The following is a 92049-nucleotide window of genomic DNA, read 5'->3' as shown; positions in this document are numbered from 1 at the left end:
GCCGGGCCTGTAAGCGAGTCCCCCGGGCGACCGGGAACGCCCCGCCGCACGGGCTCTCTCGTGCGGCGGGGCGCCGTCGCTCCCGGGGCGGGCCGGATGCCCCGGAGCGAGGGCCGACCGGCGAGCGGGGAAGGCCGCCGTCGGCCGTGGGTGGTTCGTCCCGGAGGTGACCGGCGTGTCCCCTGATCACGCCGGTCACGTACTCGTCGTACGAAAGCAGTACGGACGGCGGGCGGCCCCGGGTTCAACGGACGACGGGAAATCCTCCGTACCTGGACCGCCTCCGTCACACCTTCACGGTCAGCAGGGTGGCGCCCTCGGTGGTGACCACCTCGAAGTGGTCGATCCGGTCGAGCGGCAGCGCGCTCGCGCCGTGCACGTACAGCGGCCCGGGAGAGCCCGGCACGCCGTAGCCGGCGGGCGGGACGGCCCAGCCCATCATGATGCGGCGGTCGCCGTCGCGCGACACCGCGACCAGCGCGCACTCCAGCGGCCCCTTGACCCCCGCCAGCTTGAGCGCCGCGTGCGTGCCCCAGCCCTTCGACTCCAGCACCAGCCCGCCCGTCACGCCGCCGCTGCCGACGCCCTCGACCGGCGTGCCCGCGGCGTAGAACCGCTCGGCCGGGCCGACGCCGTCGTGCGGCGAGGCGACGGGCGCGGCCGGCGACGAGCCGCCGAACTGGGCGCCCGCCACCAGCCCGCCCGCCACCAGCGTCACCGCCGCCGCCACCCCCACCAGGAACGTGCCCCGGCGCGACCGCCGGTCGGCCGCCTGCTTGCGGCGCAGCAGGTCGATCACCTCGGCGGGCTCCTCACCCCGCGGCGGCTCGTCCTCCAGCGGACCCAGCCCGGTCAGCGCCTGCGCCACCCCGGACAGCTCCGACAACTCCGTCACACACGACCGGCAGTGCGCCAGATGCTCCTCGAACGCCCGCCTGTCGTCGTCCTCCAGCAGGCCCAGGGCGTAGGCGCCGACATCGGTGTGCTCCACACGCGCGGTCATGCCGTCACCCCCCTCTCCTCCAGCGCCACCCGCAGCGCCCGGACCGCGTAGTAGACCCGGGACTTCACGGTGCCCACGGGGATGCCGAGCGCCTCGGCGGCGTCGTTGACCGACCGGTCCCGCAGGATCGTCTCGTTGAGGATCTCGCGATGGGCCGGCGACAGCGCCCGAAGCGCCTCGGACACGACCACCTGGTGCAGCAGCTTCTCCATCTCGTCGGGCACGGGCAGGCTCTCCAGCGGCCCGTCGCCCAGCTCCGCCGGGCGCGACTCCCGCCGCCGCCGGTCATCGATCACGATACGTCTGGCGACGGTCGCGAGCCAGGGCATGAGCGAGGCCGCGTCAGGATCCAGCCGCTCGGCGCTGCGCCAGGCCCGGATCATGGTCTCCTGGACCACGTCCTCCGCCCACTGCCGGTCACCCGCCGTCAGCCGGACCACGAACGCCAGCAGCGGCCGGTGATACTGCCGGTAGAGCGCGGACACGACCACCTCCGGGTCGGGCCGCGCCCGCCTCATCCAGTGCCGTAACCGCATGGGGGCTGCCCCCTCTGCCGAGGGTGGGGGATACGTGCTCAGTCGCATCTTTCCCCTTTCTCGCGTCCGTCGGCAGGGGGTACGGCCCGCGTCCCCGCCCGGGTTCAACCGGGGCGGCCGGGCGGCGTCCGAAAACCGGATTGCGTCCCTCCCGGCGGGTGCCGTAAAGTCGCCTCGCGAAACGGATCGAGAAGGAGGTGAGGACCCATGCGGATTGTCCTGTGCTGCGTGCCGTCCGACATCCTCCGGGGACTCCTCTAGTCACCCGGCATTCCTTCTCCGTCAAAGGTGTAATCCGTTGCTTCACGATCTTTCCCTGCTCGGCTGGACCGCGTCCCGCGCCGCCGAGCTGCCCGACGGCGCCGTCCCCGGCCGGGTCTCGCGGGTCGACCGCGGCGCCGCCGAGGTCATCGCCGCCGACGGCCAGCACAACGCCCGCTACGGCGCCCGCGTGCGCCGGGCCGCCGCCCAGGACCCCGTCGCGCTGCCGTGCGTCGGCGACTGGGTGGCGCTGCGCGCGCTGCCCGAAGGCCGCTACGAGCTCGACGGGGTGCTGCCCAGGACGACCGCGTTCGTCCGGGGCGGCGTCAGCCGCGACTCGCGCGGCGGCCTGTCCGGCGACGGCCAGGGCCAGGTGCTCGCCGCCAACGTCGACATCGTCTTCGTCGCCGAACCGTCCATGCACTCCACCGACTACGCAGACCTCGGCCGCATCGAACGCCTCGTGGCGCTCGCCTGGGAGTCCGGCGGCACGCCCGTCGTGCTCGTCACCAAGGCCGACCTGTTCGAGCAGGGGCTCGACGAGCTCCTGACCGACGTGCGCGCCGCCGCCCCCGGCGTCGACGTGCACGCCGTCTCCTCGCTGCGCGGCGAGGGCGTCGAGCTCGTACGCGGCTACCTCGACGGCTCACGCACCGCCGTCATCCTCGGCCCGTCCGGCGCCGGCAAGTCCACGCTCGTCAACGCCCTCGCCGGCGACGGCGTCATGGACACCCAGCAGGTACGCGCCGCCGACGGACGCGGCCGGCACACCACCGTGCACCGGGAGCTCATCCCGCTGGCCGGCGGCGGCCTCGTCATCGACACGCCCGGCATCCGGCGGGTCGGCCTGTACGAGATGAGCGAGGGCGTGGACCTCGTCTTCGCCGACCTGGAGGAGCTCGCGTCCCGCTGCCGCTTCCAGGACTGCGGGCACGACAGCGAGCCCGGATGCGCCGTGCTGGCCGCCGTCGACTCCGGCGAGCTGCCCGAACGGCGCCTGCAGAGCTGGCGCAAGCTCCAGCGGGAGGCCGCCTGGATGGCCGCCCGCACCGACGCCCGCCTCCGCAAGGACCTGCAGAACCGGTGGAAGGTCATCCACAAGGAAATGCGCCGCTCCGGCCGCAACCGCCCCTGACCCCCGCCCGGCAAGGGGCACACCCGCGGAGGGGCGACCGCCCCCGGGCCGGTCGCCCCTGGGAGGTTCGCCCCCGGGACGGCTGCCCCCGGGGCCGAACCCGGGACTGCCGAGCGCAAGGGCCACGCCCCCAAGGCGGGGGCCGTTCCCCGGGAGGCGCTGCCTTCAAGGGGGTGCGCTCCCGTCGGAAAGGGGCGATTCGGCCGGGGGGCTACCCGAGAGAACGGCTCCTTCCGACAAGGGGTGCTTTCTCTCTCTGAGTGGGTGGGCCCTCCGTCAGAGGGGCTTTCGGTGGGCACGGCCCGAAAGGGCGGGCGTCCAAAAGGTGGGATCGTGGGAAGTGGGGTGTTGCGGGTACGGGGGACGTATGGAGCGGATGTTCGCCGATCGGGCCGAGGCCGGGAGGTTGCTGGCCGAGCGGCTGGAGGTGCCCGAGCCGGTGGTGCTGGCGCTGCCGCGCGGCGGGGTGACGGTGGCCGAGCCGATCGTGCGGCGGCTCGGCGGGACGCTGGACGTGCTCGTCACCCGTAAGATCGGCTACCCGCCGCAGCCGGAGCTGGGGGTGGGGGCGATCGCCGAGGGCGGTGAGCCGGTGTTCGACGGCGCGCTGCTGGCCCGGCTGGGGCTGACGCCGGGGGCGCTGGCCGAGGTGGTGGAGGCGGAGCGGCGTGAGCTGGCCCGCCGGGTGGCGGCGTACCGAGGGGATCGGCCGCTGCCGGAGCTGGCGGGGCGCGAGGTGGTGGTGGCCGACGACGGGCTGGCGACGGGGGCGACGGCGCGGGCGGCGCTGCGGGCGGTGGCGGCGGCGCGCCCGGCGCGGGTGACGCTGGCGGTGCCGGTGGGGGCGCCGGAGACGGTCGAGGCGATGCGCCGGGAGGCGGACGAGGTGGTGGTGCTCATCGAGCCGCCCGACTTCCGGGCGGTGGGCCAGTGGTACGCGCACTTCGAGCAGTTGTCCGACGCCGACGTGCTGGACGTGCTGGACCGGAACCGGTGAGGGTGACGTCAGGCGGGCAGGACGGCCCACACGATCTTGCCGGGGCCGCCCGGCGCGACCCAGCCCCAGCCGGAGCAGAGCGCTTCGACGAGCCGCAGCCCGCGCCCGTACTCGGAGAAGATGTCGGCGCCCGCGGGCGACGGCGGCGTGGAGCTGTAGTCGGTGACGACGCACGCCACCTCGCCGCCGTGGCGCAGGAGGCGGAGCTGGATGGCGCCGCCTCCGTGGCGCATGGCGTTGGTCACCAGTTCGGACACGACCAGGGTGGCGTCGAAGGCCGCCCGCTCCGCCCCCCACGAGCCGAGCGTGCGGTCGACGAATCGCCTGGCCATGGCCACGCACCCGGGCTCGAACGAGCTGAGTTCGTGAAAGGGGAAGACCGCGTCGCCGTCGCCGGTGCGGCCGTCCAGCATCGCGGACGTCAGCCACGCCGGTGGCCGGGTAGCGCTGGAGGCTTGCGGCCGGGCGTCGAAAGTCGTCATCCTTGGCCCCCGAGGCGCGGTTTCTGGTGATCCATTCCCCATCTTTACGACCGTGCGGCACAGATGCAAGACTTTTCGATGTTTACCGATGCAGAATGCATCTGCACGTGCAGATGATCTGGGAGCGATGGACGTGAGCGCAGAGAGTGCCGAGAGTGCCGAGGGTCTCGGAAGCACGATCCTGAAGCATTCGACGGGGAGCCCGACGGTGCTGCGGATCCTGCTGGGGACGCAGCTGCGCCGGCTGCGCACCGAGCGCGGCATCTCGCGCGAGGACGCCGGCTATTCGATCCGCGCCTCCCACGCCAAGATCAGCAGGCTGGAGCTGGGCCAGGTCAGCTTCAAGGAGCGCGACGTGGCCGACCTGCTGACGCTGTACGGGGTCACCGACCCGGACGAGCGGGCGCCGCTGATCGCGCTGGCCAAGCAGGCCAACGCGCCGGGCTGGTGGCACAAGTACGGTGATCTGCTGCCGAGCTGGTTCGAGGTGTACATCGGCCTGGAGGGCGCCGCCTCGGCCATCCGCACGTTCGAGAACCAGTTCGTGCCCGGTCTGCTGCAGTCGCCGGCCTACGCCAGGGCGGTGATCGAGCTGGGCAACGAGCGGGCGGCCCCGGACGAGCTGGACCGGCGGGTGCAGTTGCGGGTGGCCCGCCAGCGGCGGCTGACCTGGGACGACCGGCTCAACCTGTGGGCCGTGATCGACGAGGCTGTGCTGCGGCGGGCGCCTGGCGGCCCGGAGGCCATGCGGGAGCAGATCGAGCACCTGCTGGCCATGACGGCGGAGCGCAACGTGACGGTGCAGGTCATGCCGTTCGACCGGGGCGGGCACGCGGCGGCGGGCGGCTCGTTCAGCATCCTGCGCTTCCCGGAGCGCGAGCTGCCGGACGTGGTCTACATGGAGCAGCTCACCAGCGCCCTCTATCTGGACAAGGCGGCCGAGTCCGAACATTACGTCAAGGTGATGGACCGGTTGAGCGTGCAGGCTCAGGAGCCGAAGGAGAGCAGGCGGTTCCTCGAGAGCCTGCTTGACCGGTGAAAACGCGTGTGATCCACGGCATAGCGGATTTTTGGTCATCCCGTATATGGCGATGAGCTCGTCACCGTATTGTCTGCTCGTAAGCACGGATGCACGTGCATCCGTATGGCCGAGGAGCTGCCCCCATGCTTGAGTTCCGCAACGGAACGCCCGCGCGTCGTCTTCCCGTCGTCTGGCGCAAGAGCGCGCGCAGCAATCCCAACGGCAACTGCGTCGAGGTGGCGCCCCTGCCCACGGGCGAGGTGGCGATGCGCAATTCACGCTTCCCGGACGGGCCGGCGCTGGTCTACACCAGGGCAGAGATCACCGCATTCGTCCTCGGGGCCAAGGACGGGGAGTTCGACGACCTGCTGGTCTGAGCGGGTCTGAACGAGGGCATGCGAAAGCCGCCGTCCGGGATTGGACGGCGGCTTCGTCGTGCGCGGGGTGAGCTGCCTGATCAGGCAGTTGTCCCGACCGGGTTCGCCGGAGCCTGAGCGCGGTGTGCCAGGCCCCGGTTCATCGGGACAACTGCGTGATCACGCGATGATCTGCGCGGGGAATGCTGCCGGGTGTCAGGCGGCGGAGATGCCGGCGCTGGCGGCGCGGCGCATGCGACGGCGACGCTCGGAGGCGCGCTCGTCCTCGTTCAGGCCACCCCACGTGCCGTACTTCTCCGGACGGGACAGCGCGTAGTCCAGGCACTCGTTGCGGACCGGGCACCCGGCGCAGATCGCCTTGGCCTTCCGCTCACGTACGTCACGCTCGGGCTGCCGCTCTCCGTCAGGGCCGAAGAAGAGCACGAGGTCCTCACCCCGGCACGCGGCATCATCCTGCCAACCCCAGCTGGGGCGCGGGCGGGCGAGCTGCCGACGTACCTGAGACATGAGAAAACCACCTTCTTGAGAGGTATTTCGGTAATTGAGCCGCATTGGACGCTTTCGGCGTCACTGTTCCAACGCAAAGCGAGACCGTGATGTTCCCTTGGTCAGGTGAGGGCTGGCGTGGCGTACCGCACAGGCGTGAGCCTGTCCAGCGAAACCAGCCGGTAGGTGGTGATCGTCTCGGCGCAACCCGTGCCACACGGCGCTTGGCACGCCGATGGCTTGACCACAACCTGGAACCGGACGTCTCCGCAGCGCACGATGGCTTCGGTGACGTCGCCGTCCGACCTTGAGGATTCCACGGCCACCGCGCCGACGGAGCGCTCTCCCGTATGGGCTCGGGCGAAGTGCTCCACGGCTTGCAATGGCTCAGGGATGCCTGCGCGTCCCCGGAGACGGTCGAGAATGACCTCGCCCGACCGGTACGCGTCTGCCGCTGCGATCGCAGCAGCCTGAGACATGCTGCCGTAGAAAATTCCGTGTGGCAAGCACACAAGGTTGGCGGCGTAGCGATCGCCGCCAACGTGTGACGTTTCCCACACTCTGTCCGGCAGAAAATCCGCCAGCGACCGAGCGAGGGGCAATCCAATGCGGGCGCAGCACGCGTTGCGCTTGGCGTGCGTGCACACCAGAAATACCGGCTCGTCTTCAAGTATGCAGGACTCGGGGACCACTCCGGCCACCAGCGCGTCCAGGTCAAGATCGTCAGGACCTGCGACGACACCGCTGGCCAGCCAGGGCGCGTCTCCGACCCCGTACGCCAATAGCACACGGATGTCCCGGTTCCGTGGGCGGGTGCGGCGTCCGGGACGGCGGATCAGCTGCGGCCTGATACCGCGTTCGAGGGCTCTGGTGACGAGTTTGGCGATGTTCTCAGGAAGTTCTGAGCTTTCCAGGCGGGCCGGCCACGGGCCCTCGTGCTCGACGAGCAGCCACAGCCTGGCCCCCACCGTCGCACTGGCCAGGGTGGGTATGCCACCGGTGTGGCACCCCTCCGCGTGTTCACAGCCCTTCGCCACACCGTCCCCCTTCCGCGAATTAGGTAAGACTAACCTAACGGGATGGCGAGGTGTCAGGCGATCGCCGATTCCGCCGCTCCGGCCGCCGCCTGCCGGTCCTCCGGCACCAGCCCGAGCCGGGTCCGCCGGTCGAGCAGGTCGGCGGCGTCGAGCGCGCCCTCGTGCCGCGCCGACCACAGCAGGTCGCCCGCGCTCAACCCGAGCCCGACCGGCTCCGGATGATCGCGCACGAGCGGCCACACCGCCGCGGCCTCGGCCCCGTAGCGCTCGGTCAGCCGCCGCCACGTGCCCGCCGCCCCCTCCGGCACCGACGACGGCCGCCGCGCCGGCCCGGCTCCCACCAGGGGGAGCGAGGCCGTGTGGCACCGGCCCGCGCGCAGCCCCGCCAGCTCCGCGGCGCGGTCCACCGCGTCCTCGGCCATCCGCCGGTACGTCGTCAGCTTGCCGCCGACCACCGTGACCACGCCGTCGCCCGCGAGCACCGCGTGCCGCCGCGACAGGTCGGCCGTCCGTCCGTCGGCCGCCAGGAGCGGCCTCAGGCCCGCGTACGCGCCCGCCACCGCCTCCCGTGTCACCTCAGCCCCGACAACCCCGTTCAGCACCTCCAGGAGCGTCCTGACGTCCTCCTCGGGCGCCTCGGGCACGTCGGGCACCGGCCCGTCCACCGCCACGTCCGTCAGCCCCACGTGCACCCGGCCGTCGGGCTGCGGCAGCACCAGCGCGAACCGGTTGCGCTCGCCCGGGATCGGCACGTGCATCCCGGCGTACATGCCCGGCAGCGTGCCCGGCCGCAGCACCAGGTGCGTCCCGCGCGAGGGCCGCAGCCGCACCGACGGGTCCAGGCCGCCCGCCCACACGCCCGTCGCGTTGATCACCACCCGGGCCCTGATCGCGAACTCGCGCCCGGTCAGCTCGTCGCGCACCCGCGCGCCCGTGCCGGTCAGCTCCAGCGCCCGGCACCGGGTCAGCACCCGCGCGCCCTGCCCGGCCGCCGTCCTGGCCACGGCCACGACCAGCCGGGCGTCGTCCAGCAGCCGCCCGTCCCACGACAGCAGCCCGCCGCGCAGGCCCTCGCCGTCCAGCGCCGGGACCAGCCGCCGCGTGCGCTCCGCCGTCAGCCGCGACGGGCCGGGCAGCAGCCGCCGCGGCGTGCGGGCCGCCGCGCGCAGCCCGTCGCCCAGCCGGTAGCCGGCCATCACCAGCGCCTGCTGCCGCCGCGACACCTCCCGCGTCAGCGGCAGCACGTACGGATGCGCCCGGACCAGGTGCGGGGCCGTGCGCCTGAGCAGGAAGCCGCGCTCGACCGCGCTCTCGTACGCCACCCCGACCTGGCCCTTGGCGAGATAGCGCAGGCCGCCGTGGATCATCTTGGAGCTCCATCTGGACGTGCCGAACGCCAGGTCGTGGGCGTCGATCGCCGCTACGCTGAGCCCCCGGGACGCCGCGTCCAGCGCCGCCCCCGCGCCCGTCGCGCCCAGCCCCACGACGAGCACGTCGACCCGCTCCTCCGCCACGAGCTCCAGCTCGCGGCTCCTCCTGCCGGCGTTCAGCGAGGTGTCCGGCGACCTATTCGGCGACCTGTCCAACGTAACCCTCCAGCAGTGTGCGCAGTTCGGCGTCCAGCTCGTCGAGCGTCACCGGGTCCAGCATCGTCGGCGCCGACAGCAGCCACGCCTGCGCCACCAGCAGCACCGCCCGCGCCTTGCGGGCGTCGCCCAGCGCGGGCTCCAGCGCCGCCAGGGCCGCCTCGTGGCTGGCGCCCCGCCGGTGCAGCAGATAGGGGAGCAGCAGCTCCGGGTCCGCCTCGACGATCTTGCGCCACAGCGGGTGCTCGCGCAGCCGCCGCACCCCGGTCACCACGGCCGTCACCGGGTCCGACAGGTCCAGCCCGGCGATCGCCGCCACCCACTCGCGCGTCATCAGGTCCGCGACCAGCGAGCGCACGTCCGGCCAGTGGCGGTAGATCGTCATCCGCGACACCCCGGCCCGGCGCGCCACGTCGGTCAGCGTCGTGCGCCGCACCCCGTAGGCCAGCACGCAGTCCCGGGCCGCGTCCAGGACGCCCTCATTGTGACGAATCGACGGCATGTGTCACAGTGTATGCGTGCCAACCGAACCCATGCTCTGGTCAGGGTGGGGCGACCCCGCCAAGGCCCGCGACCTGCCCGAGGAGATCACCCGGCTGCTGGGCGACCTGCTCGGCGTGCGCGCCCCGGCCGAGCCCGCCGCCACCCTGGAGTCCGTACGCCTGCCGCCCGTCTCGCTCGCCCCACGGCTGCTCACGGCGCTGGCCGGCCTGGTGGGCGCCGCGAACGTCGACACCTCCCGCGAGGCCCGCGTCCGGCACACGCGCGGCAAGTCCACCCCGGACCTGCTGCGCCTGCGCGCCGGCGACGGCGCGGACGCCCCCGACGCGGTCGTGCGGCCGGGCGGCCACGACGAGGTGACGGAGGTGCTGCGGCTCTGCTCGGCCGAGCGCGTCGCGGTCATCCCGTTCGGCGGCGGCACCTCGGTCGTCGGCGGCCTGGCGTCCCCGGGCCCCGGGTTCGCCGGCGTGATCAGCCTGGACCTGGGCCGGATGGACCGGCTCACCGGCGTCGACGCCGAGTCGATGATCGCCACGTTCGAGCCGGGTGTGCGCGCGCCCGAGGCCGAGCGGCTGCTGGCCGCGCACGGGCTCACGCTGGGCCACTTCCCCCAGTCCTACGAGTACGCGACGCTCGGCGGGTTCGCGGCGGCGCGCTCCAGCGGACAGGCGTCGGCGGGCTACGGCCGCTTCGACGACATGGTCGCCGGGCTCACCCTCGCCACCCCGGCGGGGACGCTGGAGCTGGGCCGCGCCCCCAAGTCGGCCGCCGGGCCCGACCTGCGCCAGCTCGTCCTCGGCTCGGAGGGCGCGTTCGGCGTCATCACCTCGCTGCGCCTGCGCGTGCGCCGCCTGCCCGCCGCCCGCGGCTTCGAGGGCTGGCGGCTGCCGGACTTCGGCACCGGCGCCGCCGCCCTGCGCGCGCTCGCCCAGGGCGGCGCGCTCCCGGCGGTCCTGCGGCTGTCGGACGAGACCGAGACGATGATCGGCCTGGCCCGCCCCGACGCCATCGGCGGCGGCGACACCGGCTGCCTGCTGATCGCCGGCCACGAGACGCCCGCCGGCGGCTCCGCCGCGCTCGCCGAGGCCCGCCGCGCCGAGGTCGCCGCCGTGCTGGCCGGCCTCGGCGGCGTGCCGCTGGGGGAGGAGCCCGGAGAGTCGTGGGCGCGCGGGCGCTTCGAGGCGCCGTACCTGCGCGACTCGCTGCTCGCCGCCGGGGCCACCGTCGAGACGCTGGAGACGGCCGGCTTCTGGTCCGGCCTGCCCCGGCTGTACGACGCGGTCCGGCTGGCGCTGCTCGGCGCGCTCGGCACGCCGCTGGTCATGTGCCACATCTCCCACGTGTACGAGACCGGCGCGTCGCTCTACTTCACCGTCGTCATCGCCCAGGTCGGCGACCCGGTGGCGCAGTGGGAGCGGGCCAAGCGGGCGGCGAACGAGGCCATCGTGACGGCCGGCGGGACGATCTCCCACCACCACGGCGTGGGCCGCGACCACCGTGACGCGCACGCCGCCGAGGTGGGCCCGCTCGGCTCGGCGATCCTGCGCGCGGTGAAGGCCCAGGTGGACCCGGCGGGCGTGCTCAACCCCGGGGCGCTGATCGCCTAGGCGGGCGGCGTGTGGCCGTCGGCCTCCGACAGGGCCGCGGCGGCGTCGCCGTAACGCTGGAGCGACTCGTACACCTCGGCCAGGCACGCCAGCGACAGCACCAGCGCGGGGCCGCCCGCCTGGCGGGCCAGCTCGACCGACTCCGCGGCCAGCGGCAGCGCGTCGGCCGGGCGGCGGTGGCCGAGGTGCAGGCGGGCGGCCGTGCGCAGCGCGCGGGCCAGCAGCGGCGTGTGGGCGGGGTTCTCGGCCACGAGGGCGCGGCTCAGCGCGACGGCCCGGTCGGCGCTGCGCAGCCCGCCCCCGCCCCACCCGCGCCGAGTCGTCGCGTAGGCGAGCAGGCCCTCGACGGCCTCGACCCCCGTGGTGCCCCGCCGGAGCGCGTCATCGGAACCGTTCCGGGCCATGGGAGCCCTCCTTGGCGACGACAACCGCTTGCTTGGGGCGATTGAGGTTACACCATGGCGCACCTTCTGTGGCGGGTACGGCACGCTCCGTTTCAGGATGCGCTTCCCGGGCGGCACGGCAAAGATGTGGTCATGGTGGAAATCGCGGCAGAACGGGGGAAGCAGGCGTCCTCCCGGGTGTCCGAAGAGGGCGCCGGCTGGGCCTGCCAGGAGATCGGCACGTACGCCGGACTGCGGCCCGACCGGCAGGGCTTCAGCTGGCTCGACTTACGCACGCTGTGGAGGTCAAGGAACGAGATCCTCGCCGGCCTGTTCGGCGACCCGTCCGGCGAGGTGCGCCGCCGGTGGGTCGCGGCGCAGCGCGAACGCGGCGCCGGCGACAGGTTCGCGATCACGCCGGGGCTCGGCGACAGCTTCAGCTTCCTGCTGCTGGGCGACACCGGCGAGGGCGACGCCTCCCAGTACGCGGTCGTCCCCGGGATGCTCAACATCGGCGCAGGCACCGCCTTCGCGGTGATCGCCAGCGACGTCGTCTACCCCGCCGGGTCCGGCAACGAGTACCGCGACAAGTTCTTCCGCCCCTACAAGGACTACGACGCGCCGATCTACGCCATCCCCGGCAACCACGACTGGTACGACGGGCTCGGCGGCTTCATGCGGGTCTTCTGCGACGCGCCCCCGCTCAAGCCCAGGCCCGACCGGGGGCTGCGCGGGCTGCTGTGGCGCAAGCCCGAGACCGTCGACGAGAGCGCCCTGGCCGAGGCCCGCGCCCTGCGCGGCAAGCCCGCCCAGCAGGCCACCCAGCCCGGCCCGTACTGGGTCATCGAGAGCCCGTCGCTGCTCGTCGTCGGCGTCGACACCGGCATCAGGGGCGCGATCGACGCCGAGCAGGCCGACTGGCTGCGCCGCGTCTCCCTCGATCCGCGCCCCAAGATCCTCGTCACCGGCAAGCCGATCTACACGCGCAACGACTACAAGCCCTCGCCCCTGGAGGGCGGCGGCACGATCGACGACATCGTCCGCGACCCGGCCCACCGCTACGTGGCGGCCATCGGCGGCGACGTGCACAACTACCAGCGCTACCCGGTCAAGGTCGGCGACCGGGTCATCCAGTACATCGTCTCCGGCGGCAGCGGCGCCTTCATGCACGCCACCCACACCATCCGGCGGGTCGACGCCGGCGGCGTGCACGAGGACGACTTCCGCTGCTACCCGCTGCGCGGCGACTCGCTGTCGTTCTACAGCCAGCTCTACGCCAGGCGGCTGCGGATGAAGTGGATCTACCTGACGCCGGACGAGGCCGCCTGCATCATGTCCGAGCAGATCAAGAACACCCCCGTGCGCCCGCTCGGCCAGGTCACGGTGACGCGGCGGATGCGGTGGGCGGCGCGGCTGCTCGGCTCCTGGCCGTGGCCGTTCCGGCTGCCGGTGGGCCAGGTCTTCCACCGCTACCTGTCGGAGTTCTCCGACTGGGACACCCCGCCGTTCTTCAAGCAGTTCCTGCACCTCTCGGTCACCCCGGACCGGGTGACCATCCGCTGCTTCGCCGCCACCGGATGCCGCAAGCAGGAGGAGGACCCGCCGCTGGAGGACGAGGTGAGCATCGCTTTGTCGTAGCCGCCTGGCACTCTGGGGGGCGTGTACGCGGTGGTGGCGGGAGAGACGGTCCTGCGGATCGGCGAGGCGCCCCTGCCGGGCCCGCCGGCCCGGGCCGTGCGCGAGCTGGAGCGGGAGCGGCCGCGCTGGGTGTGGGCCGACACGCGCGAGTCCTACCCGCCGCTGCTCACGGCCGGGGTGCGGGTCTCGCGCTGCCACGACCTCGCCCTCACCGAGGGCCTGCTGCTCGCGTACGAGGGCCGCTACGGCGAGCCCAGGTCGGCCAGGGCCGCCCACGCCAGGCTGCGCGGGCTGCCCGTGCCCGACGACCAGCCGAGCGTGCCCGGCACCCTGTTCGAGCCCGAGCCGCTGCCCGCCGAGGCGGTCGCCGAGGTGCTCGGCGACCAGCTCCGCCGGATCGAGGCGCTGCCCGACCCCGGGCGGTTCCGGCTGCTGGTGGCCGCCGAGTCCGCGGGGGCGCTGATCGCCGCCGAGATGGGCCACGACGGCATGCCGTGGCGGCGCGACGTGCACGACGCCCTGCTCACCGAGCTGCTCGGGCCGCGCCCGGTCCACGGCATGCGCCCGGCCCGGCTGCAGGCGCTGGCCGACGAGGTGGCGGCGGCGTTCGGCCACCCGGTCAACCCCGACTCGGTGCAGCAGCTCGTCAAGGCGTTCAAGGGCGCGGGCGTGGCGCTCAAGACGACCCGCTCGTGGGAGCTCAAGAAGGTCGACCACCCGGCCGTCGCGCCGCTGCTGGCCTACAAGGAGCTGGCCCGGCTGTTCAGCTTCCACGGCTGGGCGTGGGCCGACCAGTGGGTGCGCGGCGGGCGCTTCCGGCCCGAGTACGTGGTGGGCGGCGTCGTGTCGGGCCGCTGGGCGACCAGCGGCGGCGGCGCCCTGCAGATCCCCAAGGTGATGCGGCGCGTGGTGATGGCCGACGACGGCTGGACCCTCGTCGTCGCCGACGCCGCCCAGCTGGAGCCCCGGGTGCTGGCCGCGATGGCCGGGGACGCCGGGCTGGCCAGGGCCGCCGGGGAGATCGACCTCTACGCGGCCCTCGCCCAGGCGTTCGGCGGCGAGCGCGACCACGCCAAGATCGCGATGCTGTCGGCCATGTACGGCGGCACCAGCGGCGACGCCGCCAAGCTGCTGGCCGTGATGCGCCAGCGCTTCCCCCGGGCCTACCAGTTCGTCGAGGACGCGGCCAAGGCGGGCGAGGACGGGCGGGTGGTGCGGTCCTGGCTCGGGCGCACCAGCCCGCCGCCGTCCGGCCGCTGGCGGGAGCTGGTGTCCGGGCCCGAGGGCGGCCGGGCGGCCCGCGACCGGGGCCGCTTCACCCGCAACTTCGTCGTGCAGGCCACGGCCGCCGAGTGGGCGCTGGCCCTCATGGCGGTGCTGCGCGGGATGCTGCCCGACCCGGCCAGGCTGGTGTTCTTCCAGCACGACGAGGTCATCGTGCACTGCCCGCTCGACCAGGCCGGCGAGGTCATGGCCGCGGTGTCGGCCGCCGCGGCGGAGGCGAGCCGGCTGCTGTTCGGGCCGACCCCGGTCCGCTTCCCGATGGAGACCGTCGCGGTGAGCTGCTACGCCGACGCGAAGTAGCCGGTCCTAGGCGGGCGCCGCGTCGGCGGCGCGCCGCCGGACGACCACCAGCCAGAGCCCGGCCGCGGTCACCATCACCCCGACCACGAGCCCGAGCACCCCGTATGACAGGCCGCCCACGATCGCCCCGGCGATGATCGTGCCGGTGGCGCCGCACACGTTCATGAGCAGGTCCGACAGGCCCTGCACGGCGGGCCGGGCCTCCAGCGCGACCGACTCGCTGACCAGCGCCGACCCCGCCACCAGCCCGCACGACCAGCCCAGCCCGAGCAGGAACAGCGCCAGCGTCACCTGCCACACCCGGTGCCCGGCCGTGCCCGCCAGCGCCGCCGAGGCCAGCAGCAGCCCCATGCCGAGCATCAGCACCGGCACCCGGCCCGCCTTGTCGGCCAGCCAGCCGACCACCGGCGACATCATGTACATGCCGGCGATGTGCAGGCTGATCACGATGCCGATCACGTCCAGGGACGAGCCGTCGTGGTGCAGCTTCACCGGCGTCATCGACATGATCGAGACCATCGCCGTGTGGCTGACCGCGATCATCACCAGCGCGTTGCGGGCCATCGGCGTCGTGCGCAGCGTGCGCCAGGCGGTGCGGACGGTCCGCTTGCCGCCCCGGCCCGTCGGCTGCGTGCCGTCGAGCTCGCGGGCCAGCCTGAGCGGGTCGGGGCGCAGGCCCGCCAGGATGATCACCAGTGCGACCGCGAACGCCAGCGCCGCGAACGCGAACGGCCCGGCCTTCTCCACCAGCCCCAGGCTCTCCATGCCGATCCGGTCGGCGGGCTCGGCCAGGTTCGGGCCCGCCACCGAGCCGAACGTGGCCGCCCAGACGACCAGCGACAGATGCCTGGCCGCGTGGCCGGGCGGCGACAGGTCCGTGGCCGAGTAGCGGGCCGCCAGGTTCCCGGCGCTGCCGCCGCCCACCAGCACCAGGCCGGCCAGCAGCAGCGGCCAGTTGCCGATGCTGATGGCCGCCACCGAGATCACGCAGCCGAGCAGTGCCGCCAGGTAGGCCAGCGCCAGCCCGGCCCGGCGTCCGCTGCGGCCCGCGGCCTTGGCGGTGGGCAGGGCCAGCAGCGCCGCGCCGAGCACGGTGGCGGTCCCGGCGAAGCCGCTGATCACCGTCGAGCCGGACAGGTCGTCGACGACCACCGAGCTGAGGGCCAGCCCGACGGCGACGCCCACCCCGCCCACGATCTGCGCCGCCGACAGCACGACGAGGATGCGGCGCTGGATGCCACGGATCCGGCCAGAGGGCGAAATTTCAGCATTCGGGGGGGCGCTGGTCACCCGTGAAGTCTCGCATAACCCCAGAGATGGCCCCAAACAGGACAGTCGGCTGCCCCGATGCGCTCAGAGCACCGTCACCCGGTCGCCCTGGCGGATCGTGCCCGTGCCGTCGGGGATGAGGTTGAGCCCGAACCAGGTCTTGCCGTCCCACCGGCGGTGCCGGGCCAGCGTGCGGATCGGCTCCTTGCCCTTGGTCCACGTGTCGGGGTCGACCGTCGTCAGCACGCACCGGTCGCACAGCTTGACGCCCCTGAACTCCACCTCCCCGATCCGGACCCGCTTCCACGCGTCCTCGGCGAACGGCTCGGACCCGGAGACCACCACGCTCGGCCGGAACCTGCGCATCGACAGCGGCCGCGGCTCCGGCTCGCCCAGCTCGGCGGCCGTGGCCGCCACCCAGGTGTTGAGCTGTTCCAGCGACGCCGTCGTGGTCAGCAGCAGCGGGTAGGCGTCGGCCAGGCTCACCCGGTCGTCCGCGCGGCCGTAGGCGGGGTCCACCGGACGCCGGGTCGGATCGTCCAGCCAGGCCAGCCGCGCCGGCCGGCCGATCAGCGCCGTCAGCCAGGCCGCCGCGTCGTCGCCGCAGTCGGTCACCTCCACCGGCGTCCCCCACACGCCGGCCATGACCCGCGCCGCCGTGGGCGTGACCCGCAACGGGGCGGCGCCCGGCGCCGTCAGCGTGATCGTGCCGCCGTCCGGCCGCGCCACGCACGACAGCATCACCGGGAACTCGCGCGCCGTCAGCGGCTCGCCGGCCTCGTCCACGACCAGGTAGCGCCGGTCACCGGCCAGCCCCCACGGCTCCACCTCGGCGCTGCGCAGCTCGTGACCGGTGGTGGACTTGACCGGATAGAAGTAGATGTTCGCCAGCTCCATGCCGCGACCGTAACAGGGGGCGATCAGGTGGTCTCGCGGAAGGTGTCCAGGAAGACCTTGCGGGTGTCCGCCTCGTCGTCCCACCGCAGCTCGGGCATCGTGAACGCGATCGTGTACGCGGTCCGCTCGTCGATCGTGACGTGCCTGGTCAGGGCGTGCATGGGGACGCCGTTGCCGGTCGTGTAGGTGTACTCCCAGTCGGCCGCCTTCCAGCCGCGGTACTTCACCGCCTGGAGCTGGACCTGGATGTAGGCGTCGACGCCGCCGTCGGCCTCGCGCCGGGTCAGCTCCGACAGGCCGCCGTCGGCCTGCGGCGTCGCCTGCTCCACCTCGATCGTCAGGCCCGAGTCCTTCGGGCCGGTGAACGTGGCCTCGTCGCCCGACGACGTCAGCTTCCAGCTGTCCGGCAGCGCCACGGTGAAGCCGGGCGGCGTGTGCTCCCGGTAGCCGTCGGGGACGGGCGAGGGGGCGGCGTCGGCGGCGCTCGCCGTCGGGGACGCGCTCACCGCCGGCTCCGTCGTGCCGCCGGTGGAGAGCAGCACCAGCGCCGCCACGACGGCGACCACGGCGGCCACGGCCGTGAGGAGCAGCAGCGGCGTCGGCCTGCCGCCGCGCACCCAGGCGTTGCCCGAGTCGTCCGGCCTGCGCCTGCTCCTGGTCTGGCGGTGCGCCACGCCCGGCAGCGTGGCCAGGCGGCTGTGCGGCATCTCGCGCGACAGGTCCCTGGACTGATCGCGCAGGTCGTCGGGGGAGGCCAGCGGCCACGGCGCGGACCTGCCGGCGGTCCGGCTGTCGCTGGTCAGCGGCAGGATCGGCGGTGCGGACGGCTCGTCGTCGTCCACGTTCGGGTAGCCGCCCAGCGGCGGGTTCGACGGGCCGTCGAGCAGGCCGCGCGCCACGAACGGCGCCTCCTGCGGCCCGGGCGTCTCCTCCGGCATCCGCTGCGGCCCGGACGTGTCGTGCAGGCCGGACATGTCGGGGATGCGGTGCGAGCCCGACGCAGGGTCGGGCAGCGGGTACGAGCCGGACGAGGGGGCGGGCAGCGGGTACGAACCGGACGAAGGGTCGGGCAGCGGGTACGAGCCCGACGAGTTTTCGGGGACGCGGTGCGGTCCTGAGCGGCTGCCGAACGCGTCGAAGCCGTCCGCCACCGGCGGCTGCCTGAGCTGGTCGGTCGGGTGCCCGCCGGCCGGGCCCGCCACCGCGTACCCGCCGGACGAGCTGCCGAGCGGATCGTACGGGACCCGTACCGGACCCGACGGGGTCTCCACGATCCGCGACGGCAGCGGCCCGGACGGCGGCCCCGGCAGCGGCTCGCCCGCGCCGAAGTCCGGGTCGGGCGGCAGCGGCGGGGGCGGCGGCACGTCCGGGACGCGCGGGCGGGCCGAGCCGTGCGCGCGCAGCACCCGCTCCAGCTGCTCCACCACCTGGTCGGAGGTCAGCCGCTCGGCCGGGTTCTTGCGCAGCAGCCCGTCGATGACCGGCCGCAGCGCGCCCGCCCGCTGCGGCGGGTTCGGCTCCTGCGTGAGGACGGTGCCGAGCACCGCGATCGCGTCCGGCCCCTCGTACGGCGGCCGCCCCTCGACCGCCGCGTACAGCGTCGCCCCGAACGACCACAGGTCGGCCGCCTGGGTCAGCGGCTGGCCCGACAGCCGCTCCGGCGGGATGTAGGCGGGCGAGCCCATGAGCAGGCCGGTCTGCGTGATCGTCACGTCGCCCTCGATCGCGGCGATGCCGAAGTCCGTCAGCACCACCCGGTCGGCGGTGAGCAGCACGTTGCCCGGCTTGATGTCACGGTGCAGGATCCCGGCCGAGTGCGCGTGCCGCAGCGCGTCGAGCACCCGGATGCCGATCTCGGCCGCCTGGACCACCGGGAGCGGGCCGCCCTGCCGCACCGCCTGCTCCAGCGACCAGGCGCGGACCAGCTCCATGACGATCCACGGGCGGCCGTCCTCCTCGACGACGTCGTGCACGGTGATGATGCCCGGGTGCGTGAGCCGGGCCGCCGAGCGCGCCTCGCGCAGCATCCGCCGGTGCGCCACCTGCTTGCCCGCGTGGTCCAGGCCGAACGGCAGGATGAGCTCCTTGACCGCCACGTCCCGGGCGAGCAGGACGTCGTGGGCGTGCCACACCATGCCCATGCCGCCCCGGCCCACCGGCGACATCAGGCGGTAACGGCGGCCGATCAGGCGGCCCTGGCTCTGTGAGGCGCCGCCCTCGGCGCCGGGGCCGCTGAGTACGCGGTCGGCTGCCATGTCACGCCCCCATCTGTTACCTGCGTCGCGGCATACGTTCCAGATTAATGAGATTCGCCACGATATAGGCAGGCCATTCCGGGTGTGAAGCCAAACCTTCCTTACAAAAGCCCTGACCTGCCGATACGTCAGCCTGCAAGGGCCGCGAGCGCGCTGGTGAACGCCTCGGCGGGCGGGCTCACCAGCCCCGCCCCCACCTGCCCGGTGCCCGCGACACGCCCGGCGATGCCCGTGTTGACCACGGGCAGCAGCCCGGTCCTGGCGACCAGCGCCACGTCGATCCCCACCGGCGTCCCCCGGAAGCCCAGCGCCGGGATCTGGTAGGCCGGATGCTCCGCCAACGTGATCTCGTACATGGACCGGGTCGCCGCCACCGCGTCCGCCACCTCCCCGCCCACGAACCGCACGATCGCCGGGGCCGCCGCCATCGCGAACCCGCCCAGGCCCGACGTCTCCGTGATCGTGGAATCGCCGATGTCCGGGTTCGCGTCGCCCGGCCCGTACGCGCCCAGGAACAGCCCGTCCGGCACCCCCGCCGGGCCGGTGAACCAGCGCGACCCCAGCCCCGACACCTGCACGCCGAAGTCCGTGCCGTTGCGCGCCATCGCCACCACCAGCGACGAGCCCGGCACGTCCCGCGCCGCGTCGGTGCTCACCTTGGCCGCCGCCATCGCCGCGTTCAGGAAGAAATGGTCGTTGCCCGCGATGAACCGCAGCACGTCCGACGCGTTCGCCGGAGCCGCGTCGACCACCGCCGGAGCCAGCTCCCGCAGCAGCAGCGAGGTGGCCGCCCGGTTGCGGTTGTGCAGCTCGTCGCCCATCTGCAACGCCTGTGCGATCATCGCCCGCAGGTCGATCGGGCCCGCCAGCTCCACCGCCGCCGACAGCACCGGGCCCAGCACCGTGTCCATCCAGCGCAGCCGCTCCAGCACCTCCGGCCCGTACGCGCCGTACCGCAGCACCTTGCCCAGGCCCTCGTTGAGCGAGCAGTACGCGACGCCGCCGTGCTCGTCGTCCCGCACCTCGAACAGCCACATCGACGGGCTGACCACCCCCGCCATCGGCCCCACCGCGCCGTGCCCGTGACACGGCTCCAGCAGGACGTCACCCGAGGCCAGCGCCTGCTCGGCGGCCCGCTCGTCCGGCGCGTACCGCTCCAGCAGCATCGCGCCGATCAGCGCCCCGCGCAGCGGCCCCGACGCCCGCCGCCACGTGATCGGCGGGCCCGCGTGCAGGAACATGCCCCTGGGCAGCCGCAGCAGCTCCGACGCCCGCCGCACCCCCGCCAGGTACGGGCGGGCACCGGTCATCCGGCGCACCGCCAGCTCGTTGGCCGCCCGCCTGCGCGGATCCGCCAGCACCCGCCCCAGCGCCTCGGCCGTCCCCGCCATCGGCGGCCGCCACGCCACGGTCACGGTGTCGGCGGCCTGCTCCCGCAACGCCTCCGCCAGCGGTTCGGCCCCCACGGTGATCACCCTCGGCGGCCCGTCCAGCACCATCACGACACCTCCGTAACCGACCCCGGCCAAACCCCTCCAGGCGCGGACCCGGAGCCAGGACCGGACCCAGAGCCGTGAGCGGCGGCCCCGGGAATACCGGGACCGGGGTCGAGGCGAGCGGCCCCGGGCGCTCCGAGGGCCGGAGCGGCGACCCCGGGAGCTCCGGGACCGGAATCGGGGGCAGGGGATGGGGGGCGGCTGGCGGTGGTGGCGGCGAAGCGGGCGGCGCGGGCGTTGGAGGCGAAGACGGCGGCCCCGGCGGCCCGGAGGGTCTCGGCCTGCCGCCGGAGCCCCTGGGGGTCACCCTCGGTGCCGACCAGCGCGACCACGACCGTGGCCGGGGACGCCGCGATCGCCGGGGCCAGTGCGGCTGCCGGGTCGGGGTCGGCCCCGTGCCCGAGCACCACGTCCATCAGCACCACCGCGTCCGGCGGCACCTTCCGCAACGCCTCCAGCCGCAGCGTCGGGTCGATCATCGGATGCGCACGCGCCCGCGTGTAAACGTCGTCCCCGTAGTCGGTGAACTCCCCCCGGCCCGCGACCGCCGCCGCCTCCGCGCACAACGTGCCCCCGGAGTACACGCCGACCAGCGCCCGCCCGCCCCCGGTCCCGTCTCCGATCCCGTCTCCGCTGGAATCTGCGACGTCGCCAAGGGCCGTCCACGACGGCCAGTCGGGCACCGGCACGCCCAGCGCCCGCAGGGCCTCCTCGGCCGCCGACGTCAGGTCGGCGTCCCCGCCGAGCACGGCCGTCACGACCGGCGTGCGCAGCGCCCCCGCCACCTCCCGTACGGCCGCCGCCACCTCGGGCGACGGCGGCTTGGAGATCAGCACGATCAGCTCGGTCGCCGGGTCGTCGTCCAGCATGCGCAGCGCCCGCACGGTGGACCGGCCGCCGATCTCCGCCGACAGGTCCCGCCCGCCGACCCCCAGCACATGGCTGACCCCCACCCCCGCCAGGTCGAGCAGGCACGTCACCTGCTGCGCCCCGGTGCCCGACGCGGCGACCACGCCCACCGGGCCGGGCCGCAGCACGTTCGCGAAGCCCAGCCCGACCCCGCCGATCACGGCGGTGCCGCAGTCGGGGCCCATGACCAGGACCCCGCGCTCGTCCGCCCGCTCCTTGAGCAGCCGCTCCTGCTCGACGGGCACCCCGTCACTGAAGATCATCACCGGCAGCCCGGCCTCCACGGCGTCCAGCGCCTCGGCGAACGCGTGCTCGCCCGGCACCGACACCAGCACCAGGTCGGCAGGCGACCTGGCGGCCGACCGGGTGGTGCGCGGCGGCTGCTCCGACTCCCGGCCCGGCGGGGCCCGCTCGGTGAGCCGCCGGTCCAGCTCCTCGGCGGCCCCGGCCACGTCGTCGCCCCGCAAGGCCACCAGCAGGTCGCCCGGGTCCGCCGCGGGCACGTCGAAGCCCAGGTCGCGGGCCAGGCCGAGGTTCAGCTGCGTGGCCATCGCCACCACCGCCACCTCGGCCCCCGGCAGGCCCGCACCGGCTCGCATGAGCGTCACCGAGTCGTGGTAGACGCCCCGGCGCACGAACACCGCATCACCCATGCCGACCCCCAGGACCGGGAACCCCGTACGGAAACCCAGGGGACGGCGGCCCCCCGAGCGGGCGGGACGCCCCTCCGGCGCGGCGCCCGGGGACGGGACGCCGGTCCCGCGTGGAAGGGCGCGCGCCCAGGGGACGGGTCATCGGCGGCCGCCCAGGGAGAGGACGGCGTCGAGGCCGATGGCGATGCCCTGGGCGAGGTCGGCGCCGGAGGTGTGGCCGAGGGCGTGGAGGCGGCGCAGGGCCGGTTCGAGCGCCTGGCGTCCGGCGAGGGCGCGCAGGACGGCGACGACCTCGGGCCCGGCCTGGCCGCGCGCCGCGCAGTGCAGGAGCGTCGCGGAGATCGGCGTGGTGCGGGTGCGGGCGTCGTAGGTGACGGCGGCGGCGAGCCAGCCGGCGAGCTTGACCGCCTGCCCGGCGCCGGTCGCGGCGCCGAGGTGGCGCAGCGTCACCAGCAGCCCGGCCAGCACGTCGTCGCCGCTCGGGGTGAGCCCCGGCCCGAGGCCGACGAGCTGCTCGGCGGCGGTGACCGCGCCGACCAGCCGCCCGGACGCGCAGCTCACGGCCAGCAGATCGACGGCAGGGTGCCCGGCGAGCGCGGGCCCCGCAGGCGGAGGCGGCAGCGTCACGGCGGCGAGGCGGGCCGGGTCGACGGGGCCGAGGGGCGGGGCGGGGTCCCACCAGCGGCGGGCGCGCAGGCTGAGCCGGCCGAGCTCGACGGACCCGTCGCCGACGTGGGCGTCGTCGCCCACGGTGACGTGCGGCAGGGGAGCGGAGAGGAGGACGGAGTTGGGCAGCCGGGACGCCCCGCCCGTGATGACCGCGATCACCGACGGCTCCAGGTCGGTCCTGACCTCCAGGTAGATCCCGGCGGCGAAGGCGGCCAGCACCCGGGCGGGCCGCCGGGGCGCCTCCAGGACGGGCCGCACGGCCGCGCTGGCGGCGCCCGTGACGTGGACGCGTGCGCGCCCCGCGTGAGTGCCGACCGTCACCGGACCTCCCTATCGGCCTTGGACCTGACCGTAGAACGCGCCGGGCAACCCTCCGTACGGAGAAATTTGCCAACAGTCAGCGGGAAGGTTGGCTCTTCCTGCCAGACGTTTCTCGGGTCACAATCACCCCATGGAGCCCCCGGTCCGTCTCGCCAGCACCGGAACGATCATTCACGGTGTGTCCGTCGGGGAGGTGCTGGGCGTGTCGACGCTCGCGGGCGCCCGGCTGATCGCGGGGGAGCGCGGGCTGGGCCGCATCGTGCAGCGCCTCAACGTCATGGAGGTGCCCGACATCCTGGCCTGGGTCAAGCCGCACGAGCTGCTGCTGACGACGGGCTACCCGCTGCGCAACACGCCGCAGTCGCTCGGCCGCCTGGTCGCCGACCTGGACGAGCGCGGGCTGGCGGCGCTGGGGATCAAGCTGGGCCGCTACGTGGACGAGCTGCCCGCGGAGATGGCCGAGCAGGCGGAGCGGCTGGGCTTCCCGCTGATCCTGCTGCCGAACGACGTCGGCTTCGACGACATCCTCAACCAGGTGCTGACCGACATCCTCAACCGCCAGGCGGCGGTGCTGGTGCGGGCGGAGGAGGCGCACCGGGCGCTGGTGCAGGTGGTGCTGGCGGGCGGCGGGCTGGACGAGGTGACCGCCGAGGTGGCGGCCCTGCTGGACGTGGCGGTGGCGGCGGTCGACGGGCGCGGCCGGGTGCTGGCGGCGGCGGGCCCGCGGGAGCACGTGGCGGCGCTGCGCGAGTCGGCCGCCCACGACGGACTCCCGGCCTCGGCCGGCCAGGGGCAGCCGGGTCAGCCGGGTCAGCCGGGTCAGCCGGGGGCGGGGCCGCGCGGGCGGGTGATGGCGTCGGTGCCGGTGACGGCGGGCGGGCACCACCACGGCCGGATCGTCGCCTACAGCCCCGCCGGGGCGATCCGCGACAGCGACGTCGGCATCCTGGAGCGGGCGGCGACGGTCGCGGCGCTGGCCGTCACCCGCCAGGAGGCCGTCCACGCCGTCGAGTCGAAGTACCGGGCCGACTTCCTGCGCGACGTGCTCACCGGCCGGGCCGGCACGGCCGAGCGGGTGGCGGCGCGGGCGCGGGCGTTCGGCTGGGACCTGGAGCGGCCCGTCACGGTGCTGGTGGCCGAGCTCGACCCCGACAGCGACGAGCGCACCGCCCAGGACCGCCTGGTCACCTGCTGGACGGCCGCGCTGCGCCGCCACGACCCGGGCGGCGCGGTCGCGGGCTTCTCGCACGAGGTGGTGGCCGTGGTGGGCGCGGAGGTGGACGCGTCCAGGCTCGCCAGGGACGCCGCCGCCGGGTTCGCCGACGTGCCGCCGGCGACGTTCTCCACCGGCACCTCCCGCCCGAGCCCGGGGGTGGCGACGCTGCCCGAGGCGTACACGCAGGCGCTCAAGGCGGCGCGCGTCGGCCGCCAGCTGCACGGCCCCGGCGCGGTCGCGCACTTCGACCAGCTCGGCGTCTACCGGCTGCTGTCGCTGGTCAGCGACACCGACGAGCTGCACGCGTTCGTGAAGGAGACGCTCGGCCCGCTGTCGTCCGACACCGACGCCGAGAACGCCGACCTGCGCCGCACCCTCCAGGTCCTGCTGGAGACGAACCTCAACGTGGCCGAGACCGCCCGGCGGCTGCACTTCCACTACAACACGCTGCGCTACCGCATCGGCAAGCTGGAGCGCCTGCTGGGCAACTTCACCGACGACCCCCACCTGCGCCTCAACCTGACGCTGGCCCTGCACGTGCTGCGCATGCGCGGCATCTAGGCTTGCTCTCCGTGGACCTGGAATTCGAGCTGCGCGACGACTTCATCCCGCTGTGCGACCTGCTGAAATACTGCGGCGTCACCGAGACGGGCGGCATGGCCAAGCATCTGATCGCCGAGGGCCTGGTGCTGGTCGACGGCGAGGTGGAGCTCAGGAAGACGTGCAAGATCCGCTCCGGCCAGGTGGTCAGCGGCGACGGTTTCGAGATCCACGTGAACTGACATCGCAGGTCACCCCCTATTGTGCTCTCCGGAACTACGGAGAGGACGGGCACGCGGATGGCGCTCGGGTGGAAACTGCACGGCGACGGCAAGAGGCTGACGCCGGGCGAGGTGGTCAAGCCGGACGAGCGGCTGTCGTGGCCCAGGACGGCCGGGATCGGGGCGCAGCACGTCATCGCCATGTTCGGCGCGACGTTCGTGTTCCCGCTGCTCATGGGCCTGGACGCGAACCTGGCCGTGATGATGTCGGGCGTCGCGACGATCATCTTCCTGCTGGTCGTGCAGGGCAAGGTGCCGAGCTACGTCGGGTCGAGCGCGTCGTTCGTCGGCGCGGTGGTGGCGATCCGGGCGGGCGGCGGCGACAGCGCCACCGTGACGGGCGCGCTGCTGGTGGTGGGCGTCGTGCTGGCGGCGGCCGGGCTGGCGATCCACCTGCTGGGGGTGCGGATCATCCACCGGGTGTTCCCGCCGGTGGTGACCGGCGGCGTGGTGATGCTCATCGGGTTCGGCATGGCGTACGTGGCGGCCGACAACTACTGGCCGCGCGATCCGTGGGTGGCGCTGCTGACGATGGTGGCGACGCTGGTGTTCGTCGGCCTGTTCCGCGGCTTCGTCGGCCGGATCGGCGTGCTGCTGGGCCTGGTGTTCGGGTTCGCGCTGTCGTACGTGTGGGACCTGGTCGGCGGGAAGATCGCCACGCCCGATGCGAGCGGCGCGACGACCGAGCGCTACCGGGTGGACCTGTCGAAGGTCGCCGAGGCCGACTGGTTCGGGCTGCCGGAGCTGCACGGTCCCGCGTTCGAGGTGTCGGCCGTCGTGCTGGTGCTGCCCGTGGTGATCGCGCTCATCGCCGAGAACGTCGGCCACGTCAAGGCCGTCGGCGAGATGACGAGGACCGACGTCGACGCCTACATGGGCCGGGCGGTGCTGGCCGACGGCGTCGGCACGGTGGTCGCCACGTCGGTGGGCGGCCCGGCCACCACCACCTACGCCGAGAACATCGGCGTCATGGCCGCCACCCGCGTCTACTCCACGGCCGCCTACTACATCGCCGCCGTGATCGCGATCCTGTTCGGGCTGTGCCCCAAGTTCGGCGCGCTCATCGCCGCCACCCCCGACGGGGTGCTCGGCGGCGTCACGACCATCCTGTACGGGATGATCGGGCTGCTCGGCGCGCGGATCTGGATGGAGAACAAGGTCGACCTGGCCGAGCCGGTCAACCTGCTGCCCACCGGGGCGGGCATCATCTGCGCGATCGGCCCGGTCGCCTTCCCGGTCACCGACACGTTCGCGCTGAGCGGCATCGCGCTGGGCACGATCGTGCTGCTGGCCGGCTACCACCTGCTTCACCTGGCCCGGCCGCGCCGGGAAGCCTGATCTCTGGTCAGCCGCGCAGTTTTGGCAGATCATGCCCGTGTACGTGCGCGCGGGCGGGCCTAATGTGCCCGCAACGCGGCAAGGCGGTCCGGGCGAAGAGGGGCTCGCATGGCTCTGAGATGGACCAGACACGGCGACGGCAGACACCTGGCTCCCGGCGAGGTCGTACGGCCTGACGAGCGGCTGAGCTGGCCCCGCATGGCCGGGTTCGGGGCCCAGCACGTGGTGGCGATGTTCGGGGCGACGTTCGTCTTCCCGCTCGTCATGGGGCTCGACCCGAACGTGGCGATCATGATGTCCGGGGTCGCGACGATCCTGTTCCTGCTGATCGTGAAGGGGAAGGTGCCCAGCTACCTGGGCACCAGCGCGTCGTTCGTGGGCGGGGTGCTGGCCGTGCGGGCGCTGTTCGGCGGCGACACGGCCGGGGCCGACGCGATCGTCACCGGGGCGATCCTGGTGGCCGGGCTCGTGCTGGCGCTGGTGGGGCTGGCGGTGCACTTCCTCGGCGTCCGGGTGATCAACCGGGTGTTCCCGCCGGTGGTCACCGGGGCGGTGGTCATGCTCATCGGGTTCGGCCTGGCGTACGTGGTGGCCGACGTCTACTGGCCGCAGGACCAGTGGATGGCGCTGGTCACGATGCTGATCACGTTCGTGGTCGTGGTGGCGTTCAAGGGGTTCCTCGGCCGGATCGGCATCCTCGTCGGGCTCGTGGCGGGCTTCGCGCTCTCGTGGGCGGCCGACCGGCTGTTCGGCATGGTGCCCGCCTACGACGACGGCGCCGTCCAGGTCGCGGCGCACTTCCGCGTCGACCTCGGCAAGGTGGCGCAGGCGCCGTGGTTCGGCTGGCCGGACTTCCACTGGCCCGGTTTCGAGGCCTCGGCCGTCCTGCTGGTGCTGCCCGCGGTCATCGCGCTCGTCGCCGAGAACATCGGCCACGTCAAGGCCGTCGGCGAGATGACGGGCACCGACGTCGACCCGTACGTGGGCCGCGCCGTCGCCGCCGACGGACTCGCCACCGTGGTCACCAGCGCCGTCGGCGGCTCGCCCACCACCACCTACGCCGAGAACATCGGCGTCATGGCCGCCACCAAGGTCTACTCCACGGCCGCCTACTACATCGCGGGCCTCATCGCGATCGCGTTCGGGCTGGTGCCCAAGTTCGGGGCGCTGGTCTCCGCGACGCCCGCGGGCGTGCTCGGCGGCGTCACCGTGATCCTCTACGGCATGATCGGGCTGCTCGGGGCGAAGATCTGGATCGAGAACCGGGTCGATTTCGCGGACCCGGTCAACATGGTCCCGATCGGCGCGGGAATCATCCTGGCGATCGGACCGGTGAAGCACATGATCAGCGGCGACTTCAGGCTGGAGGGCATCGCGCTCGGCACCATCGTGGTGGTGGGCGGCTGGCACCTGCTGCGCGTCATCGCCCGCCGCACCCCCGCGCCTGCCGGGAGCGAAGCCGGGTGAAGCCGCCCCCGTTCGTCCACCACGCGCCCCGCGACGTCGGCGAGACCCTGGAGATCCTGGCCGAGGCGGGGCCGCGCGGCAAGGTGCTCGCCGGCGGCCAGAGCCTCATCCCGATGCTCAACATGCGCCTGGCCGCCCCCGAGCACGTCATCGACATCAACCGCCTCACCGAGCTCGACACGGTCGAGGCCGGGCCGGGCGGCGTCACCGTCGGCGCGCTGGCCCGCCATGCCCGGGTGGCGCGGGCCGGCGTCCATCCGCTGCTCGGCCAGGCGCTGCGCCTGGTCGCCCATCCGGTGATCCGCAACCGGGGCACCGTCGTGGGCAGCCTCGCGCACGCCGACCCGGCCGCCGAGCTGCCCGCGGTCCTGGCCGTGCTCGGCGGCTCGGTGCGGGTGGCCCGCGCGGGCGCCGCCCCCAGGGACGTGCCCGCCGCCGAGTTCTTCACCGGCCCGATGGAGTCGGCGCTGCGGCCCGGGGAGCTGGCCGTGTCGGCGCACTTCCCGGCGCTGCCGCCGCGCACCGGCACCGCCTTCGCCGAGGTCTCCCGCAGGCACGGCGACTACGCGCTGGCCGGCGTCTGCGCCGTCGTCACGCTGGACGGGGACCTGCGCGTCGCCTCGGCACGGCTGGCCTGCATCGGCGTCGGCCCCGTGCCGCTCGTGGTGGACCTGGGCGCCGACTGGAAGAGCGCCGCCGACGCCGCGCGTGAGCGGGCGGAGCCGGACGGCGACGTGCACGCCAGCGCCGCGTACCGGCTGCATCTCGTCGGCGTGCTGGCGCGGAAGGCGGCCGAGCGGGCCGAACGGACGGCGAGAGAGGCGGCGGCATGACCGACGGGCGAGCAGCGTCCCCGCACGAGATCACGCTGGTGGTGAACGGCGTCGCACGCCGCGCCCGGGTCCCCGGCAGGCGGCTGCTGTCCGACTGCCTGCGCCACGACCTGGGCCTGACCGGCACCCACGTCGGCTGCGAGCACGGCGTGTGCGGCTGCTGCACGGTGCTGCTCGACGGCGAGCCCGTCCGCTCCTGCCTGACGCTCGCCGTCACCGTCGACGGCCGCGACATCACCACCGTCGAGGGGCTGGCAGGCCCCGGCGGGCTCTCGCCCGTCCAGCGGGCCTTCGCCGAGTGCCACGCGCTCCAGTGCGGCTTCTGCACCCCCGGCTTCCTGTGTACGGTGACCGCGCTGTTGCGCGAGCACCCGACGCCCACCGACGAACAGGTCACCGAGGGCATCTCGGGCAACCTGTGCCGCTGCACCGGCTACCGCAACATCGTCAAGGCCGTGCACCGCGCGGCCGAGCTCATGGCGGAGGAGTCATGAGCACCCGGCTGTTCGGCGAGCCGATGCCGCGCAGGGAGGACCCCAGGCTGCTCACCGGGCAGGGCCGCTACCTCGACGATCTCGGCCCCGGCGCGCTCGCCGCCGCGTTCGTCCGCTCGCCGCACGCGCACGCCCGCATCCGCGACATCGACGTCAGCGGCGCCCTCGACGTCGACGGCCTCGTCGCCGTCTACACCTGGGAGGACCTGCCCGAGCGGATCGGCAGGCCGCTGCCGCTGCTCATCCCGCACCCGGCGCTCACCCACGGCCGCACCGCCCGCCCGCTGGCCCGCGACGTCGTCCGCCACGTCGGCGAGCCCGTCGTCATGGTCGTCGCCGAGGACCGCTACCTGGCCGAGGACGCCTGCGCGCTCATCGAGGTCGACTACGAGGTGCTCGAACCCGTCGCCGGGCTGGAGGAGGCCGCGCGCGGCGACCGGCTCGTGCACGCCGACGTGCCCGGCAACGTCGGCGCCCACCTGGTGCAGGAGGTGCCGTCGGCCGGCGGCCGGAGCGCCGCCGACGCGATCGCCGCGGCCCCGCACACGCTCTCCTTCCGGCTCGACATCGAGCGCAGCGCGAGCATGCCGCTCGAAGGCCGCGGCGTCTACGCCCGCTGGGACGGCGCCGACCTGCGCGTCTACTCCAGCACCCAGACCTCCACCAGCGTCCGCATGGCCATCGCCGCCGCGCTGGAGCTGCCGCTGCCGCACGTCGAGGTCATCGCCCCCGACGTGGGCGGCGGGTTCGGCGTCAAGATCGTGCACCCGTGGCCGGAGGAGCTGCTGGTGCCGTGGGCGGCCATGCTGCTCGGCCGGGAGGTCAAGTGGGCCGAGGACCGGCGTGAGCACTTCGTCGCAGCCGCCCACGAGCGCGGCCAGGTGCACCGGGTGCGGGTCGGGTTCGACGACGAGGGGCGGGTGCTCGGGCTGGACGTGTCGATCCTGCACGACCACGGCGCCTACACGCCGTACGGGATCATCGTGCCGATCGTCACGTCCACGCAGCTCCTCGGGCCCTACCGGATCGGGGCGTACCGGGTCGAGTTCACCGCCGTCTACACCAACACCGTCCAGGTCACGCCGTACCGGGGGGCGGGGCGGCCGCAGGGCGTGTTCTGCATGGAACGGACCATGGACAAGATCGCCCGGCATCTGGGCAAGGACCGGACCGAGGTGCGGGCGGCCAACCTGATCCGGCCGGAGGAGTTCCCGTACGACCAGGGCCTGACCTTCCAGGACGGCCGCCCGCTCGTCTACGACAGCGGCGACTACCCCGAGATGCTGCGCATGATCAAGGAGCTGATCGGCTGGGACTCCTTCGAGCGGGCGCCCGGCCGGGGCATCGGCATCGGCTGCTACGTCGAGGGCACCGGCGTCGGCCCGTACGAGGGCGGGCACGTGCAGATCACCTCCGACGGGCGGGTGCACGTCTCCACCGGGCTCACCTCGCAGGGGCAGGGCCACGAGACCGCGTTCGCCCAGATCGCCGCGACCGAGCTGGGCGTGCCCGTCGAGCGGGTCTCCGTCGTCACCGGCGACACCCGCCGCTTCGGCTACGCCGTCGGCACGTTCGCCTCGCGCGCCGCCGTGATGAGCGGCAACGCGATCGCGCTGGCCTGCGCCGAGGTGCGCGCCAAGGCGCTGCGCGTCGCCGCCGCCGCGCTGGAGGCCGACCCGGCCGACCTGACCGTCACCGACGGGCTCGTGCACGTCGTGGGCGCGCCGTCGGCGTCGATCCCGCTGGCCACGGTGGCGGTGCTGGCCAACCCGCTGCGCTACGCCTTCGACGAGGAGACGGCCCGCGCCACCCAGTTCGCCGGGGCCGCGTCGCCCGACCGGCCGCCGGTCGAGCCGGGCGAGGAGCCGGGGCTGGAGGGGCGCGGCTACTACTCGCCGATCCGGTCCACGTTCGCCGCCGGCATGCACGCGGCCGTCGTCGAGACCGACCCGGAGACCGCCGAGATCAAGGTCGTGCGCTACGCCGTCGTGCACGACTGCGGGCGGCTGATCAACCCGATGATCGTCGAGGGGCAGATCCACGGGGGAGTGGCGCAGGGCATCGGCGGCGCCCTGTACGAGCGGATGGCCTACGACGGTGACGGGCAGCTGCTCAACGCCTCGTTCATGGACTTCCTCATGCCGTACGCGACCGAGATCCCGCCCATCGAGACCGGCCACCTGGAGACGCCGTCGCCGCTCAACCCGCTCGGCATCAAGGGCGCGGGCGAGGCGGGCGTCATCCCGGTGTCGGCGGTGATCGCCTCGGCGGTCGAGGACGCCGAAGGCATTAGCATCGACCGCATGCCGCTTTCCCCGTCCGACCTTTTCCACCTGCGCGAGGGCGCGTGAGCGAGCTGCGCGCGCCCGCCGCGGGCCTGACCGCGCCCCCCGCCCTGCCCGCCGGCGCCCGCGTCGTCGACCTGGCCTGGAACGAGCTGACCGAGCTGCCCGCGAGCGTGACCGGGCTGACCGCGCTGGAGGAGCTGCGGCTCGACGGCAACCGGCTGCGCTCGCTGCCCGACCTGTCGGGGCTCGCCGCGCTGCGCGAGCTCCACCTCGACGGCAACGCGCTCACCGCGTTCCCCGCCTGCCCGCCGGGGCTGGAGAGCCTCTTCCTGTACGGCAACGCCGTCGAGGCCATCCCCGACCGGCTCCCTCCGGGCCTGCGCCACCTGGCCGTCGGCGGCAACCGGCTGAGCGCCGTGCCCGGCGCCGTGTGGGAGCTGACCCGGCTCGAATCGCTCAACCTGGCCGAGAACGCGCTGACGTCGATCCCGCCCGCCGTCGCCCGCCTGACCCGGCTGCGCATGCTCGACCTGGGCCACAACCGGCTCACCGCGCTGCCGCCCGAGCTGGGCGAGCTGCCCCTCACCGACTACCTGTACGCCAGCGACAACGGCCTCACCGAGGTCCCCGACACCCTCGGCAGGCTCGACCGGCTGGGCTACCTCAACCTGACCGGCAACCGGCTCACCCGGCTCCCCGCCACGATCGGCCGGATGGCGTCGCTGGTGGAGCTGCGGCTCTACGACAACCAGCTGACGGAGCTGCCCGAGAGCATCGGCGGCCTGACCCGGCTGCGCGAGCTGCACCTGCGCGGCAACCGGCTGACCGCGCTGCCCGCCTCCGTCGGCGAGCTGGCCGAGCTGCGGACGCTCGACCTGCGCGACAACCATCTGCGCGCCGTGCCCGCCGAGCTGGCCAAGCTGGACCGGCTCAGCCACCTCGACCTGCGCAACAACCGGCTGCGCGACCTCCCGGAACGCCTGCCGTACGTGGACAAGCTGGACCTGCGCTGGAACAAGCTCGACGGCGACCCGCCGGTGCTGCGCGAGCTGGCCGCCCGGGGCTGCGTCATCCTGCGCTGAACCATCGCGCGCTGAACCGGGCCGCCCGCCTGTGCGTACCTCCGCACATGAAGACTCGTCCATGTCTGGCCGCCCTCGCGCTGCTGGCCGGGCTCGCCGCCGCGTGCGCGCCCGGCGCCGAGGGCGGCGGCGTCCCGAACCCCGAGCCCGCCGCCCCCCTCACCGTGGAGCAGCTCGCCGCCAAGGTCGGCTGCACGCCCCGCATGCAGGTCGACGCCGCCGACATCCGCACCGGCTACTGCAAGACCGAGGCCGGCCGCTTCTTCGTCAGCACGTTCGTCACCGAGGAGGGCAAGAACGCCTGGATGGACACCGCCCCCGAGTACAAGCCGCACCTGGTGGGGCCGCTGTGGACGGTGCTGGCCGACCTCAAGGTCCTGCGCAAGCTGCAGGAACCGCTCGACGGCGACCTGCACCTGTCGGACCACCGCGTCACACAGTCGCCCGCGGCGGGCGACCGTGTCACACAGTCGCCCGCGGCGGGCTACTGACCACCGGGAGCGTGACGCGCTTCCTGAACACCCAGTACGTCCACCCCTGGTAGCCGAGCACGAACGGCAGCGCGATCAGCCCGATCCAGCTCAGCATCGTCAGCGTGTAGGGCCCGGAGGCCGCCTCGGCCAGCGTCAGGCCCGGCAGCGGCGCGCCCCTCAGCTCGGTGAACACCGCCACCGACACCAGCACCAGCGCCGCCGCCATCGCGGTGAACGCCCAGCCCTCGCGGCGCCGCCACACCAGCGCCGTCGCCGCCGCCACGGCCCCCATCGCGGCCAGCGCCGGGATCGTGCCCACCGCCGACAGCGCGACCACGGCCACCGGGACCACCACGACGCTCACGGCCAGCGCGGCGGTCCTGGCGCGCCGCCGCACCGGCCCGTCGGTGCGCAGCGCCAGGAACACCGCGCCGTGCAGCAGGCACACCGCCAGCGAGAACACGCCGCCCATCAGCGCCGCCGTCGCGCTGCCGAACAGCAGGTCGGCGAAGACCGTGCCCCACACGAACGCGGGCAGCGCGCTGCCGACCGTGATGCCCAGGTCGCACCAGAACGGCTTGGCCACCTTGCCGCGCCACTCCAGGCCCACCCCGCGCACGATCAGCCCGAGCAGCACCAGCATGACCGGGATGTAGAAGCCGCTGAACATGCCCGCGTACCAGGCGGGGAAGGCGGCGAACATGGCGCCGACGGCGGTGATCAGCCACACCTCGTTGCCGTCCCACACCGGGCCGATCGTCTGCAGGGCCTGCCGCTGCTCGGCCGGCGTCCGGCTGACGAACGGGGCCAGCAGGCCCACGCCGAAGTCGAAGCCCTCCAGGACGAAGTAGCCCGTCCAGAGGAAGGCGATGATGACGAACCACAGATCGATCATGACCAGCTCCTCAGTACATCAGGGACGGTTCGCGCCGCTCGGCGGCCGGGACGGGCTCGTGCTCGTCCGGGCCCTTGCGCACGTGCCTGGCCAGCAGCACGATCTCGGCCACGGTCAGCGCCCCGTACACCAGCGTGAAGATCGCCAGTGAGGTCGCGACCTCGGCGAGCGAGACGCCGGGGGAGACGCTGGAGGCGGTCAGCAGCTCGCCCGCGACCGTCCACGGCTGGCGGCCCACCTCGCTGAGCAGCCAGCCGGCGGTCACCGCCAGCAGCGGCAGCGGCAGCGCCCACAGCAGCGCCCTGGCCAGCCAGCGCGGCATCTCCCGCCTGCGCCGCATCAGCCACAGTCCCAGCACCGACAGTCCGACCGTCGCCATCCCGAACACGATCATCACCCGGAACGACCAGAACACGACGGTCTCGTCGGGGCGGTAGTCGCCGGGGCCGAACTCCTTCTCGAAGCGCGCCTGCAGGTCCTCGGTGCCCTGGACGACGGCGTCCGGGTCGTTGGTGGACAGGAAGCTCAGCACCTTGGGGATCTCGATCCCCGGCGCGATCGAGAACGGCGCCCCGGCCGTGTCGCGCTCCAGGCCCTCGGCCGCGGCCAGCTTCATCGGCTGCTGCTCGTACATGAGCTTGGCGGAGGTGTCGCCCGTGAGGGCCACGACCGCGCCCGCGATCGCCGTCATGACCAGCGCGGCGCGCGCCGCGCTGCGCCACATGTCCTCCTTGGTGCGCAGCAGCCAGTAGCCGCACACCGCCAGCACGAACCCGCCGGCCACCACGAACGCCGCCCCGACCACGTGCGGCACCTGCGCCAGCGCGGTGGAGTTGGTCAGCACCGCCCACAGGTCGGTCATCCTGGCCTTGCCGTCGACGACCTCGTAGCCGACCGGGTGCTTCATCCACGCGTTGGCCGCCAGGATGAAGTAGGCGGAGATGTTCGAGCCGATCGCCGCCGCCCAGATCGTCGCCAGGTGCACCCGCTTGGGCAGCCGGTCCCAGCCGAAGATCCACAGGCCCAGGAACGTCGACTCCATGAAGAACGCCAGCAGCGCCTCCATCGCCAGCGGCGCCCCGAACACGTCGCCGACGAACACCGAGTACTCCGACCAGTTCATGCCGAACTGGAACTCCTGCACGATGCCGGTGACCACGCCCATCGCGAAGTTGATCAGGAACAGCTTCCCGAAGAACTTCGTCAGCCGCAGGTACTGCTCCTTGCCGGTGCGATGCCACGCGGTCTGCAGCCCGGCCACGAAGACGCCCAGGCCGATCGTCAGCGGCACGAACAGAAAGTGGTAGACGGTGGTCACCCCGAACTGCCACCGTGCGAGATCCAGTGCGTCCATTTCCCCTCACCGCGTCCGTTAGCTCTACAGCCTGTAGTGCGTCTACTTGAAGTAGTACTACAAGCCGTAGAGCAATGCGATGCGATCTTCGTCACAACGCGCCCCCATCAGGCCGTTCAACGATGCCGGAGCGCCCCCGCCGGGCGCGTCACCCGCGCGACGGACCGCCCGCTACGCCCCGGGACGGACGGCGGCGTCCAGGTACGCCCGCAGGTCGCCCAGCTCGTAGCCGCGGCGCTTGATCTTCTTGACCAGGATCCGGAAGTCCCTGGCCAGATTGGGGCGGAAGTGCATCAGCAGGATGTCGCCCGGGCGCAGCCGCTTGTCGGGCACCTGGTAGGCGATCTTGCCGCCCGGCTGGACGGTCGCGGTCCACAGCAGCACGGCGTCGATGCCGCAGCTCCCGGCCGCGCGCAGGGTGCCGGAGTTGTACGCGCCGAACGGCGGCCTGAACAGGGTCGGCCGGGCGCCGGTCTGCTTGCGGATCAGCGTGGAGGCGCCGCAGATCTCCCGGCGCTGGGCGTCGTAGCCCATCCGGCTGAGGTCGGGGTGGGTGAGCGTGTGGTTCTCGATCGGGACGCCCGCGTCACGCAACTGCCGAAAATATCCCCACTTGCCCGCGCCGACGAAGCGTGCCTCGCCGCCCGACTGGTCCGGCGTCCCCTCCGCCTCCACCGCGTCCCGCATCGCGAACGCGGTCATCGGGATCCGCTCCTCCCGGATCTGCCTCACGAACCCCGGATCCTGCTCCCAGCCGTCGTCGATCGTCAGGAACACGACCTTGCGCCTGGTCGGGATCGAGCTCACCACCGGCGGCAGCCCGCCCGACGCCCGGATCCGCCCCACCTCGCCCGGCCTCGGCGCCACCCCCTGCGGGCCCGGCGTCCTCGTCCCGGCCGTCGCCGGCTTGCGTGCCGCGCCGCTCTCCCGCGCCGCGCCGCCGTCCTGCCGCGCCGGCTCCGCCGCGCACCCCGCCATCAGCAGCACCGCGGCGATCGCCGCGCCCCGCCGCGCCCGTCCCCCGTACATGCCGAACCATCCTGCCAGTCCCGATCACCACGTACGCAATCCGCGTTGGTCAGGTGTTGCCCTTATCGCCGGGGCCGGCGGCTTTCTAGAGTGGCGGTGTGAAAGTCGCAGGCAGCGCCGTGATCGGCGTCGACAGAGACCGCGTGTGGGCCGCCCTGCAGGATCCGGCGGTGCTCGTGCGCACCATCCCGGGCTGCGAGCGCCTGGAGGAGACCGGGCCCGACACGTACCGGATGACCGTCAACGCCGGGGTCGCCTCGCTCAAGGGCGTCTACCGGGGCGAGGTCGCGCTCGCCGACCCCTCGCCGCCCGAGACCTTCGTCCTGCGCGCCCGCGGCCAGGGCGCGCCCGGCACGGTCGACGCCACCGTCCGCGTACGCCTCAGCGAGGTGGACGGCGGCACCCGCGTCGACTACGACGCGGACGCGGTCGTCGGCGGCATGATCGGCGGCGTCGGGCAGCGCATGCTCGGGTCCGTCGCCCGCCGCACCGCCGGCGACTTCTTCACCGCCGTCGACCGGCACCTCCGCACCGCCGGGGCCCCGGACGCCCCCGCACCCGAGGCCGTGGCCACCGGCGAACTCCCGTCCCCCAACGGCGCCCACCCCCCGGCCCCGGCGCCCCCCGTCTACGAACGTCCCGCCAGACAGCCCGCCGAGACGCGGCCCTGGGTGATGCTGGCCGCGTTCGGCATGGGCGCGGGCGTCGCGCTCGGCAGCGCCGCCGTCGGCTGGCTCTTCGGCCGCTCCCGCCGCTGACCCCCCGGGGGGCCGCCCACCCTCGGGCCCGCGGTGGCGGGGTGACCGGTGGGTTTGTGTGCAGGGTGGACTCTCGCGGAAAAGGATCTCCGGGCGTAGCGTGGCGGTATGCGGCAGGCACACGCTGAAGACGCCAGGACCGAGGCCAGACGAGTGATCCGCAACCTGCTGGGCGACGATCGCCCGACCGCCGGGTCGCTGGTGGCCGAGGCGCGTCCGGTGGTCGGCGAGGAGCGGTGCGAGCGGTGTCTCGGGCTGGTCCTGGGCGCGTCGCTGACGCGGCGGTCGGCGGAGCTGGCGGCGATCGCCGCGCTGCTGGTCGGCACGCGGGAGCTGGGCGTGGAGTGGTGGACGCGCCCCAGGGGCGGGAAGCTGCCCGCGCCGGACGAGGTGTTGCGCACGGCCGTGGCGATCGAGCCGTGGACCGACCTGACGGCGCTGGAGATGCTGGCCGCGTGGGCGTCCGACGACGCCGCCGACGCGCTGTGGGGCAAGCCGGTCGCCGAGGTGGACCTGAACTCCTGGCATGCCGAGGACCGTTTCGCGCTGCCCGAGGGGGTGCGGCCGGGGCAGCGGCTGGTGGTGCACTTCGACGCCGGGGGGAGGCTGGACGCGGTCGTCACGCGGCGTCCCGACGAGGAGCTGGGCTCCAACCTGGACTTCCACTCGCTGCGTTATTCGCGGCCCGCCGAGGCGCAGTGGAGCTGGGGGGTGGCGGCCGGGCTCGGGCCGCACCGGCTGCCGGGCGAGGAGCCGGACCCGTACGCGCGGCCGGTCGAGGCGGAGGCGGTGCGGATCCTGCGTGACTGGGCGCTGCGGCACGGCGCGACGGCGGCGCAGCTCGGGGAGCGGTGGGAGAGCGTCGGGGACGTGGTGGCGGCGATCGAGCGGGTCGACTGGATGTGGCGCAGCGGCGAGTGGTTCGGCTGGTGGCGTGGCGCGTCGGCGCTCGTCGACGGCTCGGCCTACCTGCCGTACCGCCTGGAGGAGCTGGCCTCCGGCTGACACCGCCGGTCCGGGCGGGGGCTGGAATCAGCGGGGCGGGGGTGTGGTTGTGGTTGGGCGTGAAGGTTGAGATTTTCTCTGACATCGTCTGCCCCTGGTGCTATATCGGGCACACCCGGTTCGCCCGTGCCGCTGAGGCGTTCCGGGCCAAGGGCGGGGTCATCGACGTGACGATGCGCCCGTACCAGCTCAACCCGGACGCCCCGGCCGAGGGCGAGCCGCTGATTCCCGCGCTGGAGCGCAAGTTCGGCCCGAACGTGGCGCAGATGACCTCCCGGGTCACTGCCGCCGGCGCCGAGGACGGCCTCGACCTGCGCTTCGACCAGGCGATCAGCGCCAACACGTTCGAGGCGCACCGGCTCGTCGAGGTCGCCACCGGGCAGGGCCTGGGGGAGGAGATGACCGGGCGGCTGTTCCGGGCGCACTTCACCGACGGGCTGAACGTCGGCGACCCGGAGGTGCTGGCGAAACTGGCCGCCGAGACGGGCGTGCGCGACACCGGCGAGGGCGCGGACGCGGTGCGCGAGCAGGTGGCGCGGGCCGCGCGGCTCGGGATCACCGGGGTGCCGCTGTTCCTGTTCGAGGAGCAGTTCGCGGTGTCGGGGGCGCAGCCCGTGGAGACGTTCGCGGCCGCCGTCGACGAGGTGGCGGCGCGTACCGGGCAGACCCCGATCACGCAGCTCGCCACCCCCGGCGACGGGTGCGACGACGACGGCTACTGCGCCGTCTGACCGGCGGCGGCGGGGGTGAGGGCCGTGGTGCCCTCGCCGAGCAGGCCGGCGCGGTGGTGACGGCGGCACAGCACCTGGTAGCGCACCGGGGAGGCGTCGGTGTCGCCGATGACGACCTGCTCGCCGGTGCGCGCCAGCTCGCCGCCCACCACCCGGGCGTTGAGCAGGCCGGGCCTGCCGCACCAGCACAGCACCTCGACCTGCAGCCGGCACACCTCGTCGGCCAGCTCGAACAGCCGCTGCGCCGCCGGGAACATCACCGACCGGAAGTCCGAGGCGAGCCCGAACGCGTACACGTCGATCCCGTGCTCGTCGACCAGGTCGGCGAGCTGCTCGATCTGCTCGACGGTGTAGAAGCACGCCTCGTCGCAGATCAGATAGTCGATCTTGTCGTGCGCGCCGACCAGCGCCACCAGGTCGAGCGAGTCGTCCACCTCGATCGCCTCCAGGCCGAGCCCGATGCGGCTGGTGACGCGCGGCCCGCCGGACCGGTCGTGTTTGGTGAGCACCAGGCCGCGCCTGCCCTGGCGGCCGTGGTTGTAGTTCATCTGCAACGCCAGCGTGGACTTGCCGCAGTCCATCGGCCCGAAATAGAACTTCAGCACGGCATCACGAGCACCCGGCGGCACAGGAGACAGGGCAGACGATTCAGTCACGGGGTGCCACCTTAGCGGCTTGGCTTGTTCCATGACCTCGTGGGACATTTCTCCTCTGGAGTATCAGGAGGAACCGTGGTCCATGACAAACCCCCGTCGCTCGACGCGATGATGACCCCCGACGAGGTCACCGCCGCGCAGGCTGACGCCGCCCGGTGGCGGTACGGCTTCTTCGTGGTCGTGACCGGCATCGTGGCCGTCCTCGTCGCGTTCGGCGCCGCCGTGTTCGCCACCGGGGAGCTCGCCGCGCTGTTCGCCGGGGTGGCCGGGGTGATCGGCACCATCATCGGCGCCTACTTCGGCGTGCAGGCGGGCCAGTCGGGGAAGGCCAGGGTCGAGGCCGAGCTGTCCAAGGCGCAGGAGATGGTCGTCCGGCTCGCCGCCTACGTCGGCACCGAGAACGCGCCCAAGGTCATCGACGAAGTGCTCGGCCGTCGCCGAAGCTAGAGGAGCCATGCGCAGCGTCCGTATCGGAGTCGACACCGGCGGGACGTTCACCGATGTGGTGGCGGTGGACGAGCAGACCGGTGAGATCGTCACGACCAAGACCCCCTCCACCCCCGCCAACCCGGCAGACGGCTTCCTCACGGGCGTCGCCAGGCTGGGCGAGCTCGACGTCGCCTCGATCGTGCACGGCACCACCGTGGCGACGAACCAGCTCCTGGAAGACCGGATCTCCAACCTGGGCCTGATCACCACGGAGGGCTTCGAGTTCCTCCTGGAGATCGGCCGGCAGAGCGTTCCCGACGGCTACGGCAACTCGTACTTCTGGGTCAAGCCTCCCCGGATCGTCCCCGTGCACCTGGTGAAGACCGTCGGCGGCCGGCTCGACCACCGAGGCGCCGAGGTGCGGCCGTTCTCGGAGGAGCAGGCCGCCGAGGTGGCGCGCTGGTTCCGGGCCCGGGGCGTGACCGCGATCGGCGTGTGCTTCCTGCACTCCTACGCCAACCCGGCCCACGAGCGGCGCATGCGCGAGGTGCTGGCCCGCGAGCACCCCGAGGCCGTGGTGTCGCTGTCCAGCGACGTGCTGCGTGAATACCGCGAGTACGAGCGCGCCGTCACCACGCTGGTCGACGCGGCGGTCAAACCGGCCATGCGCGCCTACATCGCCAACCTGTCGAGCCGCCTGGGCAAACCGTTCTCGGTGATGAAGTCCAACGGCGGCGTGCTGTCGGCGCGCGAGGTCGTCCACCAGCCCGTCACCACAGTCCTGTCGGGGCCGGCGGCGGGCGCGCTCGGCGCGAGCCTGATCGCCGCCAACGCCGGGCACCCGTCCGTGATCACGCTGGACGGCGGCGGCACCTCGACCGACGTGGCCGTGGTGATCGACGGCGAGCCGTCCGTCACCACCGAGGGGTCCGTCGGCCGCTACCCGTGCAAGGTCCCGATGATCGACATCGTGACCGTCGGCGCGGGCGGCGGCTCGATCGCCTGGATCTCGCCCGAGGGCACGCTCAAGGTCGGCCCCCGCTCGGCCGGCGCCGACCCGGGCCCGCTCTGCTACCGCCGGGGCGGCACCGAGGTGACGGTCACCGACGCGCACGTCTACCTGCGCCGCATCCCGCCGCACCTGCTCGGCGGCGAGATCCCGCTCGACTACGACGCCGCCCGGATGGGCGTCGAGGCGCTGGCCGACAAGCTCGGGCTCACCCCCGAGCGCACGGCGACGGGCATCCTGGAGATCAGCGCGTTCAACCAGAGCAACGCGATCCGGCAGCTCACCGTCAAGCGCGGCCTCGACGTGCGCGACTTCCCGCTGGTGACGTTCGGCGGCTCGGGGCCGCTGCTGGCCTGCCGGCTCATCGACATCCTCGGCCTGCCCGCCGTCATCGTCCCGCCCGAGCCGGGCAACGTCTCGGCGTTCGGCCTGCTCACCGTCGACGTCAAGAACGACTACGTGCGTACCTGCGTCACCCGCGACCTCGACCTGGCCACGGCCGCCAGGATCTTCGGCGAGCTGGAGGGCGAGGCCGCCGAGGCGCTCGACCGCGAGGGCTTCGACGAGCCCGTCCACGTCCGCAGCGCCGACCTGCGCTACTACGGCCAGGCCTACGAGGTGCGCGTCCCCGCCCCGGCCGGGCCGCTGGACGAGCAGTGGCGCGAGCAGGTCGTGGCCCGCTTCCACGACGCCCACGAGAAGCTGTACGGCTACGCCTACCGCGACGACGCGCGCCACGGCGTCGAATGGGTCAACCTGCGCGTCTCCGGCATCGGCCCCATCACCCGCCCGGTCATCCGGCGTGACCCGTACCGGCGGATCGAGCCCGCCGAGGCGAGCAGGAGCGTCCACTTCGAGGAGGCGCACGACACCCCGGTCCACCAGCGCGCCGCGCTGGAGTCCGGCACGGTCGTCGCCGGGCCCGCCGTCATCGAGGAGTACGGGTCCACCATCCCGATCCATCCCGGCTTCTCCGCGAAGGTGGACGAATACGGCAACCTGGAGGTGCGGCGTGACTGACCCGATCCTCGTGGAGATCGTCGAGGGCACGCTCGCCTCCGTGGAGAAGGAGGTCGAGACCGCCATCGCGCGCACGGCCCGCTCGCCGATGATCCGCGACGCGCACGACTTCCGCGCCGGCATCCACGACGTACGGCTGCGCAAGCTCACCGGCCGCTCCTACAGCGCGCTCGTGCAGCCGGTCGTCCGCGACTTCCCCGTCGAGACGATGAAGCCCGGCGACGTGTACTTCCACAACGACGTCTACCTGTCCGAAGGCGGCATCGGCCACCTGCCCGACCTGTGCGTCACCGTGCCCGTCTTCCACGACGGCGAGGTGGTGGCGTTCGTGCAGGCGTTCGGCCACCACGACGACATCGGCGGCTCGGTGCCCGGCTCCATGCCCTCGCACGCCCGCTCGGTGTACGAGGAGGGGCTGATGGTCCCGCCGATCAAGCTGTGGGACCAGGGCGTGCCGAACGAGGCCGCGCTGCGCATCATGACGCGCAACTCCCGCATGCCCGACTCGCTGGCCGGCGACCTCGACGCCGAGTGCTCGGCCTGCCTCATGGGCGCCCGCCGCCTCGCCGAGCTGTTCGGGCGCTACGGCAGGCAGGCGGTCGAGGAGTGCTTCGACGCCATCATCGGCAAGACGACCGAGACGTTCCGCCGCGAACTCCTGGCCAAGATCCCCGAGGGCACCTACACCTGGGAGGACTACGCCGAGCACGACGGCGTCGACGAGCCGCGCCTGCACGCCCAGCGCATCACGCTGACCGTCGACCACGCCGCCGAGGCGCCGCTCACCATCGACTTCACCGGCACCTCACCCCAGGCCAAGGGCCCGATCAACCACGCGGGCGACTACGCCGACGGCGTCTTCCTGAAGAAGTGGCTCGCGCCCGTGCTGCGCAACCTGGCCGACACGCCCGAGCGCATGGCCGAGCTGGACGTCAACGAGGGCGTCGTCCCCCTCATCAAGATGATCTTCCCGGAGAAGGGCACGCTGCTCACCCCGGTCTTCCCCGCGCCCACCAACGCCCGCACGTTCGTCATCCTGCGGCTGCTCGGCGTCCTGGCCGGGGTGCTCGCCAAGGCCACCGGCGGACGCATGCCCGCCGACCAGGAGACCATCCGCTACACCGGCGTGCACGGCATCGGCGACGACGGCCCCTACCTCATGCGCGAGGTGCTCGGCGGCGGCTCCGGCGGACGCTGGTACGCCGACGGCGAGGACACCATCCACGTCGTGCCCGACTCGCGCAACATCCCCGTCGAGTTCGCCGAGGCGCGCTGGCCGTTCCGGGTGGAGCGGCTCGGGCTGGCCTGCGACTCCGGCGGGCCCGGCATGTTCCGCGGCGGCCTCGGCTACGACAAGCACATCCGGATGCTGCGCGACGCCTCCTACATGTCCATCGCCGACCGGTCGATCCTGTCCTGCTGGGGCGTCAACGGCGGCCTCGCCGGGCGCCCCTTCCGCGTCGAGATCGCCGGCAAGGAGATGGAGGGGCTGGTCGACGACCACCCGGTGCAGGCCGGCGAGCTCATCCGCATCCGCACCACCGGAGGCGGCGGCTGGGGCTCCCCCTACGACCGCGACCCGCGCGCCGTCGCCGCCGACGTCCGCGACGGCAAGGTGTCGATCGCCGGCGCCCTCGGCGACTACGGCGTCGTCCTCGACGGCGACCGCATCGACGAGCAGGGCACCGCCGAGCTCCGTGCCCGCCTGCGGCCCCCGTCCGACCGCTTCTTCGACCGCGGCCCCGGCTACCCCCGCCTCTCGGGCGGGCGCACGTTCGCGGAGGTCGACGAACTGTAGGGAGATCGTCACGTTACGTAAGGGGCGGGGCTAGCATGAGCGCTCGTGAACCCCCCGTTCTCCGCGTACGTCGACGAGTCGATGCGGTTCTCCCATGGCCTTTACCTGATGGCCGCCGTGCTCGTCCCGCCGGCCCGGGCCGAGTGCCATCGGGCCGCCCTCCGTGAACTGCTGCTTCGCCGGCAGCGGCGGCTCCACTGGCGTGACGAGAACGCCAAACGGCGGACGCTGATCGTCGAGGCGGTGGCGGAGCTGCGGCCCTCCGCGCTCGTCGTCGTGGGCACCGGCCTCGACGCCAGGAGGCAGGAGCGGGCGCGCCGCAAGTGCATGGAGCACCTGCTCTGGGAACTCGGGCGACGGCCGGTGCTGGAGATCTTCTTCGAGTCGCGCGGGCCCGGGCTCGACGCGGCTGACCGGGACCTGATCGACGTCCTGCGCATCCGTCACGCCATCAGCCCGAGGCTGCGGGCGCTCTGGGTGCCTGCCGTCGAGGAGCCGCTGACCTGGCTGCCCGACGTGGTGGCGGGCGCCGCGTCGCTGGCCGCCGCGGGACGGACGGAGCTTTGGGAGGGGCTCGGCGCCGGGATGGAGATGGTCTACGTGACCGTCGGCTGAGGCCGGACAGCGCAAAGCCCGGGCTCCTGTCGTCCGGCAGTCCACCCGGGCTCACTTCCGGTCCCATCGGCGATGGGCGGCAAGGAAAGCGTACCCGTCCGCGTACGCAGTGTCACCTGGGTTGCCGGGCTGTCATGATGGGCTGCGTTTCGTACCCTCTGACACTCTTGGAGCACGCCGTGCGCATCACTCTCGCCGGGCTCGCCACCAGCCATCCCTACACCGATGCCCGCACGCTGGCCCGGCATGCCGAGCTGGTGGTGTGGGAGCCGGACGCCGAGCGGTTGCGGCGCTTCACGGAGGAGCACCCGGGGGCGCGGGTGGCGGGGAGCCTGGCGGAGGCGCTGGAGCACGGCCCTGACGGGGTGGTGCTGACGGTGCCGAACCCGCAGGTGCCTGAGGCGCTGGCGGCGGTGCTGGAGACCGGGGCGGCGTGTTTCGTGAACAAGCCGGCGGCGGCGACGCGGGAGCAGCTCGACCGGCTGGACCGGCTGCCGATCCACGACCGGGTGATGTCGGGTTCGGTGCTGCGGTTCGCGCCGGCGTTCGCCGGGGTGAAGGCGGACGGGGAGGACGTGCTGTCGGTGCGCGCGACCGTACGGCATGACGTGGGCCTGTGGGCGACCGGCTACAACGCCTGGCAGGACACCCCGTCGGAGGGCGGCGGGACGCTGGTGACGATGGGCGTGCACGGGGTGGAGCTGCTGGTGGCGCTGCTCGGGCCGGGGGTGCGGCTGGCGGGGGCGGCGGCCGCGACGCGGCACTACGGGACGCTGCGGTCGGAGGACACCGGGGTGATGGCGCTGCGGTGGGACAGCGGGGTGACCGGCGTGGTCGAGGTGATCGGGGTGAGTGACGAGGAGCGCTACGGCGTGACCGTGCACCGCCGGGGCGGCGACGAGCACGTGGTGATCGAGGCGGGGGACGATCCGGTGCGGGGGCTCGGCTACGCGGGGACGATCGAGGCGTTCCTGGAGATGGCGGGCGGCGCGCCGAGCCCGGTGCCGTGGGCGGAGACGCGGGCGATCCTCGGTGTTCTGGTGGCGGCGCGCGAGAGCGTCTGACGTCGCGGCGCCGCCCGTTGACAGGCGGACTCCCTCACGGTTACGGTCTGGACCGTAAATAACGGACAGAGGGGGACCCCGCGTGCGGACGACAGCGGAACTCGAGGAGCGCCTGGCGCGCCCCAGCGCCGGCCTCGTGGAGGATCTCGGCAAGCTCGACGGCGACATCATGATCCTCGGCGCGGGCGGCAAGCTGGGCCCGAGCCTGGTGCGGCTGGCGCTGAACGCCACCCGGGGCGAGAAGCGCGTCATCGCCGTGTCGCGCTTCTCCGAGCCCGGCCTGGCCGACGCGCTCGCCGCCGAGGGCGCCACCGTGGTGAGCGCCGACGTGGCCGACGAGCGGGCGCTGGCCGGCCTGCCGGAAGCGCCGAACGTGGTGTTCCTGGTCGGGGCCAAGTTCGGCACGCAGGGGCGCGAGCACGCCACCTGGTTCACCAACACGTACCTGCCGGGCCGGATCGCCGAGCGCTTCCGTGACAGCCGCATCGCGGCGCTGTCCACCGGCAACGTCTACCCGCTCGTCCCCGTCACCGGCGGCGGCAGCGTCGAGGACGACCGGCCCGGGCCCGTCGGCGACTACGCGATGAGCTGCCTGGGCCGCGAGCGGGTGCTGACGCACTTCTCGGAGCTGCACGGCACCCCGATGGCGCTGATCCGCCTCAACTACGCCGTCGAGCTGCGCTACGGCGTGCTCGTCGACCTGGCGCAGAAGGTGCTCGCCCGCGAGCCCGTCGACCTGACGACCGGTCAGGTCAACGTCGTGTGGCAGGGCTACGCCAACGAGGTCACCCTCCGCTCGCTGCTGCACGCCGGCACCCCGCCGTACGTGCTCAACGTCACGGGCCCGGAGCTGATCTCCGTACGGCGGGCCGCGCTGGAGCTGGGCGCGCGGCTGGGCGTGGAGCCGGTGTTCACCGGCGAGGAGGCCCCGACGGCGCTGCTGTCGAACGCCTCGCGCTGCCACCGGCTGTTCGGCTACCCGGAGATCACGCCGCTGGAGCTGATCGACCACATCGCCCGCTGGGTGGCGGACGGCGGCCCGCTGCTGGGCAAGCCCACGAAGTTCGAACGCCGTGACGGCCGTTTTTAGCGCCGGCGGGACCACATCTTCCATGACAAGGGGGACAAACGTGCTCAGCACGGCTCCAGAGGCGCAGACGTCGGTGCGTGACCTGTTCAGGCGCGGGCTGGTGATCCCGGCGCACCCGCTCGCGCTCACACCCGGCAGGACGCTCGACGAGCGCCGCCAGCGCGCCCTGACCCGCTACTACATCGAGGCCGGCGCGGGCGGCCTGGCGGTCGGCGTGCACACCACGCAGTTCGCCCTGCACGGCACGGACCTGCTGCCGCCGGTGCTGGAGCTGGCCGCGCGCACCGCGGGCGAGTTCGAGCGCGAGGTGGTGATGGTGGCGGGCACGACCGGGCCCACCGCCCAGGCCGTGGCCGAGGCCGAGCTGGCCAGGTCGCTCGGCTACCACATGGCCCTGCTGAGCCCGTACGCCGAGCTCGACGAGGACGCGCTGGTGGAGCGGGCGCGGGCGGTGGGCGAGGTGCTGCCGGTGATCGGCTTCTACCTGCAGCCCGCCGTGGGCGGACGGCCGCTGTCGCGCGACTTCTGGACGCGGCTGGCCTCGATCGAGTCGGTCGTCGGCATCAAGGTCGCCCCGTTCGACCGCTACCGCACGCTCGACGTGCTGCACGGCGTCGTGCGGGCCGGGCGCGCCGGCGAGGTCGCGCTCTACACCGGCAACGACGACCACATCCTGGCCGACCTCATCACCCCGCACCGGGTGGTGGTGGACGGGCGCGAGGTGGAGGTCGAGTTCGTCGGCGGGCTGCTCGGCCAGTGGGCCGTGTGGGTGCGGCGGGCGGTGGAGCTGCTGGAGGAGGCCGGGCGGGCCCGCGCGGGCGACGACGCGGCCACGCGCCGCCTGCTCACGCTCGACGGCCACCTCACCGACGCCAACGCGGCCATCTTCGACACGGCCAACGGCTTCCACGGCTGCATCCCGGGCATCCACGAGATCCTGCGCCGCCAGGGCCTGCTGGCGGGCCGCTGGTGCCTGGACCCGGCCGAGGAGCTGTCGCCGGGCCAGCTCGCGGAGATCGACCGGGTGTGGGCGGCCTACCCGTGGCTGCGCGACGACGACTTCGTCGCCGAGGGACTCGCCCGCTGGCTCGCCTGAAGCCGTGTCAGAGCGTCAGCCGGTAGAGGGTCAGCGGCCGCCCGCTGGAGCCGCTGGTCAGGTTGCCGGTGCGCTCGGCCAGACCGGCGAGCTCCAGCCGGTGCAGCATGCGGCGGGCGGTGCGCTGCTGGACCGCGAGCCGGTCGGCGATCTCCCGCGTGGTCAGCGGCTCGTCGCCGGCGGCGTCGCGGGCCTCCAGGAGCTTCTCCAGCGTGGGCACCGACAGGCCGACGCGGCGGGCGATGACCGACAGGTTCTGCTCGCCGGCAGGGCCTGTCGGCACCGACTCCAGCACGATGTCGGTGTCGGCGCGCAGCGACAGCACGGCGGCGACGTCGCCGATGCGGCGGGCGCGGGCCAGGGCGCGGCGGGCCAGGCTCTCGGCCTCGGCGGCGCTGCGGCCCAGGCCGAAGCCGACCCGCACCACCTGGTTCTGGCCGGCCAGGCGGGCCAGCAGCGGCAGCCCGGTGAAGCCCACGGTCGCGTCGTGCAGCGGCCCCCGGGTGGTGACGAGCAGGTGGGTGCCGCCCCGGAAGGCGGCGACGGTGCCGCCCAGGGCGGCGGCCTCGCGCAGCAGCCCCTCGTCGTTCTCCACCTCGATGAGGCCGAGCGCGATCTGCGCGTCCTCCTGCGCCTGCCCTTCGGCGGTGAGCAGGAGCTGGCGCAGCGCGACCCGCACCGAGTGCGTGGAGGGGGCCAGCCGCAGCACGTGCGGGTCGTCGCGCAGCGCCTCGTAGACGGAGCTCAGGCAGGTGATCACCGGGTGGGCGGGGCCGCGCCGGTGGAAGGCGATGGCCTTCTTCGACGTCATCTCCGGCCGGTAGGGCAGCGTGCGGAGCTGCTCGGTGGGCAGCCCCGCCTCGGCGAACGTGGCGGTCACGTCGGCCGCCGACAGCGTGTCGATGGACAGCCGGGTCACGTCCACGCCCTGGTGCTGGAGCCGGACGAGGGCGCTGAGCAGCGTCGCGCCGGTGTAGTCGACGAACGCGGCGGGGCGGGTGAGCGCGTCGGCGTCGCGGGAGAGCATGTACGGCACGATGCCGGTGAACAGCCAGCCCTCGACGGAGGTGGCGTGCGCCTCCACGATCGCGGGCGCCTGCGACTCGTGGTCGTAGTCGAGCCGCAGGGCGCTCAGGCCCGGCTGCTCCTCGCAGGTGGCCGCGACCTGGTCGACCAGATCATGCGGACCGACGACACCGATGACGATCGCCACCCACGTCTCCCTCTCGCTATTAACGGTCAAGACCGCAATCGTATCCTGTGAGGTGCTCTGTGAAGTTCCCGTCCATGGCAGAGGCGGCCGGCCGCACGCTCGGTGACGAGGAGGTGGCGGCCGTCGAGCGGGTGATCCGTTCGGGCATGCTCAACTCCGTCTGGGGCACCGAGGCGCGGGCGCTCGAACGCGAGATCGCCGGCATGCACGGCGTGCGCCACGCGATCGCGTGCAGCTCGGGCACCGCCGCCCTCCATCTCGCGGTCGTGGCCGCAGCGCCGGATCCCGGCGACGAGATCATCACGACGCCGATCACGGACTTCGGGACTGTGGCCCCCATCTTGGCGCAGAACGCCGTTCCTGTCTTCGCCGACGTCGATCCCGCCGACGGCAATCTCGACCCGGACGCCGTCGCGCGCCTCATCGGGCCGCGGACCAGGGCGATCATGGCCGTGCACCTGTTCGGCGCCCCGGCCCGGGTGGACGAGCTGCGCGCGCTGGCGGACGCGCACGGGCTCGCGCTGATCGAGGACTGCGCCCAGGCGTGGCTGACCGAGCTGCCCGCAGGGCCGGGGGAGAGGCGGCCCGCCGGGACCGTGGGCGACGTGGCCTGCCTGAGCCTGCAGCAGTGGAAGCACATCACCTGCGGCGACGGCGGGCTCACGCTGACCGACGACGACGAGCTGGCCCGGCGCATGCGGCTGTTCTCCGACAAGGGCTGGGACCGGGCGGCGGGCCGCTCGCACGCCGCGTTCGGCCTGAACTACCGCATGAGCGAGCTCCAGGCCGCCGTGGCGCGCGCCCAGCTCGCCAAACTGCCCCGGGTGGTGGCCGACCGCCGCGCGACGGCCATGCGGCTGCTGGAGGCCCTGGAGGGCCTGGAGGGGGTACGGCTGCCGCGCCCGGAGGGCCACGCCTGGTGGCTCTTCCCCGTCGTGTTGCCCGGGGGCGGCGCGCCGGAGCTGGCCGCCCGGCTGCGGGAGGCCGGGATACCGGCGCGGGCCGGATACCTGGACGAGCCGCTCAACCGCGCGCCCGTATGGCAAGGGCCGATATACGGGTCGTCTCGCTACCCTTTGGAGGGGTACGTCCCCCGCGCGTGCCCCGAGGCCGAGCGGTTGGTCGCCGAGACGCTGCTGGTCATCGACTGGAACGAGAACTACACCCCCGATCACGTCACCCTCATCGCCCAGGAAATGCTGAAATTTCGGCCCGCCCCGTAGTCACGGTCAGGTATCAGGGATTGACCGCGCCGAGTACGCGTTACTAGGTTTCGGTCAGGACCGGTATTAACGAAAGGATGCCGCCGATGAGGAAGACAACGGCCCTGGGCGTCGCGCTCGCGCTGAGCGTCGCCGCCGCCGGGTGCGGATCGTCGTCCGACGGGTCGGACAAGAGCACGGTGACCCTCTGGATGTACCCCGTCATCGGCGACCAGGCCAAGAGCCAGGCGTTCTGGGCGAAGGTCGAGAAGGACTTCGAGGCGAAGAACCCGGCGATCGACGTCACCGTCGACCAGCAGCCGTGGGAGGGCCGCCAGGAGAAGGTCACCACCGCTCTCGTCTCCAAGAAGGGCTTCGACCTGGTCGTCCTCGGACCCGACCAGATCCCGCAGTACGCCCAGCAGGGCACCATCGAGCCCGTCGACGACGTGGTGGCCGCCGACAAGGCCGCCTACCTGCCCAACTCGCTCAGCGCCCTGACCGTCGACGGCAAGCTCTACGGCGTCCCGATCTACCAGACGATCACCGCGCCCATCTACAACAAGAAGCTGTTCGCCGAGGCGGGCGTCGAGAAGGTCCCCGAGACGCTGGACGAGCTCAAGGCCGCCGCGCCCAAGCTGGCCGCCAAGAAGGTCGCCGTCCTCGACTACCCCGGCAAGCCCGAGGTCAGCCTGAACCAGAGCTTCTACCCCATCCTGTGGGCCAACGGCGGCACCGTCTTCGCCGCCGACGGCAAGAGCGTCGCCTTCAACGGCCCGGAGGGCGTGGCGAGCCTGCAGCTCCTGCTCGACCTCAAGGCCGCCGGCGGCCTGCCGGAGAACGCCGCCAGCAAGGGCAACGACATCGAGGGCGGCGCGCTGGCGTCCGGCAAGTCCGCCATGTACCACGCGGCCACCGCGCTGCAGGCCGTCCAGCTCGGCACCGCCATCGGCGAGGAGAACGTCGGCATCGGCCTGCCCCTGGAAGGCAGCAAGCGGGTCGCCTTCGGCATCCCCGGCGGCGTCGTGCTCGCCAAGCACGCCGAGAACAAGGACGCCGCCAAGAAGCTCGCCGGCTACCTGGCATCGCCCGAGGTCGCCGCCGAGCTGGCCAAGGAGTCGGGCTTCTTCCCCGCCCGCACCGACGTCACCGTGCCCGGCCAGTCGGAGTCGGCCAAGGAGTTCGCCAAGTCCCTGGAGTACGCCTTCCCCGGCGACACCCACCCGCAGGCCCGCCAGGTCATGGGCCTCATCGCGCCGCACATCCAGGCCGCGCTGCTCGGCCAGGAGGACGCCAAGACGGCACTGGACAAGGCCGCCGAGGAAGCCGACGCGCTGCTGAGCAGCGGCGGCTGAAGCGGCTGAACGAGAAAGGAACGCCGTGCGACATCGCTTGCGTGACCCGGTCACCGGACTGCTGTTCGTCCTGCCCGTGCTGGTGCTCTTCCTGATCTTCCGGATCTTCCCCTCGCTCGGGGCCGTGGGCATGAGCCTGACGAACTGGAACGTCAGCGGCGACTGGAGTCTCATCGGCGCGGACAACTACGCCAGGCTGTTCGAGGACGTCAACTTCTGGCGCAGTCTGCGGGTCACGCTCGTGTACGCGGCCGTCTACGTGCCGCTCACCCTCGTGGTGGCGCTCGGCACGGCGTTGCTGCTCAACCGGGTGGTGTTCATGCGCGGCCTGTTCCGCGGCATGCTCTTCCTGCCGTACGTGACCAGCTTCGTGCTCGCGGGCGTGCTGTGGCGCTGGATCTACGAGTTCGACGGGCTGATCAACGGCCTGATCGGCAAGCTGGACCTCGGCCCGGTGGCCTTCCTGGAGGAGGCGTCGCTGGTGCTGCCCGCGCTGGCCGTCGTGTCGGTGTGGAAGGGGTTCGGCTACTCGATGCTGATCCTGCTGGCCGGGCTCAAGTCCATCCCGGCCAGCTACCTGGAGGCGGCCACCGTCGACGGGGCGGGCTCCTGGCAGAAGTTCCGCCGCATCACGCTGCCGCTGCTCAAGCCGACGCTCTTCTTCGTCCTGATCATCGAGACGATCAGCGCCTTCCAGGTGTTCGACACCATCTACGTGATGACCGGCGGCGGCCCGGCGCGGGCCAGCTACACGCTCATCTACGGCATCTACGACCACGGCTTCCGCTTCTTCGACTTCGGGTACGCGGCCACGTGGGGCGTGGTGCTGTTCGCGATCGTGCTGGTCGTGTCGCTGATCCAGCGCCGCTTCCTGGACCGGGGGAACACGTGACCATCACCGCCACCAGGCCGCTCACCCGCGAACGGGCCGCCGGACGGCCGCCCAGGCGCCGGGCGAGGTGGCCGCTCGCCGCCCTGCTGGCCGTGCTGTCGCTGCTGACGGTCGCGCCGTTCCTGGCCATGTTCGTCGTCGCGCTGTCGCCGGCCGGGCGGCCCACGCTGCCCGCCCAGTGGCCCGAGTCGCTGACGCTGGACAACCTGACCGCGGTGCTGTCGGCGTCCGGGTTCGTGGAGTGGACGGTCAACTCGATCGTCTACTCCGTCGTGTCGGTCGTGATCATCCTGCTCACCGCGTCGATGGCCGGCTACGCGTTCGCCAAGAAGCGCTTCCCGGGCCGCGACGCGATGTTCTGGACGTTCCTGGCGACGATGATGGTGCCGTTCCAGGCGACGCTCATCCCCACGTTCGTGCTGGTCAACAGCCTGGACGGGGTCGACACGTTCTGGGGGCTGATCGTCCCGACGCTGGCCAACTCCCAGGCCGTCTTCCTCATGCGGCAGTTCATCATGGGGCTGCCGGACGAGCTGTTCGACGCCGCCAAGGTCGACGGCGCCTCCGAGCTGCGCGTCTACCTGACGATCGTGGTGCCGCTGACCAAGCCGATCATGGCCACGCTGGGCGTGTTCGTGTTCCTGTGGCACTGGAACGACTTCCTGTGGCCGCTGGTCGTCGGCCAGAGCGACGCCACCCGGACGCTGACCGTCGGCCTGGCCGGGCTGCGGACCGAGGAGATGCAGCTGACGATGCTCATGTCGTCGGCGACGATCTCGGTGATCCCGTGCCTGCTGGTGTTCTTCCTGTTGCAGCGGTACCTGGTGAACAGCATCGCGATGACCGGATTCAAATAGGCTCCCTTCCGTGGATGAAACGGCACAAGCGCTTCGGGATCGGCTCCACGGCACCCTCATCGCCGCCGCGGCCACCCCCATGACGGCGACCGGCGAGGTGGACCCGGACGTCGTGACCCGCTACCTGGCGGGCCTGGTCGAGGACGGCGCGGGGGCCCTGGCGGTCCTCGCCCACACGGGCCGCGGCCCGTACCTCCCCCCGGCCACCCGCGCCACCGTGATCGAACGCGCGGTCGCCACCGGCGTCCCCGTCCTGGTCGGCGTGGGCGGCGGGCCGGCGCGCGACGACCCGGGGGAGCAGGCGCGCGTCGCGGCGGCGCTGGGCGCGGCCGGCGTGCTGGTGTTCCCCGAGGAGGGGGACCGGCTCGCCCGGCACGAGCACGTCTGGCGGGCGGCCCGGCTGCCCATGATCGCCTTCGACCTCTACACCCGCCCCTGCCCGCCCGAGACGCTGCGCGACCTGCTCGCCCACCCGGGCGTGGCGGGGCTCAAGACGGCCCTGCTGTCCGACGCCATGGGCTGCCAGCTCGCCATCGCGCTCACCAGGGACGCCGACCGGCTCGCGATCACCGGCGAGGACCGCATGTTCGGCCCCTCGCTCCTGTGGGGCGCCCAGGCGGCCCTGGTCGGCATCGCCGCCGCCCACGTCGGCCTGACCACCGCCGTCCTGCGCGCCTTCGAGGGCACCGACCTGCGCGCCTTCCACGAGGCGTCCGCCCGGCTCGACCGGCTCGCGGCGGCCACGTTCACCGCCCCGATGGAGGGCTACGTGCAGCGCATGCTCTGGCTGGCCGCCGCCGAGGGCCGCATCCCCGCAGCCCACGCCGCCGACCCCTACGGCCCGCCGCTGCCCGACGGCGAACGCGCCGCCGTGCTGGGCGCCCTGGAGGCCGGCCGTGCCTGACCCCCGGCCGGACACGATCCGGCAGCTGTCCAGCAAGGTCGTCTACGACAACCCGTGGATGACGGTCCGCGAGGACCAGGTCGAGCGCCCCGACGGCACCCGGGGCATGTACGCCTACGTCGACAAGCCCGACTTCGTGCTGGTCGTCCCGATGGAGGACGACGGGTTCCACCTGGTCGAGGAGTACCGCTACCCGATGCGCCGCCGCTCCTGGAGCTTCCCCCAGGGCACGGCGACGGCAGCCAGCCGGGAGGAGGAGGCCAGGATCGAGCTGGCGGAGGAGACCGGGCTGCGCGCCGCGAGCTGGACCCTCCTCGGCGCGCTCGACAACGCCCACGGCCTGGTCAACCAGCAGCTGTACGTCTACCTCGCCACGGAGTTGCGCCGCGGCCCGGTCAACCGGGAGCACACCGAGCAGGACATGCTGCACCGGTGGGTGAGCCGCGCCGAGTTCGAGCGGATGATCCGCGCCGGCGAGATCAGCGACTCCAGCTCGGTCGCCGCCTACACCCTGCTGAGGATGGGGCTCACGCCAGGGTCTGGGTGACCTCGTCGCGCTCGGCGGTGTGGGTGACGACCGCCCGCGCGCCGTTGACCAGCGGCAGGTACGGCGGCACGTGGCCGCACTCGACGTCGGCCACGATGGGAACGCCGAGGCCGCCGAGCGCGTCGAGCACCGCCTCGTGCTGGGTGAGCGTGCGCAGCCCGGGAGCGCGGGTGCGGCCGACGAGGATCGCGGTGGCGCCGTCGAAGAAGCCGGCCAGCCGCATCCCGTGCAGGTTGCGGCAGATGGTGCCCGCGTCGTGCTCGCACGCCTCCACGTACACGATCAGCCCGTCGCCGGCCAGCGGCGCGGTGTCGAGGTAGGGCGTCCCGGCGAGGTTGCAGAGCATCTCGACGCAGCCGCCGATCAGCCGTCCCTCCGCCCGGACGTCGCCGTCGCCGTCCAGCCGGGTCCACCGGCCGGGCGTGTCGAGGGTGAACTCGTCGGAGCCGGGCGCGTTCTGCCAGTCGTCGAAGCCCTGCGCCCGGTAGCGGCCCGGCGGGGTCTGCGTGAACGTCGCGCCGGGCGGCATCGCCACGATGTCCAGCCAGCTCGCCAGCCCGTCGGGCACCCGGTAGGGGGTGTCCATCAGGTTGTTGCCGTGGACGGTCGCGACGCCGGTCAGCAGCGTCAGCGGGGTCAGGATCGTGGTGTTGTCGGAGTAGCCCACCAGCCAGGTCGGCTCGGCCTGGCGCAGCGCGTCCCAGTCGAGCAGCGGCAGCAGGTCGATGCAGGTGTCGCCGCCCCACGGCGGCACGATCGCCCTGATCGACGGGTCGGTGAGCATGTCCGTCAGCTCGCGGGCCCGCTCGGGGGCGGGCGCGCTGACGTGACCGGAGCCGTCCATGCAGGCGCCGACGACCACCTCGTAGCCGCGCGCCTCGACGGCGTGGATCGCGACCTGGAGGCGGTCGTTCAGGCTCTTGTCGACGCCGCTGGACGGTGAGGTGACCCCGACCCGGTCACCGGGCCGCAGGGGAGACGGATATCGCATCTCCGTTAACTAGCACGTACGCATCAGTCGAAACTAGCGAAATATGTGGCGGACATGTCCTCGTCGCCGTGGCCCTGGGCGTCGGCGCGGCGGAAACGCTCGCGGGCGGCGGCCACCACGTCCAGCCGGACGCCGGCCTCCCGGCCCGCCTCGACGATCAGGCCGGTGTCCTTCTCGGCGTTGCGCACGGTGAAGCTCGGCTCGAAGGAGCCGTCGAGGATCGCCCGCGACTTGACCTGGAAGTAGGCGCTGTCCATCGGCCCGCCCACGATCACCTCGCGGACCAGCTCGGGGTCCACGCCGAGGCCCCGGGCCAGGGCCAGCGACTCGGCGACGACGGCCGTCAGCGAGATGCCGAAGCTCACCGTGGCCATCTTCAGCCGCGACCCGGCCCCGGAGGCGCCGTCCTCGTCCAGCCAGAGCGTGCGCTGCCCGAGGGCGGCGAAGACCGGTTCGAGCGCCTGCCTGGCCTGTCCCGGCCCGGCGGCCAGGATGATCAGCGTGCCCTGCTCGGCCGGCTGCTTGGTGCCCTGCACGGGCGCGTCGACGAACGTCAGCCCGTGTGCCGCGGCCAGCTCCGCCAGCCGGGCCACGCCGCCGACGCCGACCGTGCTCATCTGCGCCCACACCTGCCCGGCGCGCAGCCCGGGGGCGGCGGCGGACACGGCGTCGTGGACGGCTCCGGCGTCGCTCAGCATCGTGATCACGACGTCGGCGCCGTCCACGGCCTCGGCCGGCGTGCCCGCGACCACCGCGCCCGCCGCCTCCAGCGGCTGCGCCTTCTCCCGCGTGCGGTTCCACACGCGGACGGGCAGGCCCGCCGCGAGCAGGTTGGCCGCCATGGGCGCACCCATGATCCCCGTTCCGAGCACTGCGACGCCGGTCATGTTCTCTCCCAGATCACGACTTCACCTCTACGGTAACCGGGCCCGGAACGGCGCTGGTCAGCGGCTGCCGTCGATGGCGATCCGCACCAGGTTGCGGCCCTTGACCCCGTACAGGGCGAGCCGGGACGGGTCGAGCGCCAGCTTGGGCTCGCCGCCGAACCACTGCCCCGCCAGCCCCTCCACGATCGGCTTCGCGGTGAAAGCGCGCAGGTCGACCTTGTAGACCTTGTCGCCGTCGGTGCAGTACGCCACCCGGCCCACCACGTGCAGGTCGCCGCCCTTCGAGCCGGTCTTGAGCGTCCGGGTGACCTTCCGGGCGCGCAGATCCCACTCGAAGACGACGCCCGTGTTCGTCATCCCGTACAGGTGGCGGGGGCCGAGCGCGAGCGCGGAGATGTAGCGGGCGCCCGGGACGGGCTCGGCCTCCCACAGCAGCTCGCGCGCCGCCAGGTCGTAGGCGGCCAGGCGGGCGGTGGTGGTGACCGGCGGCAGGCCCAGCCCCTCCTGGGTGAGCGTGCCGAGGTAGGCGGTGCCGCGCCGGGTGACGACCGAGTAGACGGTCTGGCGCTCGACGGCCGGCCGCTGCGTCGTGTACGCGCCGGTGCGGGGCGCGTAGAAGGACAGGGCGCCGTTCATGTGGCCGGGCTCCGGCTGGGTCGGCATGACGAGCAGGCCGGTCCTGGCGTCCCAGGCCAGGTCGCGCGGGCGGTCCTGCTGGTTGCCGGTGCGCGCCAGCAGGGTCGCCTCGGCGTCGCCGGCCCGGTGGGAGTAGAGCGCGGCCTGGGTGTAGACGCCGATGTAGGTGGTGCCGTGGACGGTGATCATGGTCTTGGGCTCGCCGGGGATGGCCAGCCGGGTGGTCTCGCCGGTGGCCAGGTCGTGGATGTCGGCGCCGCTCTTGCCGCCCACGTAGACGCGCTCGCCGTCGGAGTGGACCGACATCGGCTCCTCGGCGGCGGCCCGGAAGCCGCGCTGCACCAGGTTGCGGTAGTCCAGCGAGCCCGTCGCCGGGTCGTAGACGAACACCGCGTTGTCCTGGACGCCGTAGACGCGGCCCTCGTGGGCCAGGATGCGGTGGGTGGCGGCCTCGAAGTACGGCACGCCCAGCACCTCCAGCTCGCCGGTGTCGAGCCGGGCCCGGTAGAAGGTGCCGGTGGGGCGGCCGGCGAAGTAGGCGTAGCCGTCGTGGATCAGCACCGAGACGATGTACTTCTCGCCCGGGGCGGTGGCCTTGACGACCTTGTGGTCGGACGGGTCCGCCTTGTTCAGGATGACCAGCTCGGCGAGCGAGTTCATGCCGCCGGCGATGTGGGTGGCGGAGACGCTCAGGCTCGACACCCAGTCGCGGTCGGCCAGCTCGGGCGGCAGCAGGTCGCGCCGCTCCCCGGTGGCCCGGTCGATCGCGATCAGGTGGGCGTTGGCGCCGACGCCCGCGTAGACGTGGGTCTCGTCGGCCTGGATGCCGCGCACGTACGCCTCGCCGGGGGCCGCCTCGCCCAGGTCGCGGCCGGTGCCGGTGGCCGGGTCGTACTCCTTGACCTTGCCCGGCTCGGAGGTGCCCAGGTAGACCTTGCCGTCGGGGGAGGCGGCCAGGGTCCAGATGAAGTGGTCCGGGTAGGAGGCGACCTTGGTGACGGTGCCCGCGACGGTGTCGAGCTTGTAGAGGTCGGACCTGGAATGGGTGCCCACGTACACGTCGGTGCCGACCCGGCACATCGCCCAGACGCCGATGCCGGTGGGGATGTCGAAATGGGCGGTGACCGAATCCTGGGCGAGGTCGTAGGCGCCGACCACGTTGGGCGACAGGCCGCGCGAGCCGGCGTAGAGCACGCCGCCGACGATCTCGGCGTTGCCCAGCGGGCTGGCGACGCTGGCGGGGCCCAGGTCGGTGAGGGTTCCTTCGGGAGGTGCGGCGGCGTGGGCGGCGGTCGCGGGGGTCAGGGCGGGCAGCGCGGCGGCCGCCGTGGACGCGGCGGCCACCTGCAGGAAACGACGGCGGGGGATCATGTGCGGCTCCTGGGAAGGTTTGGCCGCACGCTATAACGGGCTGGTCCGTAATGTCTAGATCGAGAACAGCTCCGTCGCGTTGCGCCACGCGACCCGCTCGGCCGTCAGGCCCGTGAGCCCCGCCGCCGCGACCGCGCCGAACGCCGAGGACGGGTCGATCAGCGTGGCGTCCGTGCCGAACAGCAGCTGCCGGTCGTCCACCGCCGCCACCACCTCGGCGATCCGGCCCGCCGGGGCGTGCGACCAGCACGGCTCCAGGTAGAGCCGGTCGCAGCCGCGCGCCGCCTCGATCGCGTAGCGGTGGCCGTCGGCGCCCATGTGCCCGGCGATGACCCGCAGGCCCGGGACGTCCAGGCACACCTGGGCCAGGTCGAGCACCGAGGGCCCCCACGTGTGCACGAGCGCCGGCAGCCCCGCCTCGACGGCCAGCTCCAGCGCGGCCCGCATCCGCGGCGAGGTCACCGGCGAGCCCGTGTAGTCCGTGTGGATCTTGACGCCGACCCACGGCCCGGTCAGGTCCCGCAGGTCCTCGGCCGCCTCGCGCAGCCGCCGCGGGTTGACCGTGACGTACCCGTGGAGCCGGTCCTGCCCCTCCAGCACCTTCGCCAGCGCCCGGTTGCCCGCCTGCGCGTCGTAGATGACCGCCTCGGTGGCCGACACGATCGCCTTGCCGATGCCGTAGCGGTCCATGGTGGCCAGGCTCGCCCCGGCCACGTCCATGGTGAAGAACCACGGCCCCCAGTGCGCGTGCACGTCGATGATCATGCCAGCAGCCTCCTCGCGTTGCCTCCGGCCACGGCCTCGACCTGGGCCGGGTCCAGTCCGCTCGTCGCCAGCCTGAGCAGCGGCACGATCGGCTCGTAGTGCGGCGCGCGGGTGCCGTGCAGCAGCCGCTCCACGCCCAGCTCGGCGGCGACGGTCTCCAGCGCGTCGGGGGAGTTGAGCAGCCGCGTCGAGGTGTGGAACCCGGGCTCCTCCAGCGCGGCCACCAGGAAGTCGCCCAGATGGTAGAAGTGCGTGTCGAGGAAGACGACCCGGGCGCCGATCCCGGCGAACGGCTGCCAGAAGCGGCGCACGTCGCCGCCGGTCAGCACCACCAGCCCGAGCTCCGCCGCCCGGCGGGCGACGTGGCGCACCGACGGGAACGACGCGTCCACGCCCTGCTCGTCCGGGAACAGCCGAACCGCCCGCATCCCGGCCCCGGCCAGCCGGTCGAGCTCGCGCCCGGCGCCGAGCGCGTCACGCAGGTCCACGGCGCCCACGGGCAGCCACCGTGACTCGGCGGCCAGGGCCAGCACCTCGTCGTTGCCCTGCCGTACGTCGAACAGGGCGGCCCGCAGGCTCGCGACCGCGCCGGCGCGGGTGCGGTGGCCGGCCAGGAGCCCGCCCACCGACTCCGGCGTGCCGGGCGGGCTGTCGCGGTCGGGGAAGGCCCCGACGAGCACGTCCACGTCGAGCGTCACCTCCAGGCCGCCGATCAGGCTCCAGGCGTCGAACGGTATTGCGGGCTGTTCCTCAATCGTCATGCGCGTCATCATGCCATTGACTAACCGCGCTCATATAGTTACGGTCTGGGCCAAAATCAGGCACAAATGAACGTGAGGTGGCCGGCGTGCTCCGATCCCTGCTCGTCGTGGTGGCGGGCCTGTTACCCGCGCTCGTCTCTCCCGGGGCCGCATCCGCCGCCCCCTCCCGCTGTGGCGACCCCGCCGTCACCACCTACGGCCCGGCCTCCGTCACCGGCGCCATCGTCGGCGCCGCCGTGCACGAGGGCCGCGCCTACGTCGTCAGCCGCGGCCCCAAGCCGCCCGTGATCGCCGAGATCGACCTGGCCACCCGCAAGGTCGTCAGGAGCGCCACGCTGCCCGACGGCCCCGCCGACGGCGAGCCCGAGGGCGGCTGGGCCGTCGCCGTGTCCGGCGGCAAGGTCTACGTCGGCACCTACCCCGTCCCCGACCTCTACAGCTTCGACATCGCCACCGGCGAGGTGGCCCATCTGCACTCCTTCGGCAAGGTCGGCGGCTTCGTGTGGAGCCTGGCCGCGGCCCCCGACGGCACGCTGTACGCCGGCACCTCCTCCGACGGGCGGGTGTGGGAGTACGTCCCCGGCACCGGCGCCGTCCGCCGCTACGGCGTGCTGGCCCAGGGCGAGCACTACGTGCGCGCCGTGGCCGCCGACGACCGCTACGTCTACGCGGGCCTGCTGGAGAAGAAGCTGCTCGTCCGGGTCGACCGCGTCAGCGGCGAGGTCACCCGGCTCGCCGAGGCGGGCGCCGCCTTCGGCGTCGTCGCCCTCAACGGCGACCGCGTGGTGGCCGCCGCCGGGCCCGAGCTGATCGACGTCCGCAAGGACGGCACCGACCTGCGGCGGGTCACCGTCGAGACCGGGCTGCTCGACGCGCTCACCCCGGCCGCCGACGGCTCCGTCTACGCCGCCTCCCGCCCCGACGGCGCCGTCCACCGCTACCGCACCGGCGACAGCGCGCTCACCCGGGTCGCCGCCCCGCCCTCCTATGGCGACGAGACCCGCCTGCTCCACGTGACCGGCGAGAACGCGGTGCTGTCGTTCGCCGGCAGCGGCGGCCTGTGGGCGCTGGACGGCGGCACCGGCGCGGCCGAGTTCACCGACCTCATCGACGCGGGCATGCCGGCCGGCGCCGAGCGCACCCAGAGCATGGTGCTCGTCCCCGGCCGCGCCGTCTACGCCGGCGGCCACTTCGCCCTCGACATCCGCGACCTGCGCACCGGCGAGCAGCGCCGGATCCGGGTCCCCGGCGAGCCCAAGGCCATGGTCAGGGCGGGGGACAAGGTCTACGCCGCCATGTACCCCACCGGCGAGATCGTCTCCGTCGACGTGCGCACCGACGAGGTCCGCAGCCTCGGCTACCTCGGCCACGACCAGAAGCGGCCCTGGGACATCGAGTACGACCCGCGCACCGGCAAGCTCCTGGTCGCCACCTCGTCGCTGTCGGCGAGCGTCCCCGGCGCGCTGTCGGTCGTCGACCCGCGGACCGGCGCCAAGGACGTGTACGCCGGCGTCATCCCCGGCCAGAACCTCATGAGCCTGGCCCTCGACGAGGAGCGGGGCGTCGTCTACCTGGCCGGCGACGTGTTCGGCACCAGCACGCCGACCGCCTCCGTCGCCGCCTTCGACCTGGCCCGCCGCACCGTCCTCTGGCAGGCCGACCCGATGCCGGGCCACCGCACCTTCCAGGACGTCAAGCTGCACAAGGGCCTGCTGTACGCGTCGTTCAAGCGCGAGTCGGGCGCCTGGATGGCGATGGACCCCGAGACGCGGCAGGTCGTGCGGCAGGGCACGATCTCCGGCTACGGTGAGCTGACCACGCACCGGGGCCGCCTGTTCGCCTCGGTCTTCCGGGGCGGCGGCAACGCCTACGAGCTCGACGCCGGGCGCGGGGCCACGCTGCTGGCCACCGGGCTGGGCGACGAGTGGCACACCAATCCGCAGCTCCATTTCGAGCCCGGCTCCTGGAACGCCTGGGCGATCGTGGGGCGTGACCTGGCCCGCGTCCGGCTCGACCCGCGCTGCCCGCCCTTGACGCTCCCCGCCGGCGCGTCGTAGGTTTCGGTCTGTGCCGAAATTGATCGTGGATGCCCACCGGCTGGCCGGTCCCGTGCCGTTCGACGACCTGCCGGTGGACCCGCGGCCCGACCTGGACCGCCTGGGCATCGACCGGGCCCTCGTGACCCACACCCTCAGCCTCTACTCCGACGCCGAGGTGGGCAACGACGCCCTCTTCGCGCTGTCGGACCCCCGGCTCGAACCGGTGCCCGTCGTGGTGCCGGGCGTGCCGGGGGCGTGCACCCCCGCCACGCCCGCCGCCGTGCGGGCGTGGGGGGCGCGCATGGTGCGGCTCTGCCCCGAACGGCACCGGTTCGACCTCACCGGCCCGATCGCGCTCCGCTGGCTCGCCGCCCTCCGCGACGGCGCTACGGAGGGTGACGCCGGTCCGGGACGGCCGCCCGTCGTCGCCGTCGACCTCGACGAGACCAGCCCCGCCCAGCTCCGCACCCTCGCCGACCGGCTACCCGGCCAGCGGATCCTCGTGCTGAACCCCGGCTACCGCCGCCTGCGCGCGCTGGCCGAGCTCATGGCCGAGGCGCCGGACGTCTGGGTGGAGATCGGCACCGTCAACACCCAGGGCGGCGTGGAATGGCTGGCCGAACGGTTCGGCGCCGAGCGGCTGGTGTTCGGCACCGGCGCCCCGGTCGCCGACGACTGCGGCCCGCGCTTCCTGCTCGACCACCTCGACCTCACGCCGCACGAGACCGACCTGATCGCCGCCGGGTCCCTCGCCGCGCTGCTCGGAGACCGCCGATGATCCTCGACGCGCACGGCCACGTCGGCACCTGGCCCGACTTCCTCATCCCCGACCCCACCGCCGAGGGGCTGGTCGCCACCATGGACCGGCTCGGCGTCACCGCCGTGGGCATCAGCCACCTGCTCGCCGTCGGCCCCGACGCCGAACGCGGCAACCGGCTCGCCCAGGAGGTCGCCGCCCGCCACCCCGGCCGGTTCGGCGTCTGGCAGGTCTACAACCCCCACCACCGCACCCCGCTGGTCACCGACGGCGTGTGGGGCGTCAAGCTGCACCCCGACGTCCACCAGTGCCGCCTCGACGACCCCCGCTACGAGCGCGTCTGGCGGCTCGGCCTGCCGGTGCTCGCCCACGGCCAGACCGACTCGCCGTGGAGCGACCCCGCCCAGTTCGCCACCGTCGCCGCCCGGCACCCGGACGTGCCGCTCCTCATGGGCCACACCGGGCTGTGGCCGAACGGCTTCGCCCGCGCCGCCCGCCTGGTGGCGGACCACCCCAGCGTCCACCTGGAGGTGTGCGGCTCCAAGTCGACCGGCCGCTGGATCGCCCGCCTGGTGGAGCTGGCCGGGGCCGGACGTGTCGTGTTCGGCACCGATGCCTGCTTCCTCGACATGCGCCTCGGCTTCGGCCGCCTGGCGCTCGCCCCGCTGTCCGACGCCGACCGCGCCCTCGTCCAGGGCGGCAACCTGGCCCGCCTGCTCGGGAAGGGACTCCCATGACACTCGCCCTGCACGGCGGCACCCCCGTGCGCGCCACCCCGTGGCCCGCCTGGCCGCCGCCCCTCGACGCCGCCCAGCGCGAGCTCGTGACCGGCGTGCTGGACAGCGGCCTGTGGGGCGCCACCCAGGGCGGCTCCCTCGTCGCCGACCTCACCGCCGCGTTCGCCCGCGCCGCCCGCGTCCCGTACGGGGTCGCCGTCGGCAACGCGACGCTGGGCCTGTTCGCCGCGCTCAAGGGCCTGGGCGTGGGCCGGGGCGACGAGGTGATCGTGCCCGCCTACACGTTCGTCGCCTCGGCCACGGCGGTGCTGCTCGCGGGCGCCGTCCCGGTGATCGCGGACGTCGACCCGGAGCACCTGCACCTGTGCCCGCGCGCCGTGGCCGGGGCCGTCACGCCGCGCACCGCCGCCGTCATGCCCGTCCACCTGGCCGGCAGCCCCGCCGCCATGGACGAGCTCGCCGCCGTGGCCGCCCGCCACGGCCTCGCGGTCGTCGAGGACGCCGCCCAGGCCCACGGCGCCGCCTACCGTGGCCGCCCGGTCGGCGGGCTCGGCGACGCCGGCGTCTTCAGCTTCCAGTCCAGCAAGGCGATGACCGCGGGGGAGGGCGGGATGATCGTCTGCCGGGACGAGAGCGCGTACGAGGCCGTCTGGTCGGTGTGCAACGTCGGCCGCCGGCTCGGCGGCCAGTGGTACGGACACCCGTCGGTGGGCTGGAACCTGCGGCTCACCGAGATCCAGGCCGCGCTCCTGCTGCCGTGGCTGGACCGCCTCGACGGCGAGCTGGCCCGCCGCGACGCGTTCTGCGCGGCGCTCACGGCCGAGCTGGCGCACCTGCCGGTGAGCGCCGTGCCCGCGCCGGAGGGGACCACGCGCGACTCGCGGCACCTGCTCATGCTGCGCGTCGAGGCCCCGGTGGACCGGGACTTCCTGCTGGCCGCCATGGCCGCCGAAGGGGTGCCGCTGGACGCCGGCTACCCGCCGCTGGGCGGCATGGACGCGCTCACCGCCGAGGGGGCGCGCGCCGAGCCCTGCCCGGCCGCCGAGCAGGCCGCCCGCGACGTGGTGTGGGTGCGCCAGTCGATGCTCATGGACGATCCGGCCCGCGCCTCCGACATCGCCGAGGCGCTGGCCAAGGTGCTGTCGGCCTAGATCCGCCGCAGGAGCTCGGCCGCTTCACAGATGTGGCGGTCGCCTCCGCCGGGCGCCGCGAGCCGTACCGGATCACCGTGGACGGCCGCGACGCGCTGCGCGAGGAGGTCGCCGACCTGGTCCGCTCCCGGCCCGCGCGGCCCCGCACGGTGCTCGGCCCGTGCGGCCGCGCACGGTGCTCGACCTGGCGCGGGGGCGTTCGCGGCGGCGGTGTCGGCCGGCGCGCTGGTGGCGGTGATCGCGCTCGGGCGCCGCCGGGCCGTGCCGGAGCTCCAAGAGATCTATATTCGGCCCCAACCGTAACCGGACTATTGACGGAAAAACCGTTCCTTCCTAGGTTTCGGTCATGACCTTAATCAAACGAGCGTTCGCCGCCGCCGTGGCCGCCGTGGTGCTGGCCGCGCCGGCCGCCCCCGCGCACGCCGATGACCGGCTCACCGACCTGGGGGTGCCGCTGCAGGACGTGCTGCTCCTCGGCGGCACCGTCGCCCCCGGACCCGGCGGCACGCCCGTGCTCTGGGCCGCCTCCTCCGGGGCCCCGGCCCACCTCAACGCCGTCGACCCCGCCACCGGCGCCGAGGTGACCCGGCTCGACCTGCCCGGCGCCGCCGGAGCCTGGGCGGTGGACGCCACGCCCGACGGCAGCGTCTACGCCGGCACCTACGGCGACGGCCGCCTCTACCGCTGGACCCCCGGCGGCGGCGTCACCGACCTGGGCCGCCCGATCGCCTCGGAGAACTTCATCTGGTCCGTGGCCGCCGGCGAGGGCGCCACCGTCTACGGCGGCACCTACCCGGGCGGACGCCTGTTCGCCTACGACCCGGCCACCGGCGTGCGCGACTACGGCAAGCTGTCGCCGTCCCACTCCTACGTCCGCAGCGTCTCCTACGCCGACGGCAAGATCTACGCGGGCACCGAGAACCCGGCCGCCCTGTTCGAGGTCGACGCCGCCTCCGGCGCGGTCCGCCGGCTGCCGGCCCCGCCCGGCATCGACCTGACGGACCGGTGGGCCTACGACGTCGACGTGGAGGCCGGCTACCTGTACGTCCGGCTCGGCAGCGCGTTCCCGGCGCCGCTGCACGTGTGGGACATCGCGGCCGGCGCCTGGGTGGACGCGCTGGAGACGGCCCACGGCCTCGACGTGTCGCCGCCCGACGACGAAGGCAGGGTCTACTTTGTAAAGGCGGGCGAGCTGGTCAGGTACGACCCGCGCACCAAGGCCGTCACGCCGACGGGGATGCCGTTCGTCGGCCGGGTGGCCAACACGCGCGGCATCGGCTGGGCCGAGCTGGGCCTGCCCGACTACCCGGGCAAGAGCCTGGTGGGCCTGCTGTGGCGCGGCATGATGTTCCGCTACAACCCGCAGACCGGGGCCAAGTCGTTCGTCCAGTCCGGGATCAAGGGCGAGCCGATCGACGTCACCGCCATCGCCGACGGCCCCGACGGGCGCGTCTACACCGGCGGCTTCCTCAACGGCGGCTTCGCCGCCCTGGACCCCGGCACCGGCGAGAGGGAGGAGTTCCACACCTTCTCCCAGACCGAGGCGCTGGCCACGCACCGGGGCAAGCTCTACGTCGGCGCCTACCCGGACGCCCGCCTCTACGCCTACGACCCGGCGCTGCCCTGGAACAGCCCCGAGTACTCGCCCAGCCCCGAGCCCGGCCCGGCGCCGAACCCAGCCAGGCTCGCCGACTTCGCCGCCGACAAGCAGATCAGGCCCCGCGCCCTGACCTCCGCCGGTAAGTACCTGGCCGCAGGCACCATGCCCGACCTGGGGCACCTCGGCGGCGTCCTGGCCCTGTGGGACCCGGAGACCGGCGCGCTCAAGCACGCCGAGCGCAACGTGGTCAAGGACCAGAGCATCGTCTCGCTCGCCTACCGCGACGGCGTCCTGTACGGCGGCACCTCCATCTACAGCGGTCAGTCGGCGACCGAGCCCACCCAGCCGGAGGCCAAGCTGTTCGCCTGGTCGGTCAGGCACGACAAGCTGCTGTGGGAGATCGTCCCGGCCCCCGGCAAGCCCGCGATCCCGGCGCTGACCTTCGACGACCGCGGCCGCCTGTGGGGCATCGCGGGCGGCGAGGTGTTCGGCGTGAACGTCCACGCGCGCAAGGTGGTCGACCGCCTCACGCTCTCCGCCAGCTCCAGCTCCGGCGGCCAGCTCGCCTTCAACGCCGCGGACAGGCTCCTGTACGGGGCGCACGCGGGCAAGGAGGCGTTCACCCTCGACCCGAGGACGCTGGCGCGGGCCGTGATCAAGCAGGGGCCGGTGCACCACCTGGCGGTGCACCGGTCGGGAGACGTGTACTTCGCCGAGGGTCCGAAGCTGTTCCGCTACCGGCCCTGAGCCTAGGATCGATCCCGGACCCAGCCTGCCCGGAGGACCGCCGTTGGACGTCGTCCCCTTCGACAGCGCGCCGGCCGAGCCCGCCGGCCGGCTGCTCGCCGACGCGCACCCGGGCGAGCCGGGGCGTGGCGGGCTCGACCCGGCGGCGGCCCGGCGCCGGCACTTCCGGACGGAATGAGGGGGCGCGATGCACGCCACGGGACCGTCGCGGATCATCGCGGTGCGGCACGGCGAGAGCGAGGCCAACCTGGCCTACCGGGAGGCCGGTGACGAGCCGCTGGTCTACGGGCGGGGCGACGACGAGGTCACGCTGACGCCGCTCGGCAGGGAGCAGGCCGCGGCGCTCGGCGCGCTGCTGGCCGCGCTGCCGGAGGAGGAGGCGCCCGACCTGGTCCGCTGCTCGCCCTTCCGGCGGGCGCTCGACACCTGGGCGATCGCGCGCCGGGTGTGGGGCGCCGATCCGCCGGTGACGGTGGACGAGCGGCTGCGCGACCGCGGCAGGGGAGAGCTGGGCCGCTACAACGAGGCGGCGATCGCGCTGCGCCGCCCGGAGGAGCTGGCCCGGCTGCGGGCCGAGGGCGAATACCGCTACCGGCCGCCCGGCGGGGAGTCGTTCGGCGACGTGGCCGCCCGCGTCCGTGACTTCCTGGCGGGCCTGCGCGGGCGGGCCGACGGGCGGCGGGTGCTGATCGTGGCGCACGACGCGGTGGTGCTGGCGCTGCGCCACGTCATCGCCGAGGCGCCCGACGCCGATCTGGCGGAGCTGGACGCGTTCACGCCGATCCGCAACGGCTCGGTCTCCACCTGGCACACGGTCGGCGGCCGGCTGACGCTGCTTGACTTCAACGCCGGGGGCCACCTGTAGGGGTCAGGTGGTGACGATCTCGTCGGCGCGCGCCCGGGTGCCGTCGGCGGCGAACCACGCCTCCTCCTTGGCGAACCACGTCCGCCAGCTCGGCTCCAGGTGGGCGCCGTCGCGCGCCAGCACCCGGCGCAGCCGGAGGTCCTCGTCGGCCTCGACCCAGACGGTGAAGGCGAGCAGGTGGGCGGCCGACGCCCTGGCGGTGCCGACGCCCTCGATGATCAGCGTGGGGGCGACCGGCACCACGATCCGCCCGGTGTAGGCGGCCCGTACCCAGTCGTAGCGCCGGAAGGCGCCGGGGCGGCCCTGGCCGAGCGGGCGCAGGACCTGCTCGTCGAGGGCGGCGAACCAGGTTTCCGGGCCGTCGTCCCAGTGCACGGGGAAGTCGTCGCTGTGCACCACCTGGCAGCCGAGCGCGGCGGCGAGCGCGCCGGCGAACGTGGTCTTGCCGGAGCCGGCCGGACCGTCGACGGCGACGACGCGGACCGGGCCGCACGACGGTGGGCGTTCGAGGACGCGCCGGGCCAGGGATTCCACGCACTCAGGGTAGGAGGAGACTGGAGTGCGGAGGCGAGGAGATATGCTTCCGCTTCCGAACCGGCTGGAGGTTGATCTTGCGCGGACCCCTGGGTGACATCGTCGTGCTCGACCTTTCCAGGGCCCTCGCGGGCCCGCACGCCGCGCAGATGCTCGGCGACCTGGGCGCCAGGGTCATCAAGGTGGAGCACCCCGACGGGGGAGACGAGTCGCGGGGGTGGGGACCGCCGTTCGTCGGCCCGGACGAGGAAATTTCGACATATTTCCTGGCGGCGAATCGTAACAAGCAGTCCATCGCCGTGGATTTGAAGTCCGACGCGGGCAGAGACCTCGTCGAACGGCTGGTCCGCCGCAGCGACGTGCTGGTGGAGAACTTCCGCACCGGGGTGCTCGACCGGCTGGGCCTGCCGGTCGAGCGGCTGCACGAGCTCAACCCTCGCCTGGTCGTCCTGTCCATCACCGGGTTCGGGCACGACGGCCCCGAGGGCGGCCGGCCGGGATACGACCAGATCGCGCAGGGGGAGGCTGGGCTGATGTCGCTGACCGGGCCGCCCGGGGAGCCCCACCGCGTGGGCGCCTCGGTGGCCGACCTGCTGGCGGGCATCCACGGTGCGTACGGGGTGGTCGCCGCCCTGTACGAGCGCGAGCGCACCGGCCGGGGCCGGGTCGTGCGGACGTCGCTGCTGGCGGCGGTCACCGGCGTGCACTCCTACCACGGCACCGCCTGGACCGTCGGCGGGCGGGTGCCCGCGGCGGGCGGCAACCACCACGCCACGATCGCCCCCTACGGAGCCTTCCGCTGCGCCGACGGCATGCTGCAGATCGCCGCGGCGAACGACGGCCAGTGGAAGAAGGTCGCCGCGCTACTCGACATTGACCCTGATATGGCGAAATATGCGACCAACAGGGACCGATTCACGCACCGGGATGAGCTGATCGCCGACATGGAGAAGGCCCTGGCCGCCCACGACCGCGCCCACTGGCTGGCCAGGCTGGGAGAGGCCGGCGTGCCCGCGGGCGCGATCCGGTCCATCGACGAGGTCTACGCCTGGGAGCAGACCCGCTCGCAGGGCCTCGTGGTGGAGGTCGACCACCCGGTGCTCGGCCCCGTCGAGCTGCCGGGGCCGCCGCTGCGCTTCGACGGCCTCGACGGCGTGAGACACACGCCGCCCCCGGCCCTCGGCCAGGACGGCGACGCGGTGCTGCGCTGGCTCACGGAGCTCGAAGAGCGGGAGCGATGACGGCGATCCGGCGGCACCGCACGAGGAGCTCGTGCGTCAACCTTGCATCACCGGCTGACGAGAGGGAGCGATGGTGAGCCGTCCGGACGCGCGCACACTGATCGACACGGTCCTCGACGGGGGCTCGTGGAAGTCGTGGGACGCGCCTCCCGCCGACCCGGCCGAGCCGGGCTCCTCCTACGCCGAGGAGCTGGCCGCGGCCCGGGTCAAATCCGGCTACGACGAGGCCGTGCTGACCGGCGAAGGGCTGCTCGGCGGGCGCCGCGTGGCCGTCGTGGCGTCGGAGTTCTCGTTCATGGCCGGGTCGATCGGCGTGGCGGCCGCCGAGCGGATCGTCGCCGCCGTCGAGCGGGCCACCCGCGAACGGCTGCCGCTGCTGGCCGCGCCCGCCTCGGGCGGCACCCGCATGCAGGAGGGCGCGACCGCGTTCGTCCAGATGGTCAAGATCACCGCGGCGGTGCAGCAGTTGCGCGCGGCGGGCCTGCCGTTCGTCGTCTACCTGCGCCATCCGACGACCGGCGGCGTGTTCGCCTCCTGGGGCTCGCTCGGGCACGTGACGGCGGCCGAGCCGGGCGCGCTCATCGGGTTCCTCGGGCCGAGGGTGTTCGAGTCGCTGCACGGCTACCCGTTCCCGGCGGGCGTGCAGGTGGCGGAGAACCTGTTCGAGCACGGCCTCATCGACGCCGTCGTCGCCGCCGAGGACGCCCGCGAGATCGCGATCAGGGCGCTGTCGGTGCTGTCGGCCGAGCGCCGCGGCCTCGACCCCGGCCCCGCCCCCGAGGAGGACCTGCGGCCCGTCGAGGCGTGGGAGGCCATCACCCGCTCCCGCCGCGACGACCGGCCCGGCGTGCGGGCGCTGCTCAAGCTCGCCGCCACCGACGTGACCCCGCTCAGCGGCAGCGGCGAGGGCGAGAACGAGCCCGGCCTGGTGCTGGCCCTGGCCAGGTTCGGCGACGCCCCGGTCGTGCTGCTCGGCCAGGACCGCCAGCACCAGCGTGCCCGCTCCCCCCTCGGCCCCGCCGGGCTGCGGGTCGCCAGGCGCGGCATGCGGCTGGCCGCCGAGCTGGGGCTGCCCCTGGTCACCGTCATCGACACGGCCGGCGCGGCGCTGTCGAAGTCCGCCGAGGAAGGCGGCCTGTCCGGCGAGATCGCCCGCTGCCTGGCCGAGCTGGTCATGCTCGACGCGCCCACGGTCTGCCTGCTGCTCGGCGAGGGCGCCGGCGGCGCCGCGCTGGCCCTGCTGCCCGCCGACCGGGTGCTGTGCGCGCAGCACGCCTGGCTGTCGCCGCTGCCGCCCGAGGGCGCCTCGGCCATCCTCTACCGCAGCGTCGACTTCGCCCCCGAGATCGCCCAGGCGCAGCGGGTGCGCGCCACCGACCTGCGCCGCGACGGCATCGTCGACCGCGTCGTCCCCGAGCTGCCCGACGCCGCCTACGAGCCGCGCGCCTTCTGCGAGCGCGTCGGCCGGGCGCTGGAGCACGAGATCGCCGGCCTGCTAGCCCAGCCACCCGCCGACCGGCTCGCCGCCCGGCTGGCCCGCTACCGCCACCTGGGCGGCTGAGTCACGGCACCGGGACGCGCTCGACGCGGATGGAGACGACCTCCTCGCGCGGCACCACGACCTCGTAGGCGCCGTGGTCGACCATCCAGTAGCCCAGCGCCTCGGCCTTCATCCCGCTGTGGCCGGTGTAGGCGATGTGCAGGCCGTCCTCGTCCTCGTCCAGGACGATGCACGGCTCGCCGCCGAACGCGCCCACGGTGCGCACCAGCACCAGCCACTCCAGCTCCGTACGCGCCACCGTGCGCCGCCAGTAGCCGGAGGCCGCCTCGAACCCGTCGAGCTCCTCCTCGCTGAACAGCACCACCTGCTCGTCCGGACCCAGCGCGGCAGGCAGCGTGCGCTCGCCGAAGCGGGCCACGAACCCGGAGGCGACAGGGATGAGCTCGTCGTTCATGCGGCCGGCCGCCACGTGAGACCGTCGTACTCGGCGAAGGGCCGTTCGCCCTCGGCGGTGACGTGCACGATGCTCGCGCCCGCCGGGATCGGCATCGGCGTCGTGTGGAACTGCGGCACCACGTGCTCGCGCGAGGTGGTGAACCCGTTGCCGGCGAACGGCGGCGCGTCACTCCAGTCGCCGCCCATGTGAGGGCCGTAGGGCACCGCGTAGGTGTCGACGTCACGTGCCTGCCAGCGCATCACGTAGAGCTCGGGCACGCCGGCCGTCAGCTCCGAGCCGTCGAACGACAGGTCGAGGCCGTAGTAGAGCTGCTCGGGCGTGGTCAGCCTGGCGCAGTCCTGCACCCGGTAGACGAAGCCGGAGATGACCGTGCGTTTGCCCGCCAGATAGGGCACCAGCAGACGCGGCGGGACCACCTTCTGCATCTGCGTTCCGCTCATGATGACCACTTTACGGTCGCTCGACCCCGAGCACCCGATGTTCAAGGCATGGCAAGGTCGCGCGGGCGGCCGCGGTGGCCTCCGGATCGAGCTCCACGACCTGCACGCCCGGCGGCGTGCCCAGGTCGGCGCGGACCACGCCCAGCGGGTCGACCAGCATGCTGCGGCCCACGCCGTAGCCGTCGCCGGACTCGGCGGGGTTGGGCGCCTGGCCGACGGCGGCGGTCCACATGGTGTTCTCCAGCGCGCGGGCGCGCACCAGCGTGACCCAGTGGTCCTCCTTGAGCGGCCCCGACCCCCACGCGGCGATCACCGCGAACAGCTCGGCGCCCCGGTCGACCAGCGCCCTGGTCAGCTCGGGGAAGCGGATGTCGTAACAGGTGACGAGCCCCACGCGGAGCCCGGCGAGCTCGACGACCACCGGCTCGGCGCCCGGCGCGACCAGCTCCGACTCCTTGGCGCCGAACGAGTCGAACAGATGGATCTTGCGGTAGGCGGCGCGGATCCCGCCGTCGGCGCCGATCGCGACGGCGGTGTTGCGCACCCGGCCGTCGCCCGGCTCGAACACCCCGGCGATCACCGCGAGGCCGTGCCGCCGCGCCGCCTCGGCCAGGCCGGTCACGAACGGCCCGTCGAGAGGCTCGGCCAGCTCGGTGATCCGCCTGCCGTAGCGGGTGAGCGTGGCCTCGGGGAAGATCGCCAGGTCGGCGCCCTCCGCCTTGGCGAGGGCGTCGCGGACTCGTGTCAGGTTGGCCGCCGGGTCAGGAGACACCGGGATCTGGCAGAGGGCGATTCTCGTCACGGCCCGACTCTAACTTGTTGGGCACGTACCGGAACCAGGTGAGGCACCGCCAGATCCACTCCAGCGGCCCGTAGCGGAAGCGGGCCAGCCACCACCGGCTGAAGACCCCCTGGACGAGCAGCGTCACCGCCGTCAGCCCGAGCACCGACCAGCGGGTCGGGTCGGCGGCCAGCAGCGGCGCGGCCAGCACGATCACCACCGTGCCGCTCACGTAGTTGGTCAGCGCCATTTTGCCCAGCGGCTCCAGCGCCGCCGACAGCCACGGCCGCAGCACCAGCAGCAGCCCCGTCACGTACGCCGACGCCCCGGCGACCGCGCCCGCCAGGTAGAGCGACCAGTCGCCGGTGGAGTTCCAGGCGGCGGTCAGGAACACGACGGCGAGCACGCTCACCACGAACCCCGGCGCCAGCAGCCGCCGCGACGGCCGCAGCCGCATCAGCCCCATGCCGATCAGGAACGCCGCCGGGATCAGCAGCGGCCCGTTGGAGACGAACGGCGGCGCGTCCTCGATGCCCAGGTAGCCGCCGCCCGACATGACGCTCCACGCCAGCAGCGCCACCCCCAGCAGCAGCGGAAGCAGCCCGCCCGGCAGGAACGAGGCGGGCAGCAGCACCAGCGCCCCGAAGAACGCGTAGTCGGTCAGCACCTCGCCCGGGTACCACAGGTGCTGGACCAGCCCGAATCCCATCAGCCACGCCAGCCGCCTGGCCAGCGCCCACCGGTCGGACCCGCGCAGGAACAGCACGAAGCTGATGCCGAACAGCAGCGAGAAGATCGGGTAGAAGCGGCTCTGGAAGAACGTGTCGACCACCTGGTCGATGCCCGTCTGCGGCTCGTGCGGCGCGTGCTGCCAGGTGTTGACCAGCATGATCCCGCCCACCGCGAACCCGCGGAGGGCGTCGAGCTCACGGATGCGTGCGACGCTGCCCAAGTGAATCACCCTACGGGTAATAGTGTGAGGCTGTGACGGAACCACTTGTCTCCCGGATGCGCTCCTTCGGCACGACGATCTTCGCGGAAATGAGCGCGCTCGCCACCCGCACCGGCGCGATCAACCTGGGCCAGGGCTTCCCCGACACCGACGGGCCGGCCGCCATGCTCGACCGGGCCGTGCACGCGATCCGCTCGGGCGCCAACCAGTACCCGCCGGGCCCCGGCGTGATGGAGCTGCGCCAGGCCGTCTCCGAGCACCGCCGCGAGCACTACGGCCTGTCCTACGACCCGGCCGGCGAGGTGCTCGTCACCGTCGGCGCCACCGAGGCGATCGCCGCCGCCGTCCTGGCGCTGTGCGAGCCCGGCGACGAGGTCATCGCGTTCGAGCCGTACTACGACTCCTACGCGGCCTCGATCGCGCTCGCCCAGGCCCGCCTCGTCGGCGTCACGCTGCGGCCCGTGGCCGGCCGCTTCACGTTCGACCCCGCCGAACTGCGCGCCGCCGTCACCTCCCGCACCCGGGCGATCCTCGTCAACTCCCCGCACAACCCCACCGGCACCGTGCTCACCCGCGACGAGCTGACCGTCATCGCTGATCTGTGCCGCGAGCACGACCTGATCGCCATCACCGACGAGGTGTACGAGCACCTCACGTTCGACGGCGTCGAGCACGTACCACTGGCCACGCTGCCCGGCATGCGCGAGCGCACCGTGATGATCTCCTCGGCGGGCAAGACGTTCTCCGTCACCGGCTGGAAGACCGGCTGGGTGTGCGCGCCCGCGCCGCTCGTGACCGCCGTGCAGTCGGTCAAGCAGTTCCTCACCTTCACCGCGAGCGCGCCCTGGCAGGTCGCCGTCGCCTACGGGCTGCGGCACGAGGGCGCCTGGGTGGCCGCGCTGCGCGACTCCCTCCAGGACAAGCGCGACCGGCTGATGGAGGGCCTGGCGGCGGCCGGGTTCGAGGTGTTCGGGCCGGCCGGGACGTACTTCGTGCAGACCGACATCCGGCCGCTCGGCTTCACCGACGGGCTCGCCTTCACCCAGCGGCTGCCCGAGCTCGCCGGCGTGGTCGCCATCCCCACGCAGGTCTTCTACGAGCACCCCGAACGCGGCCGGCACTTCGTCAGGTTCGCCTTCTGCAAGAAGGACGAGGTCATCGACGAGGCCGTGACCCGGCTCAAGCGCCTGTCGGCCTGAGCCGGGCCGGCCCCGGCCGGTCTCCTCAGCCCCGGTCGACCTCGTCGACCTCGTCAGCCCTGGTTGTCCGCCGCCAGGTCCACGATCGCCGCCACCGGCCCGCCGCCCGACGGGCCCTGGTGCACGGCCGCCACCGACACGAACACCGCCGGATCGCCCGTGACGGCCGCGGCCACCCCGCCCACCGCGGCCTTGATCTGGCGGTGCCAGTGCACGTCGGAGTCGTCCAGCATGATGTTGCGCCGCCCCCGCACCCGCCCCGACGGGTCGGCCTCGCACTTCATGAACACGTTCACCAGCCGCCCGCCCAGGTCGGAGTGGTGCGGCCGCTCCGGCAGCGCCAGGCCGGCGTCGCGGATCGCCGCCCAGATGCCGTCGGCGTCCAGCGCGTCGCGCATCACCGCGTGCCCCGCCCGATAGCGCCCGCCGATGCCGCGCACGTTGCCCACCAGCACGATCTGCGCCCGGTCCAGCTCCACCCCCGACGAGCACGACGCCACCGAGGAGTAGAGCGACAGGTCCTTGTGGATCTGCTCCGCCGACGGCATCGCGATCTCCCCGAGCGCCACCGCCACCCCCAGCGCCGTGGTCGAGTTGGACAGGTCCATCGACGGGCCCGTCTCCTCGATCGCGGTGTCCTGGCCACGCTCCCGCGCCTCGGTGATCGTCGCCAGCGTCAGCAGCGGCGTCTTCGTCTGCACGTAGTGGACGTCACGCGGGTCGTCGATGCCGGCGAGCTTCATCGCCTCGCGCACCCCCGCGGCCACCTTCTCCACCATGGCCGGCCTGCCGATGTCCTCCGGCAGGATCACCTCGCTCATCGCCACCCCGACCGACACGCGCGGCTCGTCCGACGGCACCGCCCGCGCCGGGTCGAGCGTCGCGAAGATCGTGGCGTGCGGGCTCAGCACCCCGTCGGTGCCGCCCGACCACACCAGCGGCACGCTCTCCGGCGCCGGATGCCCCCGCGACGCCAGCACCTCACGGAAGGCGCGGTCGGCCAGGATGCGCGTGTAGTCGTTCACGCCGCCGTTGCCCTCGGTCTTGCCCACCACGGCCAGCACCCGGTGCGCCTCGATCACCCCGTCGTCGATGAGCCGCGCCAGCCCCGACGCGTCGGTCACGCTCTCGATCGGCACCTTGCGCACTTCGATCGGATCCGGCATCCGCCCGCCCCTTCCCGCCACGTCGATCGGCATACCCAGCCTGACGCTAGTGACGCCGCCGCACGGCCACACCGGCAATGTGTGCCAGTAGGGTCCAGGTGTGATTCGTGAAACCGTCGCCAACGGGATCAAGCTGACGTACCGCGAAGAAGGCGACCCGGCCGCGCCGGCGCTCGTGCTCCTGCACGGGCGGACCGCCGACCACAACGACTGGAACGGCATCACCCAGCACCTCGCCAGGCGCCACCACGTGCTCGTACCCGACCTGCGCGGCCACGGCGCCAGCGACCGGCCCGGCACGTACGCCATCCCCGACATGGCCGAGGACGTCGCCGGCCTCCTCGACGCCCTCGGCATCGACCGCGCCGTCGTCGTCGGCCACTCCCTCGGCGGCATGGTCGCCTACCACCTGGCCATGAACCACCCCGGCCGCGTCACCCGCCTCGTCATCGAGGACTCCGCCGCCCCCGAGCCCATGCACGGCCGCGCGCCGCTCGTGGAGGACGACTCCACCGGCTTCGACTGGCGCATGATGCACGACACCGAACGGCAGTTCCTCGACCCCGACCCGGCCTGGCTCGCCGGGCTCGCCCGGATCACCGCCCCGACGCTCGTCATCTCCGGCGGCGCCGCCAGCCCCTTCCGCGCCGACCGCCTCGCCGCCCGCATCCCCGGCGCCGCCCTCGTCACCATCGAAGCCGGCCACCTCGTCCACGTCACCAACCCCAAGGCCTTCAAAGCGGCCCTGGACACCTTCCTCTCTGCCTGACCCCGCCCCTACAAACGCCCCACCCCGTCGAGGGAACCCGCCCTCCAGCCCACCCCGACCCCGGACCCGTACGCACCACCGGCCTACCGAACGCCCCGCCGCTCACCCGGGGGGAGCACTGCCCCGCCCCTCTTGGGGGTGCGCCTTCGGGCTGGTGCGGCGGCCCACCCCGGGTGGTCGCACGGGTGAGAGAGGAGACGGCGCGGGCCGCTCCCGCCAAGGGCGGTGCGGCGGTCCGCACCGGGCGCGGTGTGGGTCTCCGGGGGCGGTGCCGGTGGGTCGGCTCCGGCTGGTCGCGAAGTGGCGCTCGGGCAGTGTCCCGGACGGCGGCCCCCGGCAGGCGCTCCCCTTACGGGGTCAGCCCGGCGTGCTGCGGAGGGGCGGTGCCGTGGAGGCCGGACGGGGTCAGGTGAGGCAGGCGCGGAAGACGGCGGTGAGCCGTTGGACGACCTTGTCGCGGGGGGTCGTCGTGGCCGGGCCGAAGAGCTGGCGGAACTGGCCGCTGCCCATGACGATCGCCGTGGCGATCGTGGCGCGCAGCTCGGCGTCCTCGCCCGGCAGGCGGTCGACGAGCGGCTCCAGGATGGCGGTGCGGACCCGGTCCTTGGTGATGCTGCGGATCTCGGGGCTGGACCCGGACCGGGTGAGGGTGGCGAGCACCGGGCTGTCGGCCTCGGAGCCGAGCCGGTCGGCGACGTACTCGGCGAGCCGCACGGCCAGGTCGTCGCCTTCGTCGAGCACGCCGGGGAAGCGCCCCTGCTGGGCCAGCACCTCGGCGAACAGCTCCCGCTTCGACCCGAAATATCGGTTGATGAGCGCGACGTTGGCGTTCGCCTCGGCGGCGAGCATGCGCATGGTCACCTCGTCGTAGCCGTGCTCGGCGAACAACCGGCGGGCCGCGTCGAGGATGCGCCGCCGGGTGCCCTCCCGGCTCCTTGGTTCCACGATGACGACAATAGGGGGCCCGCCAAGCGCCCCAGGCCAACGCGACGCGGGAATACTGGCCGTTATCGCCCGCCTTGGACTGTGTGACCGTAATGTCATAAAGATCCGTCAGGGTGGGAAGGGTGGGTACGAAGCTCGGCGATCACATGCGGGAGCGGCTGCGGACGTTCGGGCTGACGGCTCCCTCGATCGCGCAGTCCGCCGTGGGCTCGGCCGTGGCGTGGATGATCGCCACGCAGTTCCTCGGGCACACGCGTCCCTTCTTCGCCCCGATCGCGGTGCTCATCAGCGTCGGCATCGGCCTCGGCCAGCGGCTGCGCCGGGTGGCGGAACTCGTCGTGGGCGTCAGCCTCGGCGTCGGCGTCGGCGACCTGCTGGTGGCCTGGATCGGCTCCGGCCCCTGGCAGATCGCCCTCGTGGTGGCGCTGGCCATGGCGACCGCCGTGCTGCTCGACAGCGGCGCGCTGTTCGCCGCGCAGGCCGCCTCCTCGGCCGTGCTGGTCGCGGCGGTGGTGCCCGGCGACGACATGGGCGGCTTCGACCGCATGCTCGACGCGCTCACCGGCGGCGTCGTCGGCCTGGCCGCTGTGGCGCTCATGCCCGCCAGCCCGCTGACCATCGCGGCCAAACACGCCTCCGGGGTGCTCGACGCGCTGTCCACGGCGCTGGAGCAGGCGGCGGTGGCGATCGAGAAGCGCGACGCCGACCTGGCCGCCGAGGCACTGGAGGAGGCGCGCGGCACCCAGGCGGCGGTGGAGGAGTTCGAGCAGGCGCTGCAGACCAGCAAGGAGATCATCATGATCTCCCCGATGCACTGGCACCGCCGCGCCAGGCTCGCCCGGTACGAGACGGCCGCCGAGCCCGTCGACCACGCGCTCAGGAACGCCCGCGTGCTGGCCCGCCGCACCCTGGCCGCGCTCGGCGAGTACCCGCCGCCCCCGCCCGCGCTGGCCGACTCGCTCCGTGAGGTGTCGGAGGCGGCGCTGCTGCTGCAACTGGAGCTGGGCGCGGGCCGCGAGCCCGTGCTGGCCAGGCAGGCGCTGCTGGCCGTCGCCACCCGCCAGCGCCCCGAACGCCTGGGCTTCTCCGCCGACGTGATCGTGGCCCAGCTCCGCTCGATCGTGGTCGACCTGCTCCGGGCGACGGGCACCGGCGAGGAGGAGTCGACGGCCGCCCTGCCCCCCGTGAACGTCCCACCCCGCCCCTGACCCTCCCGCCCCTGACCCTCCCGTCCCTCGCTGCCCCGTCCGCCCCTGACCCGTCTCACGGCCGCACGTCATGGAGCCGTCGTACGGGATCGGCGGCGTGAGCCTGGTGGGCGGGGCGGGAGAGGGCGCGGGTAGTCTCGGACGCTGTGCCGAGCATTCCGCAACCCCTCGACCCCGACGACGACGGCGGCGTCGCGCCCGCCGTGGCCGCCGCGCTGGACGACTACCAGCGGGGTGCGGCGGGCCCCGACCGGGTGCTCAACGCGCTCACCGGCGCCCGCCTTCTGGTGCCCGTCGTGGCCCTGCTCACCGAGTCCGAGGTGGGCGAGCACGGCCTGCGGCAGGAGAAGGAGAGCGAGATGGCCCTGCCCAAGCTCGTCGGCAAGGACGGCAGGCAGGCGGTGCTGGCGTTCACCGGCACGGAGGCGCTGATCAGGTGGCGTCCCGACGCCCGGCCGATCCAGGCGAGCACGCTGCAGGTGTGCCGGGCGGCCGTGGGGGAGGAGGCGGCGGCGGTGGTCGTGGACGTGGCGGGCCCGGTGACGTTCGTGATCGAGGGTGACGTGCTGCGGGCGCTGGCCGCCGTCGAATCCGGCACGCTCGAGCAGCTCCCCGGCGTGACCGTCGCGCGCGTCGAGCCGGTCGCCCGACGCCGCTGGTTCCGCCGCCGCACGAACTGAGCCCGCACGGACGGGACGCGGGTCAGGAGCCCGACTCCGACCACTCCTGCTCCTCCTGGTCGGCCATGGACACGCGGCTGCCCTCGATGTACCGGGCGAGGAGCTCCAGCAGGACGGGCACCAGCACGAAGGTCGAGAGGACGACGGCGATCCTGGTGAATTTTGTCCCCGCCCATCTGGAAATCATCCGACGGCCGGGCCCGCGCCCGCAATAGTGTCGGGCCGTGCTCGCACTGCTGGGGGTGCTCGGCCTCGTCGCCGGTCGCTACGTCAGGACCCTGGCCGGCGCCTTCGCCCCCGACCCCGCCGACCATCGGGCCGAGGCCCGCGCCGCGCTGCGCGCCCTCGTGCGCACCGTCCCGGTCCCGGCCTGGCCGCCGCTGCCCGAGGTGGTCACCGCCGTCGTGACCGTGCTCGTCGCCTGGCGGGCCGGCCTGCCGTACGTGTACGCGGCGGTGGCGGGGACGGCGCTGGCCTTCGTCGACTGGCGCACCAGCCGCCTGCCGGACGTGATCACGCTGCCGTCGTACCCGATCCTCGTGCTGACGCTGCTGCCCACCGGGGAGCTGCCCAGGGCGCTGCTCGGCGGGCTCGCGCTGGCCGCCGCGTACGGTGTGCTCTGGTTCGTCAGGCCGGCCGATCTGGGGCTGGGCGACGTCAAGCTGGCCGGGCTGATCGGCCTGGCGTGCGGGGCGCTCGGCTGGCAGGCGTGGGCCGTCGCGGCGCTGGGCGGGCAGTTCCTGGGCGCCCTGTACGCGGTCGTCCTGCTGGCCACCCGGCGCGCGACACGCGCGACCCAGTTCCCGTTCGGGCCGTTCATGCTGCTCGGCGCCCTGGCCGGGCTCTGTCTCGGTGGATGAACGCCGGACATCCCACTGGGCCGCGCATGGAAGACTTGGAGGCATGTTGCGCTGGTTGACTGCCGGAGAGTCTCACGGCCCCGAGCTCGTTGCCGTTCTGGAAGGCCTGCCCGCCGGGGTCGAGGTGACCACGGCCGCCATCGACGAGGCGCTGCGCCGGCGCCGCCTCGGCTACGGGCGCGGCGCCCGCATGAAGTTCGAGCAGGACGAGGTGACGATCGTGGGCGGGGTGCGGCACGGCCGCACCATGGGCAGCCCCGTCGCCGTCCGCATCGGCAACACCGAGTGGCCCAAATGGGAGAAGGTCATGTCGGCCGACCCGGTCGACCCGGCGGAGCTGGAGGGCCTGGCGCGCAACGCGCCGCGCTCGCGGCCCCGGCCGGGCCACGCCGACCTGGCCGGCATGCAGAAGTACGGGTTCGACGACGCCCGCCAGGTGCTCGACCGGGCCAGCGCCCGCGAGACGGCGGCCCGCGTCGCGCTCGGCGAGGTGGCCAGGCGCTTCCTCAAGCAGGCGCTCGGCGTCGACATCGTCAGCCACGTCACCTCCATCGGCGACGCCGTCACGCCGGCCGACGAACTGCCCGGCCCCAACGACCTGGCCCGCGTCGACGCCGACCCGGTCCGCTGCGCCGACCCGGCGGGCAGCGCCGCCATGGTCGAGGTGATCGACCGGGCGCACAAGGACGGCGACACGCTCGGCGGCGTCGTCGAGGTGCTGGCCTACGGCCTGCCGCCCGGCCTGGGCAGCTACACGCACTGGGACCGGCGCCTCGACTCGCGGCTGGCCGGCGCGCTCATGGGCATCCAGGCGATCAAGGGCGTGGCCGTCGGCGACGGCTTCGAGACCGCCCGCAGGCCCGGCTCGCGGGCCCACGACGAGATCGCCTACACCACGGGCGACGGCGTGCGGCGCGTCACCAACCGGGCGGGCGGCGTCGAGGGCGGCATGACCAACGGCGAGATCCTGCGCGTCAGCGCCGCGATGAAGCCCATCTCGACCGTGCCCAGGGCGCTGGCCACGATCGACGTCAAGACGGGCGAGGCCGCCAAGGCCCACCACGAGCGCTCCGACGTGTGCGCGGTCCCGGCGGCGGGCATCGTCGCCGAGGCGATGGTGGCGCTGGTGCTGGCCGACGCCGCGTTGGAGAAGTTCGGCGGCGACTCCGTGGAGGAAGTCGCCCGCAACCTGTCCGGCTACCTCTCATCCATGGTGATCAAATGACCAAGGCCGTGCTGATCGGCCCGCCCGGGTCGGGCAAGACCACTCTCGGCCGCCTCCTCGCCGAGCGGCTCGGCGTCGCCTTCCGCGACACCGACGCCGACGTCGAGGCCGTCGCGGGCAAGCCCGTCAGCGAGATCTTCATCGACGACGGCGAGGAGCGCTTCCGCGAGCTGGAGCACGAGGCGGTGCGGCGGGCGCTGGCCGAGCACGACGGCGTCCTGTCGCTCGGCGGCGGCGCCGTGCTGCACGAGGAGACGCAGGCCCTGCTCGCCGGCCACCCGGTCGTCTACCTTCAGGTCGGCCTGGCCGACGCGGTGCAGCGGGTCGGCCTCGCCTCGGCCAGGCCGCTGCTCGTGCTCAACCCGCGCAGCCAGCTCAAGCGGCTGATGGAGGAGCGCCGGCCCGTCTACGAGCGGCTGGCCGTGCTGACGGTCGACACCGGCGGGCGTGAGCCCGACGAGCTGGCCGACGAGATCCTGAAGGGCCTGGGGGCATGAGCGTGACGCGGATCGCCGTGCGCGGCGACAGCCCGTACGAGGTCGTCGTCGGCACGGGCGTGCTCGGCGAGCTGCCGGGGCTGTTCAAGCCCGGGGTGCGCACGGTGGCGGTGATCCACCCGGAGAGCCTGCCGGAGATCTCGCGGCCGGTGTGCGCGGCGCTGTCCGACGCCGGGTTCGACGTGGTCGCGCTGCCGGTGCCCGACGGCGAGCAGGCCAAGACCGTCGAGGTGGCCGCCCAGCTCTGGTCGGCGCTCGGCCGCCACGGCGTCACCCGCTCCGACGCGGTCGTCGGCGTGGGCGGCGGCGCGACCACCGACCTGGCCGGGTTCGTGGCCGGGACGTGGCTGCGCGGCGTGCAGGTCGTGCTCGTCCCCACCACGCTGCTGGCGATGGTCGACGCGGCCGTCGGCGGCAAGAACGGCATCGACACCCCCGAGGGCAAGAACCTGGTCGGCACCTTCCTGCCCCCGGCGGGCGTGCTGTGCGACCTGGCGACGCTGCCCAGCATGCCGCGCGCCGACTACGTGGCCGGCCTCGCCGAGATCATCAAGGGCGGCTTCATCGCCGACCCGCGCATTCTCGAGCTCATCGAGGACGACCCCGACGCCGCCACCAGGCCCGAGGGCGGCCACACCCGCGAGCTGATCGAGCGCAAGATCCAGGTCAAGGCCGACGTGGTCGGCGCCGACCTGCGCGAGGCCGGGCTGCGCGAGATCCTCAACTACGGCCACACGCTCGCCCACGCGATCGAGCGCGCGGAGAGCTACCGGATGCGCCACGGCGAGGCCGTCGCCATCGGCATGGTGTTCGCCGCCGAGCTGTCCCGGCTCGACGGCCGCGTCGGGCCCGACCTGGTCGAGCGCACCCGCGCCATCCTGACGTCGGTCGGCCTGCCCACCGCCTACCCGGCCGACGCCTGGCCGAGGCTGCGCGACCACATGCGCCTCGACAAGAAGAACCGCGGCGCCAAGCAGCGCTTCGTCGTGCTCGACGGCCTGGCCCGGCCAGGCCGGCTGGAGGACCCGCCCGAGGAGCTTTTGGAAGCCGCCTACCGTGCCGTCGCGCGTGTCACCGGGCATTAACGTGTGTGGGCCACTACAGTCGTGGCCCACGCCGCGGCACGACGAAAAAGCGGAGATGAACAGCAGGTCATGAGGCATTACGGCTCCTTCGTGGCGCTCGGTGACAGTTTCACCGAGGGCTTGAACGACCCCGGCACCAACGGCCACTACCGAGGCTGGGCCGACCGGGTCGCAGAACGGCTCGCACAGGACGATCCGTCGTTCCGCTACGCCAACCTGGCGGTGCGCGGCAGGCTGCTCGACCAGATCGTCACCGAGCAGGTCCCCGCGGCCGTGCAGATGGCTCCTGACCTGGTCAGCCTCTGCGCCGGCGGCAACGACCTGCTGCGGCCGGGCAGCGACCCCGACGTGATGGCCAAGCGGCTGGCGGGCGCGGTGCGCGAGCTGCGCTCCTGCGGCGCCGACGTGCTGCTGTTCACCGGCGTCGACCCGCGTGACATGCCGCTGATGCGGCGGCTGCGCGGCCGCTTCGCCGTCTTCTACCTGCACGTGCGCTCGATCGCCGACCTCTACGGCTGCCACCTGGTGGACCAGTGGTCGATGCAGGGCCTGCGCGACTGGCGGGCGTGGAGCGAGGACCGCCTCCACATGAACGCCGACGGTCACCGGCTGGTGGCCGCCCGCGTGCTCGACATCCTCGGCGTCCCGTTCGACGACTGGCACAAGTCGTGGCCGGAGCGGGCCGTGGATCCGCGCGCCCGCCGCAAGGAGGACGCCCAGTGGATGCGCGAGCACCTGGTGCCGTGGGTGTCGCGCCGCCTGCGCGGCGTCTCCTCGGGCGACGGGCTCGCGCCCAAGCGGCCGGAGCTGTCGGTCTGGTCCTGACCGCCCGCCCGCTCACCTGACGATCCCGTACGGCAATCCGTACGGGATCGTGTCATTCGGCGGCGAGCCGCTTGAGGGCGGCGCGCGGGACGGCGGGGTCGGTCGTGCGCCAGAACGGCGGGAGCGAGCCCAGCAGGAAGCCGCTGTAGCGGGCGGTGGCCAGCCGGGGGTCGAGGACGGCGATGACGCCCTTGTCGTCCTGGGAGCGCAGCAGGCGGCCGGTGCCCTGGGCGAGCAGGAGCGCGGCGTGGGTGGCGGCCACGGTCATGAAGCCGTTGCCGCCGCGGGCGGCCACGTGGCGCTGCCGGGCCGAGGTGAGCGGGTCGTCGGGGCGCGGGAACGGGACGCGGTCGATGATGACCAGCCGCAGCGACGGGCCGGGCACGTCGACGCCCTGCCAGAGCGACAGCGTGCCGAACAGGCAGGTCTTCTCGTCCTCGGCGAACTGCTTGACCAGCAGCATGGTCGAGTCGTCGCCCTGGCACAGCAGCGGCACGTCCAGGCGCTCGCGCAGCGCCTCGGTGGCGGCCTTGGCGGCCCGCATGGAGGAGAACAGGCCGAGCGTGCGCCCGCCCGCGGCCTCGATCAGCTCGGTGATCTCGTCGAGGTAGGCCTGGGGGAGGCCGTCGCGGCCGGGCTGGGGCAGGTGCTTGGCGACGTAGAGGATGCCGGCGCGCGGGTGGTCGAACGGCGAGCCGACGTCCATGCCCTGCCAGCCCTTGTCGCCCAGCCCCCACTGCCGGGCCATGCCGTCGAACGTGCCGCCGAGCGCCAGCGTGGCGGAGGTGAGCACCACGGTGCGGTCGCCGAACAGCTTGTCGCGCAGCATGCCGCCCACGTTGAGCGGGGCGACGCGCAGCATCGGCGGGCGGCGGTCGGTGCCGGCCTCCAGCCACACGACCTCGGCCCGGTCGGCCTCGGAGGCGTGGCCGTAGGCCTCCAGCATGCGCACGGCGGTGTCGTGGACCTCGTCGAGCGCGGTGAAGGCGGCCTTGCGCTGCCCGGCGCGGTCGGGGTCGTCCTTGTCGCCGCCGCGCGGGCCGAGCGCGGTCAGGCAGCGGGCGGCGCTGTCGCGCACCAGCGCGAGCGTCAGGCCGAGCACCTCGGGCAGCTCGTCCACGCGGCCGGGCGGGGCGGCGGCCAGCAGAGCCTTGAGGTCTTCGCCGGCCTCCAGGAGCTGGTCGGCGATGGGCTGCTCGATGAGGCGGCCCACCCGGCGCACGGCCAGCGACACCGAGCTCTCCGACAGCTCGCTCGTCACCACCGAGGTGACCCGGTCGACCAGCTCGTGCGCCTCGTCGACGACGACGAGGTCGTGCTCGGGCAGCACCGGCAGGTCGCCCATGGCGTCGATGGCCAGCAGCGCGTGGTTGGTGACGACGACGTCGACCTCGCCGGCCCGCGCCCTGGCCAGCTCGGCGAAGCACTCGGCGCCGCTGGGGCAGCGGGTGGCGCCCAGGCACTCCTGGGCGCTGACGGAGAACTGCCGCCAGGCCTGCTCGCTCACGCCGGGCACCAGCTCGTCGCGGTCGCCGGTCTCGGTCTCGTCGGCCCACTCCTGGATGCGCTGGACCATGCGGCCGGTCGCGCTGACCTCGCGCGGGTCGAACAGCTGGTCCTGCTCGTCGTCCTCGGGCCAGCCGGCGGTGGCCTTGTAGCGGCACAGGTAGTTGCGGCGGCCCTTGAGGATGGCGAACGTCGGCTCGTGCGGCAGCTCCTTGGCCAGCGCCTCGGCCAGCCGGGGCAGGTCGCGGTCGACGAGCTGTCGCTGCAGCGCGATCGTGGCCGTGGAGACGACCACGGGGGTGTCGGTGTCCATGGCGTGCCGGATCGAGGGCACCAGGTAGGCCAGGGACTTGCCGGTGCCGGTGCCCGCCTGGACGGCCAGGTGCTCCTCGGCGTCGATGGCCTGTTGCACGGCCTTGACCATGCTGATCTGGCCGTGGCGTTCGCTCCCTCCGAGAGCGTCGACCGCGATGCTGAGCAGTGAGTCCGCTGACGGGAGATGGGAGTCCGGCACGGCAGTAAACGCTACCCGCATTCCGAGGTCGCCGCGCCGAACGCGGTGTGATCGGCCATACGCATCCCGGCGTTCGCGGGCCCGTCCGCCGTCGCCCGTGGCACACTGGCCGTCGGTGCTCCAACTGGTCGTGGAGTGACCTGCGGGGGTGTCGGTGGAGATGGTTTTGTAGGCTTCTCCGGGGTTGAGTGGACGTATTAGGGCTGGATGTGCAGGATGTCTGCCATGTCGGAAGTTGTCCCGTTGCCGTCGTTCGGCGAAGTGTTCTTCGATGCCCGAGGCCAGGAGCGGTGTCTCCGTGTCACCTGGCACGAGGGCACGCTGGTGCTCAGCCTGTGGCGGGGGGAGATGTGCACGGCGAGCTTCCGCATGCCGATGGACGACGTCGGCCGGCTGCTCGACACCCTCGACGACGGTTTCGCCGAGGCCACCGGTGAGCAGCCCGCCGTGCCCGCCCAGGACCCCGGGACCGAGGTGATCCCCGGCACCGGGACCTACCACCGGCCGCCGCAGACCGGCCAGCACCAGCCGGCCCCCGACGACCGGCCGGCCGCCTCGCTGTCGCCCAACGACGTGCTCGTGGCCCGGGGCAACCCGGCCCACCAGGACAAGCTCGTCGCCTCCTACGGCGACACCCGCGAGCAGCAGCGCCAGCCCTTCTCCGGCCCGCAGTACAGCGACCCGCTGACCGGCCCGGCCCCCGCCGAGCCGTTCACCGGCCCGCAGTACACCGACAGCGGCTACCACGACCCGCTGTCCGGCCCCCACTTCACGCAGGACCAGCAGCCCTTCACCGGCCCCCAGTACGCCGAGGAGTCGCCCACCGCCTCCACCGGGCCCGTCTACCAGCTGCCCGGCGACCGCCCGTCGCCCCTGTCGACCGACCCGCTCGGCTTCCCCTCCCAGGCCAGTACTCCGTACCAGAGCGACTCCTACCAGGCCGACTCCTACCAGGCCGGGTCCTACCAGAACGAGCCGTACCACTCGGGTGAGACCTACCGGCAGCCCGACCCGTACCCGCAGCACCAGGCCGACCCCTACGCGGGCCGGCAGGCCCCCAGCCGTCCCCAGCCGCCCGTACAGGCCGCCGCCGGGCTCGGCACCCCGATGCACGGCATCCCGGGCGCGGGCCGCCGCCAGGACCCCTTCCAGGACCGCGCGTACGGCCAGGAGCCGTCCTACGGCCAGGACCCCGGCTACGGGCAGAGCGGCGCTTACGGCCAGGACCCCGGTTACGGCCAGGATCCCGGCTACGGGCAGGGCGGCGGTTACGGGCAGGACCGGGCCGACGGGCGCACGCCGCCCAACCCGGTCGACCCGCTGCTCGCCCTCGGCAAGCAGGCCGAGCCGTACCACCCGCAGGACTCCGACATGACCCGCCCGTACGTCGGCGACCCGATGTTCTCCACCGGCGAGCGGCTGCGCCCCGAGCAGCAGCCGTACGACGATCGCGGCGAACGCCGCGAATGGTGATCGCCACCCGCTAGCGGCGTTTCCTACACTTGGCCCGACAAATTGGGCGCCATATGTGGAGGAGCCGCCGGTGAACCCGTCGACTGGCCTGCAACTGCTGCTGCTGGCCGGAGGCGCCGTCGCGCTCGCGGCCGTGGCCCGGCGCAAGGGCTGGCCCGCGCCGCTGCTGCTGGTCGCGGCCGGGCTGCTCGTCTCGCCGCTGGTCCCGGCGGTGCGGCTGGACCCGGAGCTGGTGCTCTACGTGTTCCTGCCGCCGCTGCTCTACTCGGCCGCGTTCGACAGCTCCTACCTGCGGCTGCGTGACGCCCGGGGCCCGGTGGCGCTGCTGTCGGTCGGCCTCGTGCTGTTCACCACGGTCGCGGTGGGCCTGGTCGTGCACCTCATGCTGCCCGCCGTGCCGCTGGCGGCGGCGTTCGCGCTCGGCGCCGTCATCGCGCCGCCCGACGCGGTCGCCGCCGTGGCCGTCGGCAGGCGGCTCGGGCTGCCGCGCCGGACGCTGACCATCCTCATCGGCGAGAGCCTGTTCAACGACGCCACCGCGCTGACCGCCTACCGGGTGGCGATCGCGGCGGCCGTCGGCGGCAGCATCGACCTGCTGGAGGGCGGCTGGCAGTTCCTCGTGGCCGCCGCCGGGGGCGTGCTGATCGGGCTGGCGCTGGCGTACGCGTTCGCCTGGCTGTTCCGCCACACGCGCGACTCGCTGGTCGAGAACACGCTGATGCTGCTCATCCCGTTCGCCGCCTACCTGGCGGCCGAGAGCGTGCACGCCTCCGGGGTGATCGCCGTCGTGATCGTGGGGCTCCACCTGGGCAACCAGATGCACCTGCGCGGGTTCGGCACCCGGCTGGTGTCGGACTCGGTGTGGAAGGTCAGCGACTTCTTCCTGGAGACGATCGTCTTCGCGCTGATCGGGCTGCAGCTCGTCACCGTGGTCGAGGGCATCGTCGGCTACAGCCCGTGGGAGGTCGCGCTCTACGCGCTCGTGGTGTTCCTGGTGACGGTCGCGGTGCGGTTCGCCTGGGTGTTCGCCGCCGCCCACCTGCCGCGCCTGTTCAGGCGGGGGTACGAGGCGCCGTCGCCGCAGCAGCTCACGATCGTCGGCTGGGCGGGCATGCGGGGTGTGGTCTCGCTGGCGGCCGCGCTGCTCATCCCCGACATCCCGGACCGCGAGATCCTGCTCTTCCTCACCTTCACCACCGTGATCAGCACGCTGCTCGTCCAGGGCCTGACGTTCCCGGCCCTGATCAGGCGGCTGCGCGTGTCGAGCGAGCAGGAGCTGTACGAGGACCGCCTCGCCGAGGCGTCGGCCCAGCAGGCGGCGCTGGAGGCCGGCCTGGCCGAGCTGGACCGCCTGGTCGCCGCCGAGGGCGAGCCGGACGAGATCCAGCGGCAGGTCATCGACCAGCTCAGGGAGAAGTCCTGGCGGCGCTCCCTGTCGGCCTGGGAGCGCCTGGGCGGCGGCACCGGCCACGGCGGCGCCGAGACGCCCAGCGCCCTCTACAGGCGGCTGCGCCGCGACATGCTCCAGGCCGAGCGGCAGGTGTTCGTCCGGCTGCGCGACGAGCGGCGGCTGGACGACGAGGTGCTGCGCGAGGTGATGGCCCAGCTCGACTTCGAGGAGGCCATCCTGGAGCGTTAGCCCATCGAGCTGTCGACGAAGCACCACCGCCACTTCTCGTTCGGCTCGAACGACTGCACCACCGGGTGGCCGGTGCCGTGGAAGTGCGCGGTCGCGTGCTTGCCGGGCGAGGAGTCGCAGCAGCCCACGTGGCCGCACTCCAGGCAGCGCCGCAGGTGCACCCAGCGGCCACCGGAGGCCAGGCACTCCTCGCAGCCCTCAGGAGTGCGCGCCTGCGGGTCGTCAGCCTGGGAAAGATGCTCACACATAGCCATGCATCGATCCTATTTCGGGCCGGACGGCCGCCGGATGCCGGGCGCCGTGCCGCCCCAACCGGCGGCCTGTTGGGTAGGGTCGAGATATGTCTCGCCCACGCAGCCGCTTCGTGCCCCTGCTCGCCTTCTCCGCGTTCGTGTTCGCCGCCGGATGCGGTGAGGTGAACGACACGATCGACCGGGCCCAGGCCTGTCTCGAAGCTCCCAAGATCGTCGGAGAGCTGACCGCGCAGCTCACCTCCCTGGCCAACGACCCGCAGGCCATGGAGAAGGCCCTCGACAGCACCGCCACCAAGCTCGGCGAGGTCGCCGACGGCGCGGCCAACACCACGCTCAAGGAAGCCACCGACAAGCTGGCCGGCACGCTGGCCGGCATCAACGTCCAGAACGCCAACGACGCGGTCGACGCCGTCCAGAAGGTCGGCACCGACACGGCCGCCTATCTGGAGAAGGTCGCCACGGCCTGCACCGGAGGCTGAATCCCGGTTTCTCTAGGGAGAATAGGTACGAACTACCGTTTTTCTCATGGAGCCCGACCCGCGTTTCACCCTCGCCAACGAACGCACGTTCCTCACCTGGCTGAGCACCGCCCTGGCGCTGAGCGCGGGCGGCGTGGCCATCGCGGCGGTGCCCGCCGACGTGTTCGTCCCCTGGCTGCGCACGGTGCTCGCGGTCGTGCTCGTCACCCTGTCGGCGCTGGCCGCGGGCCTGGCCTACCCGCGCTGGCGCAACATCCAGCGCGCCCTGCGCGCCGAGGCGCCGCTCCCGCCGCCCGCGCTGGCCGCGGTCTTCGGCTACGGCGTCGCCGCCGTGGCCGTGCTCGCCCTCGTCCTCATCCTGCTCGCCGCGTGAGGGCCAGGTCGCGCATGCCGTCCCGTCCGGCGTCGCAGGCAGGGAGGTGAGATGTCGGAGGAGATCTGGGACCGGGGGCTGCAGAGCGAGCGGACGCGCCTGGCCTGGGTGCGCACCGCCGTGACGCTGGCCACCGGCGGCCTGGGCGCCACCGGGCTGGCCGCCCGCGCCGGGCTGCCCCTGCCCGCCCTGGCCGCCTTCGCGCTCGCCGCGCTGTGCGGGGCCGTCCTGCTCATCAGGACCCACGTCCGCTTCCGCCGCGTCCAGCAGGCGCTGCACGGCGGCCACCCGCTCGACAACGGCGCCGACGCGCTGCTCGCCTGGCTCGGCACCCTCGCCGTCGTCGCCGGCGCCCTGACCTTCGTCATCGCCGTTCGCTGACCTCGCTTGCGGGTACTCCGTCAGCAGGCGGACACTCGAAGTGAGGAGGTGACCTCCATGGACGAAGAGCGCAGGACCGTGCCCTTCGAGTGCCGGAGCTGCTGGCATGTCTGGGAAGAGGACTACCTCGTCCGGCACGTGCCGGGGCGGCACGGAGCCGAGAGCGAGGTGTGGATGCGCGGGGGAGTGGCGGTGCCGCCGCCCGCGCCGAGCGGCGTCGTCTGCCCGCGCTGTGGCTGCCAGGGGGCTGTCATGTTCCCCGACGGCTACCTCGCCCACCATCCGGAGCTGGTCGAGTCCGGCGAACCCGCGCCGCCCGACCCCACCCCGCTGCTGAGCCCGGTGCCCAAACGGTTCTATTGACTCCATAACATGACGGAGGGTGAGCCTTCCCTAACGGAAGGTGTCACAAGGCCCATCTTGCCGGTGGTATGAACCGGGCGGACACTCGGTGCGGATGGCGGTCCGTTACCGGGGGGGTGGTCCTGGTGCACGATGGTTTCGACACTCATCAGCTGTGGCCCTACGAGTGCCTGCGCTGCTGGCACGTATGGGAAGCGCGCTACACGGTCAGGCGGCTCGACGACGGGCACGGTCACCCCGTCGAGGTGTGGCTGAGCAACGGCGTCCCCGTGCAGCCTCCCTGGGCCGGGGCGTGCTGTCCCGGCTGTGGAGCGTTCCACGTGACCTCGTTCCCGCCGGGCTACCTCAGCCGGCACCCCGAGCTGGTCTCGGCGCCCGAACCGGCGCCGGTTCCGGCCCCCGCGCCCGTCGAGCCGCTGCCCGCGGTCACGTCCGCGCCCGCGATGCGGCCCAGGCGGCTGCTCCTCGGGCTCGGCGTGCCGGTGCTGCTGATCGCCGGGTACGAGCTCTACCGGGTGGTTTTCGCGGTCGCGCACACCAACTAGCGGCCGTGCCGACCAACTGGCGGCGTACGCCGGCCGGGAGGGGCGGGCCGCCTCAACGGAGAGGCGGCCCGCCGGGCCCGTGGGCGACGTGGCCTGCCTGAGCCTGCAGCAGTGGAAGCCCATCACCTGCGGCGACGGCGGGCTCACGCTGACCGACGACGACGAGCTGGCCCGGCGCATGCGGCTGTTCTCCGACAAGGGCTGGGACCGGGCGGC

At 73.5% G+C, this 92049-nt stretch carries 92 protein-coding genes; 58 read left to right on the top strand and 34 right to left on the bottom strand.

The window, feature by feature from the left end:
- Positions 1-286: 286 nt before the first annotated feature.
- Both KME80_RS18220 and KME80_RS18215 read right to left on the bottom strand, forming a co-directional pair.
- Complete coding sequence (locus tag KME80_RS18220) at positions 287-1003, bottom strand: anti-sigma factor family protein (RefSeq protein WP_219506747.1); 717 nt, start codon at positions 1001-1003, stop codon at positions 287-289.
- On the bottom strand, positions 1000-1539 hold the full coding sequence (locus tag KME80_RS18215; protein ID WP_246645137.1) for a sigma-70 family RNA polymerase sigma factor: 540 nt from the start codon (positions 1537-1539) through the stop codon (positions 1000-1002). Before KME80_RS18215 ends, KME80_RS18220 begins: the two co-directional genes overlap by 4 nt.
- Before the next feature lie 298 nt (positions 1540-1837).
- On the opposite strand from KME80_RS18215, the gene rsgA reads away from it, so the two are divergent.
- Together rsgA and KME80_RS18205 are read left to right on the top strand one after the other, a co-directional pair.
- Entirely contained in the window at positions 1838-2935 is a 1098-nt protein-coding gene (gene rsgA / locus KME80_RS18210) for a ribosome small subunit-dependent GTPase A (RefSeq protein WP_219506745.1), read from the top strand.
- Positions 2936-3311: 376 nt separating this feature from the next.
- Complete coding sequence (locus tag KME80_RS18205) at positions 3312-3932, top strand: phosphoribosyltransferase (protein WP_246645136.1); 621 nt, start codon at positions 3312-3314, stop codon at positions 3930-3932.
- A gap of 8 nt (positions 3933-3940) precedes the next feature.
- Here the strand turns inward: KME80_RS18205 and KME80_RS18200 are convergent, their stop codons facing one another.
- Positions 3941-4414, bottom strand: a complete 474-nt coding sequence (locus tag KME80_RS18200; RefSeq protein WP_219506741.1) for an ATP-binding protein — start codon at positions 4412-4414, stop codon at positions 3941-3943.
- Positions 4415-4622: 208 nt separating this feature from the next.
- Here KME80_RS18200 and KME80_RS18195 point away from each other — a divergent pair, with 208 nt between their 5' ends.
- Both KME80_RS18195 and KME80_RS18190 read left to right on the top strand, forming a co-directional pair.
- A complete protein-coding gene (locus KME80_RS18195) occupies positions 4623-5453 on the top strand; it encodes a Sco1979 family transcriptional regulator (RefSeq protein WP_308125816.1) in 831 nt (276 codons plus the stop codon).
- A gap of 125 nt (positions 5454-5578) precedes the next feature.
- Positions 5579-5812, top strand: coding sequence for a DUF397 domain-containing protein (locus KME80_RS18190; protein ID WP_219506737.1), 234 nt, complete (start codon positions 5579-5581; stop codon positions 5810-5812).
- A gap of 195 nt (positions 5813-6007) precedes the next feature.
- Here the strand turns inward: KME80_RS18190 and KME80_RS18185 are convergent, their stop codons facing one another.
- From KME80_RS18185 to KME80_RS18170, 4 genes are all read right to left on the bottom strand, one after another.
- The gene (locus KME80_RS18185; RefSeq protein WP_125634885.1) at positions 6008-6319 is read right to left on the bottom strand and encodes a WhiB family transcriptional regulator; all 312 of its coding nucleotides are present in this window, start codon (positions 6317-6319) and stop codon (positions 6008-6010) included.
- Positions 6320-6420: 101 nt separating this feature from the next.
- A complete protein-coding gene (locus KME80_RS18180; protein WP_219506735.1) occupies positions 6421-7335 on the bottom strand; it encodes a sucrase ferredoxin in 915 nt (304 codons plus the stop codon).
- A gap of 53 nt (positions 7336-7388) precedes the next feature.
- On the bottom strand, positions 7389-8921 hold the full coding sequence (locus tag KME80_RS18175) for a glycerol-3-phosphate dehydrogenase/oxidase (RefSeq protein WP_219506734.1): 1533 nt from the start codon (positions 8919-8921) through the stop codon (positions 7389-7391).
- Entirely contained in the window at positions 8902-9423 is a 522-nt protein-coding gene (locus tag KME80_RS18170; protein ID WP_219506733.1) for a TetR/AcrR family transcriptional regulator, read from the bottom strand. Before KME80_RS18170 ends, KME80_RS18175 begins: the two co-directional genes overlap by 20 nt.
- A 31-nt stretch (positions 9424-9454) precedes the next feature.
- Between KME80_RS18170 and KME80_RS18165 the strand changes: the two genes are divergently transcribed.
- A complete protein-coding gene (locus KME80_RS18165; protein WP_219506772.1) occupies positions 9455-11029 on the top strand; it encodes an FAD-binding oxidoreductase in 1575 nt (524 codons plus the stop codon).
- On the opposite strand, the gene KME80_RS18160 is transcribed toward KME80_RS18165, so the two are convergent.
- Positions 11026-11433, bottom strand: a complete 408-nt coding sequence (locus KME80_RS18160) for a hypothetical protein (protein ID WP_219506732.1) — start codon at positions 11431-11433, stop codon at positions 11026-11028. The two genes, KME80_RS18165 and KME80_RS18160, sit on opposite strands and share 4 nt — an antisense overlap.
- A 132-nt stretch (positions 11434-11565) precedes the next feature.
- On the opposite strand from KME80_RS18160, the gene KME80_RS18155 reads away from it, so the two are divergent.
- Complete coding sequence (locus KME80_RS18155) at positions 11566-13050, top strand: metallophosphoesterase family protein (protein WP_219506730.1); 1485 nt, start codon at positions 11566-11568, stop codon at positions 13048-13050.
- 21 nt (positions 13051-13071) lie between these two features.
- The gene (locus KME80_RS18150; protein ID WP_219506727.1) at positions 13072-14634 is read left to right on the top strand and encodes a bifunctional 3'-5' exonuclease/DNA polymerase; all 1563 of its coding nucleotides are present in this window, start codon (positions 13072-13074) and stop codon (positions 14632-14634) included.
- 6 nt (positions 14635-14640) lie between these two features.
- Here the strand turns inward: KME80_RS18150 and KME80_RS18145 are convergent, their stop codons facing one another.
- From KME80_RS18145 to KME80_RS52750, 6 genes are all read right to left on the bottom strand, one after another.
- Positions 14641-15924 (bottom strand): MFS transporter, encoded by a 1284-nt coding sequence (locus tag KME80_RS18145; protein ID WP_219506725.1) that lies wholly within the window; start codon positions 15922-15924, stop codon positions 14641-14643.
- A gap of 63 nt (positions 15925-15987) precedes the next feature.
- Positions 15988-16800, bottom strand: a complete 813-nt coding sequence (locus tag KME80_RS18140; RefSeq protein WP_219506723.1) for an MOSC domain-containing protein — start codon at positions 16798-16800, stop codon at positions 15988-15990.
- Between the two features lie 23 nt (positions 16801-16823).
- Complete coding sequence (locus tag KME80_RS50375; protein WP_246645135.1) at positions 16824-19055, bottom strand: serine/threonine-protein kinase; 2232 nt, start codon at positions 19053-19055, stop codon at positions 16824-16826.
- A 128-nt stretch (positions 19056-19183) separates the two neighbouring features.
- Positions 19184-20554 (bottom strand): YlbE family protein, encoded by a 1371-nt coding sequence (locus KME80_RS18130; protein WP_219506771.1) that lies wholly within the window; start codon positions 20552-20554, stop codon positions 19184-19186.
- Positions 20554-22113 carry an AllF/FdrA family protein gene (locus tag KME80_RS18125; protein WP_246645134.1) on the bottom strand — a complete coding sequence of 520 codons (1560 nt, stop codon included), beginning with the start codon at positions 22111-22113 and terminating at the stop codon, positions 20554-20556. The genes KME80_RS18130 and KME80_RS18125 overlap by 1 nt, the downstream gene beginning before the upstream one ends.
- 138 nt (positions 22114-22251) lie before the next feature.
- On the bottom strand, positions 22252-23103 hold the full coding sequence (locus KME80_RS52750; RefSeq protein WP_219506721.1) for an oxamate carbamoyltransferase subunit AllH family protein: 852 nt from the start codon (positions 23101-23103) through the stop codon (positions 22252-22254).
- Positions 23104-23233: 130 nt separating this feature from the next.
- Here KME80_RS52750 and KME80_RS18115 point away from each other — a divergent pair, with 130 nt between their 5' ends.
- The 9 genes from KME80_RS18115 to KME80_RS18075 all read left to right on the top strand — a co-directional run bounded on the left by KME80_RS18115 (position 23234) and on the right by KME80_RS18075 (position 33133).
- On the top strand, positions 23234-24880 hold the full coding sequence (locus tag KME80_RS18115) for a PucR family transcriptional regulator (protein ID WP_219506712.1): 1647 nt from the start codon (positions 23234-23236) through the stop codon (positions 24878-24880).
- A gap of 11 nt (positions 24881-24891) precedes the next feature.
- Entirely contained in the window at positions 24892-25101 is a 210-nt protein-coding gene (locus tag KME80_RS18110; protein ID WP_219506709.1) for an RNA-binding S4 domain-containing protein, read from the top strand.
- 57 nt (positions 25102-25158) lie between these two features.
- The gene (locus tag KME80_RS18105) at positions 25159-26478 is read left to right on the top strand and encodes a uracil-xanthine permease family protein (protein ID WP_219506702.1); all 1320 of its coding nucleotides are present in this window, start codon (positions 25159-25161) and stop codon (positions 26476-26478) included.
- 108 nt (positions 26479-26586) lie between these two features.
- Entirely contained in the window at positions 26587-27945 is a 1359-nt protein-coding gene (locus KME80_RS18100; RefSeq protein WP_219506700.1) for a uracil-xanthine permease family protein, read from the top strand.
- On the top strand, positions 27942-28778 hold the full coding sequence (locus KME80_RS18095) for an FAD binding domain-containing protein (RefSeq protein WP_219506698.1): 837 nt from the start codon (positions 27942-27944) through the stop codon (positions 28776-28778). The genes KME80_RS18100 and KME80_RS18095 overlap by 4 nt, the downstream gene beginning before the upstream one ends.
- The gene (locus KME80_RS18090; RefSeq protein ID WP_219506696.1) at positions 28775-29272 is read left to right on the top strand and encodes a (2Fe-2S)-binding protein; all 498 of its coding nucleotides are present in this window, start codon (positions 28775-28777) and stop codon (positions 29270-29272) included. The genes KME80_RS18095 and KME80_RS18090 overlap by 4 nt, the downstream gene beginning before the upstream one ends.
- Positions 29269-31623 carry an aerobic carbon-monoxide dehydrogenase large subunit gene (gene cutA / locus KME80_RS18085; protein WP_219506694.1) on the top strand — a complete coding sequence of 785 codons (2355 nt, stop codon included), beginning with the start codon at positions 29269-29271 and terminating at the stop codon, positions 31621-31623. Before KME80_RS18090 ends, cutA begins: the two co-directional genes overlap by 4 nt.
- The gene (locus tag KME80_RS18080) at positions 31620-32642 is read left to right on the top strand and encodes a leucine-rich repeat domain-containing protein (protein WP_308125815.1); all 1023 of its coding nucleotides are present in this window, start codon (positions 31620-31622) and stop codon (positions 32640-32642) included. Before cutA ends, KME80_RS18080 begins: the two co-directional genes overlap by 4 nt.
- A 47-nt stretch (positions 32643-32689) precedes the next feature.
- On the top strand, positions 32690-33133 hold the full coding sequence (locus KME80_RS18075; RefSeq protein ID WP_219506692.1) for a hypothetical protein: 444 nt from the start codon (positions 32690-32692) through the stop codon (positions 33131-33133).
- Here the strand turns inward: KME80_RS18075 and cydB are convergent.
- The 3 genes from cydB to KME80_RS18060 all read right to left on the bottom strand — a co-directional run bounded on the left by cydB (position 33105) and on the right by KME80_RS18060 (position 36393).
- The gene (gene cydB, locus KME80_RS18070; protein ID WP_219506690.1) at positions 33105-34010 is read right to left on the bottom strand and encodes a cytochrome d ubiquinol oxidase subunit II; all 906 of its coding nucleotides are present in this window, start codon (positions 34008-34010) and stop codon (positions 33105-33107) included. The two genes, KME80_RS18075 and cydB, sit on opposite strands and share 29 nt — an antisense overlap.
- 10 nt (positions 34011-34020) lie before the next feature.
- Complete coding sequence (locus tag KME80_RS18065; RefSeq protein WP_219506688.1) at positions 34021-35364, bottom strand: cytochrome ubiquinol oxidase subunit I; 1344 nt, start codon at positions 35362-35364, stop codon at positions 34021-34023.
- Between the two features lie 171 nt (positions 35365-35535).
- Positions 35536-36393: a polysaccharide deacetylase family protein gene (locus KME80_RS18060; RefSeq protein ID WP_246645133.1), complete on the bottom strand. Its 858-nt coding sequence runs from the start codon at positions 36391-36393 to the stop codon at positions 35536-35538.
- Positions 36394-36491: 98 nt separating this feature from the next.
- Here KME80_RS18060 and KME80_RS18055 point away from each other — a divergent pair, with 98 nt between their 5' ends.
- The 3 genes from KME80_RS18055 to KME80_RS18045 all read left to right on the top strand — a co-directional run bounded on the left by KME80_RS18055 (position 36492) and on the right by KME80_RS18045 (position 38887).
- Positions 36492-37151 (top strand): SRPBCC family protein, encoded by a 660-nt coding sequence (locus KME80_RS18055; RefSeq protein WP_219506686.1) that lies wholly within the window; start codon positions 36492-36494, stop codon positions 37149-37151.
- A 108-nt stretch (positions 37152-37259) separates the two neighbouring features.
- The gene (locus KME80_RS18050) at positions 37260-38156 is read left to right on the top strand and encodes a hypothetical protein (protein ID WP_219506684.1); all 897 of its coding nucleotides are present in this window, start codon (positions 37260-37262) and stop codon (positions 38154-38156) included.
- 59 nt (positions 38157-38215) lie between these two features.
- On the top strand, positions 38216-38887 hold the full coding sequence (locus KME80_RS18045) for a DsbA family oxidoreductase (RefSeq protein WP_219506683.1): 672 nt from the start codon (positions 38216-38218) through the stop codon (positions 38885-38887).
- Here the strand turns inward: KME80_RS18045 and KME80_RS18040 are convergent.
- Entirely contained in the window at positions 38872-39492 is a 621-nt protein-coding gene (locus KME80_RS18040) for a thymidine kinase (protein WP_219506682.1), read from the bottom strand. The two genes, KME80_RS18045 and KME80_RS18040, sit on opposite strands and share 16 nt — an antisense overlap.
- 126 nt (positions 39493-39618) lie before the next feature.
- Here KME80_RS18040 and KME80_RS18035 point away from each other — a divergent pair, with 126 nt between their 5' ends.
- The 7 genes from KME80_RS18035 (at position 39619) to KME80_RS18005 (ending at position 47664) form a co-directional block, all read left to right on the top strand.
- Positions 39619-39990, top strand: coding sequence for a hypothetical protein (locus KME80_RS18035; protein WP_219506681.1), 372 nt, complete (start codon positions 39619-39621; stop codon positions 39988-39990).
- Positions 39991-39997: 7 nt separating this feature from the next.
- Positions 39998-42001, top strand: coding sequence for a hydantoinase/oxoprolinase family protein (locus KME80_RS18030; RefSeq protein WP_219506680.1), 2004 nt, complete (start codon positions 39998-40000; stop codon positions 41999-42001).
- The gene (locus KME80_RS18025; protein ID WP_219506679.1) at positions 41994-43799 is read left to right on the top strand and encodes a hydantoinase B/oxoprolinase family protein; all 1806 of its coding nucleotides are present in this window, start codon (positions 41994-41996) and stop codon (positions 43797-43799) included. The genes KME80_RS18030 and KME80_RS18025 overlap by 8 nt, the downstream gene beginning before the upstream one ends.
- Before the next feature lie 45 nt (positions 43800-43844).
- Positions 43845-44414, top strand: coding sequence for a hypothetical protein (locus KME80_RS18020; protein WP_219506678.1), 570 nt, complete (start codon positions 43845-43847; stop codon positions 44412-44414).
- Between the two features lie 179 nt (positions 44415-44593).
- A complete protein-coding gene (locus KME80_RS52745) occupies positions 44594-45478 on the top strand; it encodes a Gfo/Idh/MocA family protein (protein ID WP_219506677.1) in 885 nt (294 codons plus the stop codon).
- An 82-nt stretch (positions 45479-45560) separates the two neighbouring features.
- Complete coding sequence (locus tag KME80_RS18010; RefSeq protein ID WP_219506676.1) at positions 45561-46568, top strand: NAD-dependent epimerase/dehydratase family protein; 1008 nt, start codon at positions 45561-45563, stop codon at positions 46566-46568.
- Between the two features lie 22 nt (positions 46569-46590).
- Positions 46591-47664, top strand: coding sequence for a dihydrodipicolinate synthase family protein (locus KME80_RS18005; RefSeq protein ID WP_246645131.1), 1074 nt, complete (start codon positions 46591-46593; stop codon positions 47662-47664).
- A 7-nt stretch (positions 47665-47671) separates the two neighbouring features.
- Here the strand turns inward: KME80_RS18005 and KME80_RS18000 are convergent, their stop codons facing one another.
- A complete protein-coding gene (locus KME80_RS18000; RefSeq protein WP_246645130.1) occupies positions 47672-48907 on the bottom strand; it encodes a response regulator in 1236 nt (411 codons plus the stop codon).
- Positions 48908-48951: 44 nt separating this feature from the next.
- On the opposite strand from KME80_RS18000, the gene KME80_RS17995 reads away from it, so the two are divergent.
- The 6 genes from KME80_RS17995 to KME80_RS17970 all read left to right on the top strand — a co-directional run bounded on the left by KME80_RS17995 (position 48952) and on the right by KME80_RS17970 (position 54634).
- The gene (locus KME80_RS17995; protein ID WP_219506674.1) at positions 48952-50100 is read left to right on the top strand and encodes a DegT/DnrJ/EryC1/StrS family aminotransferase; all 1149 of its coding nucleotides are present in this window, start codon (positions 48952-48954) and stop codon (positions 50098-50100) included.
- Positions 50101-50186: 86 nt separating this feature from the next.
- Complete coding sequence (locus tag KME80_RS17990; protein WP_219506671.1) at positions 50187-51434, top strand: ABC transporter substrate-binding protein; 1248 nt, start codon at positions 50187-50189, stop codon at positions 51432-51434.
- Between the two features lie 25 nt (positions 51435-51459).
- Positions 51460-52326: a carbohydrate ABC transporter permease gene (locus KME80_RS17985; RefSeq protein WP_219506669.1), complete on the top strand. Its 867-nt coding sequence runs from the start codon at positions 51460-51462 to the stop codon at positions 52324-52326.
- A complete protein-coding gene (locus KME80_RS52740) occupies positions 52323-53183 on the top strand; it encodes a carbohydrate ABC transporter permease (protein WP_308125814.1) in 861 nt (286 codons plus the stop codon). The genes KME80_RS17985 and KME80_RS52740 overlap by 4 nt, the downstream gene beginning before the upstream one ends.
- A gap of 10 nt (positions 53184-53193) precedes the next feature.
- Positions 53194-54087, top strand: a complete 894-nt coding sequence (locus tag KME80_RS17975) for a dihydrodipicolinate synthase family protein (protein ID WP_308125813.1) — start codon at positions 53194-53196, stop codon at positions 54085-54087.
- Positions 54080-54634 carry an NUDIX domain-containing protein gene (locus KME80_RS17970; RefSeq protein ID WP_308125812.1) on the top strand — a complete coding sequence of 185 codons (555 nt, stop codon included), beginning with the start codon at positions 54080-54082 and terminating at the stop codon, positions 54632-54634. Before KME80_RS17975 ends, KME80_RS17970 begins: the two co-directional genes overlap by 8 nt.
- Here KME80_RS17970 and KME80_RS17965 read toward each other — a convergent pair.
- From KME80_RS17965 to KME80_RS17945, 5 genes are read right to left on the bottom strand one after another with little or no spacing between them, the layout of a single operon-like run.
- Complete coding sequence (locus tag KME80_RS17965; RefSeq protein ID WP_219506667.1) at positions 54615-55625, bottom strand: S66 family peptidase; 1011 nt, start codon at positions 55623-55625, stop codon at positions 54615-54617. The genes KME80_RS17970 and KME80_RS17965 overlap by 20 nt on opposite strands.
- A gap of 23 nt (positions 55626-55648) precedes the next feature.
- A complete protein-coding gene (locus KME80_RS17960) occupies positions 55649-56512 on the bottom strand; it encodes an NAD(P)-dependent oxidoreductase (RefSeq protein ID WP_219506665.1) in 864 nt (287 codons plus the stop codon).
- 57 nt (positions 56513-56569) lie between these two features.
- On the bottom strand, positions 56570-58519 hold the full coding sequence (locus tag KME80_RS17955) for a hypothetical protein (RefSeq protein WP_219506663.1): 1950 nt from the start codon (positions 58517-58519) through the stop codon (positions 56570-56572).
- Between the two features lie 54 nt (positions 58520-58573).
- Positions 58574-59284 (bottom strand): amidohydrolase family protein, encoded by a 711-nt coding sequence (locus KME80_RS17950; RefSeq protein WP_219506661.1) that lies wholly within the window; start codon positions 59282-59284, stop codon positions 58574-58576.
- Complete coding sequence (locus KME80_RS17945; protein ID WP_246645129.1) at positions 59281-60045, bottom strand: amidohydrolase family protein; 765 nt, start codon at positions 60043-60045, stop codon at positions 59281-59283. The genes KME80_RS17950 and KME80_RS17945 overlap by 4 nt, the downstream gene beginning before the upstream one ends.
- Positions 60046-60131: 86 nt before the next feature.
- On the opposite strand from KME80_RS17945, the gene KME80_RS17940 reads away from it, so the two are divergent.
- The 7 genes from KME80_RS17940 (at position 60132) to KME80_RS17915 (ending at position 67941) form a co-directional block, all read left to right on the top strand.
- Positions 60132-62102 carry a YncE family protein gene (locus KME80_RS17940; protein WP_308125811.1) on the top strand — a complete coding sequence of 657 codons (1971 nt, stop codon included), beginning with the start codon at positions 60132-60134 and terminating at the stop codon, positions 62100-62102.
- Positions 62103-62112: 10 nt separating this feature from the next.
- Positions 62113-62862: an amidohydrolase family protein gene (locus KME80_RS17935; RefSeq protein ID WP_219506656.1), complete on the top strand. Its 750-nt coding sequence runs from the start codon at positions 62113-62115 to the stop codon at positions 62860-62862.
- Positions 62859-63578 carry an amidohydrolase family protein gene (locus KME80_RS17930; RefSeq protein WP_219506653.1) on the top strand — a complete coding sequence of 240 codons (720 nt, stop codon included), beginning with the start codon at positions 62859-62861 and terminating at the stop codon, positions 63576-63578. The genes KME80_RS17935 and KME80_RS17930 overlap by 4 nt, the downstream gene beginning before the upstream one ends.
- Entirely contained in the window at positions 63575-64729 is a 1155-nt protein-coding gene (locus tag KME80_RS17925) for a DegT/DnrJ/EryC1/StrS family aminotransferase (protein WP_219506651.1), read from the top strand. Before KME80_RS17930 ends, KME80_RS17925 begins: the two co-directional genes overlap by 4 nt.
- A 346-nt stretch (positions 64730-65075) precedes the next feature.
- Positions 65076-67076, top strand: coding sequence for an outer membrane protein assembly factor BamB family protein (locus KME80_RS17920; protein ID WP_219506649.1), 2001 nt, complete (start codon positions 65076-65078; stop codon positions 67074-67076).
- Between the two features lie 43 nt (positions 67077-67119).
- On the top strand, positions 67120-67254 hold the full coding sequence (locus tag KME80_RS51870) for a hypothetical protein (protein WP_281427039.1): 135 nt from the start codon (positions 67120-67122) through the stop codon (positions 67252-67254).
- Positions 67255-67263: 9 nt separating this feature from the next.
- Positions 67264-67941, top strand: coding sequence for a histidine phosphatase family protein (locus KME80_RS17915; protein ID WP_219506647.1), 678 nt, complete (start codon positions 67264-67266; stop codon positions 67939-67941).
- Between the two features lie 3 nt (positions 67942-67944).
- Here KME80_RS17915 and KME80_RS17910 read toward each other — a convergent pair whose 3' ends face one another.
- Complete coding sequence (locus KME80_RS17910) at positions 67945-68475, bottom strand: uridine kinase family protein (protein ID WP_219506646.1); 531 nt, start codon at positions 68473-68475, stop codon at positions 67945-67947.
- Between the two features lie 77 nt (positions 68476-68552).
- Here KME80_RS17910 and KME80_RS17905 point away from each other — a divergent pair, with 77 nt between their 5' ends.
- Both KME80_RS17905 and KME80_RS17900 read left to right on the top strand, forming a co-directional pair.
- Positions 68553-69716, top strand: coding sequence for a CaiB/BaiF CoA transferase family protein (locus KME80_RS17905; protein WP_219506644.1), 1164 nt, complete (start codon positions 68553-68555; stop codon positions 69714-69716).
- Positions 69717-69786: 70 nt separating this feature from the next.
- Complete coding sequence (locus KME80_RS17900) at positions 69787-71277, top strand: carboxyl transferase domain-containing protein (RefSeq protein ID WP_219506642.1); 1491 nt, start codon at positions 69787-69789, stop codon at positions 71275-71277.
- Position 71278: 1 nt separating this feature from the next.
- On the opposite strand, the gene KME80_RS17895 is transcribed toward KME80_RS17900, so the two are convergent.
- The 4 genes from KME80_RS17895 to KME80_RS17880 are packed head-to-tail and all read right to left on the bottom strand — an operon-like array spanning position 71279 to position 73847.
- Entirely contained in the window at positions 71279-71671 is a 393-nt protein-coding gene (locus KME80_RS17895) for a UCP033725 family protein (RefSeq protein WP_219506640.1), read from the bottom strand.
- A complete protein-coding gene (locus KME80_RS17890) occupies positions 71668-72114 on the bottom strand; it encodes a hypothetical protein (RefSeq protein ID WP_246645128.1) in 447 nt (148 codons plus the stop codon). Before KME80_RS17890 ends, KME80_RS17895 begins: the two co-directional genes overlap by 4 nt.
- A 10-nt stretch (positions 72115-72124) precedes the next feature.
- Positions 72125-72916, bottom strand: coding sequence for a carbon-nitrogen hydrolase family protein (locus KME80_RS17885; RefSeq protein WP_219506638.1), 792 nt, complete (start codon positions 72914-72916; stop codon positions 72125-72127).
- Complete coding sequence (locus KME80_RS17880) at positions 72876-73847, bottom strand: DUF418 domain-containing protein (RefSeq protein WP_219506636.1); 972 nt, start codon at positions 73845-73847, stop codon at positions 72876-72878. Before KME80_RS17880 ends, KME80_RS17885 begins: the two co-directional genes overlap by 41 nt.
- Before the next feature lie 32 nt (positions 73848-73879).
- Between KME80_RS17880 and KME80_RS17875 the strand changes: the two genes are divergently transcribed.
- The gene (locus KME80_RS17875) at positions 73880-75046 is read left to right on the top strand and encodes a pyridoxal phosphate-dependent aminotransferase (protein ID WP_219506634.1); all 1167 of its coding nucleotides are present in this window, start codon (positions 73880-73882) and stop codon (positions 75044-75046) included.
- 53 nt (positions 75047-75099) lie between these two features.
- Here the strand turns inward: KME80_RS17875 and bar are convergent, their stop codons facing one another.
- Complete coding sequence (gene bar / locus KME80_RS17870; protein WP_219506632.1) at positions 75100-76212, bottom strand: barbiturase; 1113 nt, start codon at positions 76210-76212, stop codon at positions 75100-75102.
- A gap of 100 nt (positions 76213-76312) precedes the next feature.
- Here bar and KME80_RS17865 point away from each other — a divergent pair, with 100 nt between their 5' ends.
- On the top strand, positions 76313-76981 hold the full coding sequence (locus KME80_RS17865; RefSeq protein ID WP_219506630.1) for an alpha/beta fold hydrolase: 669 nt from the start codon (positions 76313-76315) through the stop codon (positions 76979-76981).
- A gap of 405 nt (positions 76982-77386) precedes the next feature.
- On the opposite strand, the gene KME80_RS17860 is transcribed toward KME80_RS17865, so the two are convergent.
- Positions 77387-77926 (bottom strand): TetR/AcrR family transcriptional regulator, encoded by a 540-nt coding sequence (locus KME80_RS17860; protein WP_219506628.1) that lies wholly within the window; start codon positions 77924-77926, stop codon positions 77387-77389.
- A gap of 122 nt (positions 77927-78048) precedes the next feature.
- Between KME80_RS17860 and KME80_RS17855 the strand changes: the two genes are divergently transcribed.
- Positions 78049-79134 (top strand): FUSC family protein, encoded by a 1086-nt coding sequence (locus KME80_RS17855; protein ID WP_219506626.1) that lies wholly within the window; start codon positions 78049-78051, stop codon positions 79132-79134.
- Positions 79135-79280: 146 nt separating this feature from the next.
- Positions 79281-79814 (top strand): SseB family protein, encoded by a 534-nt coding sequence (locus tag KME80_RS17850; protein ID WP_219506625.1) that lies wholly within the window; start codon positions 79281-79283, stop codon positions 79812-79814.
- Positions 79815-79836: 22 nt separating this feature from the next.
- Here KME80_RS17850 and KME80_RS17845 read toward each other — a convergent pair whose 3' ends face one another.
- Positions 79837-80001, bottom strand: a complete 165-nt coding sequence (locus KME80_RS17845; protein WP_219506624.1) for a hypothetical protein — start codon at positions 79999-80001, stop codon at positions 79837-79839.
- Positions 80002-80038: 37 nt separating this feature from the next.
- Between KME80_RS17845 and KME80_RS17840 the strand changes: the two genes are divergently transcribed.
- From KME80_RS17840 to KME80_RS17820, 5 genes are all read left to right on the top strand, one after another.
- Positions 80039-80674: a prepilin peptidase gene (locus KME80_RS17840; RefSeq protein ID WP_219506622.1), complete on the top strand. Its 636-nt coding sequence runs from the start codon at positions 80039-80041 to the stop codon at positions 80672-80674.
- Between the two features lie 43 nt (positions 80675-80717).
- Positions 80718-81899, top strand: coding sequence for a chorismate synthase (gene aroC / locus KME80_RS17835; RefSeq protein WP_219506620.1), 1182 nt, complete (start codon positions 80718-80720; stop codon positions 81897-81899).
- Positions 81896-82396: a shikimate kinase gene (locus KME80_RS17830; RefSeq protein WP_219506618.1), complete on the top strand. Its 501-nt coding sequence runs from the start codon at positions 81896-81898 to the stop codon at positions 82394-82396. The genes aroC and KME80_RS17830 overlap by 4 nt, the downstream gene beginning before the upstream one ends.
- Positions 82393-83481 (top strand): 3-dehydroquinate synthase, encoded by a 1089-nt coding sequence (gene aroB, locus KME80_RS17825; RefSeq protein WP_219506617.1) that lies wholly within the window; start codon positions 82393-82395, stop codon positions 83479-83481. The genes KME80_RS17830 and aroB overlap by 4 nt, the downstream gene beginning before the upstream one ends.
- A 69-nt stretch (positions 83482-83550) precedes the next feature.
- Complete coding sequence (locus tag KME80_RS17820; RefSeq protein ID WP_219506616.1) at positions 83551-84306, top strand: SGNH/GDSL hydrolase family protein; 756 nt, start codon at positions 83551-83553, stop codon at positions 84304-84306.
- A 52-nt stretch (positions 84307-84358) separates the two neighbouring features.
- On the opposite strand, the gene KME80_RS17815 is transcribed toward KME80_RS17820, so the two are convergent.
- A complete protein-coding gene (locus KME80_RS17815) occupies positions 84359-86347 on the bottom strand; it encodes an ATP-dependent DNA helicase (protein WP_219506615.1) in 1989 nt (662 codons plus the stop codon).
- Between the two features lie 204 nt (positions 86348-86551).
- Here KME80_RS17815 and KME80_RS17810 point away from each other — a divergent pair, with 204 nt between their 5' ends.
- Together KME80_RS17810 and KME80_RS17805 are read left to right on the top strand one after the other, a co-directional pair.
- Positions 86552-87799 carry a hypothetical protein gene (locus KME80_RS17810; RefSeq protein ID WP_219506614.1) on the top strand — a complete coding sequence of 416 codons (1248 nt, stop codon included), beginning with the start codon at positions 86552-86554 and terminating at the stop codon, positions 87797-87799.
- Positions 87800-87869: 70 nt separating this feature from the next.
- Positions 87870-89438: a Na+/H+ antiporter gene (locus KME80_RS17805; protein WP_219506613.1), complete on the top strand. Its 1569-nt coding sequence runs from the start codon at positions 87870-87872 to the stop codon at positions 89436-89438.
- On the opposite strand, the gene KME80_RS17800 is transcribed toward KME80_RS17805, so the two are convergent.
- Positions 89435-89692 (bottom strand): ubiquitin carboxyl-terminal hydrolase 14, encoded by a 258-nt coding sequence (locus KME80_RS17800; protein WP_219506612.1) that lies wholly within the window; start codon positions 89690-89692, stop codon positions 89435-89437. The genes KME80_RS17805 and KME80_RS17800 overlap by 4 nt on opposite strands.
- Before the next feature lie 86 nt (positions 89693-89778).
- Between KME80_RS17800 and KME80_RS17795 the strand changes: the two genes are divergently transcribed.
- The 6 genes from KME80_RS17795 to KME80_RS51865 form a co-directional block, all read left to right on the top strand.
- Positions 89779-90171 (top strand): DUF8711 family protein, encoded by a 393-nt coding sequence (locus KME80_RS17795; protein ID WP_219506611.1) that lies wholly within the window; start codon positions 89779-89781, stop codon positions 90169-90171.
- Positions 90172-90217: 46 nt separating this feature from the next.
- The gene (locus KME80_RS17790; protein WP_219506609.1) at positions 90218-90544 is read left to right on the top strand and encodes a YidH family protein; all 327 of its coding nucleotides are present in this window, start codon (positions 90218-90220) and stop codon (positions 90542-90544) included.
- 51 nt (positions 90545-90595) lie between these two features.
- Positions 90596-90925, top strand: a complete 330-nt coding sequence (locus tag KME80_RS17785) for a DUF202 domain-containing protein (RefSeq protein WP_219506607.1) — start codon at positions 90596-90598, stop codon at positions 90923-90925.
- Between the two features lie 57 nt (positions 90926-90982).
- A complete protein-coding gene (locus tag KME80_RS17780; RefSeq protein ID WP_219506606.1) occupies positions 90983-91288 on the top strand; it encodes a hypothetical protein in 306 nt (101 codons plus the stop codon).
- A 125-nt stretch (positions 91289-91413) separates the two neighbouring features.
- Positions 91414-91833: a hypothetical protein gene (locus KME80_RS17775; RefSeq protein WP_219506604.1), complete on the top strand. Its 420-nt coding sequence runs from the start codon at positions 91414-91416 to the stop codon at positions 91831-91833.
- Between the two features lie 16 nt (positions 91834-91849).
- The coding region (locus tag KME80_RS51865) for a DegT/DnrJ/EryC1/StrS family aminotransferase (RefSeq protein ID WP_219506749.1) at positions 91850-92049 on the top strand (200 nt) is incomplete at its 3' end.

This window comes from Nonomuraea ceibae (assembly GCF_019396325.1).
GTDB lineage: Bacteria > Actinomycetota > Actinomycetes > Streptosporangiales > Streptosporangiaceae > Nonomuraea > Nonomuraea ceibae.
Note: the sequence above shows the minus strand (reverse complement) of the source record. Positions and strands in the feature narration are given on the sequence as shown.

Excerpts from the sequence above, each read along its gene's own strand:
- KME80_RS18220 (WP_219506747.1), bottom strand. The coding sequence starts at position 1,003 with ATGACCGCGCGTGTGGAGCACACCGATGTCGGCGCCTACGCCCTGGGC.
- KME80_RS18215 (WP_246645137.1), bottom strand. The coding sequence starts at position 1,539 with ATGCGGTTACGGCACTGGATGAGGCGGGCGCGGCCCGACCCGGAGGTG.
- KME80_RS18205 (WP_246645136.1), top strand. The coding sequence starts at position 3,312 with ATGTTCGCCGATCGGGCCGAGGCCGGGAGGTTGCTGGCCGAGCGGCTG.
- KME80_RS18200 (WP_219506741.1), bottom strand. The coding sequence starts at position 4,414 with ATGACGACTTTCGACGCCCGGCCGCAAGCCTCCAGCGCTACCCGGCCA.
- KME80_RS18190 (WP_219506737.1), top strand. The coding sequence starts at position 5,579 with ATGCTTGAGTTCCGCAACGGAACGCCCGCGCGTCGTCTTCCCGTCGTC.
- KME80_RS18185 (WP_125634885.1), bottom strand. The coding sequence starts at position 6,319 with ATGTCTCAGGTACGTCGGCAGCTCGCCCGCCCGCGCCCCAGCTGGGGT.
- KME80_RS18170 (WP_219506733.1), bottom strand. The coding sequence starts at position 9,423 with ATGCCGTCGATTCGTCACAATGAGGGCGTCCTGGACGCGGCCCGGGAC.
- KME80_RS18165 (WP_219506772.1), top strand. The coding sequence starts at position 9,455 with ATGCTCTGGTCAGGGTGGGGCGACCCCGCCAAGGCCCGCGACCTGCCC.
- KME80_RS18160 (WP_219506732.1), bottom strand. The coding sequence starts at position 11,433 with ATGGCCCGGAACGGTTCCGATGACGCGCTCCGGCGGGGCACCACGGGG.
- KME80_RS18155 (WP_219506730.1), top strand. The coding sequence starts at position 11,566 with ATGGTGGAAATCGCGGCAGAACGGGGGAAGCAGGCGTCCTCCCGGGTG.
- KME80_RS18140 (WP_219506723.1), bottom strand. The coding sequence starts at position 16,800 with ATGGAGCTGGCGAACATCTACTTCTATCCGGTCAAGTCCACCACCGGT.
- KME80_RS50375 (WP_246645135.1), bottom strand. The coding sequence starts at position 19,055 with ATGGCAGCCGACCGCGTACTCAGCGGCCCCGGCGCCGAGGGCGGCGCC.
- KME80_RS18130 (WP_219506771.1), bottom strand. The coding sequence starts at position 20,554 with ATGGTGCTGGACGGGCCGCCGAGGGTGATCACCGTGGGGGCCGAACCG.
- KME80_RS18125 (WP_246645134.1), bottom strand. The coding sequence starts at position 22,113 with ATGGGTGATGCGGTGTTCGTGCGCCGGGGCGTCTACCACGACTCGGTG.
- KME80_RS18115 (WP_219506712.1), top strand. The coding sequence starts at position 23,234 with ATGGAGCCCCCGGTCCGTCTCGCCAGCACCGGAACGATCATTCACGGT.
- KME80_RS18105 (WP_219506702.1), top strand. The coding sequence starts at position 25,159 with ATGGCGCTCGGGTGGAAACTGCACGGCGACGGCAAGAGGCTGACGCCG.
- KME80_RS18100 (WP_219506700.1), top strand. The coding sequence starts at position 26,587 with ATGGCTCTGAGATGGACCAGACACGGCGACGGCAGACACCTGGCTCCC.
- KME80_RS18090 (WP_219506696.1), top strand. The coding sequence starts at position 28,775 with ATGACCGACGGGCGAGCAGCGTCCCCGCACGAGATCACGCTGGTGGTG.
- cutA (WP_219506694.1), top strand. The coding sequence starts at position 29,269 with ATGAGCACCCGGCTGTTCGGCGAGCCGATGCCGCGCAGGGAGGACCCC.
- KME80_RS18075 (WP_219506692.1), top strand. The coding sequence starts at position 32,690 with ATGAAGACTCGTCCATGTCTGGCCGCCCTCGCGCTGCTGGCCGGGCTC.
- cydB (WP_219506690.1), bottom strand. The coding sequence starts at position 34,010 with ATGATCGATCTGTGGTTCGTCATCATCGCCTTCCTCTGGACGGGCTAC.
- KME80_RS18065 (WP_219506688.1), bottom strand. The coding sequence starts at position 35,364 with ATGGACGCACTGGATCTCGCACGGTGGCAGTTCGGGGTGACCACCGTC.
- KME80_RS18060 (WP_246645133.1), bottom strand. The coding sequence starts at position 36,393 with ATGTACGGGGGACGGGCGCGGCGGGGCGCGGCGATCGCCGCGGTGCTG.
- KME80_RS18050 (WP_219506684.1), top strand. The coding sequence starts at position 37,260 with ATGCGGCAGGCACACGCTGAAGACGCCAGGACCGAGGCCAGACGAGTG.
- KME80_RS18030 (WP_219506680.1), top strand. The coding sequence starts at position 39,998 with ATGCGCAGCGTCCGTATCGGAGTCGACACCGGCGGGACGTTCACCGAT.
- KME80_RS18005 (WP_246645131.1), top strand. The coding sequence starts at position 46,591 with ATGACAAGGGGGACAAACGTGCTCAGCACGGCTCCAGAGGCGCAGACG.
- KME80_RS17995 (WP_219506674.1), top strand. The coding sequence starts at position 48,952 with ATGGCAGAGGCGGCCGGCCGCACGCTCGGTGACGAGGAGGTGGCGGCC.
- KME80_RS17990 (WP_219506671.1), top strand. The coding sequence starts at position 50,187 with ATGAGGAAGACAACGGCCCTGGGCGTCGCGCTCGCGCTGAGCGTCGCC.
- KME80_RS17965 (WP_219506667.1), bottom strand. The coding sequence starts at position 55,625 with ATGCGATATCCGTCTCCCCTGCGGCCCGGTGACCGGGTCGGGGTCACC.
- KME80_RS17960 (WP_219506665.1), bottom strand. The coding sequence starts at position 56,512 with ATGACCGGCGTCGCAGTGCTCGGAACGGGGATCATGGGTGCGCCCATG.
- KME80_RS17955 (WP_219506663.1), bottom strand. The coding sequence starts at position 58,519 with ATGATCCCCCGCCGTCGTTTCCTGCAGGTGGCCGCCGCGTCCACGGCG.
- KME80_RS17950 (WP_219506661.1), bottom strand. The coding sequence starts at position 59,284 with ATGATCATCGACGTGCACGCGCACTGGGGGCCGTGGTTCTTCACCATG.
- KME80_RS17945 (WP_246645129.1), bottom strand. The coding sequence starts at position 60,045 with ATGACGATTGAGGAACAGCCCGCAATACCGTTCGACGCCTGGAGCCTG.
- KME80_RS17930 (WP_219506653.1), top strand. The coding sequence starts at position 62,859 with ATGATCCTCGACGCGCACGGCCACGTCGGCACCTGGCCCGACTTCCTC.
- KME80_RS17925 (WP_219506651.1), top strand. The coding sequence starts at position 63,575 with ATGACACTCGCCCTGCACGGCGGCACCCCCGTGCGCGCCACCCCGTGG.
- KME80_RS17920 (WP_219506649.1), top strand. The coding sequence starts at position 65,076 with ATGACCTTAATCAAACGAGCGTTCGCCGCCGCCGTGGCCGCCGTGGTG.
- KME80_RS17915 (WP_219506647.1), top strand. The coding sequence starts at position 67,264 with ATGCACGCCACGGGACCGTCGCGGATCATCGCGGTGCGGCACGGCGAG.
- KME80_RS17900 (WP_219506642.1), top strand. The coding sequence starts at position 69,787 with ATGGTGAGCCGTCCGGACGCGCGCACACTGATCGACACGGTCCTCGAC.
- KME80_RS17895 (WP_219506640.1), bottom strand. The coding sequence starts at position 71,671 with ATGAACGACGAGCTCATCCCTGTCGCCTCCGGGTTCGTGGCCCGCTTC.
- KME80_RS17890 (WP_246645128.1), bottom strand. The coding sequence starts at position 72,114 with ATGAGCGGAACGCAGATGCAGAAGGTGGTCCCGCCGCGTCTGCTGGTG.
- bar (WP_219506632.1), bottom strand. The coding sequence starts at position 76,212 with ATGCCGGATCCGATCGAAGTGCGCAAGGTGCCGATCGAGAGCGTGACC.
- KME80_RS17845 (WP_219506624.1), bottom strand. The coding sequence starts at position 80,001 with ATGATTTCCAGATGGGCGGGGACAAAATTCACCAGGATCGCCGTCGTC.
- aroC (WP_219506620.1), top strand. The coding sequence starts at position 80,718 with ATGTTGCGCTGGTTGACTGCCGGAGAGTCTCACGGCCCCGAGCTCGTT.
- KME80_RS17830 (WP_219506618.1), top strand. The coding sequence starts at position 81,896 with ATGACCAAGGCCGTGCTGATCGGCCCGCCCGGGTCGGGCAAGACCACT.
- aroB (WP_219506617.1), top strand. The coding sequence starts at position 82,393 with ATGAGCGTGACGCGGATCGCCGTGCGCGGCGACAGCCCGTACGAGGTC.
- KME80_RS17820 (WP_219506616.1), top strand. The coding sequence starts at position 83,551 with ATGAGGCATTACGGCTCCTTCGTGGCGCTCGGTGACAGTTTCACCGAG.
- KME80_RS17815 (WP_219506615.1), bottom strand. The coding sequence starts at position 86,347 with ATGCGGGTAGCGTTTACTGCCGTGCCGGACTCCCATCTCCCGTCAGCG.
- KME80_RS17810 (WP_219506614.1), top strand. The coding sequence starts at position 86,552 with ATGTCGGAAGTTGTCCCGTTGCCGTCGTTCGGCGAAGTGTTCTTCGAT.
- KME80_RS17800 (WP_219506612.1), bottom strand. The coding sequence starts at position 89,692 with ATGGCTATGTGTGAGCATCTTTCCCAGGCTGACGACCCGCAGGCGCGC.
- KME80_RS17795 (WP_219506611.1), top strand. The coding sequence starts at position 89,779 with ATGTCTCGCCCACGCAGCCGCTTCGTGCCCCTGCTCGCCTTCTCCGCG.
- KME80_RS17790 (WP_219506609.1), top strand. The coding sequence starts at position 90,218 with ATGGAGCCCGACCCGCGTTTCACCCTCGCCAACGAACGCACGTTCCTC.
- KME80_RS17785 (WP_219506607.1), top strand. The coding sequence starts at position 90,596 with ATGTCGGAGGAGATCTGGGACCGGGGGCTGCAGAGCGAGCGGACGCGC.
- KME80_RS17780 (WP_219506606.1), top strand. The coding sequence starts at position 90,983 with ATGGACGAAGAGCGCAGGACCGTGCCCTTCGAGTGCCGGAGCTGCTGG.